Origin of the sequence: Fictibacillus nanhaiensis, from assembly GCF_042686385.1 — a bacterium.
GTDB classification, from domain to species: Bacteria; Bacillota; Bacilli; order Bacillales; family Fictibacillaceae; genus Fictibacillus; species Fictibacillus nanhaiensis.
The window spans coordinates 1-114,189 of record NZ_JBHUPF010000005.1; the positions used below are offsets into that span (position 1 = coordinate 1).

At 40.1% G+C, this 114,189-nt stretch carries 123 protein-coding genes (1 of these 123 only partly in view); 44 read left to right on the top strand and 79 right to left on the bottom strand.

Going from position 1 to position 114,189, the window contains the following annotated elements; genetic code table 11:
• Nucleotides 1-297: 297 nt before the first annotated feature.
• Nucleotides 298-1,164 carry a nucleotidyltransferase-like protein gene (locus tag ACFS5O_RS02575; RefSeq protein WP_205724114.1) on the bottom strand — a complete coding sequence of 289 codons (867 nt, stop codon included), beginning with the start codon at nt 1,162-1,164 and terminating at the stop codon, nt 298-300.
• Between the two features lie 118 nt (nt 1,165-1,282).
• Here ACFS5O_RS02575 and ACFS5O_RS02580 point away from each other — a divergent pair, with 118 nt between their 5' ends.
• Complete coding sequence (locus ACFS5O_RS02580; RefSeq protein ID WP_066286256.1) at nt 1,283-1,648, top strand: YgzB family protein; 366 nt, start codon at nt 1,283-1,285, stop codon at nt 1,646-1,648.
• 34 nt (nt 1,649-1,682) lie between these two features.
• On the opposite strand, the gene perR is transcribed toward ACFS5O_RS02580, so the two are convergent.
• The 4 genes from perR to ACFS5O_RS02600 form a co-directional block, all read right to left on the bottom strand.
• Entirely contained in the window at nt 1,683-2,114 is a 432-nt protein-coding gene (perR, locus tag ACFS5O_RS02585; RefSeq protein ID WP_137792276.1) for a peroxide-responsive transcriptional repressor PerR, read from the bottom strand.
• Nucleotides 2,115-2,221: 107 nt separating this feature from the next.
• Nucleotides 2,222-2,770 (bottom strand): cob(I)yrinic acid a,c-diamide adenosyltransferase, encoded by a 549-nt coding sequence (locus tag ACFS5O_RS02590; protein ID WP_205724115.1) that lies wholly within the window; start codon nt 2,768-2,770, stop codon nt 2,222-2,224.
• 1 nt (nt 2,771) lies between these two features.
• Nucleotides 2,772-3,722 (bottom strand): D-2-hydroxyacid dehydrogenase, encoded by a 951-nt coding sequence (locus tag ACFS5O_RS02595; protein ID WP_205724116.1) that lies wholly within the window; start codon nt 3,720-3,722, stop codon nt 2,772-2,774.
• Between the two features lie 297 nt (nt 3,723-4,019).
• Nucleotides 4,020-5,129, bottom strand: a complete 1,110-nt coding sequence (locus ACFS5O_RS02600) for an aminopeptidase (protein ID WP_205724117.1) — start codon at nt 5,127-5,129, stop codon at nt 4,020-4,022.
• 145 nt (nt 5,130-5,274) lie between these two features.
• On the opposite strand from ACFS5O_RS02600, the gene ACFS5O_RS02605 reads away from it, so the two are divergent.
• Nucleotides 5,275-5,454: an H-type small acid-soluble spore protein gene (locus ACFS5O_RS02605; RefSeq protein WP_205724118.1), complete on the top strand. Its 180-nt coding sequence runs from the start codon at nt 5,275-5,277 to the stop codon at nt 5,452-5,454.
• Nucleotides 5,455-5,481: 27 nt separating this feature from the next.
• On the opposite strand, the gene bcp is transcribed toward ACFS5O_RS02605, so the two are convergent.
• The 6 genes from bcp to ACFS5O_RS02635 form a co-directional block, all read right to left on the bottom strand.
• Complete coding sequence (gene bcp, locus ACFS5O_RS02610; protein WP_205724119.1) at nt 5,482-5,952, bottom strand: thioredoxin-dependent thiol peroxidase; 471 nt, start codon at nt 5,950-5,952, stop codon at nt 5,482-5,484.
• Between the two features lie 64 nt (nt 5,953-6,016).
• On the bottom strand, nt 6,017-6,433 hold the full coding sequence (locus ACFS5O_RS02615; RefSeq protein ID WP_205724120.1) for an ion channel: 417 nt from the start codon (nt 6,431-6,433) through the stop codon (nt 6,017-6,019).
• A 101-nt stretch (nt 6,434-6,534) separates the two neighbouring features.
• Nucleotides 6,535-7,080 carry an NADPH-dependent FMN reductase gene (locus ACFS5O_RS02620; RefSeq protein WP_205724121.1) on the bottom strand — a complete coding sequence of 182 codons (546 nt, stop codon included), beginning with the start codon at nt 7,078-7,080 and terminating at the stop codon, nt 6,535-6,537.
• A 191-nt stretch (nt 7,081-7,271) separates the two neighbouring features.
• Entirely contained in the window at nt 7,272-8,057 is a 786-nt protein-coding gene (locus tag ACFS5O_RS02625) for an ABC transporter permease (RefSeq protein WP_066391146.1), read from the bottom strand.
• 6 nt (nt 8,058-8,063) lie between these two features.
• Nucleotides 8,064-8,855 carry an ABC transporter permease gene (locus ACFS5O_RS02630; RefSeq protein ID WP_205724122.1) on the bottom strand — a complete coding sequence of 264 codons (792 nt, stop codon included), beginning with the start codon at nt 8,853-8,855 and terminating at the stop codon, nt 8,064-8,066.
• Nucleotides 8,848-9,864 carry an ABC transporter ATP-binding protein gene (locus ACFS5O_RS02635; RefSeq protein WP_205724123.1) on the bottom strand — a complete coding sequence of 339 codons (1,017 nt, stop codon included), beginning with the start codon at nt 9,862-9,864 and terminating at the stop codon, nt 8,848-8,850. The genes ACFS5O_RS02630 and ACFS5O_RS02635 overlap by 8 nt, the downstream gene beginning before the upstream one ends.
• Before the next feature lie 452 nt (nt 9,865-10,316).
• Here ACFS5O_RS02635 and ACFS5O_RS02640 point away from each other — a divergent pair, with 452 nt between their 5' ends.
• From ACFS5O_RS02640 to ACFS5O_RS02650, 3 genes are all read left to right on the top strand, one after another.
• On the top strand, nt 10,317-11,603 hold the full coding sequence (locus ACFS5O_RS02640) for a glutamate-1-semialdehyde 2,1-aminomutase (RefSeq protein ID WP_205724124.1): 1,287 nt from the start codon (nt 10,317-10,319) through the stop codon (nt 11,601-11,603).
• A 214-nt stretch (nt 11,604-11,817) separates the two neighbouring features.
• Entirely contained in the window at nt 11,818-12,888 is a 1,071-nt protein-coding gene (locus ACFS5O_RS02645) for an FUSC family protein (protein WP_205724130.1), read from the top strand.
• Nucleotides 12,889-13,343: 455 nt separating this feature from the next.
• Complete coding sequence (locus ACFS5O_RS02650; protein ID WP_205724131.1) at nt 13,344-14,174, top strand: nuclease-related domain-containing protein; 831 nt, start codon at nt 13,344-13,346, stop codon at nt 14,172-14,174.
• A 47-nt stretch (nt 14,175-14,221) separates the two neighbouring features.
• Here the strand turns inward: ACFS5O_RS02650 and ACFS5O_RS02655 are convergent, their stop codons facing one another.
• The 8 genes from ACFS5O_RS02655 to ACFS5O_RS02690 form a co-directional block, all read right to left on the bottom strand.
• Nucleotides 14,222-15,142, bottom strand: coding sequence for an ABC transporter permease (locus ACFS5O_RS02655; RefSeq protein ID WP_066391140.1), 921 nt, complete (start codon nt 15,140-15,142; stop codon nt 14,222-14,224).
• 11 nt (nt 15,143-15,153) lie between these two features.
• Nucleotides 15,154-16,158 carry an ABC transporter permease gene (locus ACFS5O_RS02660; RefSeq protein WP_205724125.1) on the bottom strand — a complete coding sequence of 335 codons (1,005 nt, stop codon included), beginning with the start codon at nt 16,156-16,158 and terminating at the stop codon, nt 15,154-15,156.
• A 287-nt stretch (nt 16,159-16,445) separates the two neighbouring features.
• Nucleotides 16,446-18,047, bottom strand: a complete 1,602-nt coding sequence (locus ACFS5O_RS02665; RefSeq protein ID WP_205724126.1) for an ABC transporter substrate-binding protein — start codon at nt 18,045-18,047, stop codon at nt 16,446-16,448.
• Nucleotides 18,048-18,105: 58 nt separating this feature from the next.
• Nucleotides 18,106-19,080, bottom strand: coding sequence for an ABC transporter ATP-binding protein (locus ACFS5O_RS02670; protein WP_066391135.1), 975 nt, complete (start codon nt 19,078-19,080; stop codon nt 18,106-18,108).
• On the bottom strand, nt 19,055-20,065 hold the full coding sequence (locus tag ACFS5O_RS02675; protein WP_066391134.1) for an ABC transporter ATP-binding protein: 1,011 nt from the start codon (nt 20,063-20,065) through the stop codon (nt 19,055-19,057). Before ACFS5O_RS02675 ends, ACFS5O_RS02670 begins: the two co-directional genes overlap by 26 nt.
• A gap of 201 nt (nt 20,066-20,266) precedes the next feature.
• On the bottom strand, nt 20,267-22,009 hold the full coding sequence (locus ACFS5O_RS02680; RefSeq protein ID WP_205724127.1) for an ABC transporter ATP-binding protein: 1,743 nt from the start codon (nt 22,007-22,009) through the stop codon (nt 20,267-20,269).
• A gap of 104 nt (nt 22,010-22,113) precedes the next feature.
• A complete protein-coding gene (gene ntdP / locus ACFS5O_RS02685; protein ID WP_066242704.1) occupies nt 22,114-22,641 on the bottom strand; it encodes a nucleoside tri-diphosphate phosphatase in 528 nt (175 codons plus the stop codon).
• 392 nt (nt 22,642-23,033) lie between these two features.
• Nucleotides 23,034-23,207: a gamma-type small acid-soluble spore protein gene (locus ACFS5O_RS02690; protein ID WP_205724128.1), complete on the bottom strand. Its 174-nt coding sequence runs from the start codon at nt 23,205-23,207 to the stop codon at nt 23,034-23,036.
• Between the two features lie 145 nt (nt 23,208-23,352).
• Between ACFS5O_RS02690 and ACFS5O_RS02695 the strand changes: the two genes are divergently transcribed.
• On the top strand, nt 23,353-23,577 hold the full coding sequence (locus ACFS5O_RS02695; RefSeq protein WP_205724129.1) for a hypothetical protein: 225 nt from the start codon (nt 23,353-23,355) through the stop codon (nt 23,575-23,577).
• A gap of 329 nt (nt 23,578-23,906) precedes the next feature.
• Here the strand turns inward: ACFS5O_RS02695 and ACFS5O_RS02700 are convergent, their stop codons facing one another.
• Genes ACFS5O_RS02700 through ACFS5O_RS02710 form a run of 3 tightly spaced genes read right to left on the bottom strand, consistent with a single transcriptional unit; the run spans nt 23,907 to nt 26,096 of the window.
• Nucleotides 23,907-24,662: an SDR family NAD(P)-dependent oxidoreductase gene (locus ACFS5O_RS02700; RefSeq protein ID WP_205724489.1), complete on the bottom strand. Its 756-nt coding sequence runs from the start codon at nt 24,660-24,662 to the stop codon at nt 23,907-23,909.
• Entirely contained in the window at nt 24,659-25,780 is a 1,122-nt protein-coding gene (mutY, locus tag ACFS5O_RS02705; protein ID WP_318300067.1) for an A/G-specific adenine glycosylase, read from the bottom strand. Before mutY ends, ACFS5O_RS02700 begins: the two co-directional genes overlap by 4 nt.
• Before the next feature lies 1 nt (nt 25,781).
• Complete coding sequence (locus tag ACFS5O_RS02710; protein WP_205724488.1) at nt 25,782-26,096, bottom strand: hypothetical protein; 315 nt, start codon at nt 26,094-26,096, stop codon at nt 25,782-25,784.
• 36 nt (nt 26,097-26,132) lie between these two features.
• On the opposite strand from ACFS5O_RS02710, the gene ACFS5O_RS02715 reads away from it, so the two are divergent.
• Nucleotides 26,133-27,134, top strand: a complete 1,002-nt coding sequence (locus ACFS5O_RS02715; protein ID WP_205724487.1) for a metal-dependent hydrolase — start codon at nt 26,133-26,135, stop codon at nt 27,132-27,134.
• A 13-nt stretch (nt 27,135-27,147) separates the two neighbouring features.
• Here the strand turns inward: ACFS5O_RS02715 and ACFS5O_RS02720 are convergent, their stop codons facing one another.
• Entirely contained in the window at nt 27,148-27,414 is a 267-nt protein-coding gene (locus ACFS5O_RS02720; protein ID WP_144703885.1) for a YfhJ family protein, read from the bottom strand.
• Between the two features lie 100 nt (nt 27,415-27,514).
• Between ACFS5O_RS02720 and sspK the strand changes: the two genes are divergently transcribed.
• The gene (sspK, locus tag ACFS5O_RS02725; RefSeq protein WP_066242730.1) at nt 27,515-27,670 is read left to right on the top strand and encodes a small, acid-soluble spore protein K; all 156 of its coding nucleotides are present in this window, start codon (nt 27,515-27,517) and stop codon (nt 27,668-27,670) included.
• A gap of 39 nt (nt 27,671-27,709) precedes the next feature.
• A complete protein-coding gene (locus ACFS5O_RS02730; protein ID WP_077364736.1) occupies nt 27,710-27,877 on the top strand; it encodes a YpzG family protein in 168 nt (55 codons plus the stop codon).
• A gap of 240 nt (nt 27,878-28,117) precedes the next feature.
• Here ACFS5O_RS02730 and ACFS5O_RS02735 read toward each other — a convergent pair whose 3' ends face one another.
• Nucleotides 28,118-28,423: a YfhH family protein gene (locus ACFS5O_RS02735; protein WP_066391118.1), complete on the bottom strand. Its 306-nt coding sequence runs from the start codon at nt 28,421-28,423 to the stop codon at nt 28,118-28,120.
• 58 nt (nt 28,424-28,481) lie between these two features.
• Here ACFS5O_RS02735 and ACFS5O_RS02740 point away from each other — a divergent pair, with 58 nt between their 5' ends.
• The gene (locus tag ACFS5O_RS02740) at nt 28,482-29,162 is read left to right on the top strand and encodes an SDR family NAD(P)-dependent oxidoreductase (RefSeq protein ID WP_318300066.1); all 681 of its coding nucleotides are present in this window, start codon (nt 28,482-28,484) and stop codon (nt 29,160-29,162) included.
• On the opposite strand, the gene recX is transcribed toward ACFS5O_RS02740, so the two are convergent.
• From recX to ACFS5O_RS02755, 3 genes are all read right to left on the bottom strand, one after another.
• Nucleotides 29,149-29,964: a recombination regulator RecX gene (gene recX / locus ACFS5O_RS02745; protein WP_205724485.1), complete on the bottom strand. Its 816-nt coding sequence runs from the start codon at nt 29,962-29,964 to the stop codon at nt 29,149-29,151. The two genes, ACFS5O_RS02740 and recX, sit on opposite strands and share 14 nt — an antisense overlap.
• A gap of 408 nt (nt 29,965-30,372) precedes the next feature.
• A complete protein-coding gene (locus tag ACFS5O_RS02750) occupies nt 30,373-30,579 on the bottom strand; it encodes a YbdD/YjiX family protein (RefSeq protein WP_205724484.1) in 207 nt (68 codons plus the stop codon).
• The gene (locus ACFS5O_RS02755; RefSeq protein WP_205724483.1) at nt 30,576-32,678 is read right to left on the bottom strand and encodes a carbon starvation CstA family protein; all 2,103 of its coding nucleotides are present in this window, start codon (nt 32,676-32,678) and stop codon (nt 30,576-30,578) included. Before ACFS5O_RS02755 ends, ACFS5O_RS02750 begins: the two co-directional genes overlap by 4 nt.
• Nucleotides 32,679-32,781: 103 nt before the next feature.
• Here ACFS5O_RS02755 and ACFS5O_RS02760 point away from each other — a divergent pair, with 103 nt between their 5' ends.
• The 5 genes from ACFS5O_RS02760 to ACFS5O_RS02780 all read left to right on the top strand — a co-directional run bounded on the left by ACFS5O_RS02760 (nt 32,782) and on the right by ACFS5O_RS02780 (nt 36,162).
• Nucleotides 32,782-33,675, top strand: coding sequence for a TIGR01777 family oxidoreductase (locus ACFS5O_RS02760; RefSeq protein WP_205724482.1), 894 nt, complete (start codon nt 32,782-32,784; stop codon nt 33,673-33,675).
• Between the two features lie 30 nt (nt 33,676-33,705).
• The gene (locus ACFS5O_RS02765) at nt 33,706-34,836 is read left to right on the top strand and encodes an amidohydrolase (protein ID WP_205724481.1); all 1,131 of its coding nucleotides are present in this window, start codon (nt 33,706-33,708) and stop codon (nt 34,834-34,836) included.
• A gap of 254 nt (nt 34,837-35,090) precedes the next feature.
• Nucleotides 35,091-35,657, top strand: coding sequence for a GNAT family N-acetyltransferase (locus ACFS5O_RS02770; protein WP_066391109.1), 567 nt, complete (start codon nt 35,091-35,093; stop codon nt 35,655-35,657).
• 89 nt (nt 35,658-35,746) lie between these two features.
• Nucleotides 35,747-35,884 (top strand): hypothetical protein, encoded by a 138-nt coding sequence (locus tag ACFS5O_RS02775; RefSeq protein ID WP_153238255.1) that lies wholly within the window; start codon nt 35,747-35,749, stop codon nt 35,882-35,884.
• A gap of 113 nt (nt 35,885-35,997) precedes the next feature.
• On the top strand, nt 35,998-36,162 hold the full coding sequence (locus ACFS5O_RS02780) for a YfhD family protein (protein ID WP_082861253.1): 165 nt from the start codon (nt 35,998-36,000) through the stop codon (nt 36,160-36,162).
• Nucleotides 36,163-36,393: 231 nt separating this feature from the next.
• Here the strand turns inward: ACFS5O_RS02780 and ACFS5O_RS02785 are convergent, their stop codons facing one another.
• Complete coding sequence (locus tag ACFS5O_RS02785; RefSeq protein ID WP_205724480.1) at nt 36,394-36,957, bottom strand: maltose acetyltransferase domain-containing protein; 564 nt, start codon at nt 36,955-36,957, stop codon at nt 36,394-36,396.
• A 21-nt stretch (nt 36,958-36,978) separates the two neighbouring features.
• Entirely contained in the window at nt 36,979-38,367 is a 1,389-nt protein-coding gene (rlmD, locus tag ACFS5O_RS02790) for a 23S rRNA (uracil(1939)-C(5))-methyltransferase RlmD (protein WP_205724479.1), read from the bottom strand.
• 251 nt (nt 38,368-38,618) lie between these two features.
• Between rlmD and ACFS5O_RS02795 the strand changes: the two genes are divergently transcribed.
• Nucleotides 38,619-41,051 carry a carbohydrate binding domain-containing protein gene (locus tag ACFS5O_RS02795; RefSeq protein WP_318300065.1) on the top strand — a complete coding sequence of 811 codons (2,433 nt, stop codon included), beginning with the start codon at nt 38,619-38,621 and terminating at the stop codon, nt 41,049-41,051.
• A gap of 104 nt (nt 41,052-41,155) precedes the next feature.
• On the opposite strand, the gene pdaA is transcribed toward ACFS5O_RS02795, so the two are convergent.
• From pdaA to ACFS5O_RS02810, 3 genes are all read right to left on the bottom strand, one after another.
• Nucleotides 41,156-41,965, bottom strand: a complete 810-nt coding sequence (pdaA, locus tag ACFS5O_RS02800; protein ID WP_379838681.1) for a delta-lactam-biosynthetic de-N-acetylase — start codon at nt 41,963-41,965, stop codon at nt 41,156-41,158.
• Between the two features lie 319 nt (nt 41,966-42,284).
• Complete coding sequence (locus ACFS5O_RS02805; RefSeq protein ID WP_205724477.1) at nt 42,285-43,829, bottom strand: fumarate hydratase; 1,545 nt, start codon at nt 43,827-43,829, stop codon at nt 42,285-42,287.
• Between the two features lie 108 nt (nt 43,830-43,937).
• Nucleotides 43,938-44,129: an SE1561 family protein gene (locus ACFS5O_RS02810; protein WP_066243343.1), complete on the bottom strand. Its 192-nt coding sequence runs from the start codon at nt 44,127-44,129 to the stop codon at nt 43,938-43,940.
• 134 nt (nt 44,130-44,263) lie between these two features.
• Between ACFS5O_RS02810 and yfkAB the strand changes: the two genes are divergently transcribed.
• Together yfkAB and ACFS5O_RS02820 are read left to right on the top strand one after the other, a co-directional pair.
• The gene (gene yfkAB, locus ACFS5O_RS02815) at nt 44,264-45,382 is read left to right on the top strand and encodes a radical SAM/CxCxxxxC motif protein YfkAB (protein ID WP_205724476.1); all 1,119 of its coding nucleotides are present in this window, start codon (nt 44,264-44,266) and stop codon (nt 45,380-45,382) included.
• A 111-nt stretch (nt 45,383-45,493) separates the two neighbouring features.
• Nucleotides 45,494-45,811: a winged helix-turn-helix transcriptional regulator gene (locus ACFS5O_RS02820; RefSeq protein WP_066243338.1), complete on the top strand. Its 318-nt coding sequence runs from the start codon at nt 45,494-45,496 to the stop codon at nt 45,809-45,811.
• A gap of 236 nt (nt 45,812-46,047) precedes the next feature.
• Here ACFS5O_RS02820 and ACFS5O_RS02825 read toward each other — a convergent pair whose 3' ends face one another.
• A complete protein-coding gene (locus tag ACFS5O_RS02825; RefSeq protein WP_205724475.1) occupies nt 46,048-46,893 on the bottom strand; it encodes a YfkD famly protein in 846 nt (281 codons plus the stop codon).
• 124 nt (nt 46,894-47,017) lie between these two features.
• Entirely contained in the window at nt 47,018-47,401 is a 384-nt protein-coding gene (locus tag ACFS5O_RS02830) for an OsmC family protein (protein WP_205724474.1), read from the bottom strand.
• A gap of 90 nt (nt 47,402-47,491) precedes the next feature.
• On the opposite strand from ACFS5O_RS02830, the gene ACFS5O_RS02835 reads away from it, so the two are divergent.
• Together ACFS5O_RS02835 and ACFS5O_RS02840 are read left to right on the top strand one after the other, a co-directional pair.
• Entirely contained in the window at nt 47,492-48,670 is a 1,179-nt protein-coding gene (locus ACFS5O_RS02835) for an MFS transporter (RefSeq protein WP_205724473.1), read from the top strand.
• A gap of 128 nt (nt 48,671-48,798) precedes the next feature.
• Entirely contained in the window at nt 48,799-49,248 is a 450-nt protein-coding gene (locus ACFS5O_RS02840; RefSeq protein WP_205724502.1) for a TlpA disulfide reductase family protein, read from the top strand.
• A 63-nt stretch (nt 49,249-49,311) separates the two neighbouring features.
• On the opposite strand, the gene ACFS5O_RS02845 is transcribed toward ACFS5O_RS02840, so the two are convergent.
• Nucleotides 49,312-49,758 (bottom strand): VanZ family protein, encoded by a 447-nt coding sequence (locus ACFS5O_RS02845; RefSeq protein WP_205724472.1) that lies wholly within the window; start codon nt 49,756-49,758, stop codon nt 49,312-49,314.
• Nucleotides 49,759-50,134: 376 nt separating this feature from the next.
• Nucleotides 50,135-51,010 (bottom strand): YihY/virulence factor BrkB family protein, encoded by an 876-nt coding sequence (locus ACFS5O_RS02850; protein ID WP_228116229.1) that lies wholly within the window; start codon nt 51,008-51,010, stop codon nt 50,135-50,137.
• A 159-nt stretch (nt 51,011-51,169) separates the two neighbouring features.
• On the opposite strand from ACFS5O_RS02850, the gene ACFS5O_RS02855 reads away from it, so the two are divergent.
• Nucleotides 51,170-51,424 (top strand): GlsB/YeaQ/YmgE family stress response membrane protein, encoded by a 255-nt coding sequence (locus tag ACFS5O_RS02855; protein WP_066391095.1) that lies wholly within the window; start codon nt 51,170-51,172, stop codon nt 51,422-51,424.
• A gap of 295 nt (nt 51,425-51,719) precedes the next feature.
• Here the strand turns inward: ACFS5O_RS02855 and ACFS5O_RS02860 are convergent, their stop codons facing one another.
• The 14 genes from ACFS5O_RS02860 to ACFS5O_RS02925 form a co-directional block, all read right to left on the bottom strand.
• Nucleotides 51,720-52,145: a GNAT family N-acetyltransferase gene (locus tag ACFS5O_RS02860; RefSeq protein ID WP_205724471.1), complete on the bottom strand. Its 426-nt coding sequence runs from the start codon at nt 52,143-52,145 to the stop codon at nt 51,720-51,722.
• A gap of 15 nt (nt 52,146-52,160) precedes the next feature.
• A complete protein-coding gene (locus ACFS5O_RS02865) occupies nt 52,161-52,631 on the bottom strand; it encodes a low molecular weight protein-tyrosine-phosphatase (protein WP_205724470.1) in 471 nt (156 codons plus the stop codon).
• A gap of 464 nt (nt 52,632-53,095) precedes the next feature.
• Nucleotides 53,096-53,803, bottom strand: coding sequence for an ABC transporter ATP-binding protein (locus ACFS5O_RS02870; protein ID WP_066391090.1), 708 nt, complete (start codon nt 53,801-53,803; stop codon nt 53,096-53,098).
• Between the two features lie 11 nt (nt 53,804-53,814).
• Nucleotides 53,815-54,591 (bottom strand): ABC transporter ATP-binding protein, encoded by a 777-nt coding sequence (locus ACFS5O_RS02875; protein WP_205724469.1) that lies wholly within the window; start codon nt 54,589-54,591, stop codon nt 53,815-53,817.
• A 14-nt stretch (nt 54,592-54,605) separates the two neighbouring features.
• On the bottom strand, nt 54,606-55,895 hold the full coding sequence (locus ACFS5O_RS02880; RefSeq protein WP_066391086.1) for a branched-chain amino acid ABC transporter permease: 1,290 nt from the start codon (nt 55,893-55,895) through the stop codon (nt 54,606-54,608).
• 10 nt (nt 55,896-55,905) lie between these two features.
• Entirely contained in the window at nt 55,906-56,892 is a 987-nt protein-coding gene (locus ACFS5O_RS02885; RefSeq protein WP_205724468.1) for a branched-chain amino acid ABC transporter permease, read from the bottom strand.
• A 91-nt stretch (nt 56,893-56,983) separates the two neighbouring features.
• The gene (locus ACFS5O_RS02890) at nt 56,984-58,183 is read right to left on the bottom strand and encodes a branched-chain amino acid ABC transporter substrate-binding protein (RefSeq protein WP_198769103.1); all 1,200 of its coding nucleotides are present in this window, start codon (nt 58,181-58,183) and stop codon (nt 56,984-56,986) included.
• A gap of 230 nt (nt 58,184-58,413) precedes the next feature.
• A complete protein-coding gene (locus tag ACFS5O_RS02895; RefSeq protein ID WP_205724467.1) occupies nt 58,414-58,815 on the bottom strand; it encodes a secondary thiamine-phosphate synthase enzyme YjbQ in 402 nt (133 codons plus the stop codon).
• Between the two features lie 136 nt (nt 58,816-58,951).
• Nucleotides 58,952-60,013: a ribosome small subunit-dependent GTPase A gene (gene rsgA, locus ACFS5O_RS02900; protein WP_205724466.1), complete on the bottom strand. Its 1,062-nt coding sequence runs from the start codon at nt 60,011-60,013 to the stop codon at nt 58,952-58,954.
• 585 nt (nt 60,014-60,598) lie between these two features.
• Complete coding sequence (locus ACFS5O_RS02905; RefSeq protein WP_205724465.1) at nt 60,599-61,648, bottom strand: SDR family oxidoreductase; 1,050 nt, start codon at nt 61,646-61,648, stop codon at nt 60,599-60,601.
• Between the two features lie 132 nt (nt 61,649-61,780).
• A complete protein-coding gene (locus ACFS5O_RS02910) occupies nt 61,781-61,954 on the bottom strand; it encodes a hypothetical protein (protein ID WP_198769106.1) in 174 nt (57 codons plus the stop codon).
• 2 nt (nt 61,955-61,956) lie between these two features.
• Nucleotides 61,957-62,424 carry a redoxin domain-containing protein gene (locus tag ACFS5O_RS02915; RefSeq protein WP_318300063.1) on the bottom strand — a complete coding sequence of 156 codons (468 nt, stop codon included), beginning with the start codon at nt 62,422-62,424 and terminating at the stop codon, nt 61,957-61,959.
• 247 nt (nt 62,425-62,671) lie between these two features.
• The gene (locus ACFS5O_RS02920) at nt 62,672-64,099 is read right to left on the bottom strand and encodes a hypothetical protein (protein WP_205724464.1); all 1,428 of its coding nucleotides are present in this window, start codon (nt 64,097-64,099) and stop codon (nt 62,672-62,674) included.
• 57 nt (nt 64,100-64,156) lie between these two features.
• Nucleotides 64,157-64,996, bottom strand: a complete 840-nt coding sequence (locus tag ACFS5O_RS02925; RefSeq protein WP_205724463.1) for a hypothetical protein — start codon at nt 64,994-64,996, stop codon at nt 64,157-64,159.
• A 210-nt stretch (nt 64,997-65,206) separates the two neighbouring features.
• On the opposite strand from ACFS5O_RS02925, the gene ACFS5O_RS02930 reads away from it, so the two are divergent.
• Nucleotides 65,207-65,938 carry a Bax inhibitor-1/YccA family protein gene (locus tag ACFS5O_RS02930; protein WP_205724462.1) on the top strand — a complete coding sequence of 244 codons (732 nt, stop codon included), beginning with the start codon at nt 65,207-65,209 and terminating at the stop codon, nt 65,936-65,938.
• Nucleotides 65,939-66,023: 85 nt separating this feature from the next.
• Here the strand turns inward: ACFS5O_RS02930 and ACFS5O_RS02935 are convergent, their stop codons facing one another.
• From ACFS5O_RS02935 to ACFS5O_RS02945, 3 genes are all read right to left on the bottom strand, one after another.
• Nucleotides 66,024-66,671, bottom strand: a complete 648-nt coding sequence (locus ACFS5O_RS02935; protein WP_205724461.1) for a hypothetical protein — start codon at nt 66,669-66,671, stop codon at nt 66,024-66,026.
• A gap of 62 nt (nt 66,672-66,733) precedes the next feature.
• A complete protein-coding gene (locus tag ACFS5O_RS02940) occupies nt 66,734-66,886 on the bottom strand; it encodes a hypothetical protein (RefSeq protein ID WP_205724460.1) in 153 nt (50 codons plus the stop codon).
• 102 nt (nt 66,887-66,988) lie between these two features.
• Nucleotides 66,989-67,432, bottom strand: a complete 444-nt coding sequence (locus tag ACFS5O_RS02945; protein ID WP_205724459.1) for a DUF6376 family protein — start codon at nt 67,430-67,432, stop codon at nt 66,989-66,991.
• Nucleotides 67,433-67,575: 143 nt separating this feature from the next.
• Between ACFS5O_RS02945 and ACFS5O_RS02950 the strand changes: the two genes are divergently transcribed.
• A complete protein-coding gene (locus tag ACFS5O_RS02950; RefSeq protein WP_205724458.1) occupies nt 67,576-67,758 on the top strand; it encodes a hypothetical protein in 183 nt (60 codons plus the stop codon).
• Between the two features lie 29 nt (nt 67,759-67,787).
• Here the strand turns inward: ACFS5O_RS02950 and abc-f are convergent, their stop codons facing one another.
• From abc-f to ACFS5O_RS02985, 7 genes are all read right to left on the bottom strand, one after another.
• The gene (gene abc-f, locus ACFS5O_RS02955) at nt 67,788-69,425 is read right to left on the bottom strand and encodes a ribosomal protection-like ABC-F family protein (protein ID WP_205724457.1); all 1,638 of its coding nucleotides are present in this window, start codon (nt 69,423-69,425) and stop codon (nt 67,788-67,790) included.
• A 272-nt stretch (nt 69,426-69,697) separates the two neighbouring features.
• Nucleotides 69,698-70,144, bottom strand: coding sequence for an Hsp20/alpha crystallin family protein (locus tag ACFS5O_RS02960; RefSeq protein WP_205724456.1), 447 nt, complete (start codon nt 70,142-70,144; stop codon nt 69,698-69,700).
• Between the two features lie 12 nt (nt 70,145-70,156).
• Nucleotides 70,157-70,360: a spore germination protein GerPB gene (locus ACFS5O_RS02965; RefSeq protein WP_066391066.1), complete on the bottom strand. Its 204-nt coding sequence runs from the start codon at nt 70,358-70,360 to the stop codon at nt 70,157-70,159.
• Nucleotides 70,357-70,755, bottom strand: a complete 399-nt coding sequence (locus tag ACFS5O_RS02970) for a spore germination protein GerPE (RefSeq protein ID WP_379838628.1) — start codon at nt 70,753-70,755, stop codon at nt 70,357-70,359. Before ACFS5O_RS02970 ends, ACFS5O_RS02965 begins: the two co-directional genes overlap by 4 nt.
• Nucleotides 70,756-70,761: 6 nt before the next feature.
• A complete protein-coding gene (locus ACFS5O_RS02975; RefSeq protein ID WP_144703998.1) occupies nt 70,762-70,938 on the bottom strand; it encodes a spore gernimation protein GerPD in 177 nt (58 codons plus the stop codon).
• The gene (gene gerPC / locus ACFS5O_RS02980) at nt 70,907-71,533 is read right to left on the bottom strand and encodes a spore germination protein GerPC (protein WP_205724454.1); all 627 of its coding nucleotides are present in this window, start codon (nt 71,531-71,533) and stop codon (nt 70,907-70,909) included. Before gerPC ends, ACFS5O_RS02975 begins: the two co-directional genes overlap by 32 nt.
• A 55-nt stretch (nt 71,534-71,588) precedes the next feature.
• Nucleotides 71,589-71,810, bottom strand: coding sequence for a spore germination protein (locus ACFS5O_RS02985; RefSeq protein WP_066391062.1), 222 nt, complete (start codon nt 71,808-71,810; stop codon nt 71,589-71,591).
• A gap of 162 nt (nt 71,811-71,972) precedes the next feature.
• Between ACFS5O_RS02985 and ACFS5O_RS02990 the strand changes: the two genes are divergently transcribed.
• Entirely contained in the window at nt 71,973-72,191 is a 219-nt protein-coding gene (locus ACFS5O_RS02990) for a spore germination protein (RefSeq protein ID WP_066391061.1), read from the top strand.
• Nucleotides 72,192-72,202: 11 nt separating this feature from the next.
• Nucleotides 72,203-72,745, top strand: a complete 543-nt coding sequence (locus ACFS5O_RS02995) for an Hsp20/alpha crystallin family protein (RefSeq protein WP_205724453.1) — start codon at nt 72,203-72,205, stop codon at nt 72,743-72,745.
• Nucleotides 72,746-72,837: 92 nt separating this feature from the next.
• On the opposite strand, the gene ACFS5O_RS03000 is transcribed toward ACFS5O_RS02995, so the two are convergent.
• A complete protein-coding gene (locus ACFS5O_RS03000) occupies nt 72,838-73,581 on the bottom strand; it encodes an AIM24 family protein (protein WP_205724452.1) in 744 nt (247 codons plus the stop codon).
• Between the two features lie 119 nt (nt 73,582-73,700).
• Here ACFS5O_RS03000 and ACFS5O_RS03005 point away from each other — a divergent pair, with 119 nt between their 5' ends.
• A complete protein-coding gene (locus ACFS5O_RS03005) occupies nt 73,701-74,042 on the top strand; it encodes a DsrE family protein (RefSeq protein ID WP_205724451.1) in 342 nt (113 codons plus the stop codon).
• A gap of 284 nt (nt 74,043-74,326) precedes the next feature.
• Here the strand turns inward: ACFS5O_RS03005 and ACFS5O_RS03010 are convergent, their stop codons facing one another.
• Both ACFS5O_RS03010 and ACFS5O_RS03015 read right to left on the bottom strand, forming a co-directional pair.
• Nucleotides 74,327-74,710 carry a YggT family protein gene (locus tag ACFS5O_RS03010; RefSeq protein ID WP_205724450.1) on the bottom strand — a complete coding sequence of 128 codons (384 nt, stop codon included), beginning with the start codon at nt 74,708-74,710 and terminating at the stop codon, nt 74,327-74,329.
• A gap of 56 nt (nt 74,711-74,766) precedes the next feature.
• A complete protein-coding gene (locus ACFS5O_RS03015) occupies nt 74,767-75,594 on the bottom strand; it encodes an AAC(3) family N-acetyltransferase (protein ID WP_205724449.1) in 828 nt (275 codons plus the stop codon).
• Between the two features lie 163 nt (nt 75,595-75,757).
• Here ACFS5O_RS03015 and ACFS5O_RS03020 point away from each other — a divergent pair, with 163 nt between their 5' ends.
• Genes ACFS5O_RS03020 through ACFS5O_RS03030 form a run of 3 tightly spaced genes read left to right on the top strand, consistent with a single transcriptional unit; the run spans nt 75,758 to nt 79,335 of the window.
• Nucleotides 75,758-76,510: a DeoR/GlpR family DNA-binding transcription regulator gene (locus ACFS5O_RS03020; protein ID WP_205724448.1), complete on the top strand. Its 753-nt coding sequence runs from the start codon at nt 75,758-75,760 to the stop codon at nt 76,508-76,510.
• The gene (pfkB, locus tag ACFS5O_RS03025; protein WP_205724447.1) at nt 76,507-77,421 is read left to right on the top strand and encodes a 1-phosphofructokinase; all 915 of its coding nucleotides are present in this window, start codon (nt 76,507-76,509) and stop codon (nt 77,419-77,421) included. The genes ACFS5O_RS03020 and pfkB overlap by 4 nt, the downstream gene beginning before the upstream one ends.
• A gap of 15 nt (nt 77,422-77,436) precedes the next feature.
• Nucleotides 77,437-79,335, top strand: a complete 1,899-nt coding sequence (locus ACFS5O_RS03030) for a PTS fructose transporter subunit IIABC (protein ID WP_205724446.1) — start codon at nt 77,437-77,439, stop codon at nt 79,333-79,335.
• A gap of 327 nt (nt 79,336-79,662) precedes the next feature.
• Here ACFS5O_RS03030 and ACFS5O_RS03035 read toward each other — a convergent pair whose 3' ends face one another.
• From ACFS5O_RS03035 to nhaC, 3 genes are all read right to left on the bottom strand, one after another.
• Complete coding sequence (locus ACFS5O_RS03035) at nt 79,663-80,448, bottom strand: phosphatidylserine decarboxylase (protein ID WP_205724445.1); 786 nt, start codon at nt 80,446-80,448, stop codon at nt 79,663-79,665.
• Nucleotides 80,449-80,571: 123 nt separating this feature from the next.
• Nucleotides 80,572-81,105: a helix-turn-helix domain-containing protein gene (locus ACFS5O_RS03040; protein ID WP_205724444.1), complete on the bottom strand. Its 534-nt coding sequence runs from the start codon at nt 81,103-81,105 to the stop codon at nt 80,572-80,574.
• Nucleotides 81,106-81,220: 115 nt separating this feature from the next.
• Complete coding sequence (nhaC, locus tag ACFS5O_RS03045) at nt 81,221-82,618, bottom strand: Na+/H+ antiporter NhaC (protein ID WP_205724443.1); 1,398 nt, start codon at nt 82,616-82,618, stop codon at nt 81,221-81,223.
• Between the two features lie 157 nt (nt 82,619-82,775).
• Between nhaC and ACFS5O_RS03050 the strand changes: the two genes are divergently transcribed.
• Nucleotides 82,776-83,246, top strand: a complete 471-nt coding sequence (locus ACFS5O_RS03050) for an NUDIX domain-containing protein (RefSeq protein ID WP_205724442.1) — start codon at nt 82,776-82,778, stop codon at nt 83,244-83,246.
• A gap of 257 nt (nt 83,247-83,503) precedes the next feature.
• On the opposite strand, the gene treR is transcribed toward ACFS5O_RS03050, so the two are convergent.
• The 3 genes from treR to treP form a co-directional block, all read right to left on the bottom strand.
• Nucleotides 83,504-84,220: a trehalose operon repressor gene (treR, locus tag ACFS5O_RS03055; protein WP_205724441.1), complete on the bottom strand. Its 717-nt coding sequence runs from the start codon at nt 84,218-84,220 to the stop codon at nt 83,504-83,506.
• A gap of 26 nt (nt 84,221-84,246) precedes the next feature.
• Nucleotides 84,247-85,935: an alpha,alpha-phosphotrehalase gene (gene treC / locus ACFS5O_RS03060; RefSeq protein ID WP_205724440.1), complete on the bottom strand. Its 1,689-nt coding sequence runs from the start codon at nt 85,933-85,935 to the stop codon at nt 84,247-84,249.
• A gap of 82 nt (nt 85,936-86,017) precedes the next feature.
• Nucleotides 86,018-87,421 carry a PTS system trehalose-specific EIIBC component gene (gene treP, locus ACFS5O_RS03065; RefSeq protein WP_205724439.1) on the bottom strand — a complete coding sequence of 468 codons (1,404 nt, stop codon included), beginning with the start codon at nt 87,419-87,421 and terminating at the stop codon, nt 86,018-86,020.
• A gap of 291 nt (nt 87,422-87,712) precedes the next feature.
• On the opposite strand from treP, the gene pdxK reads away from it, so the two are divergent.
• The 7 genes from pdxK to ACFS5O_RS03100 all read left to right on the top strand — a co-directional run bounded on the left by pdxK (nt 87,713) and on the right by ACFS5O_RS03100 (nt 94,251).
• Entirely contained in the window at nt 87,713-88,525 is an 813-nt protein-coding gene (pdxK, locus tag ACFS5O_RS03070; protein WP_205724438.1) for a pyridoxine/pyridoxal/pyridoxamine kinase, read from the top strand.
• A gap of 426 nt (nt 88,526-88,951) precedes the next feature.
• On the top strand, nt 88,952-89,302 hold the full coding sequence (locus ACFS5O_RS03075; protein ID WP_205724437.1) for a YojF family protein: 351 nt from the start codon (nt 88,952-88,954) through the stop codon (nt 89,300-89,302).
• A 13-nt stretch (nt 89,303-89,315) separates the two neighbouring features.
• Entirely contained in the window at nt 89,316-89,960 is a 645-nt protein-coding gene (gene bshB2, locus ACFS5O_RS03080; protein WP_137791522.1) for a bacillithiol biosynthesis deacetylase BshB2, read from the top strand.
• A gap of 205 nt (nt 89,961-90,165) precedes the next feature.
• Complete coding sequence (locus ACFS5O_RS03085; RefSeq protein WP_205724436.1) at nt 90,166-90,441, top strand: spore morphogenesis/germination protein YwcE; 276 nt, start codon at nt 90,166-90,168, stop codon at nt 90,439-90,441.
• A gap of 290 nt (nt 90,442-90,731) precedes the next feature.
• On the top strand, nt 90,732-91,865 hold the full coding sequence (gene proB, locus ACFS5O_RS03090) for a glutamate 5-kinase (RefSeq protein ID WP_205724435.1): 1,134 nt from the start codon (nt 90,732-90,734) through the stop codon (nt 91,863-91,865).
• A 45-nt stretch (nt 91,866-91,910) separates the two neighbouring features.
• A complete protein-coding gene (locus ACFS5O_RS03095; protein ID WP_205724434.1) occupies nt 91,911-93,182 on the top strand; it encodes a glutamate-5-semialdehyde dehydrogenase in 1,272 nt (423 codons plus the stop codon).
• A gap of 106 nt (nt 93,183-93,288) precedes the next feature.
• Entirely contained in the window at nt 93,289-94,251 is a 963-nt protein-coding gene (locus tag ACFS5O_RS03100; RefSeq protein ID WP_205724433.1) for a nuclease-related domain-containing protein, read from the top strand.
• Between the two features lie 550 nt (nt 94,252-94,801).
• Here the strand turns inward: ACFS5O_RS03100 and qoxD are convergent.
• The 5 genes from qoxD to ACFS5O_RS03125 all read right to left on the bottom strand — a co-directional run bounded on the left by qoxD (nt 94,802) and on the right by ACFS5O_RS03125 (nt 100,547).
• Nucleotides 94,802-95,224 (bottom strand): cytochrome aa3 quinol oxidase subunit IV, encoded by a 423-nt coding sequence (gene qoxD / locus ACFS5O_RS03105; RefSeq protein ID WP_153238217.1) that lies wholly within the window; start codon nt 95,222-95,224, stop codon nt 94,802-94,804.
• On the bottom strand, nt 95,217-95,837 hold the full coding sequence (gene qoxC, locus ACFS5O_RS03110) for a cytochrome aa3 quinol oxidase subunit III (protein WP_318300062.1): 621 nt from the start codon (nt 95,835-95,837) through the stop codon (nt 95,217-95,219). The genes qoxD and qoxC overlap by 8 nt, the downstream gene beginning before the upstream one ends.
• Nucleotides 95,838-95,851: 14 nt before the next feature.
• Nucleotides 95,852-97,792, bottom strand: a complete 1,941-nt coding sequence (qoxB, locus tag ACFS5O_RS03115; protein ID WP_066391014.1) for a cytochrome aa3 quinol oxidase subunit I — start codon at nt 97,790-97,792, stop codon at nt 95,852-95,854.
• An 18-nt stretch (nt 97,793-97,810) separates the two neighbouring features.
• Nucleotides 97,811-98,785: a cytochrome aa3 quinol oxidase subunit II gene (gene qoxA / locus ACFS5O_RS03120; RefSeq protein WP_379838639.1), complete on the bottom strand. Its 975-nt coding sequence runs from the start codon at nt 98,783-98,785 to the stop codon at nt 97,811-97,813.
• Nucleotides 98,786-99,194: 409 nt separating this feature from the next.
• Nucleotides 99,195-100,547, bottom strand: a complete 1,353-nt coding sequence (locus tag ACFS5O_RS03125) for an L-cystine transporter (protein ID WP_205724499.1) — start codon at nt 100,545-100,547, stop codon at nt 99,195-99,197.
• Between the two features lie 502 nt (nt 100,548-101,049).
• Here ACFS5O_RS03125 and ACFS5O_RS03130 point away from each other — a divergent pair.
• From ACFS5O_RS03130 to ACFS5O_RS03140, 3 genes are all read left to right on the top strand, one after another.
• Nucleotides 101,050-101,502 carry a DUF2269 family protein gene (locus ACFS5O_RS03130; protein WP_205724432.1) on the top strand — a complete coding sequence of 151 codons (453 nt, stop codon included), beginning with the start codon at nt 101,050-101,052 and terminating at the stop codon, nt 101,500-101,502.
• A gap of 62 nt (nt 101,503-101,564) precedes the next feature.
• Complete coding sequence (locus tag ACFS5O_RS03135; protein ID WP_186320646.1) at nt 101,565-101,726, top strand: hypothetical protein; 162 nt, start codon at nt 101,565-101,567, stop codon at nt 101,724-101,726.
• 141 nt (nt 101,727-101,867) lie between these two features.
• Nucleotides 101,868-103,424, top strand: a complete 1,557-nt coding sequence (locus ACFS5O_RS03140) for an ABC-F family ATP-binding cassette domain-containing protein (protein ID WP_205724431.1) — start codon at nt 101,868-101,870, stop codon at nt 103,422-103,424.
• 156 nt (nt 103,425-103,580) lie between these two features.
• Here ACFS5O_RS03140 and ACFS5O_RS03145 read toward each other — a convergent pair whose 3' ends face one another.
• Entirely contained in the window at nt 103,581-104,444 is an 864-nt protein-coding gene (locus ACFS5O_RS03145) for a nuclease-related domain-containing protein (protein WP_205724430.1), read from the bottom strand.
• 237 nt (nt 104,445-104,681) lie between these two features.
• Entirely contained in the window at nt 104,682-106,589 is a 1,908-nt protein-coding gene (locus ACFS5O_RS03150; protein WP_205724429.1) for an ABC-F family ATP-binding cassette domain-containing protein, read from the bottom strand.
• Between the two features lie 420 nt (nt 106,590-107,009).
• Here ACFS5O_RS03150 and putP point away from each other — a divergent pair, with 420 nt between their 5' ends.
• Entirely contained in the window at nt 107,010-108,485 is a 1,476-nt protein-coding gene (gene putP / locus ACFS5O_RS03155; protein ID WP_205724428.1) for a sodium/proline symporter PutP, read from the top strand.
• A 40-nt stretch (nt 108,486-108,525) separates the two neighbouring features.
• Here the strand turns inward: putP and fni are convergent, their stop codons facing one another.
• The 3 genes from fni to ACFS5O_RS03170 are packed head-to-tail and all read right to left on the bottom strand — an operon-like array spanning nt 108,526 to nt 111,178.
• Complete coding sequence (fni, locus tag ACFS5O_RS03160; RefSeq protein WP_205724427.1) at nt 108,526-109,569, bottom strand: type 2 isopentenyl-diphosphate Delta-isomerase; 1,044 nt, start codon at nt 109,567-109,569, stop codon at nt 108,526-108,528.
• Nucleotides 109,529-110,074: a glycosyl-4,4'-diaponeurosporenoate acyltransferase CrtO family protein gene (locus tag ACFS5O_RS03165; protein ID WP_205724426.1), complete on the bottom strand. Its 546-nt coding sequence runs from the start codon at nt 110,072-110,074 to the stop codon at nt 109,529-109,531. Before ACFS5O_RS03165 ends, fni begins: the two co-directional genes overlap by 41 nt.
• The gene (locus ACFS5O_RS03170; protein ID WP_205724425.1) at nt 110,075-111,178 is read right to left on the bottom strand and encodes a glycosyltransferase family 2 protein; all 1,104 of its coding nucleotides are present in this window, start codon (nt 111,176-111,178) and stop codon (nt 110,075-110,077) included.
• Nucleotides 111,179-111,436: 258 nt separating this feature from the next.
• Between ACFS5O_RS03170 and ACFS5O_RS03175 the strand changes: the two genes are divergently transcribed.
• The 3 genes in view from ACFS5O_RS03175 to ACFS5O_RS03185 are tightly spaced (at most 2 nt apart) and all read left to right on the top strand, a layout consistent with a single transcriptional unit that may run on beyond the window.
• Complete coding sequence (locus ACFS5O_RS03175; RefSeq protein WP_205724424.1) at nt 111,437-112,942, top strand: phytoene desaturase family protein; 1,506 nt, start codon at nt 111,437-111,439, stop codon at nt 112,940-112,942.
• 2 nt (nt 112,943-112,944) lie between these two features.
• Nucleotides 112,945-113,784: a carotenoid biosynthesis protein gene (locus ACFS5O_RS03180; RefSeq protein ID WP_205724423.1), complete on the top strand. Its 840-nt coding sequence runs from the start codon at nt 112,945-112,947 to the stop codon at nt 113,782-113,784.
• A gap of 2 nt (nt 113,785-113,786) precedes the next feature.
• A protein-coding gene (locus tag ACFS5O_RS03185; RefSeq protein ID WP_379838644.1) for a glycosyltransferase family 2 protein crosses the window boundary here: on the top strand, nt 113,787-114,189 show its beginning. It continues 707 nt past the right edge of the window; the window shows 403 of its 1,110 coding nt (coding positions 1-403); the start codon lies at nt 113,787-113,789; its stop codon lies off the right edge, out of view.

Genomic DNA, 114,189 nt, shown 5'->3' on the forward strand with positions numbered 1-114,189 from the left:
GTTCATCCTGAGCCAGGATCAAACTCTCCATAAAAGTGTTTGTCTTGCTCTAGTTTTAAAACTGACGGAATTAATTCTTAATTCCTTACCTATTTCTTTTGTTCAGTTTTCAAAGAACTGTGTGTTTTGTGTGTCGCTCGTTTTGGCGACTTTATTAGGATATCATCTTAAAAACAAGATGTCAACCTGTTTTTTTATCATGTTTCCCGACTGCAACAATGTTTCCGTGTGTCGCAGCGACAAGAAATAATATAGCACGATATAGATAAACAGGTCAACACCTTTTTAGAAAAAACTTTATTCTTTTATTGAGTAGTAACGGTGATACAGGTTTTTGCTCTTTGTTTCCCGCTTGATTGCCTTAATATAACCCTTGTCTTTTAAGTGCGTAAGAATCATTGGAAGGTCGATCGCATAGTCTTGAACCTCTTCGTGCTCCATCAATTCATGATAAGCCCACTCATCTTTTTGTTTAATAATACCTAACAGATGATGCGCACCTAGTTTTGTTTTAGAAGAAAGGGAGAACTCTGATGCTAATAATAGAAGTTCGATTCTTTTATCAATCGTTTCTTCTCCTGTTACAAGCTCTTCATACAACTTAAAGATTTCAGGCTGAATCATCTTCACCTGGTTCCAAACTGTAACTTCTGGATAGTATCCATGCTCAATAACAGATAAACGCGCAAGGTGATGAAGAGCGTGCATGATGTTATTGAATGCATCTAAATAATGGCCGGAGTGAAAAAGTTCTTTTCCATCGTTATAACGGCGAAGTAGTTTTGCAAACTCAAGACCAATCTTATGAGTTCTCTCTTCAGCCGGAAACTCGTGAAGTCGGTCTCTTAATCTTGTTATGTACTCATTACGATTAAATAGAACTTTACCGTTCATTACCCAATCAACCGCTCTTCTGTTCGTTCCAAGCATCAACCAAGAGTTAAGCAGTTGTTCTGTCACAATGTGAAGCGCAGCTGAAGTAGACTCAGACTCGTAGTGTTTGATCATCAAAGGCTGATCGGATTCTTTTACTATAATAAGAAGTATCGAATCAAAGTGATCCGTGCCAGGGCTGAATGGTTTATTTTTCTCAACAAAAAGCACACCTAATGTGTTTTCGTTGCTTGCTCTCTCTTGATACAGCGGGCGTAAAATATCTTCCATGAAGGTCATCTCCCATTTTAACAAAATCCTGTTTGTTACTTTCAACACCAAATAAAGAAATCCTTTTTCTTTTCCTAAGAGTTCATATGTTATACTAATGAACGGAGGAGGGACAGGTATGATAAAGTATACGAGCAAAATTAATAAAATACGTACGTTCGCATTAAGCCTTGTATTTATAGGTATTATCATCATGTATGCAGGCCTGTTTTTCAAGACAAGTTTTGTCGTTATGTCTATTTTTATGGTGATTGGGTTTATCGCAACGATCGCCAGTGCTGGTGTTTACTTCTGGATCGGTATGATCTCTACTCAGGCTGTGCAGGTTGTTTGCCCGAACTGTGGAAAAGTAACGAAAGTACTAGGTCGTGTAGATGCATGTATGTCGTGTAACCAACCACTTACGATGGATAAAGGTCTTGAGGGCGAAGAATTTGATGAAAAATACAACTCTAAACGCCAAATGCGCAAAGAGAATAGATAAAGCTGACTTACCATAATGGAAAGTCAGCTTTTTTTTAATGTTTTCTTTTGCAATCCGGGCATACTCCGTAAATTTCCATACGGTGCCGTCCTACATCAAAGCCTGTTACAGATTCTGCAAGACTCTCAACTTCATCTAAACCTGGATAATGAAAATCCACGATCTTCCCGCATGAGTCACAGATGATATGATAATGATCTGTCGTCACACAATCAAATCGGCTTGATGAATCCCCATAAGTGAGTTCTTTTACAAGACCCGCTTCTTTAAATACTCTAAGGTTATTGTAGACAGTTGCTACACTCATATTTGGAAACTTTCCCTCCAGCGCTTTGTAAATCTCATCAGCAGTGGGATGGGACATTGATTGGATAAGATGCTCTAAGATAGCATGACGCTGAGGTGTAATGCGTACACCCACTGATTTTAAGTTGTCGATTGCCGCATTTATTTTAGCGCTTGACATCGTCATGCACCCCATTTCTTTAAGAATTCTTACTTTATAATCGTTATAATTAGTCTACTGCTATTCTACAGGTTTTGTCAATTGAAGTGTATGTAAGACCTGCTCTATTATGAATGATCTTCGTGTAGAACTGGTTCGTTCACGTTCATTTGTTGGTTTACGTAACGTGCAGCAACGAAAAGGAAATCAGATAGTCTGTTCAGATAAGACAACACAAGAGGATTCACACCTTCAATCTCTACAGCAATACGTTCTGCTCGCCTCGCAATTGTTCTTGCCGTATGGAGTGCACTTGCAGATGAAGAGCCTCCGGGAAGTATGAACTGCTTTAAAGGTTTCAGTTCTGCTTGCCATTCATCAATCGTCTCTTCAAGAAATGAGATATCTTCTTCTTTTAATTTCCAAGCTACTTCTTTCCCTGCTGGCGTCGCTAGTTCAGCTCCAACATGAAAAAGAACAGTCTGGACTTTTTGCATAACCGTCGCAGCGTTCTCTGCCCATTCTTCTTTAGGGAGTAAACTTACGCCAAATCCAATCATGCTATTTGCTTCATCGCACGTACCATATGCGTCTACGCGCACATCATTTTTAGAAACGCGTTCACCAAAGATTAAGGATGTTGTTCCTTTATCTCCAGTCTTTGTATATATTTTCATATTAGTACCCCCGGTCATATGGAATGATATTGATCATCTCTTTATGCTTATTTTTTCTGTATGATGTTAAATTATCACAAAAAATTTCGATCGCTCTTTCTTGGTATTGAGGTGAAATCCCTGAAAGGTGCGGCGTAACGGTTACGTTCTGCAAATCCCATAATGGGCTTTCTTCTCTTAATGGCTCTTTTTCAAATACATCTAGAACGGCGTGGCCAATCTTCACGTCCTGTAATACTTGTATCAACTCTTCTTCATCTACTGTTTTCCCTCTCCCGATATTAATGAATACGGCGTTTGATTTCATTAAAGAAAAGGCATTCTTACCAACGAATTGATAAGTCTGTGGTGTTGATGGGAGGACATTGACGATAAAATCACTTTCTTCATAAAGCGTAGAGATTCCTTCTTTATCCACAATAACATCACAGTTTTCAGCCGGATGCCCGCTTCTGTTAAATCCGATGGTTTTCATGTTAAAAGCTTTCGAAAGTCTTGCTATCTCGCATCCGATTGCTCCTGTACCTAAAATACCAAGCGTCTTTCCAGAAATCTCAGTCATCGGAACTTTCCGATCCCAGATATGCTGTTTTTGATTTTCTAAAAGTATATTTGCTTTACGTGACACTTGCAGCATCATAGAGATCGTATATTCTGCCATAGGGGTTTTGTGGATGCCCCTTGCGTTGGTGATCAAAATATCCTTTTCCTTAAGAGCTTTAAACGGCATTTTATCAAGTCCAGCTGAAATGACCATGATCCATTTTAGATCTTTTGCTTCAGCAACCAACTCATCAGTAAGATCTTCTCCATAGGATACTAAGATTTCTGCTTGATCAAGATACGCCTTAGCTTCTTTCATATTGTTATAAAAATGAAAATCTTCATTCGGGAACTTGTTCTTTAATCCGTCTTTTATATCATCTCGTAATCGTGCGCTTGAAAGAATCATAAGAAACACCTTCTTTTCGTGTAATAGAAAAAGCGGGAACGTGCTCCCCGCTTTTTAAGTTGTTGCTGTTTTGTTTGTGTTGTTTCCTAATGGAATTACTTTGAGTCTGTTTGTTCTTTATCTTCATGGAAATTGATTGGAGTGAAAGGTGCGAGACTCCTGGGGGATCAGCGGGACAGGTGAGACTCCTAATAGTGCAGAGCACTAGGAGGCTCACCGCACGCCCCCCGGAAAGCGAGCAACCTGTAACGGAAATCATCAACCCTCAAAGAGCAACAAAGCTATCCAAAACAGTTCTTACTTAAGGTTCTCAGGATTCAGCCCTTGAAGTTCTGGCAGTACGAACAAACCGTCTTTTCTGATTAATACATCGTCAAAGTAAATTTCCCCACCGCCATACTCTGGACGCTGGATCAATACCATATCCCAGTGGATGCCTGATTCGTTTCCGTTGTATGCATCTTGATACGCTCTTCCAGGTGTGAAGTGAATGCTGCCACCTATCTTTTCATCAAATAAGATATCTCCCATCGGATGCTGGATCAGAGGGTTTACACCGATTGCAAATTCTCCGATATAACGAGCACCTTCATCTGTATTAAAGATCTCATTTAATTTTTCAGTATTGTCAGAAGTGGCTTCCACGATTTTTCCATCTTTGAAAGTAAGTTTTACGTTGTTAAACGTTGTACCGTGATAAGGACAAGGCGTGTTATATGTAATGGTTCCATTCACACTGTCTTTTACAGGTGCCGTAAATACTTCTCCGTCAGGAATGTTGTTTTCACCTGCACACATAACCGCTGGAATTCCTTTGATCGAGAACGTTAAATCTGTTCCTGGAGCTGTGATGCGAACTTTATCTGTTCTTTCCATCAAGGCATGAAGTGGTTTTTGCGCTTCAGCCATCGCTTTATAATCGACGTTACACACATCAAGCACAAAATCAGTGAACTTTTCTAAGCTCATTTTTGCCATTTGCGCGAGACCTGTTGTTGGGTAGTTTAATAATACCCATTGGCGATCGTTGATGATCATATTTTGAACAGGCTTATTAATCTCCGCTTTCATCTGGAAGATCTCGCTTGGCACTTCTGAGAACTCTGCATCATTATTTCTACATTGAATCGAAATATACGCATCGATATCCTCAATACGTGTCAGATCCCATTTCAACTGTGCCTCAGAATGTTCTCTTGTTGACCCCATCATTAAAGCACGTGAAATCTCTTCGTCTGCAAGTTGTACGTAAGGAAAAGCACCTAGTTTATATGTTTCTTGAACAAGTTCTTTTACGAGTGGTTTCCCAGCTAAGAATGAAGTTATAAGTACTTTTTGCCCTTTTTCTACCTTTAATGAATGTGTTAACAATGTTCTTGCCAGCGTCGTTAAGCGTTCGTCTCTCATTATGTATACCCCCGAATTTATCTGTTATAAAATTCACACTATTTCATTTTATCACGCATAAGCCATCATGCCTATTTATTAAGAAGCAAAAGCATAGTCTAACAGTCTCTGTTGCATACTATTTTCCGTGGAGGTGAATGAAATCATGAACGTATCACGTGCTCAACAAATCATTGAGTCTGAAAAAGAGATCCTAGTGCTTCACAACGGAACCCCTGTATGGCTACAATCTGTTGATGAAGACAATCAAACCGCTAGAGCTTACACAAGAGAACAGCCGGATCACGAAATGGACATACCGGTTAACGAACTTCAGGAAAGTTAAAAAGCCCCGATTTCTCAGGGCTTTTTTCTATGACAGATTTTCTTCTATAAATTTCAATGCTTCTTCAACATGATCCTTCACTTTAACTTTTCGATATTCTTTCGCGATGTTTCCTTCTCCATCGATAATAAACGTCGAACGTTCGATTCCCATGTATTCTTTTCCGAAATTCTTTTTCAGTTTCCACACATCGTAAAGCTCAGCTACTTTGTGCTCCTCATCAGCTAAAAGGATGAACGGCAGACCATGTTTTTCGATGAATTTGTCATGTCGGGCTAGAGGGTCAGGACTAACACCTAGAATAACGGTATTCTGTTTCTTAAAATCTTCGTGACGATCTCTAAAATCACATGCTTGCGTCGTACAGCCTGGCGTCATGTCTTTTGGATAAAAGTAGAGGACCACATTTTTTCCTTTAAAATCTGTTAATGCCACTTCTTCTCCATTACTTGCCGGTAATTTAAAGTCTGGTGCTTTACTTCCTGTTTTTATCGTCATAGAGTTTAGACCTCCTTAAAGTTTTCCTTCTTCAAGGGTAGCCTATTTCGTTATTTTTCAACAACTATTTTGCTGTTCTGTTATGGTGAACAACAGAAGATAGTACGAAAGCAATCGGGAGCAAGTACCCGATTAATGCTTGAAGAGCGGCTATCCACCTTCCTGCTCCAACAGGTACGATGTCTCCATAACCTACGGACAGAATCGTCGTACTACTAAAATAGATACAAGCTTCTATAAAAGAGAAAAAGTCACTCTGATTCAGCTCTAGTTTGATGACGGGATAGCCCATTAAAGAGATAAGGGCATAAATGAGTCCAAATCCTGAGATGATCGTTCCGTACACGATGAACAAAATCAGCAGATGACTCGCTGGCATGAGATGTTCTTTAATTCCAGGATGTTTAAAGAGCATCCATATGCTCCTGATAATGAGAACAGCAGTTGTTATGAGTAAGATTATTAATATGGCATTTTCCATTCTGTCCACCTCTCTTTATCTTATGAAAAAAAGGAGTTGAATAGGACAGCCTGATGATGAAAAAAGACAGTCTGCTAAATACAGACTGTCTTTCGGGTTTATTACTTTGCTTGTTTTACTGAGATCGCTTCTGTTAATTCTTTTAACTGAACTGTTAACTCACGAACGCGCGTTTGTGCCAATTCATCAACGAGTACGTTACCTTCATCAAAATTAACCGGATCTGCAACAAATTGATCAGGCAGTACTAAGCTGTAAACGCCACGAAGCACGGTACGAAGGTTAGTCAATGCGTTCATGCCGCCTTTACCGCCGCCTGCAGCAACAGCAATCGCTGATGGTTTGTTCTTAAAATGCTTTCCTCCTAAGAAATCAAGCGCATTTTTTAACGCTCCGCTTATTCCGCTATGATACTCTGGGCTCGTTACAAAGAACCCATCCGCTTGTTCTGCATATTCAGCAAGCTTTTTTACCGTTTCATTTTGAGCTGTTGTAGCATCTCCTGTAAATAGAGGCAATTTATCCATTCCTACATCAAAATATAATACTTCCACATTCATCTGTTTCAACGATTCAGCAGCGAACTGCGCAATTCCTCTTGTTCTTGATTCTGCTGTCGGACTTCCTGCGATCACCATGATTTTCATATGTATTCCTCATTTCTGGGTGCATTATTTTGTATGGTTCATATTTTACAAGATTACATTCGTTATATATAGCATAAGAAATTTCTTCATAAAAAACAGGTCTAAAGTCAGGGTGGTCATATTATACGAAAAAAGAAGTGGAACCCTTATTAGGAATCCACTTCTAAATTGACATTTAACATTCTTACTTACTAGTTACCAGCGCCTCTATACTTTGTCACCCCAACATTCCATAACGTTACAGCGATCAAGAAAAATACGAGTCCTACTACTGGTGTTAAGAAGGCATACGTATACCACTCTTCCCTTTTTAAAAAATAGGAAGATGGATATACACCGACGAACGCGAACGGAAGGATCCACGTTAACACATACTTGATCACTTTGTTATAAATATCAACCGGATATCTTCCATAGTTTCCGATATTGTACATCATCGGCATAATATCAGTTCGGGAATCTGACCAGAATCCGATCGTTGCAAGAGCAATAAAAATCCCTGCATAGACGAGTGCTCCACCTATTACTAACAAGATGAAGATAAACGGATCGTACCAGCTGATCTCAAGACCCAACTTATCACCTGCATAGAACATGACAACTAATCCTGTCACTACACCAAAAAGCGACTCGAGCTCCATTCGTTCGAGTACAATTTGAAAAAGACTGTGAACCGGTCTTGTTAAGATGCGGTCCATCTCACCTTTTACAATGTATCTATCTGTAAAATCCCAAATGTTAAAGAATGATGCAAAGATTGAAAATGGAACTAAGAAGAATCCGTAAATAAAGATCATCTCATCCTTACTCCATCCTGCAAGTAGGTTTGTATGGCCGAATACGACGAGGATAAAAACTAAATTTACTGCTTGAAATAATAGATCTGAAAAGATTTCGACGATCATATCGGCACGATACGTAAGTCTTGTTTTTAAATATTGTCCAACGTATTGAAAAAAGATTGAAATATACTCCATCTGCTTCTAACCCCCTTGAACCACAAGCTGTCGCTTCGCCAGAATCCAAAGACCATACACAGGAATGATTAAGAGAAGCGACCAGATCGCTTGGTTAAGAAGGGCTTCATAAATTTGTGAGCCTTTAAACCCCTCGGTAAAAATCATACTTGGGATATAGCTGATCCCTTGAAACGGTAAATAGCTCATCACGTTCTGAGCCCACATCGGATAGAAACTGAGCGGTAAGATAAGTCCTGAAAACAGATCGATCACGACTCGTTTCGCACGGATCAAGCCATCATTGTTAAATAAGAAGAAAGTTGCGATTCCAGCTAATAGATTGATCTGAGTGTTGATGATAAAACTAAACGTTATCGATAGGAAGAAAAACAACCATGTACTTGCATTCGTGGACAATTCAATAGGAAACACGAGCGCAACGATGATCATTCCTGGAACAGAGAAGAATAAGAGTCGGAAGATCCCTTCTCCGAGTCCCTGCATCATCTTCATGTTTAAATACGGATAAGGACGGACCATCTCAACAGCTACTTTTCCTTCTTTAATCTCCATCGCAATCTCTCGGTCGATGTTGTTAAAATAAAAGGCTCGCGCCATCCAAGCAACAGCTATATACGTTGTCATCTGGGTGATAGAAAGACCTTGTATGTTCTCTTTCCCACCATAGATGGCACTCCATAGAAAGTAATACGCTCCAATATTGATGCTATAGATAAGAATTCCACTGTAGTAGTTCGTTCGGTATGCGAGCATCATTAAAAAACGGATGCGAATCATCTCAATATACTTACCCATGACGAACAGCACCTTCAACATAAATATTTCGGATGATCTCTTCTGTTGAGATCTCAAGAATCTTCAAGTCAGCAATCTTTTTAGCCGCTGTCACTTTACCGATGACTCCGGAGATGACAGTTTCTTCGGCTTCAACAGATGCCACCCAAACAAGATCACTCTCGCCTTTTTCCCAAACCACGAGATGTTCTTGCGTAAGATGCTGCAACTCTTCCAACGTCGCTTCTTCACTAAACTGAAACTGAATCTGTTTTCCTTCTGCCCAATTTTCACGAAGCTCTTTTAGCGGTCCATCATAGATGATTTTACCTTCATCGAGCATAACCACTCGTTCACAAAGGGCTTCAATATCAGAAAGGTCATGCGTTGTTAAAAGAATCGTCGTACCGTATTTCTCGTTGATTCTTTTTAGAAACTCACGAATCTTCAGTTTTACGAGCACATCCAGTCCGATCGTCGGCTCGTCCAGAAACAATAAAGGCGGATTATGAATAAGGGCTGCAGCCAGTTCACAGCGCATTCTTTGTCCAAGTGAAAGCTTGCGGACAGGCTTGTCGAGCAACGGCCCGATATCAAGCGTCTCAATCACGTCTTTCATATGTTCTTCATATTGCTGATCTGGCACATTGTAGATTTTCTTTAACAGTCTGAACGATTCCTGAACGGCAATGTCCCACCATAACTGTGATCTTTGGCCAAAGACGACGCCAATTGTTTTTACGAACTTCTCCCGCTCTTTATGCGGATTCATACCGTTAACGACAATTTTTCCGTCAGTCGGTGTGAGGATCCCTGTCAGCATTTTGATGGAAGTCGACTTACCCGCACCGTTCTCTCCGATATAACCGACCATCTCTCCTTTTTTTATCGTAAAAGAGATGTCATCCACTGCTGTCTTGATCGTATAGTTTCGTGTGAAAAGATCACGAAACGCCCCCTTCAGACCTGATCGGCTGGAGAAGGATTTAAATTCTTTTTTTAAACCTTGTACATCTATAATGTTCTGCATAGAAATGCCTCCGTAATTTTTTTCGCGATAAATGTTGTTCAAATAGTAGTTAATTTCCGCTCCAGGTTGCTTCGCTTTCCGCGGGGCGACCGGTGAGCCCCTTGCCGCTATGCGCCATTAAGGGTCTCACCTGACCGCTCGTCCCGCAGGAGTCTCGCACCTTGCACTTCAATTAACTTGTCAAAGAAGAGAATGAAAAGAACTAAAAGTAACTTATCTTTAGAAAAGAGCTTTGAACAAAAACTGGAAAGCCCTCAATTCTGCTAACGTAAAATTTAAAGTTTCCTAATAAAGAAACTCAAGGCACTCGAATAGTTTACTCCAATCCCGTTCATAAACTCAAATAGTTGAGACTACTCTGTCATAGATTCCCATCCCTGTCGCCCGCGCTTATTCATGCTACAATATGAATTGAACTTAACTGACATATCGTTTACAGGAGGTATTTATAGATGAATCACACGAAATCTGAAGCTCTATATGATGAAGCGCTTCTACATATTGTTGGGGGTGTAAACAGCCCATCCCGATCATTTAAAGCAGTCGGTGGCGGTGCACCCGTTTTTATGGAACGCGCACAAGGTGCATATTTTTGGGATGAAGACGGCAATCGTTACATCGATTATCTAGCTGCTTATGGTCCTATTATTACCGGACATGCTCACCCTCATATCACAAAGGCGATCGTAAAAGCCGCAGAAAACGGTGTTTTATATGGAACGCCTACTTCTCTTGAGGTGAAATTCGCGAAGATGTTAAAAGAAGCGATGCCTGCCATGGATAAAGTTCGTTTCGTAAACTCTGGAACAGAAGCGGTTATGACAACAATCCGTGTTGCTCGTGCTTACACAGGGCGCGATAAGATCATCAAGTTTGCTGGCTGCTATCATGGTCATTCCGATTTAGTCTTAGTCGCAGCGGGCTCTGGTCCATCTACATTAGGTACCCCAGACTCAGCTGGTGTTCCGAAATCTATCGCACAAGAAGTGATCACCGTTCCATTTAATGATGTTGATGCTTATCGATCTGCGATGGATAAATGGGGAGATCAGATCGCTGCCGTTTTAGTAGAACCGATCGTTGGAAACTTCGGGATCGTTGAACCGAAAGAAGGCTTTTTACAAGCGGTTAACGACATTACTCATGAGCATGGTGCACTTGTAATCTATGATGAAGTCATTACTGCTTTCCGTTTTATGTATGGCGGTGCGCAAGATCTTTTAGGGGTAAAACCTGACATGACAGCCCTTGGAAAGATTATCGGTGGTGGTCTGCCAATCGGGGCTTACGGTGGTAAAAAAGAAATCATGGAAAAAGTAGCACCACTTGGACCCGCGTATCAAGCAGGAACGATGGCAGGAAACCCAGCATCAATCTCAGCAGGAATTGCTTGTTTAGAAGTTCTAAAGCAAGAAGGCGTTTACGAAGAAATGGACCGCTTGGGTGCGATCCTTGAAAAAGGTTTGCTTGAACAAGCTGAGAAACATGGTGTATCTGTAACGATCAATCGCTTGAAAGGTGCTCTAACGCTCTACTTTTCAGACGAAAAGATTGAGAACTATGTACAAGCAGAAGCAACAGATGGTGAGATTTTCGGAAGATACTTCAAACATATGCTTCATGAAGGAATCAATCTCGCTCCATCAAAATATGAAGCGATGTTCTTAACTACTGCACATACCGAAGAAGATGTTCGTGCTACGATTGAAGCTGCCGGGAGAGCATTCAGCTCACTATAAGGTTTTATAAGTATAAGAAAGAATCCGTCATCGTGCGGATTCTTTTTTTGATTTAAGGGAAAACCTGTAATAGAGGGTATATGATTTTCATAAGGTATATAGGTCTGTTACTTTTCACAATTTGTTAACAGATATTTACTTGATTAAAAGGACGAAACAGTTTATAGTGTTTGAGATTATTAACATTTTTTATGAGAAAGGAATTATTGCAGTTATGAAACTAGGAGCCCGAATGATTAAAACGGGTTTAGCCATTTCTTTATCGATCTACTTAGCGATGTTGTTTCAATTGGATCAGCCAGCTTTTGCCGCGATTGCCGCTACATTTGCGATCCAACCATCCATCTATAGATCATATCAAACCATTTTAGAACAAGTTCAAGGTAACGTGGTTGGTGCCCTTTTTGCTATTATTTTTGTTATTTTATTAGGCAATAACCCATTTGTTATCGGATTCGTTGTTGTACTTGTTATCGCAGCGAACTTAAAAATGAAGATTGCGAAAACGATACCGTTATCCATCGTTACCGTAATCGTAATCATGGAAAGCCATACGGAGAACTTTATCGGTTTTGCGATCGATCGTTTCTTATTGATCATGCTCGGCGTATTATCAGCGTTCTTAGTAAACCTTGTTTTCATGCCGCCTAAATACGAAACGAAGCTGTATTATAAAATATCCGATCACACAGACGAAATTATAAAATGGATTCGCATGATTACCCGTCATGCTACAGAACATAGCGCCATAAAAGAAGATCTGACCCATCTAAAAGAAAATCGCTTTAAGATGGATCAATATTATTTGTTGTATAAAGAAGAACGTACCTATTTTAGAAGCAACAAGTATACCAAAACACGTAAACTGGTTCTTTACCGCCAGATGATCCAAACGACAAACAAAGCACTTGAACTGTTGAAGAGCCTTCACCGTCATGAAAATGAGTTGAACAACATGCCTGAACCTCTTCAAGAACTGATTCAATTAAAACTGGATGGCTTGACCAACTTCCACGAACAGATGCTGTTGAAGTACACGGACAAAATCCGCGCACAGCATACACTCGATATGGATGAAGCCATCAACAAAAAAGCACTCATGACCTGTATCATGAGCTATTACAAAAACCCAGAGAACGAAGACTGGATCGAACTGTTCCCCGTCTTCGCCCTGATCATAGATTACGCAGACCAATTGGAACACTTGAACACCCTGGTAGAAAGCTTTAAGAACTACCACCAGGAAGATAGCGAGGTTCAGCTGGATCAGCGGCTTGAAGATTGATATTGTGTATTGGAAGCCAGCCAAACCAGTCCTTTGAGGGCTGGTTTTTTTGTTGTGTGTGGACACTTTGCTTAAGGTGTCGTGTCGAAATACGTCTATAATTGTAATCTCGTCAATATATGCTTAGATTTGGTCAAATTAGGTATTTAATTATTCAAATTATAGTTGTTTTCTTCTAAATTAAGTATTAAATATTTCAAATTAGTAAATTTCCATACTCAAAATAGTAATCTTAGCTTTTGATTACTGCATATAAAAGATTCAAAATGAAAATGCACACACAAAAAATGTGATTTTGGAGGAGTATTTATTAATAAACATAGAAAGATTCCTATTTATATAACGAAATTATCAAAATTAATTAAACGTATGCCTCAAACACATCATAAGTTGCTTGAACTTCAACATAAATTGAAAAGCCACACCGCTGGTTATAAAGGTGAACTATCACTTGAATTTTTTTATCAAGATATCTACCTAAAGATGTTTATTTCCTACATAATATACGTATTCTTCAGGATGATTATTATTTTCAAATGGACACCGTAATTCTCTCTCCTAGCTTCATTACAATTCTTGAAATTAAGTATTTAGTCGGCCATCTATACTTTGATGATCAGTTTTCCCAACTTATTCGGACTTATGAAGGTAAAAAAGAAGCGTTCCCGAATCCTATAGAACAAGTTGAACGCCAAAAGTTACATTTATTTAAAATACTAAATCAATATAAATTCACGTCACTTCCCATTGAAGCCCTTGTAGTCATTACTAACCCTTCATCAATTATTGAAGCTTCTCCAACTTATCAAGAAGCTTCCGAAAAAGTAATTAGAAGCTCGAGCCTACAACAAAAATACGAGTATCTATCTCGAAAGCATCCCAATATATTGTATACACATAAAGAAATTAAGAAGTTAAGTAAAATACTTTCCAAAGTAAGTTCTTCTTACGATCCCGATGTTTGTAATTTATATAAAATAAATAAACATGAGCTAATCCGAGGTGTATTCTGCTCAAAATGTGATCATTCTTCAATGAATTATGATTGGGGAAATTGGTATTGCTCTACTTGTTCATATTCATCTAAAACGGCTCATATAACGGCATTACAAGATTATGCTCTATTAATTTCTCATACCATCACAACAAGTGAATGTAGTGATTATTTAAACTTATCCTCCAAAAAACAAGCATATAATCTTTTACGGTTATTAGACCTTCCTTTTACAGGGAATAGAAAATCCCGCAAATACAACCTAGAACCCCTCCTAGAAAAAACAACATAAAAAAAGAAGCTTAGCCAAAGCCAAGCCTCCTTACTTACCATTAATCTCTAACTCTTCATCCGTGGATCTAATGCGTCACGCAGACCGTCACCCATCAGGTTGAATCCGAGTACCGTCAGCATGATCGCTAAACCTGGGAACAATACTGTCCATGGTGCTTGAATGATAAAGTCCTTTGAATCTGCAAGCATCTTACCCCACTCTGGAGTTGGTGGCTGTGCACCCATTCCTAGGAATCCAAGTGCAGCTGCTTCAATAATCGCCGTTGCGATCGCTAGCGTCCCTTGAACGATGATTGGAGCAAGACTGTTCGGCAGGATGTGGTGGATCAGAATCCTGAAGTCGCTCATTCCAATCGCACGAGCTGCTGTAATGTATTCTTCTTCTTTTACACTAAGCACTCTCGAGCGCAGCAAGCGACCAAACGTTGGAATATTGATAATCGCGATTGCGATCAACGCATTTTTTAGTGATGGTCCAAGTACAGATACTACCGCAATGGCAAGCAAGATACTTGGAAACGCCAGCAAAATATCAAAAATGCGAGATATGATGCCGTCTATCCATCTTCCATAATACCCTGCGATGATCCCCAGCAAAGAACCTACGATAACCGATCCAGCCACTGAGAAAAAACCGACCCACAGGGAGATGCGAGCACCGTGGATGACACGGCTCAAGATATCACGGCCAAATTCATCTGTTCCGAACCAGTGTTCAGCTGATGGAGCTATGTGCTTGTCCTTTAATTCAACATCACTGTAGCTATAAGGTGCGATCAGGTCTGCAAATATCGCAATCAAGATAAATAACGATACAATCGATAAACCGACAAGAGCGATCTTGTTCTTTTTGAAGCTTCTCCAAGCATCTTTCCAAGGAGAGATTACTTTGTCTTCCACCGGTTCCACGGGCATATGCTGTGGCTGCGGAACTACGGGAGGTGTTGATCTTGTTAGTTCTGACATGCTAATCCCTCCTACTTGAATTTAATTCTCGGGTCAATTGCTGCGTACAGCAAATCAACGAGTAGATTGATTAATACGAAAATCGTTGCGACCACTAAGATACCAGATTGGATAACCGGATAATCACGATACGAGATCGCATCATAGATGTATGTACCAATGCCTGGCCATCCAAAGATCGTCTCAGTCAGAATCGCACCACCCAATAGCAGTCCCGTCTGAAGACCGATAACGGTTACTACTGGAATCAAAGCGTTTTTCAATGAGTGCTTGTAAACGACCCAGAACATTTTCATGCCCTTAGCACGAGCCGTTCGGATGTAGTCTGAGCGCATTACTTCAAGCATGCTTGAGCGAGTCATACGCGCGATGATCGCCATCGGAATCGTAGCAAGTGCAACTCCTGGCAAGATGAGATGTTTTACCACCTCAGCAAACTGATCCATTCTTCCTTGAATCAATGTGTCGATCAAATACAGATGCGTGATCGGATCTACCGGGACACGTATGTTGTCACGACCCGTAGTCGGCAAAAGATCAAGGTGGATGGAAAATACATATTGCTCCATAAGGCCAAGCCAGAAGATCGGCATAGAAACACCAACGAGCGCAAGAACCATAGCCGTATAATCGAACCAAGAGTTTTGGAACCACGCGGAAATGATACCTGCGTTAACTCCGATCACAATCGCAATAACCATTGCAACAAACGCGAGTTCCATCGTAGCAGCTAGATATGGCCAAACCTCTTCTGCGATCGGAACGTTCGTTTTTAATGAAACACCAAGGTCCCCTGTAAAAAGACCCGTCAAATAATCAATAAATTGCGTATACCACGGTTGGTCTAACCCAAGTCGCTGAGTTAATGCAGCTACAGCTTCCTTTGTGGCCTGTTGCCCTAAGATTAATTGTGCTGGATTACCCGGGATAGCGCGAATCATCATGAACACGATAAATGTCATCCCTAAAAGTACAGGAACGAGTGTTGCTAACCTTCTGATCGTATAGGCAAACATAGGGTCACCTCTTTCTTAAGAAGAATTACAAGTATGTTAGGTTAAGAGTTGTTATTCTTGAAAGGCGTTGCTTTCCACTCCAGGATGCTCGCTTTCCGGGGGGCGTGCGGTGAGCCTCTTAGCGCTAGGCGCTATTAAGAGTCTCTCCTGTCCCGCTGGTCCCCCAGGAGTCTCGCACCTTACTTTCCAATCAACGTAACAAAGGGGTAATGAAAGACTACCTTCTAGAGAATCATTTTCCAAAAAAAGAGGAGCAGGCTATTTTAGGCCATACTCCCCGCCATACACTATTCGAAAGATACGTCCGCGAAAGATTGAGAACCTGTAGGATGTGGAACGAATCCTTTGATCTTGCTTGCTCCAGCTAATTGTGGCTTAGAGTGAACAAGTGGTACCCATGGAGCATCTTCATGGATGATAACTTGCGCTTTTTTGTAAAGCTCTTCACGTTTCGCTTCATCAGCTGTTGTTTGAGCTTCAACTAAAAGCTTATGAACGTCTTCGTTCGCATAACGAGCGTAGTTGTTAGAGTCGATCGTGTCTTTGTCAAGAAGCGTATAAAGGAAGTTATCCGCGTCTCCATTGTCACCTGTCCAACCTAACATGAACATTGGTGCTTCACCTTTTTGAACTTTCTCAAGGTAAGTACCCCACTCGAATGTAACGATGTTCGCTTTAATATTCACTTTTGCAAGTTTCGCTTGAATCGCTTCAGCTACTTTTTGACCGTTCGGCATGTATGGACGTGCTACAGGCATTGCCCAAAGATCCATTGTAAATCCTTTTTCCATACCAACGCTCTTTAATAGTTCTTTTGCTTTTGCTTCGTCATATTCACGATCTTGAATCTCATCGTTGTACCCAGCGATTGAAGGAGGCATTGGGTTTTTAGCCGGTTCAGCTGTTCCTTCATAGAAGTTGTCGATGATCGCTTGTTTGTCGATCAAGTGGCTGATCGCCTGACGTACTTCTTTTTTATCGAATGGAGCTTTTTCAACGTTAAATCCTAGGTAACCAACGTTCATGGAAGGACGTTCGAACAATTGAAGCTTGCTGTTATCTGAAACTTTTTTCATATCAGATGGATTAAGAGCATCCATTAAGTCGATTTCGCCTTTTGTTAATGCGTTTAGACGAGAAGAGTTGTCTTTGATTACTTTAAACGTTACGCCATCAAGTTTCGGCATATCTTTTACCCAATAGTCAGCATTCTTTTCAAGAACGATCGTATCGTTTGGCTTCCAGCTCTTGAATTTGAAAGGACCTGTACCAACTGGCTCTTTGCTTAGCTTGTCGCCGTCTAATGATTTAGGGCTCGCGATTGCGAACGGGCTCATCGCTACGTTCTTTAAGAATGGAGCTTGTGGCTTGTTCAACGTAATAACTACTGTGTAGTCGCCTTCTGCTTTAACATCTTTAATGACGTGGCCTTCGTCACCTTCAAATCCACCAAACATAGATCCGTAGTATGCGAATTTCTCGCCATCTTTACTTTGTGCCCAACGATCAAAGTTCTTAACAACGGCATCAGCGTTGAACTTCTCGCCATCGTGGAACTTAACACCTTCTTCAAGCTCGAATGTATACGTCAAGCCATCTTCAGAAATTTCCCATTTCTTTGCAAGACCTGGAACGATATCTGTATTATCTTTTCCGTAGTTTACTAGTGGCTCATAGATTTGCTCCGTTACGATGAAAGATTCACCGTCAGTAACAACAGCTGGATCAAGTGCAACAGAGTCACCGCCACGACCGTAGATCATGACATTGTTCGGATCGACTTTGCCGTCGTCTCCACCTTTGCTGCTATCCCCACCTGATGAACACCCTGCCAACGCTAGAGATAAAGCAAGCATTAAAGCAAATAAAGTTAATAAACTTTTCTTCATCTTTTTTCCCCCAGTTCTCATTTTAGTTGTGCCTTTGTTTATATGTACGTGTCTGCCGTTATTCGTAAAGATGGCAGGCAGCGTAGTGGCCTTCAGCAACTTCTTTTAAAACAGGCTTTACGGTTCCGCAATGATCCATCGCTGCAGGGCAACGTGTGTGGAATGGACAACCAGCAGGAGGATTTGAAGGACTCGGTACATCTCCTTGCAGGATGACACGGTCTTTCCGGTGCTCCACATCTGGAATTGGAACGGCTGATAAAAGAGCTTGTGTATATGGATGTTTCGGATCATCATAAAGCTTCTCACTATCCGCAAGCTCTACGATATGACCCAAATACATAACTCCCACTCGGTCACTGATATGGCGGACTACACCAAGATCATGCGCGATAAACAAATACGTTAGGTCAAACTCTTTTTGAAGATCTTGTAAAAGGTTCAATACTTGAGATTGAATGGAAACATCGAGTGCAGAAACAGGCTCGTCCGCGATAATAAGCTTCGGATTCACGGCAAGTGCTCGTGCGATTCCGATCCGCTGTCTTTGTCCTCCTGAAAATTGATGAGGATATCGCTTCGCATGCCAACTTGAGAGTCCTACGACTTCAAGTAGTTCCTTAACTCTTCTTTTTCGTTCTGCTTTATCTTTTACACCATGAACGATTAATGGCTCTTCTAAAATCTTCTCAACCGTATGACGCGGGTTGAGTGAAGCAAAGGGATCTTGAAACACCATCTGCATCTCGCGGCGTTTCTTTCTCATCTCACTCGAAGATAGTTTCGTTATATCCTCGCCTTCAAAGTAGATCTTTCCTTCAGTAGGTTCTAAAAGTCTAAGGAGCATTCGTCCTGTCGTGGACTTACCGCACCCGCTCTCTCCTACGAGGCCGAGTGTTTCTCCTTTTTTTATGTAAAAAGAGATTCCGTCTACTGCCTTTACTTCGCCAACGGTCTTGCTTAATATTCCGCCTTTAATCGGAAAATGCATCTTTAGATTTTCAACTTTAACTAATGGCTGTGTCTGATTCATGTAGATTCACTCCTTTCCCGTCCTCGTAAAGCCAGCATCTGACTTGATGACTGCCTTCTTGAGTTTTAAGATGAGGAGTTTCGGATATACACCTTGTTCCTGCATGCTCACAACGCGGTGCGAAGGAACAACCAGTAGTGATCGAACCGGGTTTTGGTACGTTTCCTGGAATAGAATATAGACGGCCAACCTTCTCCCTCATGTCTGGTACGGATTTGATCAAACCAACCGTATAAGGGTGCTTCGGATTTTGGAAGATGGTCTTCACTTCCCCTTCTTCGACCACTTTTCCAGCGTACATAACAACGACGCGTTCACACATCTCTGCCACGACACCTAGATCATGTGTAATCATCATGATGGCGGTGTCTGTTTCTTTGTTTAATCGTTTCATTAAGTCTAAGATTTGGGCTTGAATCGTAACATCCAAAGCGGTAGTAGGCTCGTCCGCTATCAAAAGTTTAGGGTCGCAGATCATGGCCATGGCGATCATGACACGCTGACGCATACCTCCTGATAATTGATGAGGATATTCTTTTACAAGCTCTTCTGCTCGTGGAAGTCCCACTAGCTTAAGCATCTCGATGGCTTTACCCATCGCTTCTTTTTTGGACCATTTTCTATGTATGCGCAGTGATTCAATAAGCTGTTCACCGATCGTGATAACCGGATTCAAGCTTGTCATCGGCTCTTGAAATATCATCCCGATTTCATTGCCTCTAATTTGCCGCATCCTTCTTTCTGGTGCTGAAGCAAGATTTTCACCTTTAAAGAGAATCTCTCCTTCAATTTTCCCAGGCGGTGTAGGCACTAGTCCCATTACGGATAGGGACGTCACACTTTTACCGCAACCTGATTCTCCTACGATCCCGAGCACTTCGCCAGGATTCACGTGGAAATCAACACCGTCAACTGCAGGGATTGCGCCATCTTCTGTAAGGAAAGAAGTTCTTAAGTTCTTCACTTCTAGAACTGGATTTCCCATGAGATCTCACTCCTTTCTCTAAGCTGCCAAAATTCCTAGAATATTACTTCTCTGTTGAGAATTATGACACTACTCTGACAATTTGACAATATTTAATTTTCAGAATAATCGACAAATATGTCTTATGTTGTAGTTCTTTCGTAGTGTGTTTAACTCCATTAACATAAAAAAAGACCAGCATCTCTGCCGGTCTTAAAAGATCTAATTTAATTGTTGAACCATGAAAAGGTCGTAATAAGCACCTTGCTTTTTCATCAATTCTTTATGGTTGCCGATCTCTACGATTCTGCCGTGGTCGATAACGATAATACGGTCAGCATGCGTGATTGTGGAAAGTCGGTGAGCCACAATAAACGTTGTCCGGTCTTTTGCGAGTTTTTCTAAAGCCTCTTGAATCAGATGTTCACTCTCAAGATCCAGTGCGGAAGTTGCTTCATCTAGGATAAGAAGCGGTGGGTTCTTTAGAAAAACACGTGATATCGCCACACGCTGCTTCTGACCGCCAGATAGCTTGACCCCACGTTCACCGATCTTCGTGTCATATCCTTCAGGAAGGCTCATGATGAACTCATGTGCATTAGCTGCTTTTGCAGCCGCAATCATCTCTTCATCAGATGCCTCTGGGTTCCCCATAAGAATATTCGCTCGAACGGATTCACTAAATAGAATATTATCTTGAAGAACCATCCCAATATTATCTCTTAGAGAACGCACTTTAAAATCACGGATATCTGTTCCATCCAGCTTGATGCTTCCCTTTGATACGTCGTAAAAGCGGGGGATTAAACTGATCAACGAGGATTTACCGCCTCCGCTCATCCCCACTAAAGCAATCGTTTCTCCTGCTTCGACCGATAAGGAAACATTATGTAACACATCAGCTTCTTCTTCGTTATAAGTGAACGAAACATTCTCGAAATCAAGCTTCCCTTTTACCGATTCTAACGGTTTGGCATGAGGAGAGTCTTCAATATCATAGGACTCATCTAAAAACTCAAACATCCGGTCCATAGAAGCGATCGATTGAGTGAGTGTTGTCGATGAATTTACTAGTCGTCTCAGTGGATTATAAAGTCTATCCATATAGGCAACAAAAGCGACTAGTGCTCCAATCGTAATGTTCCCCTGAATTCCTTGATACGCTGCAAACCCAATAACAAGAAGCGGGGCAATATCCGTTACGGTATTTACGACCGAGAATGTTTTCGCGTTCCATTTTGTGTGATCCATTGCACGGTCTAAGAAATTTCGGTTTCGTTTATCAAACTGAACCTGCTCATGATCTTCAAGTGCAAAACTGCGAATCACGGACATTCCTTGAACGCGTTCGTGCAGATGGCCTTGTACTTCAGCTAGAGCTTGTGAACGGTCTTTCGTTAGTTGACGAAGTCGGGCATAGAAGAATTTTACCGAGAACCCGTAGACCGGAAGCATGGATAAGGCAACGACCGTTAGCCAGAAATCCATAGAGAACATGATAGCGGCTGCAATAATAATCGTCGCCATATCTAGCCATACATTCATAAGGCCTGTTATGACAAACGTTTTGGTTTGCTCAACATCATGGATGACTCTTGAAATTACTTCACCCGATTTGTTGTTGGAATAAAAACGAAGACTCAGGCGTTGAATATGATCAAACATCTTATCACGGATGTCATATAAAACCTTTGTTCCTACCCATTGTGCATAATATTGTCTCCAATACTCAATCGGTGGACGAAGCACTACAAATATGAGGGCAGCTCCTGCCATGAGCCAGTATAGCTTGTTTAATTTTTCATCTACCGGCAATGAAACTTGAATGATGTCATCGACAACATATTTTAAAATAAGTGGTGTTAATAACGGAATACCGAATTTAGCTAATCCGATTACGATCGTCCAAAAAATTTGCCACTTGTATGGCTTTACAAAAATCAAATACCGTTTAATACTATCCATTTTATTTCACCATTCTTTCCTTCATAAAAAGAAAACTTGGCAAGCGCCAAGTTAACCAAGATAAAAAAAGGATAACCTGTTGACTCTTCAACAGGTTTTCCTTTTTATCGGAATTCTAAATATCTTTCATACCATTGTTCCACAAATCCAGGTTCGAACGGTCCCTTTTTTTGTGTGACCATCAAGATTAACTCTTGAAGGTTTTTCTTTATAATCGTATCGAGCTGACTCGGATACCTCATCATTCTTTTATGCAGCTCATATTCATCTTCATCTAATAAGATATAAGTTCCATCTGGAAATACCTTGATATCAAGATCATAATCAATATACTTTAAGGCTTCCTTGTCCCACATAAATGGTGAGCCTAGGTTGCAATAGTAATAAATCCCGTCTTCTCGTATCATTCCGATCACGTTAAACCATTGCTTCGCATTAAAATAGCAAATGGCTGGTTCCCTCGTGCGCCATTGACGCCCATCAGATTCAGTAACAAGAATCCGGTCGTTACCGCAAATCACCTGACTAGGAGTCCCTTTCAAAATAACCGTATCTTCCCAGTTTCTATGAAGATAACCGTTATGCTTATAGCTTTGGATATTGATTATACTTCCGGTTGCAGGAAAACTCATCTCTCTCTCCTTTCTGCCCGAGTTCCGGAAGCTAATGTTACCTATTGAATTGTTAATTCTCCTTCCTCTTTAACCAATTGTCGGTAATTCACCAGCTCCATTAATAAACCTCGTTCTTCAATTTTTCAACGTTTTGATTCCCGATCATTACTTTCTTTCATTACACACGCTTTTTTTCTCTTCTTTATTATATCGTTTTAAGAATAGTTTGGAAATGTACTTGTCCCTGTTTTTTTCAATAAAGCGCCTTTTTTCAAATAATTCCACTCGTCACTAGTATTCCCATCGGACTTGTTTAGAAAACGTATGTAATTCATGTGAGGGTTAGATAAAAAAATGAAGAGAAACCAAAAAATGCTCCCTAGTGATTAGGGAGCATTCCTGGATAGAGGTTATTTTTGTTGTTGGTTCTTACCTTGTTGAGACTGTTGGTTTTGTTGGCGAACTTCTTGAGCGTTAGTTTCGCTAGCAAATTCAGTCCCGTAAGATTGACCAGCTTGTTGTTGAGCGTTTTGTTGCTTTTGACGAGCTTGTTGTTGTTGTTGTTGTTTTTGTTGTTTGTCCATGTTTTTCACCTCCACGAAATATAATTTACCCGGGGTCATGCTTTTTTATAAGTACTTTTTTTATTAGATATTTCCAGTATTAAAACATTGGGATATAGGGGATAAATGAAACCATAACGAATTCTTGATAAAGGAGGAACGACTCATGTATGTAGGAAGAGATATGACAGAACTAAGTATGACAAGTAAGACCGATTGGAAGGATGCAGAGCTCGCTTATTTCCATCACTCCTTGCAGCAGGTGGCTCCTTATTTAAACGAAGAAGGGACTAGCATGCACCGCGAGATCATTAAAGAGATCGAAGCAAGAGGCGGAATGCAACGCGACGAAGCTGACTGGACGCATGGAACTGAGGTCAAGTACGATTAGTTTCCTGATTGCCTGGGAATCGCTCATAAACCCTGGGAATCGCTCATAAACCCTGGGAATCGCTCATAAACCCTGGGAATCGCTCATAAACCCTGGGAATCGCTCATAAACCCTGGGAATCGCTCATAAACCCTGGGAATCGCTCATAAACCCTGGGAATCGCTCATAAACCCTGGGAATCGCTCATAAACCCTGGGAATCGCTCATAAACCCTGGGAATCGCTCATAAACCCTGGGAATCGCTCGTCCAGCGTGCTTACCAGCCGCTGGACGAGCAATAAAAACAAGCCCCTGCACTCAGCCGGGGCTTGTTTTCATTCAAAAAAGAATTAAAAATTACTATAAGACTGTCCGCCATCCACGTTTAACGTGCTTCCTACGACCCAAGAAGCTTTTTTAGAAGATAGAAAAACAACTACGTTAGCTACTTCTTCCACTGTTCCGAATCGTCCTGCAGAAATATGTTCTTCCACAAACGAATGAATTTGGTCTGGATTTTGTTCTAATCTTTTTTTCCAATTTCCTGTTTCATGCAGGATTGATCCAGGGGCTACGCCGTTTACTCGTATCCCCTTTTTGATCATCTCGTCACCAAAGGATTTTGTGAAGGAAATCATGGCTGCTTTACTTGCATTATACGTAGGCTTACCACCCGATTCGCGGCCAAAAATAGATGAAATGTTAATAATAGCTCCACCGTCAGATTTCTCGCTCATAATGGATGCCGCTCTCTTACTCAGATCCACTGCCGATAAAAAGTTTAAATGCATGGCTTCTTCAAACTCTTCCATACTTGTCTCCATAACAGAAGAACCATTGCTGCCACCTGCATTGTTAACCAAAACATCTATTGTTTCAAATTTCGTAACGAATTCATCCATGATACGTTCACGATCTTCAACATTCGTCACATCACCTTGAAAAATTTCAATTCCTTCTTTTTGAGCAGCTTCAAGATCAGCTAAGTTACGTCCAACGATCCCCACTTTTGCTCCTTCTTCTAAAAAGGCATGGGCGATTCCTTGACCGATCCCTTTAGATCCACCTGTAACAAGTACAACTTTACCTTCAAGATCTAGATTCATACGATTAACGCCTCCTTGATGAGTCGAATAATTTTTTGATGTGAGACTGGGAATGGATACGTGTCGAGCTCATCTACAGTTACCCATTTCCAGTCATCGGGCAGTTGCTCTAAATCATCTTCACTTTCAATTTTTCCCTGCCATATTTGGATTTCCCATTTCAAGTGAGAGAATACGTGTTCAATGTAACCTGCTTTTTCCTCAACCACTGCTCCTAAATTCGTCTGTTCTTGCACATATCCAACCAATGCATCGATCTCAGCATCTTTGTGCTCTCCAACATACTCAGTGTTTGGAAATTCCCACATATTTGCGAGTAAGCCTTCAGATGGTCTTTTATGAATGAGAATACGTCCGTCACGATTTATCAAAACACCCGCACTCATCTTTGCTTTTCGAACTTTTGTTTTTCCTAACTTTACAGGAAGCTCAGCTTGTCTTCCACTCTCGAACCCTCTGCATAATTCTCGCATCGGACATAATAAGCAAGCTGGTGATTTCGGTGTGCAGATCAGTGCACCTAACTCCATTAATGCTTGGTTAAAAGAAGATGGATCTTCGTGTGAAATCAGTTCTCTCACTGCTTTTTCAAAGAGTACACGCGTTTTTGGTTTACTGATATCTTCTTCGATCAATAGGATTCTGGATAAAACACGCATAACATTACCATCAACTGCAGGCTCTGGGATACCGTATGCAATACTAAGAACAGCTCCTGCTGTATATGGACCGACTCCCTTTAATCCAGCAATCTCTTTAGGCGTATTCGGTACTATTCCTCCATAAGATTCACATACTTCTCTTACCGCGGTTTGTAAGTTTCGAACTCGGGAATAATAACCTAGACCCTCCCATGCTTTTAAGACTTTTTCTTCATCCGCGTAAGCAAGGTCTTGCAGCGTTGGGAACAGTTGAGTAAATCGTTCAAAATAAGGAATGACGGTATCCACTCTCGTTTGCTGAAGCATGATCTCAGAGACCCAGACACGATAAGGATCTTGATTTTCTCTCCATGGCAACGTGCGCTTGTTCTCGTCATACCAAGTTAACAAATGGTCTTGAAATTGTTTCACATATGAATCATTGAGGGAAAATATACTATTACTTGTTGTGTTCAATTTACAGATCTTCCTTTTTGTTTAGCTTTTCAAACGCCCAGCAATGAATTTTTTCTAATCCTCCTGTTACACATTCATTAAGGATTGAAAAAACAGGATGCTGTGGGGATGTTCGATTTTTTTTAATGGTATCATATGATGCTTGATCGTTAACTTGGAAACATTCAACATATAGGGATGGCTGATCTGCAGCTCTATACCATTGAATATCTGAAGCACCACAAGCTTTAAGCTCATTGATGACAGATTGCATTTGGGACTCATACCATTGAATGGATTCTGGACTTACTTTATACTCCATAAAAACCGTTAACATATTTTTCACTCCATTCCTACATAGGAGGTGATCGCCTTGGATACAGGCACACATATTGTAATGGGGCTCGGGTTAGGTGGGTTAGCGATGCTGGACCCTGCGATTGCTAATGATCCAGTAACCTCCCATGCCATTCTTGCTGGGACACTGATTGGTTCCCAAGCACCCGACTTTGACACCGTTCTTAAACTAAAAAATAATGCCGTATACATCCGCAATCACAGAGGAATAACCCACTCATTGCCGGCACTTGTCATATGGCCACTGCTCTTATTTGGGGCTATCTCTTTATTTGTTCCCGAAGCCGACAATGGAAAGCTTTTATTATGGACTGCGATAGCCGTTTTTCTTCATGTGTTCGTCGATATCTTTAACGCTTACGGCACACAAGCACTATACCCGATTTCGAAAAAATGGATCGCGTTAGGTGTCATTAGTATCTTTGATCCTTTTATCTTTTTCTTGCATATCGGAGGCTTGCTGCTCTGGTATATAGGTGTAAATCCTGGATACACATTTCTAGCAGTGTACAGCATACTCGTCGTTTATTACATCATTCGAATCATATCGAGACAACGAGTAAACAAAATCGTACTGAAAAAGATTCCAGAAGCGGAAGAGATCTATGCCAGCCCTACGATTCGTTGGGGTCAGTACCATCTAGCCATCAAATCGAAGCACGAATTTTTCGTAGCCGGTTTAAAAAATGGAAAAGTAACGGTTTGGGATACTTTCGATCGTCTAGCTGTTCCGAAAACGAAATTGATCGATGCAGCGAAAAAGGACAAAAACATATCTGCCTTTCTCTCTTTCTCCCCTGTGCACAGGTGGGAAGTCGAAAAAAATGACCACGGTCATCTCGTTCAATTTATTGATCTTCGATATAGAAGTAAAGGACATTATCCTTTTGTCGCGATGGTACAGTTAGATGAGAACTTGAACATCATTACTTCTTTTACAGGCTGGGTGTATTCCGAAGACCGTCTGAAAAAGAAGATGGAATTCTCTCCACTGGACCTTATTAACAATAATGAATAGGAAGAAGACGGGCTTATTGAATAGGCCCGTCTTTTTTTACGAAACGCTGAAATTTAGGATTGTTTGAAAAATACTCATGAAGCTTATGGCCATATGAAGTAATCAACTGAGTTACCATTTTTTCAGTAACCTCTTGTCCTTCATATTCCCATCCTGCTTTCGCTCGAGTAGACTCAAAATCTTCCCATAATCCTTCCACCCATTCCCTTGCTTCTTGATTTGTAAGGGCTGGGTTCTTTTTTTGCAGTAATTTCGCCAATCTGTCAAAACGCTCTTCCATTATTCTCCCTCCTTATCCAATTTTTAAAGAAACCCCCGTCACATAAAGGGTTCTCTCACGTTTCATACTAGTTGAGAACCGATAATAAGGAGGTAATCACATGCGTAATAAATCGAAAAACTTCCCTAATCGGATCTCCTTCTCAGGTGAGCCGAGATCAAAAGAGGAATTCTCTTCTAAACGGCCAGATGGATCCATTCGTGACCATCCGCAGGAACGAATGTTTTTATCCAATCAACACCGAGATGATCAGTAACTCTTGCGGTTATGAATTTCATTCTGGGGGGTGAATCAGTTGAACAAGAAAGACTACTTCTCATCAACGCGATTTAACGGTAAATATTCTGACCCCTTTCACTCACCGCGTGCCAATTCGAAGCATGCGTACAACCAAGTGAACGGGGAGACCCAGCAAGCATTAAATAACTATGTGCTTGAAATTCAAACACGTAAGCGTTCATAGTGACGAATAAAGGAGCGGTCCTGTACCGCTTCTTTATTTTGTTTTTTAATCAAAAAGACTTAAAGTGGCTGATCTCCGTTTCAGGTGCTCGCTTTCCGGGGGGCGTGCGGTGAGCCACCTCGTCGCCTTGCGACCTTAGGTGTCTCACCTGTCCCGCTGATCCCCCAGGAGTCTCGCACCTTGCACTCCAATCAACTGCAAAGAAGCTTTGAACAAAACACAAAGAAATAGCCTTCAAAATTATTCAAGAACAGAAATCGGCAGTGCTTCGAGTGCACTTTGTTTATTTTTGTAACCCCAGGCAAAAATACCATTTAGGTAGAGCACAGAAAAAGTTGAACCTGGATCTCCTTGAATTCCGTACTCTTTCCCGCTTTCAATCGTTGAAGGATCCATCAAGTAGCATTTGCCCATCGCGATCTTTCGTTCATAAACAGCGTACTCACTTACCATGCCCATTTGTTCTGCTTTTTGTGCCTTAGCTCGAAGGGAAGCAATTTCGCCTTTAATCTCAACATCTGTCATCTCGCTGAATCTTTTTTCCATTTGATTACTTCCTTTCTTTTCTGTACCCTATATATGCTTAAGAACTAACTACATAGGAGTGATAATTTTGAATAAGACAGTAATTATTACGGGCGGCGGTTCAGGCTTAGGACTCGCACTTGCCCTTGAATATAATAAAACACACAACATATACCTTGTTGGTCGTAATGAAGAAAAATTAAAACAAGCTGTGCAATCATTTGTTAACCCTGAAAACACCGTGTCCTATAAAGTGTGTGATGTTACGAATTACGAACAAACAGAATCCATGCTTCAATCCATCTTTCAAAGCGAGCATGTTCACGCGTTGATCAACAATGCAGGCATTGGAATATTCGATCCGCTTGAAGACTTATCAAAAACAGATATCACAGGGATGCTTGAAACGAATGTTTATGGCACCATTTTTCCAACGAAGATTGCTTTTTCACTATTTGAAAAGCAAGGCTTCGGCAAGGTCATGAACATTATTTCAACGGCAGGATTACGTGGAAAAGTAAATGAATCCGTCTATTGTGCTTCTAAGTTTGCCGTTAGAGGATTTACGGAAAGTCTTGTAAAGGAATGGGACGGATCAAATATCTATCCAACTGCCGTTTATATGGGTGGTATGGATACGCCGTTCTGGGATGAATCCACTCATATTACAGATCGCTCACGCTTAAAGTCTCCAGAGCAAGTTGCGGCACTAATCGTGGAACAGGACGACAACAGACCTGAAATCTTTATAGATCGTTAATTTCATCCCCGTTAAGCAGTTCAGATATCACTTCGGAATTGAAGCCTTTGCTGTAAAGAAATTTCTTCATGCGCGACTCGTATTCAAACCCACTGTACTTTTTGTATTTATGGTGAGCTTTGCGAGCATGTGCCAGCAAGGCTTCTTTTTCATCTTCAGCCGATTGACTGATCTTCGCTTCTTGAAACGCCATTTCAATTACTTCCCACATATATCCTTTTTGCTGAAGCTGCTGAGCGATCCTTTGCTTCTGTTCTTTCTCAGAACGTTTCTTTCCGCTTGAAAATTGTTTTTGAATAAACGCAATGCTAGCTTCTAGTTGCTCTTCATAACTGAATTGATCAAGAGCCTCTTCTGTGTGACGATCACTGATTCCTTTTTTCTTCAGCTCCTGCCTAATCATGCCTGGACCTTTAAACGATGTGTTCATACGACTTCTCACGAGAGATTTCGCAAAGGTTTCGTCATTCACAAAATCATACTCTGAAAGTTTTTGCAGAACTCGTTTAATAGTGGATTCAGGAACTTCTTTCTTTTCTAGATAGACTTCAATCTCATGAGCGGTTCGCATCCGAAAAGATAAGTAATGAAGAGCTTTGTTGAACGCTTTTCGATAATGATCTTCTTCAATGATGGCTTCCCACTCTTCTTCATCGATCTCCATACCCTTTTGGAGCGAAAACTTTATTAAAACATCTGCGTCTACGCTAAATGCAAATTCTTCTTTTGGTCCTTTTTGGATAAAAATATTAAATCGTTCGTCGTTTTTTTGCTGAGCAGAAATCCTTGTTATAACAGCCATCTACCCACCTTCTTTCACCAATTAGTGTACCATATCTTACGGATTTCGTGCTGTTTGAACAGTCTTCAAACCCTCCGATTGTATCTGGATGAGAATGTTAATGAAAACAAGCACCTTATCGTTGGATGAGGCGGGGATTTAAAACAACATCGGTGGTTAGAACTGATTTACAGGTGTAGAAACCTCAGTTACAGGTGCTCACACAGCATTCATCGGTGGAAATAAGTAATTTATAGGTGGTAAACGCTACTTTACCGGTGAACGTGTAATTAAAAAAAAAAACACGTACCGTAAAAAGCATACCTTCCACCACCCTCAGCTCACCTGTTCATCACATAAAAAAGCACCCTCCCCCAGTGGGAAGAATGCTTTTTTAATGAAAGTGCAACCTGCACTTATAAAGGTTTATCAACAGCGTTTTGCATTTGCGCCGTATTTATTCTCGAGTAACTCTGCAAAAAACTCTTTTTCAGTCGGAGGTGTGAGATCTGGATGATTTTCTTTTAGATGCTTCACATAAGCTTGATAATCAGGCAGATTTGAAATTCCCTTTCCGATATATAAAAGGATCTGAAAGATGTCTTTCACCCATTTCCAAGCTGCTTGAAATGTCACGAGACATCACCAAGCTTTGTTTGCACAAATGGCTCTTCTGAAGTTTCTAAAGGTTTTTCGCTCTTGATCGCTTTGTACCAGATTCGCATTGCATCAATAAGAACTCCTAGAATAAGTAACATAAAAATCGCTGTTAAATAAGCATTTAACGTATTGTTGAATACCAGCTTTTCTGCAGCTTCCATGGAAGGTACAGTAGCTGGCAAGTTGCCGCTCGCTATCGCTTCTTTCATGACCTCTGCTTGTTTTAAGAAACCGATTTTCGGAATATCAGAGAAAATCTTTTGCCAAGCCGCATAGAACGTTACGATCATCAACCAAGCAAGTGGAACCAATGTAACCCACACAAACTTCTTCTTACCCATCTTCAAAATAACGGTAGTTGCCACGATAAGTGCGATAGCCGCTAACATTTGGTTAACGATACCGAACAATGGCCACAGCGTATTGATGCCGCCTAACGGATCCGTTACACCGACAACTAAGAAATAACCCCAGCCTGCAACGACTAACGCACTCGTGAAATATACAGCTGGCATTGAGTCTGTTTTTCGTAAAGGTTTGTAGATTTGTCCAAGAAGATCTTGAAGCATAAACCTACCTACTCGTGTACCAGCGTCAATGGTGGTCAATATGAATACAGCCTCAAAAAGTATCGCAAAATGGTACCAGAACGCCATCAGCTGTGGTCCACCGATAACTTGCGAGAAAATTTGTGCGATCCCTACAGCTAGTGACGGGGCACCCCCTGTCCGAGATAGAATCGATTCTTCATCAACATTTTTAGCGAGTTCATTGATTTCATCTGCGGATACCGTGAATCCCCAAGAGGAAATCGTTGTAGCAGCTGTTGCGACATCCGTTCCGATCGCAGCACCTGGAGAGTTGATGGCAAAATAGATTCCAGGCGTTAAAAGCGTTGCTGCTACCATCGCCATAATCGCGACAAAAGATTCTGTTAGCATTCCTGCGTAACCAATCATAGGAGCATGCTGCTCGTTTGCGATTAGTTTAGGCGATGTTCCTGATGAGATCAAAGCATGGAAACCAGAGATGGCTCCACAAGCAATCGTAATGAACAAGAACGGAAAGAGGTTTCCTGCGAATACTGGACCTGTTCCATCAATAAATTTAGTGAGAGCAGGCATTTGAATCTCAGGCATTACGATGAGAATACCGAGTGCCATCATTCCGATTACCCCTACTTTTAAGAACGTACTGAGATAGTCCCTTGGTGCAAGAAGCATCCAAACAGGAAGAACAGATGCAAGAAAACCATAAACGATCAACATCCATGCTAAAGTCTCTCCATCAAATGTAAAAAGAGGTGCAAGTGTTGGAGAATCCGCTACCCATTGGCCGCTGATAAGTGCAAAAATCAACAATACAAAACCAATAATGGACGCTTCTCCTACCCTTCCCGGGCGAAGATAGCGCATATAAACACCCATGAAAAGAGCGATCGGTATAGTCATGGCAATCGTATATGTACCCCACGGGCTTGATTTAAGTGCGTTAACAACGACTAGTGCAAGCACGGCGATTAAAATAACCATAATAGCAAAAACACCGATAAGCGCTAGCATTCCACCAACTGGCCCTATTTCTTCTTTCGCAATCTGACCGATTGATTTACCTCTGCGTCTCATGGAAATAATTAAAATAACAAAGTCTTGTACAGCACCCGCAAGTACAGCGCCGACAATAATCCAGATGGTACCAGGCAGATATCCCATCTGTGCGGCTAAGGTTGGACCTACAAGTGGACCAGCACCCGCGATCGCAGCAAAATGGTGTCCATAAAGGACCCATTTGTTTGTCGGTACATAATCCTTACCATCTGCATATCTTTCTGCAGGTGTTGCGTTGTTTTTATTAAGGCTGAAGATTTTTGTAGCAATAAATCGTGCATAAAAGCGATAAGCAATGGCATAGGTACACAAGGAAGCAACAACAAACCAGATTGCATTGATCTTCTCGTCTCTTTGGAGCGCGATGATCGATAAGGCGATTCCCCCCGCTAAAGCAATACCAATCCATAACAGCGCTTTCAAAAAGGGGTTCTTCTTTTTTGCTTGCACATTTCTTTGGAGCTCCATAAGCCTTCTTTCCTCCTCAATAGGGTAATATAATATGTACAAGATGAATTATAACAAATATTCATAATTTTTAAATAAATAAATTGGAAAGAGGTGGATTATCTTGAAAAGAATCTTAATTACAGGAGGCACTGGCTTTGTAGGAAGCTTTCTGACCCATCACCTTACATCGCTCGGGAATGAAGTCTATATTCTTACACGAAAAGATAAACAATCTCAGAAAAAAAACGTTAAATACGTGCAATGGATGTCAAACAATGAACCTGATCTACCTCCGATTGATGCAGTAGTAAACCTTGCTGGAGAATCCATTAACGGCAGATGGACCGATGAAAAGAAACAGGGTATTTTAAACAGTCGTTTAAAAGTAACTGAAAATTTACTGAAGCTCGTTGAGAAGATGCCAAATAAACCTTCCGTTTGGGTAAACGCATCTGCTATTGGTTATTATGGAACTTCTGAGACGGAAGTGTTCACAGAAAGATCATCCAAACACGGCACAGACTTTTTAGCTGAAGTTGTTAGTGCTTGGGAAACAAAAGCATCAGGAGCGGAATCCCTCGGAATCAGAACGGTTTTCACGCGATTTGGACTAGTACTAGGTAAAGATGGTGGAGTACTTCCTCAATTAAGTCTTCCCTATCGTTTTTTTGCAGGTGGTACTGTGGGTTCAGGTGATCAGTGGGTTTCATGGGTTCATTTGGAGGACGTAGCAAAACTCATCACAGAAGCCATAGAAAATGAACAATATTCAGGTCCTGTTAATGTAACGTCTCCACATCCTGTTACGATGAAAGAATTCGGTCAAGTAACAGGGGACGTTATGCATCGACCACATTGGCTCCCTGCTCCTTCGATCGCTTTTAAACTCATGTTCGGTGAAATGAGTATGTTGATCCTAAAGGGACAGCAAGTACTTCCAGAAAAAGCGCAAAACCTAGGCTATACCTTTTCCTATCCACACTTAAAGGGGGCTTTACATGATTTGTTACAATGATAATAAAAATAATTTATCAGGTGACAACTTATGAAAACATTAATTCAAAAAGCAAAAGTTTATCCGATTACTAGCAGCGAGCTTCAGCAAGGCGATGTTCTAATTGAGAATGGAAAAATCATAGCTGTCGAAACGCATATTGAGCCAACAGCCGATATGGAAATCATTCAAGCTGAAAATCTGCATCTTCTTCCTGGATTCATTGATGTTCATACTCATCTAGGTTTATATGACGAAGGAACAGGATGGGCTGGCAACGATGCTAACGAAACGCATGAGGTGCTAACTCCACATATTCGTGCGATCGATGGCTGTCATCCACTCGACATCGCTTTTAAAGATGCCGTACGTTATGGAGTTACAACAGCTCATATCATGCCTGGTAGTGCAAATGTTATCGGTGGAACGACATCTGTTATTAAAACGCATGGACACGATATTAGGAAAATGATCATTAAGGAAACGGCTGGACTTAAGATTGCATTAGGTGAAAATCCAAAGCGTATCCACAGTGGACGGCACAATGATTCTATTACTCGTATGGGGATCATGGGGATGCTGCGTGAAGCTTTTTACCAAGCGAAAGATTCTGCCTACCAAGATAATTTGCGTGTTGCACCAATCGCAGCCGCTTTAAATCGTGAGATCCCTGTTCGTATTCATGCTCACCGAGCAGATGATATTCTGTCAGCTATTCGTTTTGCTGAAGAATTCAACCTAGATTTCCGTATTGAACATTGCACAGAAGGTCATCTTATTGCCGACTCGTTCAAAGATTTGAACTTAAAAGTAAGTGTTGGTCCTACACTAACACGTAAGTCTAAGATCGAACTAAAGAACAAAACATGGGATACGTATCGTATACTATCCGAAAATAATGTTGAAGTTTCAATCACGACTGATCACCCATACATTCCGATTCAATATTTAAACGTTTGTGCGGCAATTGCCGTTAGAGAAGGATTGAGCGAAAAAAAAGCGCTTGAAGGAATCACAATCGCTCCTGCCAAGAACCTTGGAATCGATGATCGAGTAGGCAGTATCGAGATCGGAAAAGATGCTGATTTATCCCTCTGGACTGAGCATCCGTTCCACTTTTCTGCCACCCCTGTCATGACCATGATCGACGGAGAAATAATTTACAAAAAATCTACAAAATAACTATTTTCTTTTTTAAAAAAATGTCTTATTATACAATTAGAGCAACATGCGGATTATGCGAATCCGGAACATTTTAAAAGTCGCTCCCGAATCAAATACAACATTATTTTCATAAATTAAATATTGAAGCAAGGGAAGGCAATTGGTGCGCCACCAGCTATGACTGGTCCTAGTGGGTTCGATTCCCACCCCGAATTAATTTTTATTCTTAATTCGAGGGTGGGGGATACTTCTGCCCTCTAGGAGGGATTAAATTGTTGAAAAAGCGTGATTTATCAGACAGTCATGTTCTTTACAATTTAATGGTGCACCCAGACGTCTTCCCTTTTGTGCGTCAAAAAGCGGCTTCATTTGAAGAATTTCTATTTCTAACGAAGCAAACGATCGAGGAAGAAGACCAAGGAAACATTATTTCCAGAACGATTTTGGATGAGTGGCATAATCCAATCGGCACCATTAATTTATTCGATGTCCAAGACGGCTATGGCTTTCTTGGTACCTGGATTGGTCAGCCTTACTTCGGAAAAGGATATAATTCTTTAGCAAAAGAAGCTTTCTTTTCTGAATTGTTTTATGAGAAAGATATCCACACCATTTTTATGCGTATTCGCAAAGTAAATATTCGTTCACAAAAAGCTGCTGAAAAAATTCCTTATGTGACGTTAGCTAACGAAACAAGAAAAGATGTTTATGATCAGCTTAATCAGGGGCAGGATATCTATAACCTTTATCAGATTGAAAAAGATAACTATCTTATGCACATGCTTCGTACACAAACACAGCCTCTGGAAATTGTGGAAGAACAGTTAAAGGAAGCTTAATACAGGTAACTTGTACAGCTCCTCTGCGCATACTAAAGAACATCACTCCATTTTGAGTGATGTTTATTTTTTTGTGAGGAGGAAACGTTATGGAAAGTAAAAAACAACAAGCAAAAGAAAGAAATGACGATCTAACCAAAACACAAGAAATTCTATATAAAGAGGAATTAAAGTCTGCTGAATCAACAGCTGAGACGCAAGAAATGACAAACGAAGATAATTCCTAATTCTTCCTATCATAATCAGCAAGATAATGCACATTCTATAGTTGAGGACAAGTTCCTCAATCGCTTTTGATTTACGTTTCAAAACATCGTGATATCTTTAAGGAGGTATTTGTGTGGAAAAACGTAACCGAAAGTCCTCATTGCACAACAATGCTAAAGCTTCTCAAGCCAAAGGACTTGATGTCGAGTACTCAAGTGAATTGGCAGATCAAAACGATCTTGAAGCACAAGCACGTGCACAAGCCGCTGACCGACGCCAGAAAAAAGGCCGTCGCTAAGTGCAAAAAGACCTGCTGGGATAGCAGGTCTTTTTTTAATATAGAATTCTTTATGATTCACATATCTTGTGGATAAAGTTATTCACATCATTGTTGATAATGTGGATAATTGAATCTTCCCCAAAGCTAGTTGTGTGCAATTTTGTGCAAAAAGCGAAAGTTATGCACATTTTCTGTGGAAAACCATGTGGATAGTGTGTATATTTCTGAATTTTTTAAGCTTTACATATATTATTTCATTTCAATCGTTTTTATTACTCTTGCTGGATTTCCTCCAACTACTACATTTGCTGGAACGTTTTTAGTCACTACCGCTCCTGAAGCGATTACCGCATTATCCCCTATTTTTACACCTGGATTAATAATGGCTCCTCCACCAAGCCAAACGTTATTTCCGATCTCGATAGGTTTACCATATTCAGCGCCGGAATTTCTTTCTACAGGATCTAATGGATGAGTTGCTGTATAGATATGAACGCCTGGAGCTAACATGCAATTATCTCCAAAATGTACCTCACACACATCTAAAATGGTGCAGTCGAAGTTCGCGTAAAAGTTTTCCCCAACATGAATGTTGTAGCCATAATCACATCTAAAGTTCGGCTCTATTCCAACATTCTGACCAGTTGAACCGAACAATTCTTTTATCAAAGAACTACGCTTATCCCATTCCTCTTCTGTTGTGGCGTTGTACTCTCGTGTCAGCTTTCTTGCTTGAATTCGCTCAGTAACAAGCTGTTGATCATCGGGACGATACATTTCTCCATCGATCATCTTTTCTTTTTCCGTTTTCATGCAGACCGTTCCTTTCACTAACTATTTAAGAACTAATGTACATACAGCTTCAACTTGTGATGTTTGAGGAAACATATCCACAGGAGTTATCTCCTCTACCTTATAACCATTACTTATTAACATGTGGACATCTTTCGCTAAAGTTGAAGGGTTACAAGAAACGTATACCATTTTTTTAGGTTTTGTTTTGATTATCGTTTCTAAGAAAACAGGATCACACCCCGTTCTTGGTGGATCTACGACTACTACGTCAGGTTCCCAGCCTTCTTTCACCCATTTTGGGAGAAGTTTTTCAGCTTTTCCTGTCTCATAATAAGCGTTTTTAATTTGGTGTTTCTCAGCATTTTTTCTTGCATCCATGATGGATTCTTTAATGATGTCCATCCCTCTTACTTCTTCTGCACCATTCGCAAGCCACATGCCGATCGTACCCGAACCACAATAAGCATCAACAACCTTTTCTTTACCAGTCAGATTGGCCTGTCTTTTTACTTCGTTATATAAGTTTACAGTCTGCTCAGGATTCAACTGGAAAAACGCACGTGCTGACAGCTCAAAACGAAGATCTCCAAGATGTTCAGTGATCGTATCTTTTCCGAAAATACCCTCCGTCTGTTCACCGAATACAAGCGACGTTTTCTCTTCGTTTATGTTTTGAATAAAGGAAGTCACCTGAGGCAGTCTTTTCTTGATCTCTGCTACAAAAAGTTCTTTTTTCGGCAGCTCATTCGTTGCTGTTACGATGACTAACTGAATTTCATCCGTACGGAAGGCTGTTCTAACTACAATGGTACGTATGCTCCCCGTTTGTTTTCTTTCGTCATATATAGGTAGATTCAGATCTCTAATAATTTGTTTTACTTTATTCGTAACAATATTCGTATCCTCATGCTGTACGAGGCAGTGATCGATGTTGATCAACTTATGTGAGTTGGAGCTATAAAGTCCTGCAATGACCGTATCATCGATCTTACCAACTTGAAATTGAGACTTATTGCGATATGCCCAAGGCTCGTCCATTCCAATTGTTTTTCTCACATTCAATTTGTCCTTATGAATCTTTGTGTATCGCTCAAAAGCTTGCACAACAATATCGCGCTTTTCTCTAAGTTGAGCAGGATAAGACATATGCTGAATCTGACATCCGCCGCATGTCTCATATATTGGACATGGTGGAGTGACTCGATCTTTGGACTTTTTAAATACTTTCTTTATCTTTGCTTCTGCTCGGTTTGGAAAAACTTTCGTAATGATAACCGACATTTCTTCACCGGGAATGGCTCCAGGAACAAAGACTACTTGTCTTTGATGAAATCCAATTCCTTCACCGTTGATGCCTAATCGTTTAATTAGAAGCGGAATTGTTTCACCTATCTTCATAATAGGGTTGTTTTGTTTCGTATTTCTCATAATAATATTCACTCGTTTCTTAGCTAAAAGTGGCTTTCCTTATTGTAGACGAAACTCGCATGTTCTACCAACTTCAAATTCATTCGGAAAATGATTTTATACAAAAACAATACTAAAGTCAGATTGTATAGCTTTTTTAAATTTTCTATACTAATTTTAACGAAAGCGCTTTCGTAGAGCTGTTTATATTTTTTAAAGTTTTTCGAAACCGCTTTCGATTCTTTATTTATAACAAAGGAGGAATTTACTCAGTGAAAAAAATCTGTGCTTTAGCAGTCTCTGCTTTATTAATGATGCCAAGTGGGGTGATCGCCTCAGCAGAAGATGATGGAAATAAAGAAGTACAAAAAAAGAAAGAAAAAACAAAATGGTCTCTTACTTGGTCAGATGAATTTAACAAAGCAACCATCGATCCTAAAAAATGGACCTATGACATTGGTAACTGGATAAAAGACGAAGAAGGCAATCTTATTACGCCTGGTTGGGGAAACAATGAAAAACAATATTATACGAACTCTGAAGAGAATTCCTTTATAAAAGACGGTAAATTAATTATTCGAGCAAAAAAAGAGAGAACCATTGATGATTCGGGTACCTATGATTATACGTCTGCCAAGTTAAAAACAAAGGGTTTATTCAGTCAGACGTATGGCCGTTATGAAGTTCGTGCAAAATCTCCTACAGGAAAAGGTTTGTGGCCAGCCGTTTGGATGTTACCTGAAAAAGACCGATATGGTGGATGGGCGGCTTCAGGTGAAATAGATATTATGGAAGCTTGGGGAAGTAAACCAAATAAAGTGGCTGGCACGCTCCATTATGGGGAAACTTGGCCAAACAATCGTTATACAGGAAAAGAATTTGAATTTCCATTTAATGATGGAATCAATAATTGGCACACCTACGCCATCGAATGGGAACCTGGTGAAATCAGATGGTATGTAGACGGTGAACTTTATCAAACGCAAAATGAGTGGTATGCAAAAGGTCAAAATAATCCGATCAAGTTTTCGTATCCAGCGCCATTTGATCAAAACTTTTATTTAATCATGAACCTCGCTGTTGGCGGCTGGTTTGATGGTGATCCCGATGAAACGACTACGTTCCCTCAACAAATGGAGATTGATTATGTGCGTGTGTATGAGTTAAAAAACCGCGATTATCGAAATCCTGTTGAACCTGCTCCAAAACCTGTTGAACTGCCTAAAGAAGCTAAACATCCTCTTGAAGACGGTAATCTTATTTATGACGGAAACTTTGAAAGACCTTTTACAGTTATCGATCAAAATGAATCGACATTCGATCCGACCTACTGGAACCTTGTTACTCTTCCAGACTTTGGTGGTGAAGCTTCTGTAGAAAAGGATTTGATCGATAATAAGAATTTTGCAGTGATTACCCCACAAGTTCCGGGATCATTTTCACATTCTGTACAAGCAATTCAGCTTCTTTCACTCGGAAAAAGCGGACGTTACAAAGTTAGCTTTGATGCAAAAGCAGCAGCTGATCGACAAATGTCTGTTAAAGTAGGCGGTGGTGCAGATCGTGGTTGGAGCAAATATTCGAATGAAGAAGCAATCAAATTAAGCAATTCACTTGAAAGCTATTCATTTACGTTTGATATGCTTGCAGATACTGATCTTGCCGCTCGATTAGAATTTAACCTAGGTAACAATGGAAGTATCCCGGTTTGGATTGGGAACGTACGTGTCGAAGAAGTTACAAATGAACCGATCGATGAGTCTGCGACTAAACCACCACTTCGGGATGGTAACCACATCTACAATGGAACATTTGATCAAGGTGCAATGGATCGATTAACATATTGGAACTTTGTTTCAAAACAAAAAAAGGATTCAGCAGTTGTTAACGAGAAGGCTCGTGAATTTCATGCCATTTTAAAAGGACATTCTTCTAAAACAGCAGATAAATATCTAGTTCAAAAAGGCATACGGTTGGTCAAAGGCAATGATTACCTTCTATCCTTCAAAGGGAAAGCTGATGTAGCTAGATCTATTGAGGTTGGTGTGTTAGATGAAAGCGGTAAAAAGTTCTATGTAGCACCAGCAAAAGTAAACCTAAACAAAACGAGTGATACGCACGAGTTAAAATTTACGTATGGAGGAGAAACGTCAGATTATCATAGCCAATTCATTTTTTATTTAGGCGGCCATTCTGCTGATGTTTACTTAGACGACATTACTTTAAAGAAACTAACCAATATTCCCGATTACAACGATGTGGATATGAAACCATTAAAAAATGGAGATTTCCTTTCCGGCCTTTCATTTTGGACACCCTATATTCATTACGATGCAAATGCTGAGATCGTGAGTGAAGAAGGTAAAGCCAAGATCAGCGTCGATTCTGAAGGAAATGAGCCTTGGAGTGTTCTATTAGAACAAGGGAATTTAAAGTTAGTCGAAGGATTGAATTACGAACTACGTTTTTCAGTATCCTCACAGATTGCTCGTAACATAGAGGTTACGTTAGAGAACTCACAGTACAAGCGTTATTTTGCTGAAAGCGTTAGAATTGGAAATGAAGAAACAACTTACACGTTCCAGATCACTCCTACTGAAACAGATATGTTGTCGTTAAAATTTCTTCTTGGAAAAAGTCTAGGTTCACCACTGGGCAAACATGAGATTTACCTCGATGACGTACAACTGAATGTAATAAAATAAATGTTAAAAACGCTTAAACCACTTTTAAGAATAGAGGTTTAAGCTTCTTTTTGTGCTTATTAGCCAAAAAAGAAACACCTTCGCAAAGTATGCAAAAGTGTTTTTTAAGATTTAAACAATAATGGAGTGGGTACAGATTTTTTTAGCTGTAAGTCGTCTAAGCTTTTAAATGTGTAGCCTCTCTTTTGGAGAGCCTCTATCGTGCGTTCGAGTGCATCTGCATTATCTTTAGAAACCGTGTGCAACAGCATAATACTACCAGGATGGATCTGCTTCATGATCTGGTTGTATGAATATTGCCACCCACGCTGTTTGTTGGTTTCCCAATCTAAAAAGGCAAGTGACCAAAACACATGTGTATAGCCTTCTTGTTTAGCAAGCATAATCGTTCTTTCGCTAAACACGCCTCGTGGAGGTCTAATATAATTCATATCTGTTCTTCCGGTTATTTCCGTGTATCTGAGCTTTACTTTTTCAAGCTCGTTTTTCAAACGTGCATCAGACACTTGGGTAAGATCTGGATGGTAGTAGGAGTGATTCCCTACAATGTGCCCTTCGTCAGCCATTCGTTTTATTAGGTGAGGGTGTGTCTTCATAAATTGTCCGGTTACAAAAAAGGCTGCAGGTACTTTCTTTCTCTTCAACACATCCAAAACGTTGTCGGTATAACCGTTCTCGTACCCATTATCAAAGGTTAAATAGATATCTTTTTTGCTTGGGTCTCCAATAAAAAGGCTATCGTATTTATGGACAAGCTCCATGTATCTTGCATCAGTGATCGGAGGCTTCTCTTCACCTTTTTTCTCAAAGTACCATTCCAGTCTTTGATTGGATACGCCTCTTTGAGCATAAATAACATGTGTTTGTGTAAAAAATATGATTGAAACCAATATTAGGCACAGGAGCCGATTGATTCTCATTAAACTTCCTCCTTCAAGCGACAACCTATACCTTTATTTTGTAGTAAATGCAGAAAACCATGCTAGGGATATAAAGGAAACGAATGTACTTGGTGATACGAAATGTCTGGGTGTTGGTGAATCCTAAAGATTGCTGCTTCAATCCACAACTTTTGATGCCCAATCTTAAAGTTTGCTCCTTCAATCCACAAGTTTTTGCGATTTATCCACGAGTCTACATGGATAGACACTTTTCGACACTCTTTATTCATCTCACGCTGTAAAAAGCAAAAAACCACAGTTCCAAATTAGAACTGTGGCTCACACATTCATTTTATTTAAAAACGGGATCTTTAAACTGCTCTAGCTTTTGTAAGGATGACTTCTCCACATGCTCATGAAGACTGTTTCCGTGTGAATCCATCGTTACTACCGCTGTAAAACCATTGACGCGAATGTGCCACATCGCTTCTGGAACACCAAATTCCATCAGGTCGACACCTTCCACTTTTTCCATACACTCCGCGTAATATTGTGCAGCACCGCCGATAGCGTTCAGATAAACACCGCCATGTTCTTTAAGAGCTGCTAATGTTTTTGGACCCATTCCACCTTTACCAATAACCGCTCGGATTCCAAACTTCTTCATGATGTCGCCTTGGTAAGGCTCCTCACGAATACTTGTTGTCGGTCCTGCCGCTTTAACTACCCAATTTCCTTCAGCGTCTTTTGCCATTACTGGTCCGCAGTGATAGATGATCTGACCGTTCAAATCGATCGGAGCAGGATTATCCATTAAATGTTTATGAATGGCATCTCGTCCTGTATGCATCATGCCGTTGATCGTCACAACATCTCCAACTTTTAGTTCACGGATCTGCTCTTCGGTAATAGGAGCTTCGAGTGTAACACTTCTTGTCTTTTCTTCTTGCTGTTCAACTGCTGCTGCTTCCTCTTCAGCTTTAGTGAAGTCCACTTCTTCGCCTTCTGTATACAACCAATCTTGAATTTCTCCCGTTTCAGCGTTTAGTTTTACACCTAAACGACGGTATGCCCAGCAGTTATATGCTACTGATACAAAGAAACTCGCTGGAATACGATTGATCACACCGACTTTACAGCCAAGTAACGTCGTTTCGCCACCGAAGCCCATCGTACCGATGCCTAGCTTATTCGCATTCTCCATCACATACTCTTCCAGCTTACGCAGATTTTCGTTCGGATTGACGTCATCTACAGAACGGAACAGCATCTCTTTTGCTAGCTCGTACCCTGATGTACGGTCACCACCAATACCAACACCGATAAAGCCGGCACTGCACCCTTGACCCTGTGCTTGATAAACGGAGTGCATGATACATTTGCGGATCCCGTCGAGATCACGTCCCGCTCGCCCTAATCCTTCTAACTCAGCAGGAAGGCTATATTGGATGTTCTTGTTCTCACAACCGCCGCCTTTTAAGATCAGACGAGCATCAATGTAATCTTCTTCCCATTGTTCAAATTTAATTACAGGTGTCCCGTCCCCTAGGTTGTCTCCACTGTTGTCTCCAGTGATCGAATCAACGGAGTTCGGACGAAGCTTCGTATCTTTTGTTGCATCTGCAATCGCTTGACGGATCGCTTTTTTCATCTTAATCTGGTTCGCTCCTACAGGAACTTTGATCTTAAAAGTAGGAAGCCCCGTATCCTGACAGATCGGTGAAACATTTTCATCTGCTTTTAAAATGTTATCTGTAATCGTATCTAAAGACATCGCAGCACGTGTACCGGCGTTTTCTTTTAGCTTAGCTGCAAGAATGGCACGACGAACGTCTTTTGGTAATTTCGTTGATGTTTCTACAATCAGCTTGTACATACTTTCTTGAAATTTCTCCATCTCTTCACTACCCCTTTGTGACTTGCTATTGTAAGCGTAATCAAAATTATTAATGAGTTCATTATAACAAAAAAAACCGTCTCTTAAGTAAAGAAACGGTTTTCGAGCTTATTTTTCTTCCCAATCGTGACGGAACTGTTTACACTTTTCTTCTAAGTCGTCCAGCATTCCGATGATTCGGTCGATCTCTTCAATTCCTGCTGTTTCAGCATCTATAGAATCTAAAACATCAACTAATAAGTCAATACGATTTTTAATATATTCTTTTTGAGAGGATTTATCCTGAATAGAGTTACCCATGTTGATCTCTCCTTTCCATCCCTTCTACTTTAACAAGGTCAATCGATTTTGCCAACAGAATATTATCCTTTTTCTTTAATGAGGGTTCGGTTAAGATAGATACTGTCCATTTATGGTCGCAAAGGAGATGTATGATGGTGTTAAAAACCGAATTAAAAGCGATAACCCCAAAGAATGATCCGTGGGAAGCTTATTTAGATATGAGTGAACATAAAAAACTTCAGCTTTCAAATATAGAAATAACGACAACCACCTTGTGTAACATGCGTTGTGCGCACTGTGCTGTCGGATACACGCTTCAAACAAAAGACCCTGAGCCCCTTCCGCTTGATCTTGTTATCCAACGACTCGATGAGATTCCTCAATTAAGAGCTTTCAGTATTACTGGCGGTGAGCCGATGCTTTCCTTAAAATCAGTAAATAATTACGTTGTGCCACTTTTAAAATACGCAAAAGAACGTGGTGCACGTACTCAGATTAACTCAAATTTAACTTTAGATTTAGCACGCTACGAAAAAATTATTCCGTATTTAGACGTGCTTCATATCTCCCATAACTGGGGAACGGTGGAGGAGTTTTCTGATACTGGTTTTGCCATGATGGAAAAGAAGCCTTCCGTTGACCAACGTCAAGCTTATTTTACACGTTTAGTTGAAAACGCTCAGGCTTTAACAAAAGCCGGTGTTATGGTATCTGCTGAAACGATGTTAAACAAAAAAACATTACCCTACTTGGAAGAGATACATAAACACGTACTTGAGATGGGCTGTCAGCGTCACGAAATTCATCCGATGTATCCGAGTGACTTTGCTAGCACCTTGGAAACCATTTCATTAGAAGAAATGCGTGAAAGTATTCACCACCTTCTAGATATTCGAGATAAAAAAACATGGATGCTTTTCGGGACTCTCCCTTTCTATGCTTGCTCTCAAAACGAAGAGGATTTGAGATTGATCAGAAGACTTCAAGCAGAACAAAATGTTACAGTTCGTAATGACCCTGATGGAAGATCACGATTAAATATCAACTTATTTGATGGGAATATTATCGTGACAGACTTTGGAGATGCTCCAGCACTTGGAAATATAAAAGACACAAGCTTACTTGATGCTTATGAAGCATGGAATCAATCAGCCCTTGCTAAAGAACTAAGCTGTCATTGCCCTGCTGTTCAATGTTTAGGACCGAACGTACTTGTAAAACATTCTTACTATAAAGAAGTCGATTTTAAAAATAACACCTCGAAGCTTTAAAGCGTTAAAAAGTTATAAACTTTACAAAAGTAAGTTTAAACCATATAATAGAAGGCAAATATAGACTGTAGAAAAAGCATCGTTTTTTCATATAGATTGAGGTGAATGATAATGGATTATAGCACGATGTGTCCGAAGTACGAAGTAGCCATGGATATTATCGGAAAAAAATGGACAGGACTCATCATTCGCGTTTTGATGGATGGCCCTAAGCGGTTTAAAGACATCAAATCCCAGATTCCCGAAATGAGTGATCGCATGCTTACGGAACGGATGAAGGAATTGGAGTCTGTGGGAATTGTGAAGCGTAACGTTTACCCAGAGACACCTGTGCGAATTGAGTATTCACTAACAGATAAAGGAAACTCCCTAAAAACAATCATCAACGCCATTCAAGACTGGAGCGAACAATGGGTGGACCATTGTTAAGTCTAGCCTGATAGTGTTAATTTCCGTTTCAGGTGCTCGCTTTCCGGGGGGCGTGCGGTGAGCCTCTTAGCGCTTTGCGCTGTTAAGAGTCTCACCTGTCCCGCTGATCCCTCAGGAGTCTCGCACCTTACACTCCAATTAACTTTTCAATGAAGCTTTCTTGGAACTCAGCACCATCTTGGATATAACTTTAATACGCAAAAAAGAAGGACAGCTGATTAAGGAGCTGTCCTTTTTTACATATTGCTTGTATGAAAACTAAAAGATACGTGGTCTTGAACGGGAATCCATGCTCCAATTCCTTGTTGTGTAACGTTTTGAATCACGATCTCTCTTTTACCGCCTTTTAAAACGATATACACTTCTCCGTAAGTGACTCGTCCTCTTTCATTAACGGCCGGGACATAGCTATCTAAATATCCCACTTGTTTTGGTGATACATGGTACACGTTCGATTTTTTTGTACCTGCCCCAACAGCTGTTTGAAAAGATAAAGGTAGCTTTGACTTTTCTGCTGCGGTGATGAGCATCATCTTTTGAACAGCTTCACTATTTGGAATTGATGCAGTAAGACCACCACTTACTTTTTTATGTGCGGTTTGGTTATAAGACAGTTTCGCAACGGCTTTTGCGCCTCTGTTGTCTAAACGGTTCGTATTGATTTGTTGATGTTCCCAGTTCACAGTCGTCTCAGTTGATTGATAAGACAATGGCCATTGACCTAGGTAGATTTTTGCACGGTACCAGAATGCTACTTTCGATCCATTTATCGTTGACTCGTTCAATAAACGAATTAAATCAGGGTTTGTGATTGGAACGTCCGATGTTTTGAGCATAGTTTTTGCAAGCTTACTCGGTTCTAAGTACGGAAGATCTTGGGCAGAGTTAGGATACGTGTTCTCTTTTGAAATGCTAAGAACCGAACTCGGTATTTTAATATCTGCTTTTGGAGCAGCTTTTTCTATTTTTTCCGCTTGTTTTTGTTTTTGCTCTGGCTGTTGCTTTGTTTTTTCAGCTGCTAATGCTGTATTGGATAACACAAAAAGCATGACAAATATCATAATAAAAATTCTCTTTTTCATAATATCCTCCTTTCCCCTATTTTTTTCTAACCCATAAAATTTATCCATGTTCCCTGCTTTGATCTCTCCGGATTTTGTTGGAAAATAAAAAACCCTCATTCTATAAAGAATCAGGGCACTGAATTTAACGTTGGATTTCAAAGCTTTCAGTAATGTTTATACTGTCTTTAACAGACTGAACCATCGAGCAGTTTTTTCTAGTCACGTTTAATGCTTTCTCAACCTTCTCTTCTGATAATTCTTTCCCTTTAATCAAGAAGTGGAGGTGAATGTCGGATACGCGGTTTGCCTCTTTTTCCATTCTATTGATCTTTGCTGACACAGTGATATCATCATACTGCATTCTCATACGCTCTAATACTTTTCGAAGAACTCCACCACTGCATACAGCTATAGAAGAAACGAGAAGTTGAAATGGCCGATAACCATATTCGGCGTTACCGCTTACCTCAAGTGTTCCGTATTCTACTTCTGTTTCAAATCCATTTTCAGTCATTTTAAATTCCAAGGATACACCCTCCTCATCTAAAACTTACACTCAACTTTTTCTGGTTTCCATTGTACAATGGTTTTAGTTTGTTTTGAAAAGGAGACGCTCATGCAGCTTTCTACGTATAAATTTTCAGTTCTAGTCAGCATTGTTTTTATTTCAGGGTTCGCTCAAGGTATGCTGCTTCCCTTAATTGCAGTTATCTTTGAACAAGACGGTACATCCGCTTCGTTAAACGGTTTCCATGCAACAGCTCTCTATATAGGCATCTTGATCGCTTCTCCGTTTATAGAGAAGCCTCTTAGAAAATTTGGTTATAAACCACTCATCTTAGCTGGACTTTTAGCTGTTGTACTTTGTTTTGCTATGTTTCCTGTTTGGAAAGTATTTTGGTTTTGGTTTGTATTAAGACTCTTGATCGGTATTGGAGATCATATGTTGCATTTCTCAACGCAAACTTGGATTACGACAAGTAGCCCTGAAAAAAAGAGAGGTAGAAATATTTCTATATATGGGATTGCGTTCGGAGCAGGGTTTGGAATCGGACCTCTTATGACAAAGATGCTTGAAGTAAACGAAAACCTTCCTTTTTGGCTTGCAGCCGGTCTTTGTTTTCTTTCTTTTCTTCTAATGACAACGATACGAAACGAAAGACCTGAAGCAGAGTCTGCTCGAACTTCTGGAGTAACAGCCATCGACCGCTATAAAGATGTTTTGAAATTAGCATGGGTATCTTTATTGCCACCTTTTGGTTACGGTTTTCTAGAAGCAACTCTACATGGCTCTTTTCCAGTATTTGCACTTCGTAACGGAATCAGCTTAGATTGGGTAGCCGTTCTGCTGCCAGCTTTCGTTTTAGGAAGCCTCGTCTTCCAGTTGCCACTAGGTATTCTCAGCGATAAATGGGGAAGAAAACCCATCTTAATCTTTTCATTTGTTTCAGGTTTCTTCTCGTTCCTGGCAACCTACTGGAGCATGAACAACTTTTGGCTTCTGATCAGTTTGTTCTTTTTATCCGGAATGTTTGTTGGATCGATGTTCTCTCTAGGCATCGCATATATGAGTGACCTGCTTCCTAAATACCATCTTCCTGCAGGAAATATTTTAGCAGGTATCAGCTTTAGCATCGGAAGCATGTCTGGTCCAATGATCGGGGGAAGTTTCATAAGCTGGTTTGATGGCGGTGCTTTTGTTTTTGCTATCTGTGGCATGCTATTCTTGCTCTGTTTACCGATACTTTTTATTAAAAATAATAATAAGATATCCATGAAGTCCAAAACAGCTTAGAAATAAAATTTTTCTTTTTACACCATATTAGTAAAGTAAAGCAGGATTTTTGACTTTAGTGGTTCAACCTTTAAACTAGACATTAGATAACTTAACTATCTTCAAAACAAGGAGTAGATATTTTTATGATGAGATTACGTTCGGATATGCCGGAACTTAATGGTGCTACACAATGGATCAATGGAGAAGTTTCAAAAAGTGATTTGATCGGAGATAAACCAACACTTATTCACTTTTGGTCTGTAAGCTGTGGATTATGTAAAGATGCAATGCCTAACATTAATCAATTTCGTGATGATTATAAAGACGAACTGAACGTTATTGCGGTTCATATGCCTCGTTCTGAAAAAGATCTAGATATCGATCAAATTAAAGAAGTGGCAGCAGAACACGATATTACACAGCCAATCTTTGTGGACAACGACCATACATTAACTGACGCGTTTGAAAACGAGTATGTGCCTGCATACTATGTTTTTGATGCAGAAGGTAAGCTTCGTCATTACCAAGCAGGTGGAGATGGTATGAAGATGCTAACAAAGCGTGTTAACCGTGTACTAGGAAAAGAAACAAAGTAAGCATACAAAAACCGGACAGCCGCTATCGCTGTCCGGTTTATTTATTTTGCTGCTTATACGCCATTATTTTAAGAATCGTTCGATCCATCGGAAGAGCATCGCTAAGAACTTATATAGAAAAAGTCCGAGCATTGCTCCCATACCATTAAGGAAGATATCATCAATATCAAAGATCCGTTTGAAATATTCGTATTGAAGCACTTCGATAATAAAACTTGTACCAAAACCAAAAACGAAAATAAAACGCCAAGAATTAAACACTCGGTAAATTAAAGGCAGCAACAAACCAAATGGTACGAACAAGAGCACATTCCCGATAATGTTCTTCAGGATCAGCCAATCATCCTCACTTCTCCACATCAGCCTTATGCTGTCAAACAAAACGAGATTAGCTGATCTTCCATATACATATTCATTAAATGAAAAAAGAGTGGCTTTAATTAAGACGGCCATATACACGATAAAAACAAGTGTACCTAAAATACTAAAAATGAATCTAACTTTTTTCATACTGCCTTTTCTCCTGCCTTTTAAAGAAATTCCCATAAGTGCCTTTTTAGTGTAACATGCAAAGCTCTTAAGGAGATACAGGTAAAAGACACAAACTTTTCTCCGTTCCCTATACACACTTCGCTGTATTTATCCAAAACATGTACTTCTTCTGTACTTTTTCACTGCCGTTTCTGAACAAACAAAAAAGCCACCCTGCTAACAGGACAGCTTCATACTTGTTCGTGTTCGATTAATGAAAGTCATTCTTTTTGTTCGAGGACTTACTCGTTTTATGCTGACTATCATTTTTATTGTTCTTATTGTTGTGGGTCTGTTTGTTGCTTTTTCCCATATCAATAATACCTCCTTAACGACAAGGTATGTATAGTTTTTCCTAGGATTCAGCCTTTAACAAGCCCCTTTTCTTGGCAAAATCAATCTTAAACTTATGAAACGTGGCATTTAAGACGCCTCCAGATAATAAGACGATACCCGTGAGGTAAAACCAAAGCATAAGGACAATAATTGCCCCAATACTTCCGTAAGTAGCAGAATAATTACCAAAATGATCAACGTAAAAGGCAAAACCGAATGAAACGATCTGCCAAAAGAATGTGGCAACAAGTGAACCGTACCAGATCTCACTATATTTGAGCTTTTTACAGGGAGCCAAATAATAGAGAACAGATACAACCGTCGCGATGATGAGGAAGCTGATCAACCACCGTAACACTCCCCAAATTTGAAGGAACTCATCACTTAATCCTAAGTATGAAAAGGCTGCGTTTCCAAGCATCTTTCCGAATACAGGGAAAACGAGTGCAACAACAAAAGCGAAAATAACGCCAAACGTTAAGAAAATGGCCAATAACCTTGTTTTTATGAAGCTGCGGCATTCTTCAACGCCATAGGCTTCATTCAAAGTCTTGATTACAGCATTGATCGCATTAGAAGCTGACCATATCGTAGCTAATATCCCAATTGATAAGAGGCCACCACTTCTTCCTTCTAATACAGCAAGTAAATTCTCTCGAACAGAATCCATCGCTTCTGATGGTACAAAGTGCTCTAACAGATCCAGCGCTTCTTTCGGTTCAATAAAAAAGGCTCCAAGCGTTAATAAGAAGATAAGAAAAGGGAACAGCGAAAGCAGAAAATAATAAGCAAGCTGTGCTGCAAGTCCTGTTACATCTCCTCTTTGAAAACCATGCATAAATTCAATTCCAAATGCTTTGGCTTTCATATGTTTGAGTATATGCCATAATGTCAAAGTTCCTCTCACCCCTTACTTATTTTTATACATTTCCCTTTATCTTTCCCCTTCCTTACGGTGATAAAAACTTTTTTCAGGATAAGTTTATAATTTTTTATAATGGGTAACTTAAGAATAATTCCATATTACAACATACAAAAAAAGGAGGAATTTTAAATGAGTTTATTATGGGCACTTATAATTGGAGGAATCATCGGTTGGTTAGCAGGTCTTTTAACAGGGCGTGACGTACCAGGCGGAATCATCGGTAACATCATCGCAGGTTTTGTTGGTGCATGGTTAGGTGGATTATTATTAGGTGATTGGGGACCAATGGTAGCAGGATTTGCAATCGTTCCAGCTATTATCGGTGCAGTTGTAGTAGTACTTATCGTAAGCTGGATCATGCGCAGTATGCGTAGCCGTGCTTAATAAGATTTACTAAAACATAATTCTTTTCAAAAAGAAAAGCTGGCTAAGGAAGATCGTGATATGATCTTCCTTTAGTCAGCTTTTTGCTTTGCTACAATAATTATGCATTTCCTTTAGGTTGCATAAGGTTTCTTGTTTGTCTAGTCGAGATAATGGCGCTGATTAATGATCGTTCGTCGAAATTTATAATCCGTCATGATGATTTATGATCGATGGCCGAAATTTATGCTCGGTCACGAAGATTTATGATCGATGGCTGAAATTTATGCTCGGTCACAATTAACAACCAATTAAACTAAAATCTTTTTTTAAATACATAGCTCGGCATCTCATAATTCATTTTTTCTTTATAGAAACGATGAGCGTCTACCCGGTTTACATTCGAACTTAATGCAACACAGTTACAGTTATTTTGAAGTGCAAAAGATTCCAAAAATGCGAGAAGTTCCTCACCGTATCCTTTTGATCTTGCGTTAGAATCTGTGATCAGATCGTACAAATAAACATGTTTACCATCATAAAGGTTGGTCAAAATAGCAAAACCAGCAACAGCAACAATTTTTCCTTCATGAACATTGGCAAATAACGTATAGCCTTCTTTCTCCATCTGTAAAAAAAGTTCATAGAAAAGATCTTCTGAAAGATGTGTACGAAGTTGACTCATAACCGGAAAAGCATCACGCACTTCTTGTTCTGATGATAATTGACGAATTTCACCCATCCGATATCCTCCTGATTATAAAGATTCTCTATTCTTTATTTCGACCAATAACCTCTCACACCCCGCTGTAACAAGGTCATACACTTCTTGAAAATTACCTGTAAAATACGGATCCGGAACATCCTCATTCTCATCTTCAGGGACAAAGTCCATCAGCCTTGCGATCATACCTGTTTTTTTCTGACCTGCCATCCTATGCATGTTACCAATATTCTCAGCATCCATCCCGATGATATAATCGTAGTCTGTTAAGTCTTTTGTTTTAACTTGACGCGCTTTCTGACCTTCATAGGAGATCCGGTTTTCTTTCAAGATATTCCTTGTTCCTTCATGAGGCGGTTCCCCTACATGCCAGTTTCCCGTTCCGGCTGAATCAATAGAAATTTTTTCTGATAAACCTTCTCGATTTACAAGATCTCGAAAAATCGCCTCCGCCATAGGAGATCGACATATGTTTCCTAAGCATACAAAGAGTACTTTAATCATAAATCATACCCCTTTCGTCTTCCTTTTAAAGGTATAACAATTTCATCCAATAATAAAGAGGAAATATACACAAAAATAAAACCAGGTTGATCCCCGGTTTTATTTGTTCTGTAAACTATCCTGTTATTAACTTTTTTAGTATGCAGTCTTTAATAAGCTAAACGACACTCGGAAAGCGAGCACCTGGAACGCAAAGAAAACACCTTCGAATCTGAACAAAAATATCCTTTTAGAAATATTACAATAAGCGTTTTTGATGCTTTTCGGTTTCCTAATTCTCCTTCACTGACTAGTTGATTGCAGTGGAAGGTGTGAGACTCCTGCGGGACAGGCGGGCAGGTGAGACACTTAAGAGTGAAACGTACAAATGTGGCTCACCGCCTGCCCCGCGGAAAGCGAGCACCTGGAACGGAAATCAACTACTCTCAAAAACAACAAAGAAAACACTAAAGTATCCGTTTAAATTAAGCCAGATAAGCCTCTCGAACGGACTCATTTGTAATGAGCTCATTCCCTTGACCAGCCATCACGATCTCTCCAGTCTGCAGCACATACCCACGATTCGCGATCTGAAGAGCCTGAAACGCATTTTGTTCAACGAGAAGAATCGTCATTCCTTCTTTATTGAGATCACTGATAATATCGAAAATCTGTTCTACGATTACTGGGGCTAGTCCCATTGAAGGTTCATCAAGCAACAAGAGACGTGGCTTTGACATGAGTGCACGACCCATGGCGAGCATCTGCTGCTCACCACCACTCATCGTACCCCCCTTTTGAGTTAAGCGTTCTCTTAACCTCGGAAAATAGTCGAAGACCTGTTCCATACGTTCCTTTATGACCTTTTTATCCTTCACGATAAAAGCACCCATCTCTAAGTTTTCTTTTACCGTTAGTCTAGGAAAAATCCTTCTTCCTTCAGGAACGTGTGCAATACCCGTTTGAGCAGTAATATGGGCAGGCTGTTTCGAAATGTCTTTTCCTTCGTAGATAACAGAACCTGTTTTCGGTAGAACCTGTCCACTGATCGTTTTTAAAGTCGTTGATTTCCCTGCACCGTTCGATCCGATTAATGTAACGATTTCCCCTTTTTCTACAGAAATACTAATACCTTTTAGCGCATGAATACCACCGTAATATGTGTTAATATCGTTTAATTGTAGAATACTCATCGTTCTCCTCCTTACGCTGGTGTTACGGCACTTTTTCCAAGATAAGCTTCAATCACTTTTACATTATTACGAATTTCAGCAGGCTTTCCTTCAGCGATTTTTTCGCCATGATCCAATACAAAAATCTGTTCAGATATCTCCATGACTAGCTTCATATCATGTTCGATCAAAACGATCGTTACATCCAAGTCCTCTCTCATTCGATGGATAAACTCGGTTAACTCACGTGTTTCTCTCGGATTCATCCCTGCTGCTGGTTCATCTAGCAGCAAAAGTTTAGGTTTGGTAGCCAGTGCACGCGCGATCTCAAGCCTTCGTTGAGCTCCATAGGATAGATTCTGAGCATCTTCGTTTAGATGCTTCGCAAGACCGACATATTCAAGCCAGTGGTACGCTTCTTCTTTGGCTAGTTGTTCTTCTTCTCTTACTCTTTTTGTTTGGAACAGAGTACCAACGATTCCAGCTTTCAACTGTTTATGCAAACCTACCATGACATTTTCAAGAACGGTAATATTTGAAAAAAGACGTATGTTTTGGAACGTACGAGCAATTCCGTGCCGGGAAATCTCATGTGGCTTCAACCCTACTAAAGAACTTGATCCGAGTTGCACATTCCCATTGTCCGGTTGATATACCCCGGTGATCAAGTTAAAGAAAGTAGTTTTACCTGCTCCATTCGGTCCGATTACCGCAGTTATCGAACCTTTTTCCACTGTCATATCTACTGAATTTACGGCAACAAGTCCGCCAAACTGTTTAGTAAGATTACTAACTGTTAAAATCGACATCTCTATACCGCCTCCTATGCCTGAAACCCTTTGTCAGGTTCAACCGTAATCTGCTCTTTTCTGTGCTTTTTAGATCCCTCTTTAAGAGATTCTTCATCAAACACAGGATTTTTAGATGGTATCAACCCTTGAGGGCGATAGATGGCAAATATGATTAAAATCGCTCCAAAGATAAATCGTTGCATTTTTGCTGGAGCGAGTGCTTCTGGAAAGCTGATCACACCATCAAGACTCAATTGATTTAAGTAATTTGTTACCTCTGTCAGTACTTGTAGATTTAGAATGGTAATTACTGCCGCACCAAGGATTACTCCTGGCACACTGCCCATGCCTCCTAAGATAACCATTACTAGAATGGTGATAGACTCTAATAACGTGAAACTCGTAGGGTCAACGAAAGTTTGTTTCGCTGCAAATACAACCCCCATCATTCCTGAAAAAGAAGCTCCGATTGCGAATGCTAAAAGCTTCGTACGCACAAGGTGGATACCCATCGATTGTGCTGCGATCTCGTTTTCTCTAACCGCCTTCCAAGACCGGCCTATTTTTGAGAACTCAAACCTTCTAACAGCTAGAATGACAAGAAACAAGATAGCAAGAACAATAAAGTAGAATTGATTCGGATAGACAAACTGATAACCGAAGATCTCTGGGGGTTTAACAGACGCTAATCCCATTGCTCCATTGGTAATGTTCACCGGCTTATCAAGGTTATTAAATACAATTCTAATGATCTCACCGAAACCAAGCGTAACGATCGCTAAGTAGTCTCCTTTTACACGAAGTACAGGGATACCTAATAAGACACCGAAAAGTGCAGCTACAAAGCATCCGATTAAAATAAAGATCCAGAAGCTCTCACCCGATAAAGGGAACGTTCCGAATGGCATAAAGTTAGCAGCTTGACCTGTTGCAAAGATTCCATACGTATATGCCCCGATCGCAAAGAAGGCTACGAACCCCAGATCTAGTAATCCTGCTAAACCAACAACAATATTTAGCCCCAATGCCATCGCTACATAGATACCAACAACTGTGGCGACTTCCATGTAAGATTGATAGCCTGGTCCGGTGCTTGATACAAAAGGTATCACGCCGATAAGGACGACACCTGCGATCAACCATTTTAGACGGTCTGGCAACTCTGTATAGTACAGAAGCAATAATGAGAACAACAGCAACAGAAAAGCGGTTACAGATGCCTGAGCAAGATATAGGCTCAACGAGGTAATCAGTACATAAAGGACGAGCAGGATAATTTGGGCCAGCTTGTTGCCTTTTAGTTTACTTGTCAGCTTATTCATCGCTCTTCACCTACACTTTCTCAGTAACTGCTTTACCAAACAGTCCTTCTGGTTTGAAAATTAATACGACGATTAGAATGGCGAACGCAAATACGTCTTTATACTCTGCGCCAAAGATACCACCCGTTAATAGCTGGAGATTAGCAGCTGCAAACATTTCTAGAATCCCTAACATGAGTCCACCTGCCATAGCACCACGAATATTTCCGATGCCTCCAAGAACAGCAGCCGTAAATGCTTTTAATCCTAGGATAAAACCGATATACGGATCGATCGTTCCATATTGAACAGCAAACAAAACTCCAGTTGCCCCACCTAGAGCTGATCCGATGAAAAAGGTCAACGAGATGACTCTGTTCACATTGATCGACATGAGCGATGCTGTTTCACGATCTTGAGCTACTGCTCTCATCGCCATACCCCACTTCGTTTTATTAACGAAGAAATCCAGTCCGATCATCATGATCACAACCGCAATGATTAAAATCAATGTAGAGGTTTTAAAGAACGCATCACTAAAGGAAGAGGAAATGCTAGAAAATTTAATCGAAAATTGCTCATTAAACATGGATGGACCCGTTAAAATATAATTTCCTCTTTTGTATTCTGTAATAAAACGAACGAGATCTTGCAGCAAAAACGATACACCGATCGCTGAGATCAACGTAATCAGTTTAGGGGAGTTTCGGAGCGGCCTGTATGCCATCCGCTCTATTCCAACACCCATGAAACCGGTTAGGATCGACGTAACCACCAACACAAGAATTAAAGCTAGAATAGCAGGCATCGCTGCTAACCAACCCATGCCTGTCATGAGAATCAGCATCGCAACTCCGATAAAAGCACCTGTCATAAAGATTTCACCGTGGGCGAAATTAATGAGCTCTAATATTCCATAAACCATCGTATAACCAAGTGCAATAACGGCGTATATCGCACCAAGAGCAATGCCATCTACGAGTACTTGAGGCAGACTTTGTAAAATGTCAGCTAACATAAATATTCCTCTCTTTCACGTCTGGGGAGTGTATGTAAAAAAGAAGAGGGACATGGCCGGTGGGGTCATTCCCTCTCTTGTAAACATAAGTTTACTTACTGATTTCGCCTTCTTGAACGCCTGGATATTTAGCTTCACTGAACTTGTAGATGTATACTTTAGCAAACTTGTTGTCACCGATATCATCGAAACCGACCTTCGTAACAACACCTTGGAAATCTTGAATCTTGCGGATTTCTTCTGCTACTTTTTCACGTGCCGGAAGGTCTCCGTCACTTCCTTCAATCGCTGCCTCAAGTCCTTTTAATAGAACGCTCATAGAATCATAGCCATAAGCCGAATAAGACTCTACGTTCTTGTTGAACTTCTCTTTATATTTAGAAGAGAAATCTTTGCCTTCTGTTGTTTTACTCGCATCAGCTGCTACCGAAGTATAATAAACATCTGTTACAGCATCGCCTGCGATTTCAACTAGAGTAGACGAGTCCATTCCATCTCCGCCCATGAATGGAATCTTAATGCCTTTGTCACGAGCTTGTCTGATCAACTGACCACCTTCTGTGTATAATCCACCGAAGAACACTAAATCAGGTTTCTTTGATAATACTTGTGTAAGTACACCGTTAAAGTCTTTCTCACCAACAGTAATCCCTTCATAACCAAGTATTTCAGCTCCAGCATCTTCAGCTGCTTTCTTAAATGCATCAGCAAGACCTGTTCCGTACGCTGTTTTATCTTGGATAACGAAGATTTTCTTAGCTCCTAATTTATTGATCGCAAAATCTGCACCTGCAGGACCTTGGAAATCGTCACGTGCTACGATACGGTTCACTGTTTTCAGTCCGCGGTCTGTTACCTCTGTGGCAGTATTTGCTGGAGATACCATCGGCACTTTATACTTTTCATAAACTTCAGATGACGGGATGGATACGCCTGAATTCAAGTGACCCACAACCCCAAGGATCGATTTATCTGAACCGATAAGCTGTGCGTTTGCTACACCTTTTTTAGGATCTGCCTGATCATCATACGGCTGAAGCTGAAGCTTGTACCCTAAGTCTTCAAACTTCTTCTTGTTTTCTTCCAATGCCAGTTGTGCACCAAGCTTAATAGATTCCCCAAGTGTTGCACTACCGCCAGATAAAGGAGTTTGCGTTGCGATCTTGATTACTTTTCCGCTTCCTCCCCCTCCATTGCTTCCTTCTGAACCGCCAGAAGAATTACAACCTGCCAAAAGTCCTAGTGATAATGCAGAAACCGCTAATACTTTTAACCCTCTCTTAATCCCCACCTAAAATCCCCCTTGTTTTGAATATTATGATAATTTCCACTATTTAAAAAAATAGTACATGAAGAAAAGGTATTAGACAACTAAATTTTTGGAAAAGTAGAATTTTTATGTTAAATTTAAAAGTTTTCCCTATTATTCAACATATTTCTTTTTCATTCGATGCCTAGAACTTTAGTAGGAAATAAAAAAAAGACTCACTGATTTTGACAGTGAATCTTTTATAAGTAGATTTATTTGCTCAAAATTTTCACGTGATATTTTCGAGTTCGCGGACCATCAAACTCACAAAAATAAACACCTTGCCAAGTTCCTAAGAGAAGCTTTCCATTCTGGATAAAGACCACTTGCGAAGAACCAACGGTACTTGCCTTAAGATGTGAAGCAGAGTTTCCTTCAGCATGGCGATACTTTGGGTGTTCCCAAGGATATACCTCGTCCAATCGCATAAGCATATCATGAACAACATCAGGGTCCGCATTTTCATTGATTGTAATTCCAGCGGTCGTGTGTGGACAGTATATGTACATTACACCATCGTTCACGCACTGTTCTTCTAGATAAGCTTCTAGTGTACTCGTGATCTCATACATCTCATCTCTTTGGTGTGTTTGTATCGTAAATACTTGTGCCATTTCATCCCTCCTCTTCCTTCTTATTTTGATGATTCCCTATGAAAATCCTTTTTACTATTCAAAGTTAGGCTCTATAAGATTTCGATAGCCAAAAAAAGAGAGGAATGGTCGTAAAACCATTCCTCTTCCATTTCACTTATTTACGATGAACGCGTGTACGGTCACCAGCGATTTTTTTCCATTTTGCTCTTTCTGCATTCGCTAACTTTTGATCTTCTTTGCGTGCGAAGTAAGCTAATTCGCGCTGAAGTTTTACATAACTGTTATAGCGATCTTCTTTTAATTCACCTGTTTCAATCGCTTCTTGCACTTTGCACCCTGGTTCATTTTGATGGGTACAATCACGAAAACGGCATAGTTCCGCATACCCTTCAACATCCTGAAAGCTTTGACTTAAGCTGCTGTCGCCTTCCCACAATTGAAGCTCTCTCATTCCCGGAGTATCGATTAAGATCCCACCACTATCAAGAACAAGCAGTTCACGATGAGTAGTGGTATGCTTTCCTTTTCCATCTTCTTCACGAATAACATTCGTTTTTAATACCTCTGAACCGAAAAGTTTGTTTGCAAGCGTCGATTTCCCAACACCAGATGAACCTAATAGAGCAACGGTTTCACCCTCTGTAATATATGCTGCAAGCTCATCAAGACCCGAACCAGTTTCTGCACTAACTGCAAATGTAGGAACACCAAACGCAATGGTTTCCACTTCATCTAAGAACTTTTGAACATCCTCACAAAGATCCGCCTTGCTTAGAACGATAACTGGAGTCGCACCGCTTTCCCACGCCATTAATAAATAGCGCTCGAGTCTGCGAAGGTTGAAGTCTTGATTTAGAGCATTTACTAAAAAGACCGTATCTACGTTTGTCGCAACAATCTGTTCATCTGTTGTTAAACCGGCTGCTTTGCGAGAAAACTTACTTTTGCGAGGCAGGATTCCGTGCACGTAAGCTTTTCCTTCTTGTGGAATAGCTTGAACCGCTACCCAATCTCCAACTGCAGGGAAATCATGACGACCTGTTGCATAAAAGCGAACCTTTCCTGTGATTTCACCTAATAATTCACCTTGCTCCGTTAGAACACTATAGAGTCCTTTATGCTCTACACTTATTCTTCCTGGAACAAGATTTTGATTTTCATATGTTTTAAACGATTCTTCAAATGTTTGATTCCAACCTAGTGATTTTAAATTCAATGTAATACCCTCCGAATAAATGTTGTCATTTTTTATAAAACTTTTCCTAATACAATGTTGTCCTAGTATGTGGTTGATTTCCGTTCCAGGTGCTCGCTTTCCGGGGGGCGTGCGGTGAGCCACCTCGACGCTATGCGCCCTTAGGTGTCTCACCTGTCCCGCTGATCCCCCAGGAGTCTCCCACCTTACACTCCAATCTCCTTTTCAAAGGAGAAAAAGGAACAAAATAGAAACAATGATTTAGTAAAAAGTCTTTTTTGCAAAATAAAAAGAACCTAAATATACATACTTAGGTTCTTTACTGAAAGAAAGGTACACAAATACCCCTCTTCATATAAAAAACCATGGCACTGTTGTACAGCCCATGGTTAAATGACAAATTTAAGCGAAGACATTACATACGCAAATAAACTATTTGCGATTCTTCATTGTCCCAATAGGCTGTACATAAATTACACTCTCTGAAGTCAATCCATTAAGTTGTCTCATTATACATACCTCCTTGGGTTTCATTAAGATTAGTTACTTTACATGTACACTATAGCAGTATATGCATAAAATGTAAATAGATGCATATTTTTATTTTTAAACAGAAGCATGCTGATACCCCTCAATAATGCGTTTGATCATTGGCATGTCCATATGAAGGGGGGCTGCTTCTATTTCTTCTAGCAGTTGTTGCGTGTTGCTATCATCGAACGTGATGTTTCTGTTCAAGTAATTTTTATAAACATCAATTACGCTGTTGAGAAGCTGTTCTTCTTCATTTAGAGACGGCTCGTAATCATACGGAGCAAGCTTAAACAGTTCAAGTCCAGCTTTTTCTCTCATTACTTGAAAAACATCTGCACTAAGTGGCGGATTGTTATTTGTAATATGGTAGATTTTCGTTTCTCTTCCCTTTTTTAAAACTCCAGTTAAAACATCTGCTACATAATCGACAGGAACAAGATTCTGCGTACTGCCTTCTTCACACAATAAGTGGAACACGCGATCTCCCATTCCTTTTCTCTGAAATCTTTTCTTAAAGACTTCAAGGCTTCGAAGTAATCCATACAGTGTAAATTTAGAATCCGCTTCACCTGTTTTAGAGTCTCCAATAATGATCGCAGGTCTTAAGATAGTCACGTCAAATTGATCTTCAAACTCCATACACAAGTGCTCTGCTTTACACTTACTTTCTTCATATGGATTGTTAAAATCATTGCTCAGACTATGCAATTCTTCTTTAGCATATTCGTCTTTGCCAAGCGTATAGGCGGTGCTCACATAATAGAAGTGTGATACACCCATTTTCTTAGCAGCATGAAGTGCATGTTGAGTACCTGTATAATTTATTTGAAAAAGTTCATCTTTAAGGTCCAAGTCAAATTTAACAAGGGCAGCCATGTGATAAAATACATCCATTTTATCTGTAAGCTCTTGCTCCGCTTCCTTCGTCATTCCTAAGTGAGGAGCGGTGATATCCCCTTGAATAATATGGATAACGCCGTTTAAATCAGCTGTCTTGTGAAGAAGCTGTTCCGCTTTTTGTAAGTTTCGCGCTAACACATAAAGTGTATGACCTTCACGCGCCAAATTTTGAATTAAGCGACCACCTAGAAAACCAGTTGCTCCAGTTAAAAATATATTCATTCAGCTGTTCCTTCCTATTCCTATATCAGCATACTTCTGCTTATATAGTACCACAACATGACTGGTATGGTGCCGGTTTCAAAAGATAGGCTAAATCAGCCACAAAATAAAAAAGCTGCTAAAAAGGCAGCCTTATTTTTCATCATCAGGTTTAGCAATATTAACAGCAGGCATCTCACTATTCATGTAATCAGTGGGATGGCCATCTGTTTGTTCATTCTGGTCATAAAAATAAGCGTTGATCTCTTGTTCTGCGTGAGCAGTCGGATCTTCAATAGGTTGTTGGTTCTTATGTTCCTTGTCCACAGTTACTCTCCTTTTCCACATGATTCACAAGCTTTAAATACTTCTTCATACTGAAGCTTTTCATTGGCATCAAAAGTATGATTGCTGAATTGAACAATACCTTCTTGATCGATGACAAAACATGAACGAATCGCAGTTCCATCTTCTTCGTTAAGAACAGCAAATTTCTTCGTTACTTTCTTGTGCCAATCAGCTAAAAGCGGATATGGCAAAGTTCCTAAAGCAGCTGCAAATACATTGTGTGAGTAAATGTGATCCACACTGATTGCAAGCACTTCTGTATTTGCCTCCTCAAAACGTTTGTAATCCTCTTTCCAAGAGGTTATTTCCTTGATTCAGCCAGGTGTAAAATCTAGCGGATAAAAAGCCACAAGGACATTTTTCTTCCCTTTAAAATCTGATAATGAAATATCTTTTTTTAATGTGGATGGTAACGTGAAATCGGGTGCAACATCACCTTTTTGTAGCAACTATCCCACCTCCTTGCGTCTTTAAGAATATACTTCCCTGAACATATAAAAGAAAACGTTGGAATATATAGTCATTGCATGGTAATGTCTAAAAAAGCTAAAGACTTATAAAAACCATTTCAAGACTTATAAATTTTTTTGAGGACCTATAAAAAAGTTTGAAGACGTATAAATTTTTCCGAAGACTTATAAAAGAATATTTCAGTACAAAAAAGCCAGGGACCGCGAATCCCTGACTTCATTTTTACTATTTTGTTTCAGTTTCTACTGTAATTTCAACTGTTTCTTCAGTTGTATCTTCTTCAGTTGCAGGCACTTCAACAACTTCTGAAACATCTTCTTCTAAAACATCTTCAACTGCTAAAATTGCTGCGTTAATGGCTGCATGTAACTTCGCATTTTCAGAAGCATGCTCAGCTGCTAATGAACGAATCTTGTTCAAAAGTGCAGAAACTTCTTCGTCAGTCGTAGTTTCTTCAGTTGCTGGTGCTTCTTCTGTTACTTCTTCTTCAGTTGCAGTTTCTTCAGTTGCCGGTGCTTCTTCTTTTACTTCTTCTTCAGTCGTAGTTTCTTCAGTCGCTGGTGCTTCCTCAGTTACTTCTTCTTCAGTTGTAGTCTCTTCAGTTGCTGGTGCTTCTTCTGTTACTTCTTCTTCAGTCGTAGTTTCTTCAGTCGCTGGTGCTTCCTCTGTTACTTCTTCTTCAGTCGTAGTTTCTTCAGTCGCTGGTGCTTCTTCTGTTACTTCTTCAGTTGTAGTTTCTTCAGTCGCTGGTGCTTCTTCTGTTACTTCAGCATCAGCATGTACTGCAGCGTTTGGTGCAGCATGCATTTTTGCGTTTTCACTTGAGCGCTCAAACGCATTAGAGTTGATTTTGTTTTGAAGAGATTTGTTTTCTAGCTTTTCTTTTGTGTTTTCAGAATCTTCTTCGTCAGAATGGTCTTCTCCATTCTCAACATCATCGTCCTCTTTAACTGCATCATCGTCAGCAATAACATCTGTTTTGTCTTCTTCTTTTACTGGATTATCTTCATTTTCCTCTTGCACTGCTTCATCTTCAGAATCTTCATCGTCTTCTTTAACCGCATCTTCATCCGAAGCATATTCGATATCCTCTTTACGAGTAGCATCATCATCTTCTGTTACTGAATCTTCCTTTTTACCCTCTTCAGGATTCGTTGTAACTGGAACTTCAATTTCAATTACTTCTGTTTTTTCTTCCTCAACAGGAACTACAACTTTTTCTGTAGGTTCTTCAGTAACAGGTTTTGCTACAACAGGCTCTTCTGTTTTAGTCGCAACAGCGTGAACCGCAGCATTTGGAGCAGCGTGTTTCTTAGCCGTTTCACTTGCATGTTCAGCAGCTTGAGAATGACTCTTATCTTTTGAAGGTTTTTCAGTTTTTTCTGGCTTAGTAGCAGCTTTCTCAGGTTTGGCTGGTTTTTCAACTTTTACTGGCTTTTGAATCTTCACAGTAACTTTAGCTGGTTTTTCAAACTTTTCGTCCTTAGCTTGTACGTGACCTTGAGATCCTTTTGCACTTTGAGCATGAGCAGCAATAGCCTTTTCTGATTGGTGCCCAGCCGCTTCAGCAGCCCCAGTACCTACAACAGCTGCAAGAGTTAATGTTCCAGCAAATACGATAGATTTTACAAATGTACGGTTGACTTTTTTCATTTTCATTCGCTCCTTAAATTTTCAGATAGTTGTTTACATTACAATTTTCTAGAAAAATTAAAGAGCCTTTTCCGGCGGTCTTCCCGGCGGTGCGTTCACCCATTGACTTCTTAAGAGGTCCATTCTGCCAAAATACACAGAAACCTTTTCCCCATCTTCAAAAATAATCGGCAACATTAAGCTAGCTTTAAAGTTAGCAAATGACACTGTTCCGCTCCCACCATCCGATTGGTTCGTTGTTGAGGAAGATCCTTGTCCTGTAGCAGCTGGAATTACTTTTGAAACAGGATGAGGAGGTACTTTTGAAGACTTCTGATTTGATAAAGGAGAGACATCCTTTTTCATCTGTGGATGACTAACTTTCTCCTTTAATGGAGTTGGCTTCTTTTCAAGTACCTTTACCGAATCTTTTTTTGGAACGGATTTGTTTACCACTGTTTTTCTATGTATTGCACTTGATGATTCAGCCTTTTTCAATTCAGAACGCTCTGCCTGAATGACTCGTTCGGTCTGCTTCACCGGGACATGTTCTTTCGTTTGTCTTTGAGGGTCTAATTTTTTTACCTTGCTTCGGTAGTTTGCATGCTGAGAATTTTTTTGTTTCGATATCGGAACTTGCTTCAACAACTTTGTTTCAGATCGCTTAGATTGAGGTTTATCCAACTCCGCTTTACTCTTACTTTCAGTCGGCTTTGTTTTCAATGCTATTCCTACTTGTTTTGTTGCTTGTACAGGAACACGATCTGTAACTTTGTCTTGTTGTACGATTTGCTGTCTGTTTCGCTCAGCATTATGATTCCGTTTCTCCACATCTTCTTTCTCTGCAAAAACTTCTGCAGGAATAAAAAGGACGGCACCCGCGATTAACCCCTGCATAATGAGGTTTGATATACGCATATACTCACCTCCTTTCTTTCAACTATATAATACTTCCATAACATTAAATTTTTGTCGGTCTTTGTCTAAAATAGTCAAAATTTCCTAATATCTTTAACATTCATTGGAAATGTCATTATAATGAATGATGATGTGACATATTATTTTAACGCATGAAACTTTGATGATGTTTGTACGTATTTTATGTATGGAAAGAAGGAGGAATTTTACATGAGAAGTGCGAATCCTGCTTTAAAAGGCTCCACTTTTGATAAGTTCAGGGGAATGTCTTTTAGCAAAAAGATGACTTTATCAGGAACAGTGAACAAAACGTTTATTCTTCTGCTTATCTTAATGGCATCTGCAATTTTTACTTGGTATCAATACAATTTAGGTAACCCAGTGAGTCATTTGATCTTGATTGGTTTGATTGGGGGTCTTGTAACGGCGTTAATCGTTGCATTCGTGCCTAAAACAGCACCCTTACTTGCACCGCTATATGCCGCGTTAGAAGGGCTTGCAGTTGGGGGGATATCCGCTAATTTTGAGGCTCAATTCAATGGTATCACCTTGCAAGCTGTTGCTTTAACTTTTGGAACGTTATTTGCCTTATTGCTCGCTTATATGTTCAGGATCATAAAAGTAACCCAGAACTTTAGATTGATCGTTTTCTCAGCGACTATGGGAATTATGCTTGTTTATCTCACTAGTTTTATTTTAAGCTTTTTTGGAATGAGCGTACCTTATCTGCATAGCACAGGTCCGATCGGAATCGGAATTTCTCTGTTTATCGTCGTAATTGCTGCACTAAATTTAGTTTTAGACTTTGATTTCATTGAATATGGAGCAGATCGCGGAGCGCCTAAATACATGGAATGGTACGGTGCGTTCGGACTCATGGTCACGTTAGTTTGGCTTTACTTTGAAATATTGCATCTGCTAGCTAAATTAAGAAGAAACTAAAAAAGAGAAGCCTATAAATGAACTGCACCCAAATTTTAGACCAATCTAAAATTTGGAGGTGCAGTCACAAAAGGCTTCTCTTTTCTTATGTTAAAATGTTTATCCATCTGTAAATCGTCCAGCATCCTACACTAATATTTACTGAATATAAAGCTACTAGCATGATTTTATTGTGATGTGTAACGAGCTGAACAAGATATAGTGTTCCCCAAAGGACGAGGATGAGCAATGCCCATGTGAGATTGCCAAGATTATCTTGAACGATCGCTCCGTAACTAAAGATCCATGTATAGGGAAGCAAGAGGCATCCTGTTACAAAGTAGCTACTATGAACACCGTGAGTTTGAAATTTGTTAGCTAGAGGTGCTCCTTTAACCATTAATCCATAAAGTAAACAAATTCCAATAACTATACCAAGGAAGAATACAATCTGAAAAATCTCATAAAAGAAAACAGGCAGTACGGAAAATGCCTCTAACCAGAACAATCTGCTAAAAAACAGAATGGTTAGTCCGAACAAGATATAAGGTATGGAATAGCTTGTTCGGATTCCCTTCCAAACGGTATGTCCTAACAAGAGTAGTCCATAAACAAAAAACAAAAAACCCAGCAGTTTGCTGGAAAAAAGCATAAGGAAACTGTATAAACAGAAAAGAACGGCAAACGCAATATGATAGAAATAATCATATTTTGTATGCCTAGCTTTTTCGAACGTATTATTTATTAAAATCATGTTGCACCTGCCAAGACTAGTCGTGTTTATACATTTATCGTCAAAGACTGGTTATTTTCAAGTTATTCCTTTGGCACTTTGACCACGCCGCGCATGTGCCAGAGATGAATGAGCTCTAATCGTTTTCGATATTGTTTCGCCTGAAGTCTGCCTTTTTTGTATCTTTTCTTCAATAGCTGCATATAATCTTCAATCTTAATATGATAGTCTTCCATTCTTTTACCCACCCTCACCAATTATCTCATTGTCATATTCCCGAATTTAGTCGAAATGTAACATGAAATTTTGAATAAATGGGCAAAAGTAAGAAAAAAGGATTACTCGCCTAATTGCTTAATATCGTTTAATAAGTCCGTGTATACTTTGACATCATCTAGCAACCCACTCTTCTCCAAAAAGTCAGGGGTCAGTTCTCCGTTCTCTACTGCCGTTTGATACTTATCTATTCCATCTTGAAACGTTTGATTATGTTCCATCACCTGATTATGAATATCTTCAAATACAGAGGGTGGAGATAATTCATTAAATTCTTCAATCGTTGTATTCATTTCTTCAAGTGCCTTCTCTAACTCAACACGTGCATTTTGATCAGAGACAGCTTTCTCCGCTAACGAAGGAATTTCTTTTGAAAATTGTTGAACATCGTTAATGTATTCTGTTGCTTCTGGTACATAATTAATTCCGTTTGTTACGTCTTCCACTGCCGAACATCCTGTAAGAACGCTGAACGATAAAAGAACAGCCAATAATGTCTTTTTCATTTCGATCTCCTCATTTCTTTAGAATTTACTTTATATGAATCTACATAATTTCGATTTTCACTTATTATTTTCTACGGATTGGCTGCAAATAAGTTTCAAATTGGGACATTCTAATACTAGTTCAAACAGAAAGGCTGATTAACATGGCAAAAAAAGATAAAGAAAATGAAGGTAAAAAAGATCTATACTTAGACGTTGATCGAATGATGAACGAAGGAATGGCCGGAGGTACGGTAGCTGACGAAAAGGATCTCAATCAGATCGGCTATGATTCAGGGATCACCGATCAAGAAGAACCGCCAATAAAAGTAGATAAAAAGAAGTAGAGCCGCTCATTTTGAGCGGCTCTACTTCTTTATGATCTTAACTTATTCATTCTATGCAGTACATGATTATAACGGCGATCGAGCTCATCTTTTTTGCTGAGATCTGAACAAACAGAAAGCTGACTGATCAGTTCTGCCATCTCAAACTGCAGCTTAAGCAACTCATCACCATCGTGATTCTGCTCGTTTTGGGTTCCACTTCGTTGTTTCTTAAACTCTGTATAGTCCCCTTCGAACCAGTATACCTTAGGTGGCTGCAGCTCTAAAATATGAGTGGCTGTCTTTTCCATTAAACGTCTGTCATGTGTAGCTAAGATAAATGTACCAGGATAGGCTACTAAGACTTCTTCTAACGCTTCCCTTGTAAACAAATCTAAGTAATTTGAGGGTTCATCTAGTAACAATAAATTGTAGTCACTTAAGAAAAGTTTTGCGAGAGCAGTCTTCATCTTTTCACCGCCACTCAATACATCTACTCTTTTAAAGACATCTTCACGTTTAAATAACATTCTTGCTAATATGGTTCTAACCCATGTTTCATCGTACAGACTACGTTCCATCACGTTCTCAAGAATACTTTTTTGTGGATCCAAAATATTAAGATGCTGATGGAAGTAGCCGACTTTAAGCTGATTAGACTTTTCAATCGCTTCATTTCCTTTATAGATTTCTTGAAGTAAGGTGGATTTTCCGGTTCCGTTCTTGCCTGTTAAAACGATCTTCATCCCCGGTTTTACAGAGAACGTAAGATTTTGAACCAGTGGTTTTTCATCAAACCTTAAAGAAAGATCTTTAACAACTAAGACTTGTTTTCCATGAACCTTAGAGAATCGTTGTATATCGAATTCCACATTCTGTTGCTTCTTTGGCTTTTCCTTCTTATCGAGCATCTCGATCCTTTTCTCAATAACCTTCGATTTCTTCTCAAGTGAACGCTTTGCATTCTGAAGTTTTCCTTTTCCTAGCTTTGCTTCACTATAAGACATGCGAGTTGGTTTGTTCTTCAAGTCTCTCGCTTTAGATGCTTTTTCCTTAGCCGTTCTCTCAAGTCTTGTTTTTTCTTTAACATACTGTTCGTATTCAAAGTGTTTTCGTTTGAGTTGTTGATCTTTTTGAATCAGATAATCTGAATAGTTACCAGGATATGTTGCGAACGTTTGGTGATCGATTTCGACGATCTTTGTGCATACCGTATCTAGAAATGCACGGTCATGTGAGACAAGCAAAAGTGCTCCTTTAAAACGTAAAAGTTCATCTGCAAGTTGATCCATTCCGTCGACATCAAGATGAGACGTAGGTTCATCTAAGATAAGGATATCTGGATCTTGTTCTAGAGCAGCGGCGATTTGAGTCCGCGTTCTTTCACCACCGCTCATCGTGTCATACTTTTTGCCTTGCAGGTTCCAAGCGGCTTCACTTTTTGAAGTAAGACTTTGCTCCTCTTTGGCAAACTGACTTACGATCCCAAGTGTTCCGTAATGTTGGACGGACCCTGCATCTCTAAGCTCAGTTTCTGCAAGTAATTTTAGAAACGTTGATTTTCCAGAGCCGTTCAAACCAACAAGACCTACTCGGTCATTAGTAAAAAGTTGAAACGGCTCTGTTTGCTTTATAATTAATTTTCCATCATACGATTTTTCTAATTGCTTCGCCTCTAATAAAAGCACAAAAAAAACCTCCCCTATTAACTAGAGAGGTCTGCCCAAGCCAAAATAAGTATCACAAAAAAACACGCAATCACACGTTTTTTTGCAACAAAAAAACAGGCCTGTAATGAAGTCCTAAAAATGGGCAGAGAAATCCTATCTAGCGTTCTACTTTTTTATTCAAGTAAATGGCTAAAATCAGATTAATTGCGCATTGGACGTATACACCTGTTCCTTCCGTTGTTTTTCTATATTGTAAGGTAGTTCGTATCCTGTCGTCAAGAATCCACTCGCTACTCCTGCACCCAGTTTAAATTCACCTTTCGCTGATTCGCTCCAGGTCGTGTATCTTTTAATAAGCGAATGAATAATAACCCTTTTCGATAAAAAGCCTGAACGGGCTCTTGCAGAACTTTTTCGGGTAAATGGATCTCTCGATTAAACGCACCGAGTTGAAATTCCTCCGAATTTAAATGATAGGAATCTAACGTCAGCGATAACTTTCCTTGTACGGTCAGCTTAAACGGATCGACCATAACTTCAACATCCTCTGTACGATTTAAACCAGGCAACGCCAATACACAGCAAATTTCCTGTGGTGTGTCATAGATGTTGCAAAGAGGACTCTCATTATTTTGATTATTAGTCGACCTTTGATTTTGATTCGGTGTAAAGAACTGATCACCAAAATATTCTTCGGCCATCCTTTTCCAGTCCATCATTTGTTTCCAAGTGTCCAATTCAATCACCTCTTATGAAGGCGGCCCTAAAGGAACAGAAGGAGCAGTATCCGGATCCGGAATCTGAGGGGCAGGACCTGTAAAACCGCCTGTGTTAAATAATTGCGATATCGGCTGTATAACCCCGGCGCTTCCTATTTGGAGCACAGATGAGTTTTGTATGCCATCCACTCTTATCTGTTGAATGACGATCGTCTGACTTACAAAAAGGTTCATGTTTCCTCCTCCTCACTTTCCGGATAAGGATTTGTTAAGAAATTACGAATATGCTTCACACGAGATTGAAGTTTAACATCATTAACTGATCCAATATGAAGGATGGATGAACTGGACACCCCAAGAATATCTATTTTTCCAACTCTAATGTAGGGGTTCGCATGATACGTTTGTTTTACCTTATACACGGGACAAACTGGAACTAATACCGGCTGTGAAAAAACTTTGTATTTGCTGTATGGAACATTGAACGTTCCAAACTTTGTACTTTCTCTCTGGATCGCTAATGCTGCAGAAAAGCTATTGATCTTGTCAGTATCTCCTGTTTGCAGTACTCCTGAGTTAGCAAGAGAGTTTAAGTTGACACAGTCTACGATAGATGTACGATACATCATACACCTCTATAGGGGAACAAGTGATGTACCTAAGACTAAAGATTCCGGAGGTGTGTCGAATGCAGAACCTAGACTGATACAATCTGTGTCCCCGATCAATACGACTGACGATAACCCTACACCGATAATATGAATCTCTCCGACATATAACTCATGATTGGTTACGCAAAATTTCACTCTCATCCCCTCCAGTAGACTTTGAATCTCTCAAATGCACGATAAAAGTTTCGATGCCACGATAGATGTCCTCTTTTGTTTTTTGAATGATATCTCTTCTGCCCCGCTCATCTTTAGGCTCATATTTGGTGAGATAGTGTTTGATCCTTCCTGGAACTTGACGCTGTACATCTTCTAATATGAAGATTCGATAAGGTTCATCTAACGGAATGTTCATTTTACTTTCAAGTGATTGTAAATAAACGGGCGCTTCTTTCTCGAAAAAGCCATCCATCACTTGAATCATCTCTCGGTAGTTTGGATTTTCGATCGTACTTCGTTCCATCTTTCCTGGCATCTGAAGGGTGTTCTGACCAATATTGAACTGTTCGATCAAGTCTTTGCTATCAGTCGAAGACCCGAGCCCAATGTGTAGGGTACCTTCAAGTTTTTCTATCTTTAATTGATCAAACTTATATTCTACATTTTGAGGTTGAGATGAAATATTGCTTACTTTTTTCTTTAATGCTTTTATCTGATCTTCCAAGTCGCTAATCTTATCATTCTGATCGAGGATCATCTGTTGAAGCTTGCTCAAGTAATAGTTGCTCTCTTCATTCATACAATCAGCTCCTTAGTTAGATGTATGCCTACTACCTAAGGAATTTGCTTGTCGTTTAAAAATTTGCTGCTGCGTTACTGTCATTTACATCTGGGTCTTGTGTAAACGTAACATTATAGCCGTTCTCCAAACGAAGATTATCCCCTGTATTGAAAGATCCCGCCCCTGCATACGTTTTTGCGTAACTGACGGGGCATATGGTCTGGACGTCTCCCACATGAAAAACGCTGCCGCTCGATATGGAGTTTACTGAAACAGATCCCACAATTGCTGGCATATACGTTCATCCCCACTTTCAAGTACTTCTCATATGATATGCATCCGCCCATTCTTTTGTGCCTAAACGGTCTCATTCACCTTTAGGCTTCTACCTACATAACTTATTTGTAAAGGACGACGTCACAATCGTAACTTTTCTAGAAAAAGGGAGGTGCTAAAAGTGCCCTGTTTAATTGTAGCTCCTATTAATATTAATGCGGCAGAAGGGGTAGTGAATTTTGGCGATACGCTCGTCATCAATCCCAAATCAACAGGCAAAGGATACAACGGCTCTGGCGGAGGAAACACAGGGAATTTTATACAAACAACAAACGTAGTTAACGCAACAAACACTTTAGATCCTGATATTTTCGATTCGAATAATGCCGGCAATGCTTAGGGGGTATAAAGATGTTAGGCAAAGGTCCATTGATGCCTTTTTTTAATAACCGTTCTATGGATGACTGGCTAAATTCTTTCGACCAATACGTCAACAAAGGGCTCAATCAGTTCGAGAAGTTTGCAGACCAGATGTCGTTTGAAGTGGATACAGAAGAGACAACAGACGATTACAAGATTCGTGCAAATCTAAAAGACTATAACCCTGAAGACCTTCAGATTGAGATCCTCAATCAAGGACTTCAGATTAAAGCACAGCGCGAAGAAATACGGTCTACAAAAAACAGTCGAACGGGGCATTTTCAACAAAGAAAGGCAATGAAACGAACGGAGAGGTTCGTCCAACTGCCTTTTATGTTTCGAAATGAAGATGTTAAGGCTCAATATACGAAAGGCATCTTAACCATTTCCGTTAACAAAAATGGCGGGGAAGTTATGAATCCAACTGTACCTATACAAGTCGTTCCTAGCCAAAGTGGGAACCGTGTTGATAATGACAGTAATGTTGACAACACTTCTAAGGTAGTTACGAACAACGGGCAGTTTGAAGAGTAGGTGCAACATTTCGTTTTCTTATGTATCGTAACACCCTTAAAAAATGCTGACAGAAAAGGTAATCCGTTCACCCCTTTCTGTCAGCTTTCTTTTTATCTTCCTAATGTCGGTGCGATCCACACCTCGCCAGTTCCTTCAAAAACGTGCAGGTACCCTTCACCACTTGTCGCAGATCCAATGATAGAAGAGGATGCTCGTTTTACAGAAAAATCAATATCTCCTTTTCTTAAGAGCGCAAAGTTCCCATCTACTTGCAGCTTTTCATCATGAAGCTGTATCTTCATGATCTGTTGAAGCGGAACTGGACTCTGAAGCACACAAAAACCTGAGCCTCTTAATCTCGTTTGAAACAGGCCCTCTTCTCCTTTTATAGAAGACGTTAGTTTTTGTCTAGCTACACCTAGTTGGACGGACGGTTCTGCCGCATAGAACATTCCGCGATCTGCAACAACTTCTTCGTCGTTTAAGTTTAATAATAAATAATGACCATACGAGGGCTCTAAATAAATTTCTCCTGTTCCTTCATATAAAGGTTTGAACAGAGATTCTTCCGTTAAGATATTGGAAGCCATCTTCTTCATGAACCCTCCAACTCCACCGGCATTGCTTTTCAATCCAAGATCACCTTTCATAAACTGCAAGGCTCCGGCTTCAGCTTGGACAGCTCCTTGGCGCAATGTGATCCGAACTTGTTTTAACGATATTCCCGTTTCTTTGGCGTAGTACGAAGAACTTGAACCTGCACTTGTTACAGGCAACTGCTTATATTCAAGGACTTCAAAAGTTGCTCGACGTCCTTCTTCTTTTTCGATAACGTTAAAAAGTGATTCATTCATAACCATCAGCCTCCTCTTTCTAGCATAACAAACTCTGACTTTGTTTAAACAAAGCGTGGTATAATTCACACAAAGATATTGGCTAACGCCAACAGAATATGAGAGAGGCGTGATTTGACGTGCAGAACAAAATCATTCTTGTAACAACTGACTCATTTGGTAATGGCAACGATCCTGCTCTTGGAGAAAACGTAATGGAAACGTATTTTACGGTTTTGAAGCAGCAATCTGATCTTCCAGCTGCGATCTTTTTCATGAATCGTGGTGTTTATTGCCTCACAGAGCAGTCTTTATGTTCGCTGCATCTTAAAGAAATAGAAGATAAGGGTGTTAAAGTGTTCGCCTGCAAGACTTGTGTTGATCACTATAACGTAGAAAATGAGCTTGCTGCTGGAGAAATTTCAGGCATGGCACACTTTGTAGAACTTTCTGCTACATATGAAGTTATTACGATTGCATAATGTTTAAGTAATTTAAGGCATTTTTTGCACTCGATGTTGGGATTGAATGTGGTTGATTTCCGCTCCAGGTTGCTCGCTTTCCGCGGGGCAGGCGGTGAGCCCCTTGCCGCTTTGCGCCATTAAGGGTCTCACCTGACCGCTCGTCCCGCAGGAGTCGGCAACCTTACGCTACAAACAACTTGCAATGAAGTAAGGAAAACAAGATCCAATAGCAACACTTCTTGAGAGATTTATTTTAATAACAAAAAACGTACACCGAACTTGCAGATGTACGTTTTTTAGTTCTATCTTTTTTCTTCTCGAATAATTCTCTTTTCTCTAGTCGTTGCCTCGTCTCGTAATACTGGTTGTTCCCTAATAACCGTTTCACGATGAACATGATCTGCTTTTCTCACTGAGAATAGTCTTTTCAGCAACATGCCGACTACACCATACACAATGATTGCAACGATCGTTGACAGTTCGATCACGAATCCATTGGCTAGTTCGATGTTTGGAAATATCGCTGCAAATGGTAAAAGAAGTGGTTGGCTCAGTCCGTATATGAGCTGTACGAAAGCTGCTCCTTCATTTGCATTAAACAGTTGAAAAATAAAACGTAAAATTAAGATTAGCTGAATGATGCCTACTATGAATGAAATAATTGTGGCTGGAACGGAACGCCTCATCGCAATTCCCTCATTTCATTGGATTTGCTTCTAAACATACCCTTCTTTTCACAACATTAAGCATGCTCAATCGGTTTATTACTCTGGTCATACTGATTCAGCCAATTCTCTGTAAAGTCTACGAGTTCTCTCTGTGGGATCAGTCGACAATCGGCCATTCCTACTTTTCCTTTTTCGACGGGATGATTATTTTGCTCGTAAACCTCTCCAATCTCTTCGAATAATTCCTCCCGATAAGAAATTTGAGTGAACGACTGCCACACTCTTTGCCCATTACAAAAAATTGGACCAGCATTTTGTTCTGTTTCCGCTGAAGGAATACGATGTTCAGCAAGGTGCATGGAGGTATTCGAATCATAACCTACACCTAGCAGAAGAACATGACCCTGAAGTTCATAAACTCTCCCAAGAGGTGACTGTTCACCTAAACCAAAATCCACCGATTGATCGTTTATGATCGTTTCTTTATTTTTTCCCCATGCAGCAAATGATTCAGTCGGATGATTGCTTCTTAGAACACCAGGAAACGTACGAAATGCTTCTACGATCGCTCCCATGAAGTATGTAGGTGTTACAGCTGGATCAAATGCAGGCATCTCGTCTATGATTGTCGGCCACCAGTCCTTTGGTACAGGAGGGTTCAGCCATCCTGCCGGATCAGAATAATGAGCCGTATGTGTCGGCATTACCAATGTTCCTTCTTCTGTTATAACATCCATCAACGCTTGTACAACTGCCACAGGTCCGCCTACCACCCATCCTAGCGACTTCAAACTAGAGTGAACGATAACCGTCATTCCTTTTTTCAGTCCTAACAATTGAAGATCCTGTCTTAATGAGACCCTCGTTTTCGGATAATCGGTATGTACTTCTGCACCGCTCATGATTTTCACAACCTTCAGATTTTTTGCGCACTCTCATTATACCAAAAAAACGGAATACTTTAGTCGTGATTGTTTTTGATTATTTTTGGTTGTTTATGATTGAAAAATGTAAGGGCTTACGTTACAATGATGTCAAAGATAAAGAACACTTGGAGGTGTCAGGATGCTTACACCTGAAAGACATCGTAAAATCATTGAAATATTAGGCGAAAAGTCAGTAGTAACCATACAAGAACTCGTTGAAGCAACAGCGTCCTCTGAATCTACGATACGCAGAGATTTAAGTCAGTTACAGAGAGAAAAGAAGTTAAAACGTGTACATGGAGGAGCTTCACTTACTCACCAAAAAAGTGAGGAATTAAGCGTATTTGAAAAATCTGAGAGAAATGCTTTGGAAAAAGATAGTATTGCACAATATGCTTGTGACTTAGTTGAAACAGGAGATTGTATCTATCTGGATGCAGGGACGACAACTTTAAAGATGATTCCTTACCTTAAAAATAAAGAGATAACGGTTGTTACAAATGCCATCTCCCACCTTGAAGCTTTAAGTGAACACGAGATTAAGACTTACTTAATAGGCGGTCTTGTTAAGTCTAAAACAAAAGCACTTGTAGGAAGCAGTGCGATTAAAAGTTTAAGTGCCTATCGGTTTGACAAGGTATTCCTTGGGATGAACGGCATTCACATCGAGGCCGGTTACACTACACCCGATCCGGAAGAGGCCGCAGTAAAGGAATTAGCGATTTCTCTTTCACAAAAAGCATTCATATTAGCTGATCATACGAAGTTTCATGAGACTTCGTTTTCAAAAGTAGCGGAATTAAATGAGGCGATCATTATAACAGACGATATTGATGATGACGTCATCTATGATTTTCAAGACAAGACAGAAATAAAGGTTGTGACATCATGATATACACTTGCACACTAAATCCGTCCATTGATTATGTAGCTCGAGTGGAGGATTTTAAAGAAGGACAGATAAACCGCACATCAGATACATTTATCTATCCCGGAGGAAAAGGAATCAACGTTTCGCGAGTCCTGAAACACCTTGGTATAGAAAGTACTGCGCTTGGTTTCACGGGTGGTTTTACAGGTGCTTTTATCAAAGAATTCTTAACACAAGATCACATTCAGCATGATTTTATAGAGGTTTCAGAAGTTACAAGAATTAATGTGAAGCTAAAATCTCATAAAGAAACGGAGATTAATGGTCAAGGACCTGTAATCTCTTTAGAAAACCAACAGAATTTACTTCAAAAAATCAATAACATGAGAAAAGATGAGTTCCTTCTTCTTGCAGGAAGCATTCCCCCATCGATCTCTGATGATTTTTATGCCGATATTGCTAAAAAGTGTAAGGACAAAGGAGTTCATGTTGTCATTGATGGGGCTGGAGAACCGCTTCGTAAGACCTTAAAGCATCAGCCATTTTTGATTAAGCCCAACCACCATGAACTTGGGGAACTTTTTCAAACAAACGTCCACACGAAAGAAGATGCTATTTTTTATGGAAAGAAGCTGTTGGAAACAGGTGTACAGAATGTCATCGTTTCTATGGCTGGAGATGGTGCAATCTTTCTCAACAAAGATAGCGTTCTCGTATCAACCGTACCCGATGGAACCGTTAAAAATTCAGTAGGTGCTGGTGATTCTGTTGTAGCCGGTTTTCTTTCTAAGATCACCCAAGAACGCGACTATGCTACCGCGTTCCAATATGGAGTGGCTGCAGGAAGTGCTACTGCTTTTTCAGAAGACCTGTGCACATTAGAACAGGTAGAATCTTTACGAAAACAGATCATTATAGAAGAAATACTGTAATAAGGAGGCATTAAGATGAAAATTACAGATGTATTAACAAAAGATACAATCTTATTAAACTTACAGTCTCAATCGAAAGAAGCCGTCATAGATGAACTGATTGAGAAACTCTATACAGCTGGGAAACTAAATGATAAAGAAGCATATAAAGAAGCGATCTTAGCAAGAGAAAGTCAGAGTACGACGGGAATCGGGGAAGGAATAGCCATACCACACGCAAAAACGAATGCCGTTAGAGAGCCCGCTATCGCGTTCGGGCGTTCAACAGATGGTATCGACTATGAATCTTTGGATGGCCAAAACGCACATCTTTTCTTTATGATCGCCGCATATGAAGGCGCTAACAACGATCATTTAGCAACACTCTCCAGACTTTCTAGTTTTTTAATGGACCCTAACTTTAGAAAAAAGCTTGAATCCGCGGCTACAGAAAAAGAAATTTTAGATGCGATTGATACAAAAGAAAAAGAGATGGAGAAAGAAGAAACCCCTACCTCTTCTTCTTCGAAACAAAAAATACTAGCCGTTACAGCTTGCCTAACAGGCATTGCTCATACGTACATGGCAGCTGATGCTCTAAAAGCAAAAGCGAAGGAAATGGACGTTCATTTAAAAGTTGAAACCAATGGTTCGAGCGGAATTAAAAACGCACTTACGAAAGAAGATATTGAAGAAGCTCATGCAATCATAGTGGCTGCAGATAAACAAGTTGAGATGGAACGCTTTAACGGCAAACACGTGATTCAAGTTCCAGTTGCTCAAGGAATCCGAAAGCCTCAACAGCTCATTCAGCAAGCGTTAGATCAAGATGCTCCCGTTTATAAAAGTAACGGAGAAACTACGAAAGTTGATGAAAAGAAAGCAACATCACCAGGAAGATCTGGGTTTTATAAACACTTGATGAGCGGTGTGTCCAACATGCTTCCCTTCGTTGTTGGTGGAGGGATTCTGATTGCGATTTCGTTTATTTTCGGCATCAACGCAGCTGACCCGAAAGACCCTTCTTACCATCCGATCGCTGAAGCACTTAGCACGATAGGTGGCGGTAACGCGTTTGCTCTCATGATTCCTGTTTTAGCAGGTTTTATTGCGATGAGTATCGCAGATCGTCCAGGATTTGCGCCTGGTATGGTCGGAGGATTTATGGCCGCAACAGGAGGAGCTGGTTTCCTTGGTGGACTGATTGCTGGTTTCTTAGCAGGATATCTAGTTCTTGGATTAAAAAAGTTGTTTAGCAGCTTACCTCAATCGTTAGAAGGGATCAAACCTGTTCTTCTTTATCCGTTATTCGGAATTCTTCTCACCGGTCTGATCATGATGTTCATTGTGATCGAACCCGTGAAAGCATTGAACGACGCATTAACGTTGTGGTTAAAAGGGATGGGAACTGGAAATCTTGTTTTATTAGGTTTAATTCTAGGCGGAATGATGGCCGTCGATATGGGTGGACCTATCAATAAAGCAGCTTTCACATTCGGTATCGCGATGATCGATGCAGGTAACTTTGCCCCTCATGCAGCCATTATGGCGGGCGGAATGGTGCCACCGCTAGGCCTCGCACTATCAACAACGTTATTTAAAAAGAAATATACAAAAGCAGAGCGAGAAGCAGGGAAAACAAATTACATCATGGGAGCTTCCTTTATTACGGAAGGTGCTATTCCATTTGCTGCTGCCGACCCTGGCCGTGTTATCCCAGCCGCTGTTATCGGTTCCGCTGTAGCTGGTGCTTTATCTATGGTATTCGGGATTGGACTTCCCGCTCCACATGGAGGAGCGTTCGTTATCCCAATCGTGAACGGAAATCCATTGCTATATGTATTAGCAATTCTAATTGGTTCAGTCGTTACCGCTTTTATCGCGGGTATCCTGAAAAAAGAAGTTCAAGAAGACAAAAAAGAACTCGCAGCGTGATGTGAGAGGTAAAATTGAAACAGAAAAAGGATAAAGCTAACTCGACATGACGAGTAGTTTTATCCTTTTTCTTATGTGATGTTTTATTTACTAAATCACTTTATGTTTGATCACCTTGAAATCGTTGTTATCAATAGATTTTTAGCAAAAAATGTTTTTCTCTTCCTATGCAAGTTGATTGGAGCGCAAGGTGCGAGACTCCTATGGGACGAGCGGTCAGGTGGAGACTCCTAAGGGCGCAAAGCGGCAGGAGGCTCACCGTTCGCCCCATGGAAAGCGAGCAACCTGGAGCGGAAATCAAACTACTAGCAAGAGCAAATATTTTATTTAAACTTCTCTCGGAATCCATTCTCCAAGAAGCTCACCCATCTTGACCTTGCCTTTTTTTCCTGTAAACTTTAAAGCCCCTTTTGGAATACACAAAACAACAGTAGAGCCAAAAGAGAAATACCCAAACGAATCTCCTCTTTTTACAACGGATTCATAATTCGTACGTTCAATTGTATTTACATTCAAAGCACCGACCATAACATGTGCAAGAGGTTGTCCACTTGCATTCATTTGCGTAACTAATCTGTAATTACGAGTTAAAGGTCTTAGACCATGACGTAATCCAAGTTCGTTGACTGGTGCAGCTTCTCTTCCTAGTGTGTAAACAGACTCAACTTCAGCATCCACCGGAACATGAACTTGATGGTAATCTGTAGGACTTAAATAGAAAACAAACACTTGTCCTCCACTGTATTTCTTTGCTTCCGATTCAGAACCTAACAATTCCGTGACTGTATATTCCTGCCCTTTTACGGTAAAACGACTCTCTTCCGTAAGATGATCGACTACGGATAACACAGCGTCACATGGACTCACAAATGCATGAGCCTCTGAAGGAACGGGGCGAGCATCTGGTCGTAAATCACGGATGAAAACATCGTGAAGAGAATGATATTCTTTAAGCTCACGAGTCGCTTCGTTAATGTTTATTTTATATAGTTTCACGAATGATGGAATGAAAGGTTTACTTGCTTTAGATTGTGCGAATTTTTTTAGTGAACGTGCAACGACTGGATGACCGTTCAATTCAAAGAGATTTCTATAAAATTTGGTCATGTTCATGTTCTATCACCTAACTTTAATTTAGTATAATTGTTATCATTATTGATAACGGTTTTTGCATGGGATTTTTTGTTATACATACAGTATAAAACATTCTGTTAAATATATCAGTGTTTCCCCTTTTTAATGGCTCTTCTTAGATTCAGGTACTAACATCTGAACGAGTTTAACCTTTTTTTTATGTTTTGAAGGTCTGTTTGGCACAAATTTACCGATGAGTGTCTGCATTCCCTGACTCAGTTCTTCCCACTCTTCATCATCTAAATAAAGATCCAACTGGTTATAGCCAAAAATATCTGTTTTAAGATCCGTATTCCCGTTGAAATAAGCTTCCACCTCGCCCGTAACATTGGACACAAAGGTCATAAACATTTTCATATGCTCTTCTTTGGACAAATTGGCTGCCTCTTCAGCGGTGATATAGGTTGAATTTTGGTTCATAGCATACGTGCGTTCTACAGCACCACGGACTTTCTTTTCTTGAACCACATAAATGATCTCGTTTTTACTAAGTAGATTTAAATGCCTGTAAAGTGTGGCTTGAGGAACTTCAGATATCCATTCTTTAAGTTCCATTACGGTAGCCGGGCCTTTTGAAAGGTTTTGTATGATTTTCATTCGAACAGGATGCAAGATAAAATCTGCTTTTTTTTGCATGGTACTGAATCATCCTTTTTTATTATCATTATTGATAATGATAATGTTTTATCTTGAATTTGTCAAAAGAAAAAGAAGCACCCATAAAGATGCTTCTTGAACGCCTTCTATATCATTATGCTGCAGTATTATCATTTTCTAATGAATCTGTCTTTTGACCGATACTCCAACCAGTATAAGCAAGAAGTAATGTAAACATTGGGGACAGCCATAAGAATAATGCATATGGGATATAATCGATAACCGATACACCTAGTGTTGAAGCAAAGAATGCACCACTCACGCTCCAAGGAACGAGTGGGTTAACAAGTGTACCTCCATCTTCTACTGTTCTAGATAAGTTCTTTAGTGGAACCCCAGATTTAATATATGCGTCCTTTAACGCCTGACCTGGCAACAGGATAGAAAGGTACATTTCTCCTGCTAGTAAATTGATTCCTACAGAAGATGCTAGAGTAGTTGCAATTAGCTTGCTCGCTTTTTGAGTGGTGTTCTTTATAGCTCCAAACAATAGATCAAACATTCCTAAGGCTTGGATGACTCCGCCTAATCCTAGTGCAATCAGGACAAGAGAGATCGACCACATCATAGACATTAATCCACCTTTATTAACGATGGTATCAACTGTTTCATTCCCTGTCTGTGTTTGCAGACCATTCTGCATGGTATTCACTACTTTTTGCAGAGTAAGGTCAGGTACTAAGAAAAATCCAACGATGATTGACACTGTTACACCAGCTAAAAGAATAGGTATGATTGGCAGTTTACGAAACGCCAGAACAAGTACTACAACTGGTGATAGTAGCGTTAATAGATGGATTGGGAACTCACTTGAAAGCACTGACTGAATCTCTTTGATCTCTTGAAGATTCGCATTGCCTCCGCTACCGCCAAGTACGAAAAAGGCAATAGCAGTCAGGATGAATGCCGGGACAGTAGTCCACATCATATGTCGAATATGTTCAAACATATTCACGCCAACAACACCTGGTGCAAAGTTCGTTGAGTCAGACAATGGCGACATTTTGTCTCCGAAACACGCTCCAGAGACAATCGCTCCTGCAGCTAATGCTGGGTTCACTCCAAGCACGTGACTGATACCCATCAATGCTACACCTACTGTACCAACTGTTGTAAAAGAACTTCCAGTAAAAGACGAAACAATAACTGTAATAATTAGAGCACTTACTGCAAACCATTCAGGCTGAATGATATCCATTCCGTAAAATAATAATGTAGGAACTGTTCCACTTAACATCCAGCTTGCTATAACAAGTCCAACTGTTAAAAGAATCATGATCGGCTGCAAGCCAGCTATGATACCATTAACTATTCCTTTTTCAATCGTCTTCCATTGTGCTCCAAAAGCCACTCCTACTGCTCCTAATAAGATCAGGCAGGCTAACAATGGAATATGCGGTTCAACTTTTATATACACGAGACTCGTGAACATCACAGCAAAAATCATTGTAAACAATCCAAGAGCCACCGGTAAACTTATTTGTTTTTTCATGTAAATCTCTCCGTTCATCTTCTTCCACTTATTCACTTAAACGCTTTTACGCGTTGAAGCGTGTTGGTGACTGTTCTTATACTAACGAACTTTACAGAAGCTGTCAACATTACAGACATGGTAAATTAAAGAAGAGAACGTTTTGGAGGCTGATTATATGAACAGGATTAGAAGTTCAGTAAAAGCATTAATCATTCATAATCATCATGTGTTAACAATAAAAAAAGGGAATAAAGAAGAAATGAAATATGTTATACCGGGTGGAGGACAGGAGTTTAATGAAACTTTAACTGACGCCGTGATCAGAGAATGCTTGGAAGAGCTTGGCGTACAGGTAGAAGTTGGTCCATTGTTGTGGGTTCGGGAATTCATCAGCAAAAACCACGTTGAGAATCAAAAAGAAGAGGACCGAATACATATTGTAGAGCACATCTTTAAAGCTTCCTTAGAGAAGGTCCCGAAACACTTTCAACCGCTTTCTCCAGATTCTACTCAACTAGAAATCGAATGGCTCCCTATCGATCGGCTATCAGATTATAATTATTATCCCAAAGAGATCATTCCATTGATTAAAGAGATGAGCCATTTGAAAGACAGTAAACTTACTTATGTTGGGGATATAAATTAGAACTTTAAAAGGGGGAGTTTGCTTTGTGGTGGCTGCTGCTTTTTGTCATCCTGATTTTAGTATTAGCTTTCATCATAGATTACAGAAGAAAGAAAAGAAATGATAACCATACCCGTAGTGTCGACCCTAGCGTAAGGCAAGGGGAAGTAGGTAGCAATTGGAATAGCGGTGATGGTCCGAATGGATTATAGAAAATAAAAACGCAGAGGGAGTTCATTTCCTCTGCGTTTTCGTGTGTTTTTTACTGCTTCAAATATTCATCTTCCCCGTCTTGCAAAATCTACAAATCGGAAACGATCTAGTCGGTGACGAGATTCTGTGTATTGAAAGAGGCTCGCATCTTCTAGGTACACATAGTTTTTTACGACAACAATATGTTTAAAATCATCAAGATCCAACAATTTTTTATCTTCCGCTGTACAATCTACAACGACAATTTCTTTTTTTGCAAAACTGATCTTCAGTCCTAACTCATTCTCTAAATAAGCGTAAATGGACTGTTCAGCAATTTCTTTCGTGAGCTTTGGTACGTACTTTTTCAAGAAATAATCTTTGTCCAAAATGATGGTCTCTCCATCAAGCTGCCGAGAACGAATTACTTTCCATGTAAGCTCTTCAGGTTCTGTCTGAAGCTGCTGTTGAAGAAACTCATCCGGTTCAATCAAACCAAATTCATGAACAGTCGTTACACTGTTTTTTCCCATAGAATCGGACAATTCTTGGAAACTTACTAATCCCGAAACAGGAAAGCTAAATTTGTTTGTCTCAAGAACGATGGATCCTCTACCACGGATTTTTTGTATAAACCCGTTTTGCGATAAAAGATTTAGTGCCTTTCTGACCGTTTCCCTCGATGTCTCGTATTGGTCTGCTAAATCATGTTCGGATGGAAGCTGAGTATTAGCTTTTATAACACCTTCTTGTATTTGTGCAGATATTTCCTGATAGATTTCTTGAAATTTATTTTTTCTCATCCTTATTCACCATACATAGTGTAGCATTATTTTTTTAAGTGAAAAACGACAGATTCGTACGGTCGTAAAGAGAAGGAAGAAAAATCTTCTAGTGTTCCTTCATAGTTGCTGATCAAAACTTCTGCAGAGAGACCTGTAAGATCGATTGATTTTGGCAGTTCAAAATCTGTGCCCTTACCATAGAAATTATTCACGACAAGAAGTTTTTCCCCATTGTCAGCATTACGAACATAAGCAAATATTTCAGGATGATCCTCTAAGATTAGTTGATAATCACCATATGTGATAACATCTAGTTCTTTTCTTAGTTTATTGAGCTTTTGGTAATGATAAAAAATTGAGTTTTCATCATTTACTGCTGCTTCGGCGTTGATCTCTTTAAAGTTTGACGCAACTGGTATCCAAGGTTCCCCTGTCGTGAACCCAGCATTTTCACTATCATTCCATTGAACGGGTGTACGAGAATTGTCACGTGATTTATGCTTAAGAATCTCGAGTACTTCCTCTTCGGTATAACCCTCTTCTTTTAAAAGATTGAACATGTTCAACGACTCTACATCACGATACTGATCGATTGTTGTAAATTTAGGGTTGGTCATCCCAAACTCTTCGCCTTGATAAATATAAGGTGTTCCTTGCATCATATGAATCGTAGTCGCCAGCATTTTTGCGGATTGTACACGGTATTCACCGTCATCGCCGTAACGGGATACGATGCGCGGCTGGTCGTGGTTACACCAGAATAATGCGTTCCACCCTCCACCTTTATGCATCTCCACTTGCCATGTCGAAAGAATTTGCTTTAATTTTTGAAAATCAAAGTCGGCAATACTCCATTTTTCACCGTTCGGATAATCGACTTTTAGATGGTGAAAGTTGAACGTCATGCTCAATTCGTTCCGCTCAGGATTCGTATACTTGATGCAATTATCGATCGTTGTGGATGACATCTCACCTACTGTGAGGACATCATATTTTGAGAACACTTCCTTGTTCATCTCTTGCATAAATTCATGAACGCGCGGACCATCTGTGTAGAATTTCCGTCCGTCTCCTGGTGCTATTGAGCCATCATCAGTAGGGAAATCTTGATTTTTTGAAATCAGGTTAATGACGTCTAAACGGAAGCCGTCTACCCCTTTTTCAAACCAATAGTTCATCATCTCGTAAACGCGTTGGCGAACTTCTGTGTTTTCCCAGTTCAGATCAGCTTGTGTCACATCAAATAAGTGGAGGTAGTATTGACCGGTTTCCTCATCAAGCTTCCAAGCTGAACCACCAAATTTTGAAACCCAATTTGAAGGCTCCTCACCTTCAACAGGATCTTTCCAAATATAAAAATCACGATATGGATTATCTTTTGACAGTCGCGACTGTTGAAACCATTCATGCTCTGTACTTGTGTGATTTACTACGATATCCATGATGATCTTCAAATCTCTTTTGTGTGCCTCAAGAAGCAGACGATCAAAATCTTCCATCGTTCCATAATCTTCAAAGATTTTATAATAGTCCCGAATGTCATAACCGTTATCTCGTTGAGGAGAGTCATAGATCGGAGTAAGCCATAAAACGTCTACTCCTAAATCTTTTAGATAATCTAACTTCTCAATGATTCCGTCAATATCGCCTGTTCCGTTCCCAGTCGTATCGTTAAAGCTCTTCGGATAGATCTGGTACACAACGGATCGTTTCCACCAAGGTTCCTTCTTCATACTTTCACCGCCAAATATATTTTAGTAATGAAAACAACCGGAAATAAAATATTGCGATTCCGGTCGTTTTTGTTTAATTGTCTTACTTCGATTTTTTCACTTTTGCATAAAGGTACGTTAATAAAAACGGTACGACAAGTGCGATTCCCATTCCAATAAAGAATGAACCCCAGCTTCCTGGCAAGATGGAAAGGAAGCCCGGAATACCACCTACTCCAATAGATGACGCACGAACGCCAGCAACTGTGATCACGATTCCAGCGATCGCTGAACCAATCATCGCGAATATGAACGGATAACGGAAGCGTAGGTTCACTCCGAACATCGCTGGCTCAGTGATTCCGAGGTATGCTGATAACGCTGAGGTTCCAGCAAGTCCTTTAAGCTTCTCATCACGCGAAGCCACAAACATCGCAAGTGCAGCAGATCCTTGTGCAATATTTGATAGGGCAAGCATCGGCCATAAGAATGTACCACCTGTATTTGAAATGAGTTGTAAGTCGACCGCTAAGAACGTATGGTGCATACCTGTAACAACGAGCAATGAGTAAAACCCACCATAGATCAATCCGCCTAACCAGGCAAAGTTATCAAAGATTGATACGAAAAAGTCTGTAATGCTGTTACCGATCGTAAACGTGATCGGTCCGATAACGATAAAAGCTAAAAATCCTGTTACTAATAATGTGATTGGTGCTACCAATAAGAGCTGTAAGGCATCAGGAATACGTTTTTTCAAGAAAAGTTCTATTTTCGCTAAAAAATACGATGCGATTAGAACGGGCAATACTTGACCTTGATATCCTACTTTTTCAATCGGTAGACCAAATAAGTTCCACGTTGGAATATCCTTTGTTTTTCCGTAATCCCATGCGTTCAATAGATCTGGATGGACAAGCATCAGTCCAAGTACGATACCAAGTAATGGACTTCCACCAAACTTCTTAACCGCTGACCAACCGATCAGACCTGGTAAGAACACGAAAGCAGTATTCGCGATCAAGTTGATCATTCCAGCAAGATCAGCCCAGTTCTGATGAACATCAATAAATGATTTCTTATCATAAAAAATGTCGGGGCCAGTCAAAATGTTGTTGATCCCCATCAGTAGACCTGCCGTTACGATGGCAGGAAGAATAGGAATAAAAATATCTGCTAACGCTTTTATCGCACGTTGTAGTGGATTGAGCTTCTTACTCGCCTCATCCTTGATGTCTTCTTTAGACGCGCGGCCTGTACCTGTGATATCAATGAACTCGTTGTAAACCTTATCAACCGTTCCTTGCCCAATCACGACTTGATATTGGCCGTTTGTTGAAAACGAACCTTTTACGAGATCAATATTCTCTAGAGCCTTCTCGTCTACTTTTCCTTCATCTTTAAGAGCAAGACGAAGGCGCGTCACACAGTGAGTAGCTGCTGATATATTTTCTTTACCGCCAAGAGCCTCGACGATTTGTCCAGCTGATTCGCGTATTTTGCTCATTCTGTTCCCTCCTAGAAACCGTTTCCATTTCATCTGAAAAAAAGCTACATAACTCTATACCCTTAACTATCAGTTGATGAAAACTGGTTCACTCCTATAATGTGTCTAAGCGTTTTCATAAAATACAACTTGTATATACATCTTACAAAAACAATTTAACCTGTATATACAAATATGTCAATCGCTTTGATTACTTGGAGAATTTTACCTCAGTGAGCTACTTTTTCTTTTCTCCTTATTTTTTGCTATAATCTGTTCATATAGAGAAACGAGAATAAAGGAGATTTTATGATGTCACCTAAAAAAGCACTTACGATTGCAGGATCAGATACAAGCGGTGGAGCTGGTATTCAAGCTGATTTAAAAACTTTTCAAGAGCTAGGCGTTTACGGTATGACTGCTCTAAATGTTGTGGTTGCTCAAGACCCACATCGTGAATGGTTTCATGAAGTGTTCTTGCTTCCTAACGATCTTTTCAAAGCTCAATTAGAAACGGTTGTTTCCGGAATTGGTGTTGATGCACTCAAAACTGGCATGCTTGCTTCCGTAGAAGCTATACAAATAACAGCAGATCTTATTGAAAAGCACGATCTTCAAAACGTGGTAGTAGACCCTGTTATGGTTTGTAAAGGAGCAGAACCTCTACACCCTGAACTCGCTAGTACATTACAAAATGTTTTGGTACCTAAAGCGACGGTTGTAACGCCAAATCTATTTGAAGCTGCACAACTTGCTGGTATGGAGCCGATCACGACAGTTGAACAGATGATGGAAGCTGCTCATAAGATTCAAGCGAATGGAGCTAAATATGTAATCGTTAAAGGCGGCGCAAAGCTTGAACATGAAAATGCCGTTGACGTTCTTTATGATGGACAAGAGTTTGAAGTTTTAGAATCTGAAAGAATTGAAACAACATGGACACACGGGGCAGGCTGCACGTTCTCAGCAGCGATTACCGCTGAACTTGCAAAAGGAAAACCTGTACGCGAAGCCATCCTAACGGCAAAAGATTTTATTACAGAAGCTATCGCAGCAGGATTTGAAATCAATCAATATGTAGGACCAACTTGGCATGGTGCTTACCGTGAAAAATTAAACAAATAATTATTAGTGAAGACTGATCATTTTAGATCGGTCTTTTTTGTTCTATAAACTATAAAAACATTTGTGATTGTAAATCTGAAAATCCGACATCATTCGTAGACCGACCAACTACTTTCAAATCTTAAACACCAATCTTCATAGTGATTTATGTTTTATTTTGCTTCAAGGATATGTTGATTGGAGCGCAAGGTGCGAGACTCCTGTGGGACGAGCGGTCAGGTGAGATCCCTTAGGGCACAGAGCGGCAAGGGGGCTCACCGCACGCCCCGCGGAAAGCGAAGCACCTGGAGCGGAAATCAACTACTTTCACAAACGTGCACCACAGACATGCATATCAGCTTTCTAAAATTGATAGGCATATCATACACGTTATTTACGAATTTGAATTATAATAAGTACATCTATTCAGCACTGGAGTGTGAAGATATGCAGCTCATACAAACTAACGAAGTCCAGGAAACACTGGATCAGCTTATTGGAAAAGAACTATATCTCCATTTAGAAACAACCAATGGCGCATATGCCAATCATAATAACGAGAGTGTTCTAACCGTTAACGCATATATTCGAAATGGTAAAGTAACACCCTTATCAGGAAAAATCATGGGGAACGGACCCTACCGTGTTGGCTTAAAAATTGAGCTAGGATGGATTTATGCAGAAGGTTTAACACATTGGGAAATTGATTCTGAAGGAAGATTGCTGATGGCTGGTCATGATGCGGAAGGTCGCCTTGCAGTAGCTCTGCAACTGAGTTCTTCCCCATTCGATGTATAAGGAGGTTATATAAATGGATGATCATTTACTCGTGATTTTCCCCCACCCAGACGATGAAGCGTTCGGGGTGTCCGGGACGATCGCTCAACATACAAAAAAGGGATTACCTGTTACTTATATCTGCTTAACGCTCGGTCAGATGGGTAGAAATATGGGAAACCCGCCATTCGCTACACGTGAATCACTCCCACTGATTCGTCAAAAAGAGCTTAAAGATGCTTGTGACGCAGTAGGCATTCAAGATTTGCGACAGTTTGGATTACGTGATAAAACAGTAGAATTTGAAGATGAGAAGTTTTTAGCTGATCAATTCTTAGCTGTCATTGAAGAGGTTAAACCAACACGTCTCATCACTTTTTATCCAGGGTATAGCGTACACCCTGATCATGAAGCTACAGCAAGAGCCGTCGTGCGTGCAGTAGGAAGCATGCCTGAGATGGATCGCCCGGAATTATTATGTGTGGCTTTTGCAAAAAATTCTGAGGAAGATTTAGGAGCTCCACATGTGGTAACAGATATCTCGGATGTTTTTGAAGAAAAAATGAACTGCATTAAAGCACATCGCTCTCAAACACAATGGCTAGTGGAAAGCGTTGATAAAGATCCTGCCATGCTGGCTTGGGTAAAAAATGAAAGATTTTGGCGTTATCCTTTATAAGCAATGTAATTGTACTAACCCGTGGTCTTACCTAGACTTCGGGTTATTTTTTACGGGTAAATACTTGAATTATCAAAAAAATGTACAAATCCATGTAGCATTTTCCTAATATTGTGGTATACTAATTGTAACAAATCGTTCACAATTTAGACGCTAATTCGTCAAAATTGTAAGCGTAAACAATACTTCAAGGGGTTGATTAGTAATGGATGTTTTTATGGTTTACTTATTTGTAGCGACTGCCACACCATTATTTTTATGGAATGATAGTCGTAAGTTAGCCTTATGGCAAACGCCGTTCATCGCCCTTTTATGGACTTACGTTGTGTTATTCATGGCTAATGATAGCTTAAGCTTATTCGTACACAGTTTCTTCATCACCGTATTCATCGCAAATGTCGTTTTTGCTCATTACGCAGCATACATCGTATGGGGTCGTCCATATTTGGCGAGACGCAAGATGGAAAAAGCAAAATATTAATTTAAACTTTAATCCCCTCTATTATTAGAGGGGTTTTTGCATTTATTGGTATTTTTTCTCATTTAAATTTTCTGATATGTACTCCCATATCGCTTCATCACATCCTCTCATCCCCTATGATCTATTTATTCCGCTTTTCTTCTGTTTTCTTCACTTTATGCTTGTTTTCTACACTATCTCATCAATACCTGTTGTGTTTAAATCTGACCATGTTATACTCGTTACCGTTGAAATTTCGAACGGAATATGAGTTGTTATAACTTACAAAACAGGAGTGATTTTCTAAAGATATGATAATAAATGAATCAAAAAACAAGCGTATTGTTATTAAAATTGGATCTAGTTCTTTAACAAGTAGACTTGGCGATATTAGCAGACATAAATTAGAGCGTCTCGTTGATGAAGTTGTTAAATTGAAAGATGATGGCCACGAAGTGTTACTCGTATCTTCAGGCGCAGTGGCAGCAGGATATAGACGTTTAGGTTGCTTGAATCGTCCTACTTCCCTGGCTGAAAAACAAGCAGCTGCATCGATCGGACAAGGTTTGTTAATGGAATCTTATTCAGAACGTTTTATCTCTCATGGTTATACCGCGTCACAGATTCTAATTACGAGAAGTGACTTTTCAGACCGTGATCGTTATCATAACGCTCGAAATACGATCAATGTCCTTTTAGATCGCGGAATCATTCCCATCGTAAATGAAAATGACACGGTTACAGTAGAACGACTTAAGTTTGGGGACAATGACACCCTTTCAGCTAAAGTGGCAGGTCTTGTTGATGCCGATCAGCTTATTATTCTTTCTGATATCGATGGCCTGTACACGGATGATCCTCGTAAAAATCCTGATGCAAAGCTTTTAACTAAAGTAAGTGAAATCACGCCAGAAATCGAGGAATCTGCAGGAGAACCGGGTAGTGCGGTAGGTACAGGTGGCATGCGTTCCAAGATCGATGCTGTGAAAATCGCAATGGCCTCTGGAATATCATCTTTTTTAGGCAATGCGACTTCACCAAATATTATTCTCAAAGCCGTTATTGGAAAGGCCCGAGGAACGTATTTTGTTCCTGGCAAAAATGAATTCAATCTTGATACGAAGCGACAATGGATTGCTTTCCACTCTGGTCCAGAAGGTGAGATCGTTGTCTCGAATAAAGCCAAGCAAAGCATTGATGAGCTTAAAAGTCTTTATCCTACAGGCATTCGCTATGTGAGTGGTCACTTTAAAAAAGGCTCAGTTGTTCGCATTAAAGACTTAGACGGGAATGAAGTGGGTCTTGGCGTTTCGAACTATTCATCTAAACAGTTAATTAAAATAAAAGGTATTTCTCGCGACGAGCTAGCTGATGTCGGCCCTGAAGAAGCCATCAATAACAAAGATTTAGTCTGCCACACGCGTTTGGCGGTACCTATTCATTAATATAAATCGAAGAATAAGTGTTTTTAAAATACAAGGAGGCGTTGGATGAGTACTTTTAAAAGTACAACCAAAAATATTGATGTGAAAGACCAAGCAAAATTAGCCCAAGAAGCTTCTAAACACCTAGCACTACTCAGTGAAGAAGAAAAGAACGAAGCACTGTTAGTGATTGCTGATAGGTTAGAGAGTGAGACAGATTACATCATAAAAGAGAATGAGAAAGATCTAGTTAACGGGAAGGAAAAGGATTTTTCAGAAGCCTTAATGGACCGTTTACGCTTAACAGAAGATCGAGTTAAAGAATTTGCAAACGGGCTGCGCGAGGTCGTAGAGTTAGAAGACCCTGTTGGTGAAATACTTTCTGACTGGACACTTGATAACGGACTTAATGTAGAGCAAGTTCGTGTACCATTAGGTGTAATCGGAATGATCTATGAGGCACGTCCAAACGTAACGGTGGATGCAACAGGACTCGCCTTGAAGTCAGGTAACGCAATCGTATTAAAAGGTGGATCAAACGCTATTCACTCAAACTCTGCAATCGTTTCTGTGATTCATAAAGCGTTAACAAAAACAAAAATCCCTGAAGCTGCCGTACAATTTATTGCTTCTACAGATCGAGAAGCCGCAGGTCAATTGTTTACGATGAAAGAGAATATCGATGTATTAATTCCTCGTGGTGGCGGAAATCTGATTAGAACTGTTGTCGAAAATGCTACGGTTCCAGTTTTAGAGACAGGTGTCGGCAACTGTCACATCTATGTCGATCAGTTTGCTGATTTGGATAAAGCTCTCTCTATCATGGAGAACGCTAAGACAGATCGACCGGCTGTTTGTAATGCGGCAGAAACCTTTATTTTTCATGAAGCATGGTTGAATGAGCACGCTGAACTAGTTTCCGCTCTTTTTGAAAAGCACGAAATTGAAGTGCATGGTGACGAAAAGTCAGCAGAGCTATTGCCAGATGTGATACCTGCCAATGAAAAGGATTGGGCTGAAGAATATTTAAGTTTAGCTGTTGCTGTTAAAGTTGTTAGCTCTGTCGAAGAAGCAGTCGCGCATATTGAACGCTATGGCACAAAGCATTCAGAGGCGATCGTAACTGAAAATCCAGACAACGCCATCACTTTCTTAAACAGTGTTGATGCAGCTGCCGTTTATCATAACGCATCTACTCGCTTTACAGATGGCTCTGCGCTCGGTTTTGGAGCGGAAATCGGTATTTCCACACAAAAACTACATGCTCGCGGTCCGATGGGGCTACCAGCACTAACGACGATTAAATATCGTATGAGGGGTGACGGGCAGGTTAGGTAAATATTTGTTTGTGTATGCAGTCCCTTAGAAGGGGCTGTTTTTTTTGTTGGAGTTAAGAAGGTAAAGTTGGGGTGGTGAGAGAATTTTTTTATAAAGGAGGTCGTTTATGTTAGTTAAAGATCGTGGAAAGTCTATTAGGATAAGAAAGCTTGAAGTTATGCAACGACGAGTGATTAAGCTTCACCCCAAATATTTAACCATGGAAGATGAATTAAGTGGAAGATTAGCCGGACATTTTGGTGAACAGTCGAATGATTACTTTTTAAAACCATTCAGGGACTTTTCTGTTATGCACGATTTGAGGCTTACAGCACATGAGAGTTACTTTCAGATCGACACCCTGCTTCTATCCCCTCGATATATATTGAACCTCGAAGTAAAATACATTACCGGAACTTTGATTTTTGACCATCTCAACCAAGTCATCAGAGTAAAGGATGATGGGTCCGAAGAAGCTTTTCGGAATCCTATTTTCCAAGTAAAACGCCAACAATCTCATCTCATTGAATGGATGACAAAAAACCGAACACCTCCCATTCCCGTTCGCTCGCTAGTAGTCATGAGCAATCCGAGAACCATTATTAAAGCCCCTCCCTCAAATAAAGATGTCCTTCATTATATTACCCATAGTCCCTATTTGCAGGAGAAAATTAAGATGATTGATATGAAGTATACGGACGAGAAGCTGACGATGAAAGAGGTTAATAAACTCTCGAAGATGCTTGTACGACATCATGTACCTGAAAACCCTGATCTTCTCAGAAGGTATGGGATTGAGGCAAAAGATATCATCAATGGTGTTTATTGTACGGAGTGTTTTTATTTGCCTGTGGTGCGAAAAAAAGCTGTTTGGCTTTGTCCTAAATGTTTGCATAAAAGTAAAGACCTTCACCTTTCTTCCCTTTCTGATTATGTCCTTTTGTTTGGAAAAAGCATAACTAATAAACAGTTATGTGAGTTCCTATGTCTTTCATCTAGGCATATAGGGAAGCGACTACTTAATGATATGAACTTACCTCATACAGGTGGAAAGAAAGGAAGAGTTTACACTTTACCTGATCCGTATTGAGATTCTTCATGAGTCAATGACATACTTCTCGAATCGCTCACAAACCTCTCGAATCGCTCATAAACTTCTCGAATCGCTCATAAACTTCTTGAATCGCTCACAAACTTCACGAATCGCTCATAAACTTCTCGAATCGCTCACAAACTTCTCGAATCGCTCATAAACCTCTCGAATCGCTCACAAACTTCTCAAATCGCTCATAAACCTCTCGAATCGCTCACGAACTTCCCGAATCGCTCACAAACTTCTCGAATCGATCATAAACTTCTCGAATCGCTCACAAACTTCTCGAATCGCTCACAAACTTCTCGAATCGATCATAAACTTCTCGAATCGATCATAAACTTCTCGAATCGCTCACAAACTTCTCGAATCGCTCACAAACTTCTCGAATCGCTCACAAACTTCTCGAATCGCTCACAAACCTCTCGAATCGCTCATAAATCCACAGTTTACTTAATACAATCACGTGTAAAGGCCACCAATAAATACAAAAAAACCCCTTGCTAAGAGAAAAATCCCTAGCAAGAGGCTTTCAAACGTTTAGTTATTACTCATGACTCCCATGTTCACCCGAATCATGCTCACTACCTCCACCATGATTCTCATGGTTTTCAGTCTTCGGTGCATGCTGATCTTTATCGTGCTTCGCGTGACCAGCTGTCATTACCCAAACTGAACCGATTACTATAACGATCGCAACGAATGCTGCAAAGAGGATGTTACCGATCTGAACACGGCTCGTCAGGTTACTCTTAGTCGAGTTCTCTGTTACGTGCATGAACATCAAGAGTTGAAGAGCAGCTTGTAAGAACGCAAAACCGAAAATGATAATTAAGATCCAAGTCAACGATAGATCTGTTTCTAGTGCAATCCAAAGTGCGAATAATGTGAGCACGATGGATAAAACGAAACCGATTAAATGCTTCCACGGGAAGCCGTGGTGTTCATTAGCTACAGTTTTATTAGCCATTATGCGTCACCATCCCCATCAGATAAACGGCTGTGAAGATAAAGATCCACACTACGTCTAAGAAGTGCCAGTATAGACTGGTGATGAAAACTTTTGCAGATGTAGCTGGCGTTAAACCGCGCTTCGCTACTTGAATCAAGACCATCGTTACCCAGAAGATACCGAACGTTACGTGGGCACCGTGAGTACCAACGAGAACGAAGAATCCTGACCATGCTGCACTCGTACCGATGTTCGCACCTTCATGAATGAAGTGTAAGAACTCTTGAATCTCGAAATAAAGGAATCCTAATCCAAGACCAAGTGTGATCGCCATCCATGTGATCAAACCCTTTACATTGTGACGGCGCATCTCATGTACCGCAAGTCCGCAAGTGAAACTACTTGTTAAGAGTAAGAACGTTTGAATCAATAAACTTTCTACTTCAAACAGTTCACCAAGAGCCGGACCATCAGCAACACGGTGAGATAAAACCATATACGTTGCAAATAATGTCGCGAACAACGCGATTTCTGCCCCTAGGAAAATCCAGAAACCGAGAATATTTAAACGCCCAGTCTCCGAACGATACTCTAAAGGCGTGTTGGGGTCGTGTGTTTCTGCATGTGCCATTTTTTCACGCCTCCTTATTTAGAAATCTTTTCTGTTTCGATTACTTCTTCAACACTTACATAATAACCATCATCATACTCAAATGAACGATAGAACAATGTTCCAAACACACCGATTATTCCAAAGATGGCCATCCACATCCATTCGAATACCATTCCGAATCCGGCAACAAAGAAGAAGGATGCCATGATGAAAGGAACACCAGAGTTACTTGGCATATGAATCGGTTTAATATCTTCAGCTTTTAGCTTCTCAACTTTTCCAGCTTGCTTTTGTCTCCAGAAGTGGTCAAGACCTGTAACTTCAGGAATCTTAGCAAAGTTATAGAATGGAGGCATTGCTGTAGGTGTAGACCATTCTAAAGTACGGCCATCCCAAGCATCTCCAGTTGTTTCGCGCTTCGCGTAACGGAAGCTGTAGTACATGTTGTAAACAAGAATTAAGAATGCGATACCCATCATGAATCCACCAATTGTAGATACCATGTTCAATGGACCCCAGCCAGACTCTTCGCTGTACGTGTAAACACGACGAGGCATACCGTCTAGACCAAGGAAGTATTGTGGGAAGAAACATACGTTAAATCCGATTGTGAATACCCAGAATACCCATTTACCGATACGTTCGTTCAGTTTGTAACCAAACATTTTCGGATACCAGTAGATCAAACCAGCGAAACAAGCAAATACTGTACCTGCGATCAACACATAGTGGAAGTGAGATACTAGGAAGTATGTGTTGTGGTACTGATAGTCAGCAGCTGCCATTGCTAGCATGACACCTGTAACACCACCGATTACGAAGTTCACGATAAATCCGAGTGACCAAAGCATCGGGGTCGTAAATTGAATCTTACCTCTGTACATCGTAAACAACCAGTTAAAGATCTTAACCCCGGTCGGAATACCAATCGCCATCGTTGTGATGGAGAATACAGAGTTAACAAGTGCTCCTGAACCCATCGTAAAGAAGTGATGGACCCAAACCAAGAAACTATATCCTGCGATTAAAAGCATAGACCAGATCATGGCTTTGTAACCAAATAGCGTTTTTCTAGAGAACGTAGAGATGATCTCTGAGAACATACCGAACGCCGGTAGAATTACGATATATACCTCTGGGTGACCCCATAGCCAGAAAAGGTTCGCCCAAAGCATATCCATTCCTGCACCTTGTAGAGTGAAGAAATGGCTGCCGAATAAACGGTCAAATGTCATAAGTGCTAGTGCTACTGTAAGAATAGGGAAAGCGAAAATTATGATAACCATTGTTACAAGAGATGACCAAGTGAACATTGGCATACGGAACAATGTCATTCCCGGCGCACGCATCTTAAGGATCGTTACTAAGAAGTTAATACCCGTTAAGAGCGTACCAATACCTGCGATCTGTAGACCGAGCAGATAGTAGTTCTGTCCAGGTCCTGGACTGAGCTCGTTACTCGCAAGTGGCATGTAACTCGTCCAACCTGCTGATGGAGATCCACCGATAACGAATGAGATGTTGAACAACATCGCACCAATAAAGAACGTCCAGAAACTAACTGCGTTTAAATAAGGATAAGCTACGTCACGTGCTCCAATTTGCAATGGAACAACGACGTTAATCAAACCGATCAAGAACGGCATCGCCATGAAGATGATCATGATCGTACCGTGTGTTGTAAAGATTTCGTTATAGTGCTGTGAATCGAGGAACTTAGCCTCTGGAACCGCTAGCTGTGTACGCATTAAGAGGGCATCTACCCCACCGCGGAACAGCATTAAAACAGCGGAAACGATATACATGATACCTAGTTTTTTATGGTCAACCGTTGTAAGCCATTCGTCCCACAACCATTTCCATTTTTTATATTTAGTAAGATAGAACAGGATACCCACCATCGTAAGTACGATGGATACGTCAGCACCATATATCATCGGGTCGCCTGTTACGAAAAATTCATCCCATTTCATATTGAAATGCCTCCTCTGTTAATGGGCATGAGAATCCCCATGAGACTCTGATTCTTCAAGCTTCTTCATCTCTTCTTCACGCTTTTTCTTTTCTTCCTTCCCTGCTTTGGAGTGAGGAAGCTTCTCTTCATAACCTAGACGTTCGCGAGCGTCTAACGCGTATTCAGGGTTTTTAGCATGATCTACCCAATCTAAGTGAGTAGAAGAGAAAGTCATTTGTTTCACGTGACCAGGAAGCATAAGCTTGTCGTACTGCCCCTTCGAAAGCTCAGGAGCATCAGCTTTTGTTTCACTCGCCCACTTTTCAAACTCTGCATCAGACATAGCCATGACATCAAACGTATGGTTAGTAAATCCTTCTCCTGTAAAGTTGGAGTTACGTCCTTCATATGTCCCTTGCTCGTCAGCTTGCAGATAAAGCTCTGTCTCCATGCCAGCCATCGCATATTTCTGACCACCCAATTGAGGTACCCAGAACGATGCCATCGAATCAGCTGAAGTCAGCTTGAACAGGACAGGTCGATCTTCAGGGATGTGAAGATAGTTAACTGTTTCAATATCTTGCTCTGGATAAGAGAATACCCATTTCCAGTTTACAGATGTTGCATGGATCACCAATGGCTTTTGATCTTTCGACTCTTCAGGAGGTCCTTCAAGAGAATAGATACTCTTTACCGTTGGAATCGATAATGCGATAACGATAATGATAGGAATGATCCACCAAATCGTTTCAAGAAGATGACTTCCTTCGTTATCAGGATCATATCCTTTGTGGTTTTTGCGATCACGATATTTATAAACAATAAAAGCAGTAAGTGCGTAAACAACTAGTAGGATAAATAACATAAACCAGATGGAATACATGATCAGATCCCTCTGTTCTGCTCCTACAGGTCCTTTTGGATCTAAAACAATCATATCGCTGCAGCCGCTAAGCATAAATACGGCCATCAATAACCCGAATGTAAAAAACGGCTTCAACCGTCGCATCACCAGGTCCACCTTCCTTTCTCTATTTACAAGCATTAACTTTTGCCTAATAAAAAACGAACCAAGAGTGATTATAGAGCATTGTGAACTAAATCACAATGTAAAACATAGGCAAAAATTTAAATGACAAAAACCTTTGCTTTCATAGTACCAGAATCCTAATAAATGTGACTCTATCCACATCAAATGTCACGATTACTTCAAATAAAGCTCACAAGTTTATCACAGTTTTGACATAGAATGTTCACGATTTTGGAAGAGACTTCTTTCATTGGAAAACAATCTTGAGCTTTTTAAAAGTTCAGTTTTTACTTTTTACCCTAAATCCCACCACTGTACACCTGACTATGTAAGTTTTACAAATAAAAAAACGACCCTGCCTCCTTTAGACAAGATCGTTCATAATTATCTCTTATGCACTTACTTCTACTTGATTTTCGGTGTCATTAAAGACATTCGTATCCAGCTGATTTTGAATCTTACTTGTTAAAAGTCCTGAAGTCATGGAACCACTAACGTTTACAGCGGTACGACCCATGTCAATTAATGGTTCAACAGAGATCAATAACCCTGCTAAAGCGATAGGAAGGTCCATTGCTGATAGTACAAGGATCGCTGCGAACGTCGCTCCACCACCAACACCCGCTACACCGAACGAACTTAGTGCGACAACGACAACAAGTGTTAATAAGAACGATGGTGACAACGGATCGATTCCGACAGTTGGAGCAATCATGACCGCTAACATCGCCGGATAGATTCCCGCACATCCGTTTTGTCCGATGGAAAGACCGAATGAACCAGAAAAGTTTGCGATTCCGTCAGGTACACCCATGCTCTTTTGCGTACGAATATTTAAAGGAAGTGCTCCTGCACTCGTACGTGAAGTAAAGGCAAAAGATAGTACCGGGAAAGATTTCTTCATATAAGTAATCGGGTTCAATCCTGCAAAAGTTAAAAGCAACAAGTGAATTCCGAACATGATCAGCAGAGCGACATATGAAGCAATGACGAACTTCCCTAGTTTCGCTATGGCATCCATATCACTGAGTGCGACTGTTTTTGTCATGAGCGCTAGAACCCCATAAGGAGTTAGTCGAAGAATCAACGTTACTACACGCATGATTACCGCATAAAAGGCATCAACAATTTTAGCAAATAGTTCTGCGTGTTCTTCTTGCTTACGTTTTACTCCAAGATAAGCTACTCCTAGGAATGCTGCAAAGATAACGACAGCGATCGTTGAAGTCGGACGCGCTCCTGTAAAATCTAAGAATGGATTAGCTGGTAATAAAGAAAGAACCTGTTGCGGAAGCGTTAGATCTTTCACTTCTGCAAACGTGCCTTCCATCTCTTCACCACGAGCTGTTTCTGCATCTCCTTGCTCGATCTGAACAGCCTCAAGATCGAAAACCGTTGAAGTGGCAATTCCAACAACAGCGGCAATTGCAGTTGTTCCAATTAAAATCCCGATGATCAATCCACTAAGTTTACCGATGTTACCTTTTAAGTTCAGACGCGTAAACGCTGAAAGGATCGAAATAAATACGAGTGGAACAACGATCATTTTTAAGAATGTTACATAACCGCCACCAACTAGATTAAACCAGTCGGTCGATTTAGCAGCAACCTCAGAATCTGCTCCATATCCGTACTGAAGTCCGAGCCCGAACAAAATCCCTAGACCTAGCCCCGTAAACACACGCTTTGAAAATGAAACGTGCTTTTTTTGCATGTAATACAAAACACCCAATAGAATAAGCATAATTGCAATATTCGATAAAACTAAACCAGTAGTCACCTACAAGCCCCCCTTTAGTTAGCTAAAGTAAAATTAATACAATTAAACCCATCTGTCAAGTAGGGATTACCAGCAGGATGTTTTTTAGCGGCCACCTCCTCACACCAAAAAAGACAAGCTTTAAAATTAATTAGCGAGTCATTAGTGTGTTTAAGCTGTAGTCTCAGGTGAAATATTTAGTTGTGATACAGATATATTCAACTTAAAACTAAGATATGCTTGTTTTTGTAACAAATCCTTATGACTTGGTACTAAAGTTTGGTTAGAGGATATTTTTAAACTGATGGCTAATCACATGAGCAACAGGTTTCAAACTATACCGAATCAAAAATTTATGAATTTCTAGACCTCTAACGATTGTGCAAACAGGATAAAAGTCACTATCAAAAAGAAGGACTATTTTCCTGCACATCGTAATAAATTGTAGATGAGTAATCATTCATACATATTTAAAGGGGGAAAGTTAATGACGTTTTACGGATTTATCGTACTTTTACACATCTTAGCAGCAATAGTTGGACTCGGCGCAAGCTTCGCGATGCCAGTCGTTACTAAGTTTGCTAAAACTACAAACCAAGCTCGCTTTGCACTTGAAGTTAACGGTAAGATTGAAACTCTACCGAAGATTGGCAGTTTAACACTTCTTGCAACTGGACTTTTATTAGGTTATTTAAATACTGCACTATTTAGTGAATTTTGGTATATCTCTTCATTAGTTATTTATGTCCTTGCCCAAGTTCTTGTTATTGGCGTCATTCCAAAAAAACAGAAGCAGATGAGTGACATTCTGAATTCGCATGAAGGTGATGACCTTCCTCAATCTTACCGTACGGTTGATAGACAGCTGGATCCTTATATTTATTCTCTACATGGTTTAGCTGTTGTTATAATCATTTTAATGGTAGTGAAACCTTTTTAACCTTCATATTTCCCTCTTCTCTTGGACACAATACGTTGTAAAGAGATGAGGAGTGAAAAAACATGGCACGAGGAAAATCATTCGAACATAAAAAACAGGGGCATCCGGGAAGATTTCCTGATAACACCCTTCAAAATCGACTGGTTGAAAAGTCGGATGAAACAGATTCAGTGAACCTGGCTACAAAAGAAGCATTTAAGAACCGAACTGGTGAGCAGGAATAGATAATATTACGGGCACTCTTGGAAAATCTTCCATGGGTGCTTTTTCTTTTTTAAGATTACGTATGCACCTATTGAGTTCCTTCCCCATTCAATACTATAATCAAGAGGGTACAAATTACTGACAGAAAAGGTGTTATATAGATGAGTATTTTAACGGTGCAAGGCTTAAGCCATGGTTTTGGCGATCGTGCCATCTTTAATGATGTTTCCTTCCGCCTGCTTAAAGGTGAGCACATCGGCTTGATCGGTGCGAACGGTGAAGGTAAATCAACGTTTATGAATATTATTACAGGCAAACTAAAGCCTGATGAAGGTAAAGTAGAATGGGCTAAAAAAGTACGTGTTGGCTATCTTGATCAGCACACCGTTCTCCAAAAAGGCATGTCGATTCGCGATGTGTTGAAGAGTGCGTTCCAATACTTGCTCGACATGGAAAACGAAATGAACAGCATGTACGAAAAAATGGGTGAAGCAACACCTGAAGAGCTTGAAAAGATGCTTGAAGACGTTGGTGTCATTCAAGATACATTAACGAACAACGACTTTTACGTAATCGATGCAAAAGTAGAAGAGATCGCGCGCGGACTTGGTCTCGATGATATCGGTCTAGACCGTGACGTCCACGATCTAAGTGGTGGGCAGCGTACGAAGGTTTTGCTTGCCAAGCTTTTATTAGAAAAGCCAGAGATCTTATTGCTGGATGAGCCAACAAACTATCTAGACGAGCAGCATATCGAGTGGCTGAAGCGTTATCTGCAAGAATATGAAAATGCATTCATCTTGATCTCCCATGATATTCCGTTCTTAAACAGTGTTATCAACTTGATCTATCACATGGAAAATCAAGAGCTGAACCGTTATGTTGGAGATTATGACCACTTCAAATCGGTTCATGAAATGAAAAAGTCTCAGTTGGAAGCAGCATTTAAACGTCAACAGCAAGAGATTGCGGGATTGAAGGATTTCGTTGCACGTAATAAAGCACGTGTTTCTACTCGAAACATGGCCATGTCCCGACAAAAGAAACTTGATAAGATGGATGTTATTGAACTCGCTAAAGAAAAACCAAAGCCAGAGTTTAACTTTAAAGAAGCTCGTACGCCAAGCAAACTGATCTTTGAAACAAAAGATCTTGTTATTGGATATGACGAGCCCCTTTCTAAACCGTTGAATCTTCGTATGGAACGCGGTCAAAAAATCGCTTTAGTCGGTGCGAACGGTATCGGTAAAACTACGTTACTCCGCAGCATCCTTGGTGAGATCACCCCTGTTTCAGGTTCTGTTGAACGCGGTGAAAATCTAGAGATCGGTTACTTTGAGCAAGAAGTGAAGTCAGCAAACTATAATACATGCATCGAAGAAATCTGGAGTGAATTCCCTGGTTTCTCTCATCATGAAGTTCGTGCAGCTCTTGCGAAGTGTGGGCTAACAACAAAACATATCGAGAGTAAAGTTGAAGTACTAAGTGGTGGAGAAAAGGCGAAGGTTCGTCTTTGTAAGCTAATCAACCATGAAAACAATGTTTTGGTTCTCGATGAGCCGACAAACCATTTAGATGTAGAGGCAAAAGATGAATTGATGCGCGCCCTGAAGGCCTTCAAAGGTAGTGTGCTATTGATCTCCCATGAACCTGAATTTTATAAAGAAGTGGCAAATGACGTCTGGAACTGTGAAAGCTGGACGACAAAGGTGTTTTAATTCTGAGACCCTCACATTAGTGGGGGTTTTTAATTTGGTCGTTTATTTGGGTAGTGGGATGGTGTACGTTGCGGCTTTTCTTGAGCCGTTGGGTTTTAAGTCCATAGCACGGAGGATTTTATACATGCTAGTAGAGGAATTTAGATGCAAGAAGTTTCATAATTCTTCATTTTTAACCTGAGAATTTATCAAGAGGGCATAATCATAAATAGCTTTAATATGGGCCTCAGCATTCTTGTTAGAACATGCTAAACAAAGCCAGTGCCTCATTTCTCTTTTCAACGGTAATTTACCACAATAAGGGCAAATAACCCCTGTAGCTATATCCTCTTTTCTTATCTCATATTGTTTTAAAATATCTATATTTATCTGTTTATGATTCTTTATTAAAAGTTTACTCAATTTTTTTATATCTTTTTGAGATAAATAGCGGTGTGTATAATTTTTCGTTAAACGATGAATCGTCCGAATCAAGTCTTTGCCTCTAACAATTTTATTAAGACTTTTTTTATATGAAGGAGAAATTTTAATTACTGAGTGAATATTAGTTATCACTACTAAATAAAAGATAGGTATGCCAGCAATCTTATGAGAGGAGAGCCATTCCTTAAAACATGAAGCTTGATATTCAACTTGTATGATTGGATCTGGAAACGCTTCTTCAATTCCGTTTCTAGTGCGAATCACTTGGTTAAATTGATGGTCAAAATACAGGTTTCCTATTAAGTTCTTCACTTCAATAATTAAACAATAATGTGGAGTTATGATGAGAGAATCAAGCTGGAAGTAAAGATTCTTCGTTTTATCTCTGGGGAGCCTTAAATCGTGGAAAATATAGTAGTTTTCTTGAGGTAAATCAGTTAAATGATAATCAAGAGACTTCTCTCCATTAAACCCAGCATTAAATTTTGCTCTATCACTTAAAATATCTGGTTTTTTGGGAAAATTCATAGGTATTCTTTCTAATAATGAATCTAGTTTGAAAAGTATTAATGGTTTTGTTCTCTCTTTTACTATCAAATCATCACCTCACGCTTAATTTACTTATAAAAATTCAACAATTGCCACTAATTTTCCTCTCATGAAAAAGGAGAATTTTTTTAAAAGTCCTCGTAAAGATTTATAAGTCTTCAAAAAAATTTATAAGTCCTCAAAAGATTTTATAAGTCTTCAAAAATTTTTATAAGTCTTCATCTCAATTCTCTTCTGTTCAGCATAAAAAACACCCCCTGCTAACAGCAAGAGGTGCCCACCCAATCAACTATTCAACTCTTCCACTAACAGAGAAAGCTCTTCCCATCTCTCCATCGCAGCTTCAAGCTCGTTCTCTACCTTTTTCTGCTCAGCCATAAGCTCGCTGATCTTCCCAAAATCACTGCCAGCAGCAACGATTTCAGATTCAATCTGTTCCTTCTTCTCTTCTAAGTTCATGATTCGCTCTTCAATCGTATCCCAATCTTGCTGATCTTTATATGAGAGCTTTTTCTTCTTTTCTTTACGATGCTGTCCAGCTGTTTCCACCGGTTTTTCAGGAGCCTCTTTCTTCACTGAAGCAGCACGTTCATCACGCTCTTTTTTCTCGTCCATATAGTCCGAATAGCTGCCTTGAAACCTTACTACGTTTGCGTTTCCTTCAAAAGCAAGAAGATGATCAACGACACGGTCTAAAAAGTATCGGTCATGGGAAACCGTCAAAACTACGCCGGGGAAGTTCTCTAAATACTCTTCTAAAATCCCTAACGTTTGAATGTCCAAGTCGTTTGTGGGTTCATCTAAAAAGAGCACGTTCGGCTCTTCCATTAACACCTTTAGCATGTATAATCGGCGTTTTTCTCCACCTGATAACTTGCGAATATACGTATATTGCATATAACGTGGAAACAGGAACCGTTCGAGCATCTGTTCAGCCGTAATCGTCTGACCATCTACTGTTGTGATGACCTGTGCCGTTTCTTTTATATAATCCACTACGCGCAAGTTGCCGTCGAGCTCTTCATGATCTTGTGTGTAGTAGCCGATTTTAACCGTTTCTCCTACTTCGACTGTCCCTGAATCTGGTGCCATTCTACCTGCTAACATATTTAACAAAGTCGTTTTTCCACTTCCGTTTGGCCCAATGATTCCGAGTCGTTCACCGGGAACAATCAAGTAATCCAGGTTTTTAACTAGATCTTTTCCATCTAAACTTTTGCTCAAGCCTTCAACTTCAATCACTTTTTTACCAAGTCGTTGTGATCCGATTGCAAACTCAACAGACCCTTTTACTGCAGGACCTGTTTCTTCTTGCAAATTTTCTACGCGTTGAATTCGAGCTTTTTGTTTTGTAGTTCGCGCTTTCGCACCACGTCGTAACCACGCTAATTCGCGGCGAAGTGTGTTTTGTCGTTTATCTTCGTTCTGAAGGGCGATTTCTTCACGTTCCGCCTTTTTCTCTAGATACGTTTCGTAATTTCCCTCGTACACATAAAGTTTTCCATTATCGAGCTCAAAGATGTTGTTTGTTACGCGGTTTAGGAAATATCGGTCATGGGTAACCATTAATAAGGCGCCTTTATAGTTCCCTAAAAATGTTTCTAGCCATTCGACCGTTTCATTATCAAGATGGTTTGTAGGTTCGTCCAAAATCAGTAAATCTGCAGGTTGAATGAGTGCTTTTGCGATCGCCACACGCTTCTTTTGCCCACCGCTCAAATGCTTCACTTGACGAGAAAAGTCACGAAGTCCAAGCTTTGTGAGCACTGTTTTTGCGATGGTGTTCGCTTCCCATGCCTCATTCTCATCCATCTTTTGCTGACTGTTCATCAAACGCTTCAGTTTTTTTTCGTTCGATGGGTCTGACTCTAAATCAAGTAGAGCTTGTTCGTATTCACGCATCGTCTTCATGATGAGAGAATCTCCGAAATAAATTTGATCTAGAACGGATAACTCTTCATCAAGTTCAGGTTCTTGCGCAACATATTCGATCTGAAATGTATTCGCGTGAGATAGCGTTCCACGTTCAGCTGGTTCAAACCCGGCTATTGCTTTTAATAATGAGGACTTACCTGTTCCATTCGGTCCGATGAGTCCAATTCTTTGCTTGTCGCTGATTGAAAAAGTGATCTCGTCAAACAGCGTTTTTTCACCATATGTTTTATATAGATTTTCAACTAATAAAATACTCAAAACCATATCATTCCTTAGGCTAATGTCTTTGCATTCTATTGTAGCTTAACCCTGTCAGAATAGCATCTTTCGGTTATGATTTGCATTCTTTTTAGAATTTTTGTTATAGTGTTAACCATGTTCTGAAAAGAAGTGGGCACGTTTTTTGCTCAAAACGGATGCCGCCTATTTTCAATTCACACATCGGCTTTGCTTTTTTCTTGTAGTTGATGCTGGGTTTCAATTGAATCCGGCAAGAAATTTAATGCGTTTATCGACCGCGCTTTTAACTTCAAGTTTTTTTCTGCTATTCCTCGCAAGCTCTATTTGCAAATAAAAAGCTCTAAGAAACAACCTGCCAACTTTTTCATAAACAAGTCATCCGTTGAGCAAACTAACATGACCCATTTCATGAAAAAAGAAAAGGAGAGAAATTTTTACATGCAAACAGGAGTTATTATTTCTTTAGTTATTTACATGGCCGGTATGCTTTATATCGGATACTGGGCTTACAAAAAAACATCTGATCTAAATGACTACATGTTGGGTGGAAGAGGATTAGGTCCTGCTGTTACTGCACTATCAGCCGGAGCATCAGACATGAGTGGTTGGATGATGATGGGTATTCCAGGTGCGATGTTCACGGACGGGATCAGTTCTATTTGGATCTCTGTAGGACTCGCGATCGGTGCTTATCTTAACTACATCCTTGTAGCACCTCGACTTCGTACGTACACAGAAGTTGCAGATGATTCTATTACCATTCCTGATTACCTTGAAAATCGTTTTAACGATACACAAAAAATTCTACGTATCGTTTCTGGACTTGTAATCATTATCTTCTTTACACTTTATGCATCTGCTGGACTTGTTTCTGGTGGTAAACTGTTTGAAAGTGCATTCGGTACAACTTATCTAACTGGTATGCTGATTACGGTTGGGGTAGTTGTAGCTTATACACTATTTGGAGGATTCCTTGCAGTAAGTTGGACGGATTTTGTTCAAGGCTGTATCATGTTTGTCGCATTGATCTTAGTGCCTATCGTTGCGTTTACTGATATCGGTGACACGCAAACAGTTATCGATACAGTTCGCGGGGTTGACCCATCCCTTCTTCAAGCAACAAAAGGATTGACAACTCTTGGGTTGATATCGTTTTTAGCTTGGGGACTCGGTTACTTTGGACAACCACATATCATTGTTCGTTTTATGGCGATCACATCTGTAAAAGATATTAAAACAGCAAGAAGAATCGGTATGAGCTGGATGATTATCTCTCTTATCGGTGCATCTCTCACAGGATTGATTGGTGTTGCTTGGTTTGCTAGAGAAGGAAGAGAACTTGCCGACCCTGAAACCGTATTTATCGAATTTGCAAACCTGTTGTTCCATCCGTTAATTACTGGTTTCTTATTAGCTGCAATACTTGCTGCAATCATGAGTACGATTTCTTCTCAGTTGTTAGTTACATCCTCTTCTGTAACAGAAGACTTTTATAAGCAATTCTTAAAGAAAGATGCATCTCAGAAGGAACTTGTTATGATCGGCCGTATTGCAGTACTTATTGTAGCTGTAATCGCTGTATTGTTATCACTAAACCCTAGTGATACCATTCTTAGCCTTGTTGGTTACGCATGGGCAGGATTCGGTTCAGCGTTCGGACCACTTATTCTATTGAGTCTATTCTGGAAGAAGATGACGAAGTGGGGTGCTTTAGCAGGTATCATCGTTGGTGCTGTTACAGTTCTTACATGGGTACAGTTCCCAGACCTTAAAGAACAAGTGTATGAGATGATTCCTGGATTCTTCTTAAGCTTAATCGCCATTCTTATTGTAAGTGCATTAACGAAAAATCCATCTAAAAAGGTTCAAAACCAATTTGATGACATGGAAGAGACACTTGATGAACTAAAATAATGGTAAACGAAAAGCGTTCCTGACTACAGGAGCGCTTTTTTTATATCTTCTTAACAAGTCTTTCTGAATGTGATAGTTCTTCGATATGACCAGCACCGATTCCAAACATGGCTGCACGCATCTCAAATTCAATTCGTTCCATCTGTAAGAACAGAGCTTGAACGTCCTTTTCTACAGCTGATGGAAGAAGCAATCTACCAAAGCCAGCAAGATTCGCACCAAGTGCAATCGTTTTTGCAGCATCAACCCCGTTTTTTAGACCTCCACTTGCGATTAACGGAATATCAAAATTGTTTTTTCTAACGGCAAGAATGCTTTCAGCAGTCGGCAGTCCCCAGTCTAGAAAAGCTTCCGCAGCTTCCTTCCGGATGTTATTGTTCGAACGATAGCTCTCTACTTGTATCCATGACGTTCCACCGGCACCCGCTACATCGATGAATTGGATCCCCGCTGATGTAAGACGGTCCGCTGTTTTTTCGTCGATTCCCATTCCTACTTCTTTAACACCGACTGGCACATGAAGAGAATTTGCGATTTCTTCTATCTTTGAAAGCAAATGAGAGAAGTTCGTATCGCCTTCTGGCTGGAACACTTCTTGTAACGTATTTAAGTGAAGAACGAGCATATCAGCTTCTGCCATCTCAACCGCCTGTCTACACTGATTGATTCCAAAATCATAATTGAGCTGAACCGCTCCAATGTTCGCGATGATTGGAATATCAGGAGCATACTTTCGGATCTGAAACGTATAAGCAAGATCCTCATTCTCTACTGCAGCTCTCATTGAACCAAGTCCGATGGCCCATCCTTTTTCTTGAGCGGCCAGAGCTAACTGTTGATTAATTTGATAAGCCGTTTCTGTTCCGCCTGTCATCGAAGATATTAAAAAGGGCGTACGCATCTCTTTATTTAAAAATGTGGTTGATAGTGAGATTTCTTCAAATGATAACTCAGGCAATGCGTTTGGGATGAAACGATAGTTTTCAAGTCCTGTTGTAATGTTCTTACCTTCAACATCTTCGTTCAAACTAATTCTGATATGTTCAGTTTTCCGCTTTTCCGTAAGGTCCTTCGAAATATCCAACAACGTTCCTCCTCTTTCGTTCAAGTGTCTTATTCTTCAGATTCAGGATTCGAATCAACCTGAACCTGTTATATCTCTGGATAAAGATAAAGGGAAGATTAAACAGAACGGCATACAAAATCATGATGTTGCCGATCCAAACAGGATTCCACAAGAAAAACAATAAAGCAGGTGGCATTGAAAGCCAATGCGTTAATTCCGCACGACGTGTTTCTGCTAAGAAACGTGCTAGATACTCTAGAGAATCCCCTTCTAATGTTTTCTTCGCGAATCCTCCCTTATAAAAATCACCACCGTCCGGCACGATGGTTTTCCATTTGCGTATTCCTATTTTTTCATAACATGCCCCACCGTTTTCCCAACCAAAAGGTGAGTCCCATCTGCTTTCTTTTGTGAAGTTAGAGAAAGGGATTTGATGTATGATATAAGCCACGAATAAATGAAAGATGAGCCAAGCAAGTATATTGATCACTACCGTCCAAAACGGAGAAAGTTCTATCAGCATTTATGCATCCCCTTTTTCAGAAACCGAAATTTCTCTACCCTTCCACTTTACTTCTTTTTTGACCACACTCAAAATAAAAGACCAGATGTACACCACAGAAAAGAAAAAGAAATGCACCGGGTGCGATAAAGCGGAAAGAAATGTATTCGTACCAATCTTTTTCATCAAGGTCTTGATCTGAATGGCATAAAGCAGATAAAAGATCCCCCATACCACCATTTCACTTACATCTTGAACCATTAAGAAAGGAAGTTGGATAGCAAGACTTATCCCCCCAGTAATCCATGCCACCGTCAACACTAAGGGCATGAATGGCGTTTTCGCTGAACCGAGCGCGAAACTTTTACACCATCCGAAAAATAATGCTGAAAAGCCGTCTGCATACATCCGAAAGTAGACCGCCTTATGTCCTGAGAAACAAGTAACGTTTATACCCTTACTCAATGCTACTCTTCCCATTTCCATATGTTCAAGAACTTGATGCCTAATCCCTTCATGACCACCTATCTCTGTATACGTTTCTCGGTCGATCATAAGACACGGACCAAATGCTCCAGCAGGTTTTTTTCGAAATACCGTAAAGCATTGCATGGCCGCCATTACGATTATGTTAAACATAGAAGATAATTTTTCATGTGTACTCTTCATCTGATGAAACGGTTGGACACTGATCAATCCCCCGTTTCTTTCCCATTCACCGCACAAGCGTTCAATCCCATCACTCTCTATTTCTAGATCGGCATCCAAAAATAACAATAAAGAGCCTGTCGCATGTTTGGCTCCATTCCAGCATGCCCATGGTTTTCCTAGCCAACCGATTGGAAGTCGTTCTGGTTTTACAACAGTAACACCGAACTCCCTGGCGACTTCTTCTGTTCGATCCTCAGAATCATCGTTAACAACAATCACTTCATGAAGCTTTATACTTTGGTTCCTCAGCGTCGGCAATAAATTTTTTAAGTTTGCTTCCTCATTCCTTGCGGGAATAATAACTGAAACTGAATGTGGTTCATGAGGACCTCTAGCACTTAGCGTGCGAATATTCCATAGCATGAACCATCCACAAAGCCACATGATTGATAGATACAAAAGGGTAGAAAACATGTCGACTGTCTCCTTTAGAAAAAAGTTATAATTACAGCTTTGGCTTTGTATTCTTTTTTCAAACAATTCTTAAAAAAAGAGGAATTTATATATTCAGTCAAGAACTGAAAATAAAGAATCACTTTTTGAATATGTTGAAAAAGCGTTCAATAATTTTACAATGGTTGTACATAAACTATACAATACAGAGGAACAGTCGTACAGCAACAGCTAAGAAACACCCTTACCCTTTCATTCCCAATACCGAGGAGGATTTTGATGAAGAAAAAAGTATTAGTTGTAGGCGGCGGACTTGGAGGCCTGTCAGCAGCTCTTCGATTGGCAGCTGATGGACACGAAGTAACTGTACTCGAAAAGAATGAACGTATTGGCGGTAAACTAAATCAGCGTTCTGGAAAAGGTTATACCTTTGATACAGGTCCATCCATCTTAACAATGCCTTGGGTGCTCGAACAACTTTTCGAATCGGCTGGAAAGAACATACACGATTACATAAACATCCAGCGTATCGAGCCACAGTGGAGAACTTTTTTTGAAGATGGCACAGTGATTGATGTGACGAGCGACCTGCCAGAGATGCTAAAAGAAATCAGTAAAGTGAATCCACAAGATGCAGCTTCATTCTTTAAGTATCTGGATTATTGCAGCCAAATGTACGAACTGAGCATGAAGAGTTTTTATAAGAAAAGTTTATCCGGATTGAACGATCTGCGTACTCTTCACAGCTTCAAAGAACTTCTTGCCATGGATCCTGTGAAATCAATGGATCAAGCAACGAAAAAGTTCATTAAAGACAAACACCTTCAACAACTATTTAATTTCTTCATCATGTATATCGGTTCCTCCCCTTATCAGGCACCTGCCGTTCTTTCTCAGCTGATTCACGTGCAGCTTGGCCTTGGTATCTATTATGTGGAAGGCGGAATGTACAAGATTGCTGAATCGATCTTAAGTGTTTTAAACGAATATAACGTTGATGTTCGAACGAATCAAAGAGTAGTTGGAATTTTAACAGAGGGTAATACGGCTAAAGGGGTAAAACTTGAGAACGGCGAAGAGCTGTATGCAGATATCGTTGTTTCAAACTTAGAAGCGATCCCAGCCTATAAGACGCTTCTTTCCAACCATCCTCAAGCTAAAAAAGCAGCTGACGATCTCAGTAAATATGAGCCTACTGTTTCTGGCCTTGTCTTATTACTTGGCGTTGATAAAAAGTACGATGAGTTTGCGCATCACAACTTCTTCTTCTCTCAAAGTGGGGAAAGAGAATTTGATCAAATCTTTAACACTGGTATTCTTGCAGATGACCCTACAGTCTATGTGGGAATCTCATCAAAAACGGATCCGACGCAGGCACCAGAAGGAAAAGACAACTGGTTCGTCCTCACACACGTACCTCCTCTTAAAGAAGGCGAAACGTGGGAAAGTAATCTTGAGAGCTATCGTGAGCTCGTCTTGAACAAACTTGAGCGAATGGGAGCTAAAGACCTGCGCCAGCACGTTGAATGGGATTACACGTTTACACCAGACACATTAAAAGAACTATATGGACCGAACGGAGGCTCCATCTACGGTATACGAACAGACCGTAAGATGAACGGTGGATTTAAGATTCCAAGCAGAAGCAACCAATTTAACAACCTGTATTTTGTTGGAGGCTCTACTCACCCTGGCGGCGGCGTTCCAATGGTAACTCTATCAGGACAGCTCACAGCCGATTTAATAGGTGAAGATTTAAAAAATGTTTCAAAGGAGATCGGGTAATATTGCACACAGCACAGCAGCATGGCACCATCGATAAAGTACTTTTTCGGTTCTTTATCTTTTGGTATAGCGTAGGATTAATACTTCTTGTTTTTGATATTCTCCCTCCTGCTCTTGAGTGGGCAAACAGTGTGTTTTTAATTGCATGCGGTGTTCTTGGAGGATTCTACTTTTATCGAACATACGGTAACTTTGGCGCTAGCTTTACTTTATTCGTTCTGTTTGGAAGTATCGTAGCAGAGAGTATCGGAGTCAAGACTGGGCTGATTTTTGGACACTATAATTATAGCGATCAGCTCGGTCTACAATGGTTAGGCGTACCAGTTGCCATCGGATTCGCGTGGGTGATGATTATCGCTGTCTCTCATGCGATCGCTGGTGGAATCGTTAAACCATTTAAAGGTCAAACAGCTATAAAAATACCACTCTATGTTCTTACAGGTGGTCTGATCGCTGTTGTCATGGATGGAATAATTGATCCTGTCGCTTACCTTGTTAAAGGTTACTGGTTCTGGGATGGAACAGGTATATATTATGGAATACCATTGCAAAACTTTGTTGGCTGGTTTCTTTTAGCTAGTTTCTTTCATATCACTTTAGTTACAGGATTGAATATTACGAAAGAAACGACAACCACTCAGCATCCTTATTGGCATTCTCGTACGGTCGCTGTGTTTTTGATGGTCACGAGCATGTTTGTCGTACTAGGATTAACATCAGAGCTGTATCTAGCCTCAATCGGTGTGACTTTCGCTAGTATCATCTTGTTGAGTTTATATCGTATAAACAATAAACCACTTTCTCTAAATCGCAGTATAGCTTACAGCCCGGGGAAAAGGTGATAATGATGGTTCTCTTATTTATTGCAGCTGCCATTTTCTTTTTAGCAGCAACCCTATTTAATAGTCTCTTTTTACCCTCTCTAAAAAAGCCCTTTTTACGGGCTTCTCATTCAGAGAGGGTTGCTGTTTTTGTACCGATGCGTAATGAAGAGAATAACGTAGCGGGTCTTGTTAGCACTTTAAAAGGACTGACTCACCGTCCTATATCTTTTACTATATTGGATGATCATTCAGATGATGAGACCTATAACTTGCTGTTGAAGCACATCGATAACGATAGCCGTTTTAGTGTTCTACAAGGAAAAGAGCTTCCGTCTGGTTGGGCCGGAAAAGTCCATGCCTGTCATCAGCTTAGCCAAAGTGCATCCGGAGATTATCTCTTATTTATTGATGCGGACGTTCGCC

Excerpts from the sequence above, each read along its gene's own strand:
- ACFS5O_RS02880 (WP_066391086.1), bottom strand. The coding sequence starts at position 55,895 with ATGAATAAGCTGACAAGTAAACTAAAAGGCAACAAGCTGGCCCAAATT.
- ACFS5O_RS03125 (WP_205724499.1), bottom strand. The coding sequence starts at position 100,547 with ATGCTTATTCTATTGGGTGTTTTGTATTACATGCAAAAAAAGCACGTT.
- ACFS5O_RS02775 (WP_153238255.1), top strand. The coding sequence starts at position 35,747 with ATGGAAAGTAAAAAACAACAAGCAAAAGAAAGAAATGACGATCTAACC.
- ACFS5O_RS02820 (WP_066243338.1), top strand. The coding sequence starts at position 45,494 with ATGGATTATAGCACGATGTGTCCGAAGTACGAAGTAGCCATGGATATT.
- qoxD (WP_153238217.1), bottom strand. The coding sequence starts at position 95,224 with ATGGCTAATAAAACTGTAGCTAATGAACACCACGGCTTCCCGTGGAAG.
- pfkB (WP_205724447.1), top strand. The coding sequence starts at position 76,507 with ATGATATACACTTGCACACTAAATCCGTCCATTGATTATGTAGCTCGA.
- ACFS5O_RS02690 (WP_205724128.1), bottom strand. The coding sequence starts at position 23,207 with ATGGACAAACAACAAAAACAACAACAACAACAACAAGCTCGTCAAAAG.
- sspK (WP_066242730.1), top strand. The coding sequence starts at position 27,515 with ATGCGTAATAAATCGAAAAACTTCCCTAATCGGATCTCCTTCTCAGGT.
- bcp (WP_205724119.1), bottom strand. The coding sequence starts at position 5,952 with ATGACGATAAAAACAGGAAGTAAAGCACCAGACTTTAAATTACCGGCA.
- ACFS5O_RS02975 (WP_144703998.1), bottom strand. The coding sequence starts at position 70,938 with ATGAGAGTGAAATTTTGCGTAACCAATCATGAGTTATATGTCGGAGAG.
- qoxB (WP_066391014.1), bottom strand. The coding sequence starts at position 97,792 with ATGAAATGGGATGAATTTTTCGTAACAGGCGACCCGATGATATATGGT.
- ACFS5O_RS02845 (WP_205724472.1), bottom strand. The coding sequence starts at position 49,758 with ATGAAAAAAGTTAGATTCATTTTTAGTATTTTAGGTACACTTGTTTTT.
- ACFS5O_RS02575 (WP_205724114.1), bottom strand. The coding sequence starts at position 1,164 with ATGGAAGATATTTTACGCCCGCTGTATCAAGAGAGAGCAAGCAACGAA.
- ACFS5O_RS03075 (WP_205724437.1), top strand. The coding sequence starts at position 88,952 with ATGCAGCTCATACAAACTAACGAAGTCCAGGAAACACTGGATCAGCTT.
- ACFS5O_RS03165 (WP_205724426.1), bottom strand. The coding sequence starts at position 110,074 with ATGCTGATAGAACTTTCTCCGTTTTGGACGGTAGTGATCAATATACTT.
- ACFS5O_RS02640 (WP_205724124.1), top strand. The coding sequence starts at position 10,317 with ATGAATCACACGAAATCTGAAGCTCTATATGATGAAGCGCTTCTACAT.
- ACFS5O_RS02860 (WP_205724471.1), bottom strand. The coding sequence starts at position 52,145 with ATGGGTGAAATTCGTCAATTATCATCAGAACAAGAAGTGCGTGATGCT.
- ACFS5O_RS03040 (WP_205724444.1), bottom strand. The coding sequence starts at position 81,105 with ATGCAAAAAAAAGCAGATTTTATCTTGCATCCTGTTCGAATGAAAATC.
- ACFS5O_RS02660 (WP_205724125.1), bottom strand. The coding sequence starts at position 16,158 with ATGTTTGCCTATACGATCAGAAGGTTAGCAACACTCGTTCCTGTACTT.
- ntdP (WP_066242704.1), bottom strand. The coding sequence starts at position 22,641 with ATGAGTTTTCCTGCAACCGGAAGTATAATCAATATCCAAAGCTATAAG.
- ACFS5O_RS02735 (WP_066391118.1), bottom strand. The coding sequence starts at position 28,423 with ATGGAAAAAAGATTCAGCGAGATGACAGATGTTGAGATTAAAGGCGAA.
- putP (WP_205724428.1), top strand. The coding sequence starts at position 107,010 with ATGCAAACAGGAGTTATTATTTCTTTAGTTATTTACATGGCCGGTATG.
- ACFS5O_RS02755 (WP_205724483.1), bottom strand. The coding sequence starts at position 32,678 with ATGGAGCTCCAAAGAAATGTGCAAGCAAAAAAGAAGAACCCCTTTTTG.
- ACFS5O_RS02945 (WP_205724459.1), bottom strand. The coding sequence starts at position 67,432 with ATGAAAAAGACATTATTGGCTGTTCTTTTATCGTTCAGCGTTCTTACA.
- treC (WP_205724440.1), bottom strand. The coding sequence starts at position 85,935 with ATGAAGAAGGAACCTTGGTGGAAACGATCCGTTGTGTACCAGATCTAT.
- ACFS5O_RS02805 (WP_205724477.1), bottom strand. The coding sequence starts at position 43,829 with ATGGAGAAATTTCAAGAAAGTATGTACAAGCTGATTGTAGAAACATCA.
- ACFS5O_RS02710 (WP_205724488.1), bottom strand. The coding sequence starts at position 26,096 with ATGTTAACGGTTTTTATGGAGTATAAAGTAAGTCCAGAATCCATTCAA.
- ACFS5O_RS03175 (WP_205724424.1), top strand. The coding sequence starts at position 111,437 with ATGAAGAAAAAAGTATTAGTTGTAGGCGGCGGACTTGGAGGCCTGTCA.
- ACFS5O_RS02840 (WP_205724502.1), top strand. The coding sequence starts at position 48,799 with ATGAGATTACGTTCGGATATGCCGGAACTTAATGGTGCTACACAATGG.
- ACFS5O_RS02970 (WP_379838628.1), bottom strand. The coding sequence starts at position 70,755 with ATGATGTATCGTACATCTATCGTAGACTGTGTCAACTTAAACTCTCTT.
- ACFS5O_RS02985 (WP_066391062.1), bottom strand. The coding sequence starts at position 71,810 with ATGCCAGCAATTGTGGGATCTGTTTCAGTAAACTCCATATCGAGCGGC.
- ACFS5O_RS03095 (WP_205724434.1), top strand. The coding sequence starts at position 91,911 with ATGAGTACTTTTAAAAGTACAACCAAAAATATTGATGTGAAAGACCAA.
- ACFS5O_RS02950 (WP_205724458.1), top strand. The coding sequence starts at position 67,576 with ATGGCAAAAAAAGATAAAGAAAATGAAGGTAAAAAAGATCTATACTTA.
- ACFS5O_RS03170 (WP_205724425.1), bottom strand. The coding sequence starts at position 111,178 with ATGTTTTCTACCCTTTTGTATCTATCAATCATGTGGCTTTGTGGATGG.
- ACFS5O_RS02905 (WP_205724465.1), bottom strand. The coding sequence starts at position 61,648 with ATGAATATATTTTTAACTGGAGCAACTGGTTTTCTAGGTGGTCGCTTA.
- ACFS5O_RS02695 (WP_205724129.1), top strand. The coding sequence starts at position 23,353 with ATGTATGTAGGAAGAGATATGACAGAACTAAGTATGACAAGTAAGACC.
- ACFS5O_RS02835 (WP_205724473.1), top strand. The coding sequence starts at position 47,492 with ATGCAGCTTTCTACGTATAAATTTTCAGTTCTAGTCAGCATTGTTTTT.
- ACFS5O_RS03085 (WP_205724436.1), top strand. The coding sequence starts at position 90,166 with ATGGATGTTTTTATGGTTTACTTATTTGTAGCGACTGCCACACCATTA.
- ACFS5O_RS03050 (WP_205724442.1), top strand. The coding sequence starts at position 82,776 with ATGAACAGGATTAGAAGTTCAGTAAAAGCATTAATCATTCATAATCAT.
- rlmD (WP_205724479.1), bottom strand. The coding sequence starts at position 38,367 with ATGAGAAATACGAAACAAAACAACCCTATTATGAAGATAGGTGAAACA.
- ACFS5O_RS02810 (WP_066243343.1), bottom strand. The coding sequence starts at position 44,129 with ATGGGTAACTCTATTCAGGATAAATCCTCTCAAAAAGAATATATTAAA.
- treP (WP_205724439.1), bottom strand. The coding sequence starts at position 87,421 with ATGAGCAAAATACGCGAATCAGCTGGACAAATCGTCGAGGCTCTTGGC.
- ACFS5O_RS02580 (WP_066286256.1), top strand. The coding sequence starts at position 1,283 with ATGATAAAGTATACGAGCAAAATTAATAAAATACGTACGTTCGCATTA.
- qoxC (WP_318300062.1), bottom strand. The coding sequence starts at position 95,837 with ATGGCACATGCAGAAACACACGACCCCAACACGCCTTTAGAGTATCGT.
- ACFS5O_RS02965 (WP_066391066.1), bottom strand. The coding sequence starts at position 70,360 with ATGAACCTTTTTGTAAGTCAGACGATCGTCATTCAACAGATAAGAGTG.
- ACFS5O_RS02885 (WP_205724468.1), bottom strand. The coding sequence starts at position 56,892 with ATGTTAGCTGACATTTTACAAAGTCTGCCTCAAGTACTCGTAGATGGC.
- ACFS5O_RS03135 (WP_186320646.1), top strand. The coding sequence starts at position 101,565 with ATGGCACGAGGAAAATCATTCGAACATAAAAAACAGGGGCATCCGGGA.
- pdxK (WP_205724438.1), top strand. The coding sequence starts at position 87,713 with ATGTCACCTAAAAAAGCACTTACGATTGCAGGATCAGATACAAGCGGT.
- ACFS5O_RS02600 (WP_205724117.1), bottom strand. The coding sequence starts at position 5,129 with ATGAGAGACGAACGCTTAACGACGCTGGCAAGAACATTGTTAACACAT.
- treR (WP_205724441.1), bottom strand. The coding sequence starts at position 84,220 with ATGAGAAAAAATAAATTTCAAGAAATCTATCAGGAAATATCTGCACAA.
- ACFS5O_RS02920 (WP_205724464.1), bottom strand. The coding sequence starts at position 64,099 with ATGAAAAAAGTCAACCGTACATTTGTAAAATCTATCGTATTTGCTGGA.
- ACFS5O_RS02720 (WP_144703885.1), bottom strand. The coding sequence starts at position 27,414 with ATGGAAGAGCGTTTTGACAGATTGGCGAAATTACTGCAAAAAAAGAAC.
- ACFS5O_RS02925 (WP_205724463.1), bottom strand. The coding sequence starts at position 64,996 with ATGCGTATATCAAACCTCATTATGCAGGGGTTAATCGCGGGTGCCGTC.
- yfkAB (WP_205724476.1), top strand. The coding sequence starts at position 44,264 with ATGGTGTTAAAAACCGAATTAAAAGCGATAACCCCAAAGAATGATCCG.
- ACFS5O_RS02785 (WP_205724480.1), bottom strand. The coding sequence starts at position 36,957 with ATGAAAACGGAAAAAGAAAAGATGATCGATGGAGAAATGTATCGTCCC.
- ACFS5O_RS02625 (WP_066391146.1), bottom strand. The coding sequence starts at position 8,057 with ATGGAGTATATTTCAATCTTTTTTCAATACGTTGGACAATATTTAAAA.
- ACFS5O_RS02675 (WP_066391134.1), bottom strand. The coding sequence starts at position 20,065 with ATGGGAAATCCAGTTCTAGAAGTGAAGAACTTAAGAACTTCTTTCCTT.
- ACFS5O_RS03130 (WP_205724432.1), top strand. The coding sequence starts at position 101,050 with ATGACGTTTTACGGATTTATCGTACTTTTACACATCTTAGCAGCAATA.
- ACFS5O_RS02765 (WP_205724481.1), top strand. The coding sequence starts at position 33,706 with ATGAAAACATTAATTCAAAAAGCAAAAGTTTATCCGATTACTAGCAGC.
- ACFS5O_RS02645 (WP_205724130.1), top strand. The coding sequence starts at position 11,818 with ATGAAACTAGGAGCCCGAATGATTAAAACGGGTTTAGCCATTTCTTTA.
- ACFS5O_RS02605 (WP_205724118.1), top strand. The coding sequence starts at position 5,275 with ATGAACGTATCACGTGCTCAACAAATCATTGAGTCTGAAAAAGAGATC.
- ACFS5O_RS02870 (WP_066391090.1), bottom strand. The coding sequence starts at position 53,803 with ATGAGTATTCTACAATTAAACGATATTAACACATATTACGGTGGTATT.
- ACFS5O_RS02995 (WP_205724453.1), top strand. The coding sequence starts at position 72,203 with ATGTTAGGCAAAGGTCCATTGATGCCTTTTTTTAATAACCGTTCTATG.
- ACFS5O_RS02825 (WP_205724475.1), bottom strand. The coding sequence starts at position 46,893 with ATGAAAAAGAGAATTTTTATTATGATATTTGTCATGCTTTTTGTGTTA.
- ACFS5O_RS03020 (WP_205724448.1), top strand. The coding sequence starts at position 75,758 with ATGCTTACACCTGAAAGACATCGTAAAATCATTGAAATATTAGGCGAA.
- ACFS5O_RS03140 (WP_205724431.1), top strand. The coding sequence starts at position 101,868 with ATGAGTATTTTAACGGTGCAAGGCTTAAGCCATGGTTTTGGCGATCGT.
- ACFS5O_RS02635 (WP_205724123.1), bottom strand. The coding sequence starts at position 9,864 with ATGCAGAACATTATAGATGTACAAGGTTTAAAAAAAGAATTTAAATCC.
- ACFS5O_RS03100 (WP_205724433.1), top strand. The coding sequence starts at position 93,289 with ATGTTAGTTAAAGATCGTGGAAAGTCTATTAGGATAAGAAAGCTTGAA.
- ACFS5O_RS02665 (WP_205724126.1), bottom strand. The coding sequence starts at position 18,047 with ATGAAGAAAAGTTTATTAACTTTATTTGCTTTAATGCTTGCTTTATCT.
- ACFS5O_RS03015 (WP_205724449.1), bottom strand. The coding sequence starts at position 75,594 with ATGAGCGGTGCAGAAGTACATACCGATTATCCGAAAACGAGGGTCTCA.
- ACFS5O_RS02670 (WP_066391135.1), bottom strand. The coding sequence starts at position 19,080 with ATGAATCAGACACAGCCATTAGTTAAAGTTGAAAATCTAAAGATGCAT.
- ACFS5O_RS02875 (WP_205724469.1), bottom strand. The coding sequence starts at position 54,591 with ATGTCGATTTTAACAGTTAGTAATCTTACTAAACAGTTTGGCGGACTT.
- ACFS5O_RS02930 (WP_205724462.1), top strand. The coding sequence starts at position 65,207 with ATGAGAAGTGCGAATCCTGCTTTAAAAGGCTCCACTTTTGATAAGTTC.
- ACFS5O_RS02895 (WP_205724467.1), bottom strand. The coding sequence starts at position 58,815 with ATGGCACAAGTATTTACGATACAAACACACCAAAGAGATGAGATGTAT.
- nhaC (WP_205724443.1), bottom strand. The coding sequence starts at position 82,618 with ATGAAAAAACAAATAAGTTTACCGGTGGCTCTTGGATTGTTTACAATG.
- ACFS5O_RS02595 (WP_205724116.1), bottom strand. The coding sequence starts at position 3,722 with ATGATTCTTTCAAGCGCACGATTACGAGATGATATAAAAGACGGATTA.
- ACFS5O_RS02865 (WP_205724470.1), bottom strand. The coding sequence starts at position 52,631 with ATGATTAAAGTACTCTTTGTATGCTTAGGAAACATATGTCGATCTCCT.
- recX (WP_205724485.1), bottom strand. The coding sequence starts at position 29,964 with ATGGCTGTTATAACAAGGATTTCTGCTCAGCAAAAAAACGACGAACGA.
- gerPC (WP_205724454.1), bottom strand. The coding sequence starts at position 71,533 with ATGAATGAAGAGAGCAACTATTACTTGAGCAAGCTTCAACAGATGATC.
- perR (WP_137792276.1), bottom strand. The coding sequence starts at position 2,114 with ATGTCAAGCGCTAAAATAAATGCGGCAATCGACAACTTAAAATCAGTG.
- ACFS5O_RS03030 (WP_205724446.1), top strand. The coding sequence starts at position 77,437 with ATGAAAATTACAGATGTATTAACAAAAGATACAATCTTATTAAACTTA.
- ACFS5O_RS02615 (WP_205724120.1), bottom strand. The coding sequence starts at position 6,433 with ATGGAAAATGCCATATTAATAATCTTACTCATAACAACTGCTGTTCTC.
- proB (WP_205724435.1), top strand. The coding sequence starts at position 90,732 with ATGATAATAAATGAATCAAAAAACAAGCGTATTGTTATTAAAATTGGA.
- ACFS5O_RS03010 (WP_205724450.1), bottom strand. The coding sequence starts at position 74,710 with ATGAGGCGTTCCGTTCCAGCCACAATTATTTCATTCATAGTAGGCATC.
- ACFS5O_RS03035 (WP_205724445.1), bottom strand. The coding sequence starts at position 80,448 with ATGAACATGACCAAATTTTATAGAAATCTCTTTGAATTGAACGGTCAT.
- ACFS5O_RS03000 (WP_205724452.1), bottom strand. The coding sequence starts at position 73,581 with ATGAATGAATCACTTTTTAACGTTATCGAAAAAGAAGAAGGACGTCGA.
- ACFS5O_RS02855 (WP_066391095.1), top strand. The coding sequence starts at position 51,170 with ATGAGTTTATTATGGGCACTTATAATTGGAGGAATCATCGGTTGGTTA.
- ACFS5O_RS02940 (WP_205724460.1), bottom strand. The coding sequence starts at position 66,886 with ATGGAAGACTATCATATTAAGATTGAAGATTATATGCAGCTATTGAAG.
- ACFS5O_RS02700 (WP_205724489.1), bottom strand. The coding sequence starts at position 24,662 with ATGAATCTAGATCTTGAAGGTAAAGTTGTACTTGTTACAGGTGGATCT.
- ACFS5O_RS02680 (WP_205724127.1), bottom strand. The coding sequence starts at position 22,009 with ATGGATAGTATTAAACGGTATTTGATTTTTGTAAAGCCATACAAGTGG.
- ACFS5O_RS02935 (WP_205724461.1), bottom strand. The coding sequence starts at position 66,671 with ATGATTTTAATAAATAATACGTTCGAAAAAGCTAGGCATACAAAATAT.
- ACFS5O_RS02620 (WP_205724121.1), bottom strand. The coding sequence starts at position 7,080 with ATGAAAATCATGGTGATCGCAGGAAGTCCGACAGCAGAATCAAGAACA.
- ACFS5O_RS02655 (WP_066391140.1), bottom strand. The coding sequence starts at position 15,142 with ATGTCAGAACTAACAAGATCAACACCTCCCGTAGTTCCGCAGCCACAG.
- ACFS5O_RS02590 (WP_205724115.1), bottom strand. The coding sequence starts at position 2,770 with ATGAAAATATATACAAAGACTGGAGATAAAGGAACAACATCCTTAATC.
- ACFS5O_RS02630 (WP_205724122.1), bottom strand. The coding sequence starts at position 8,855 with ATGGGTAAGTATATTGAGATGATTCGCATCCGTTTTTTAATGATGCTC.
- bshB2 (WP_137791522.1), top strand. The coding sequence starts at position 89,316 with ATGGATGATCATTTACTCGTGATTTTCCCCCACCCAGACGATGAAGCG.